This is a genomic window from Cellulosimicrobium sp. 4261 (assembly GCF_040546915.1).
Taxonomy (GTDB): Bacteria; Actinomycetota; Actinomycetes; order Actinomycetales; family Cellulomonadaceae; genus Cellulosimicrobium; species Cellulosimicrobium cinnabarinum.
In genome coordinates this window covers 54,889-168,616 of the sequence record NZ_JBEPOQ010000004.1, presented here as the reverse complement: position 1 = coordinate 168,616, position 113,728 = coordinate 54,889, and the positions used below count along the sequence as shown (strand labels likewise).

Genomic DNA, 113,728 nt, shown 5'->3' with positions numbered 1-113,728 from the left:
CGACGATGTGGAGCTGGAACGCCGCGGGCACGCCCGCCATGAGCTCCGGCTGCGGCTGGAGGTACCAGAGCGAGCGGAACCACGGCGAGATGGTCTGGCGGTAGTCGTACCCGAGGCCGTCGGCGAGGAGCTGCGTCTGCACCGTGGCCCACGACCCGAGCAGGATCGACGCCGCGAGGAACACGTACATCGTCTTGTCCATGCGCGTCGTCGCCCGGAAGACGGGGCCGGACGTGCGGCGGCGGTAGATGAGGATGAGCAGGCCCGCGACGAGCACGACGGCCGCGACCGACCCCATGTAGGTCGCGACGAAGTGGTAGGCGACCTCCTGGATCCCCACCGCCTCCGTCCACGACTCGGGGATGACGAGCCCCAGCAGGTGCCCGAGGATGACGAACAGCAGGCCGAAGTGGAAGAGCGGCGAGCCGAGGCGCAGCAGCCGCTTCTCGTAGAGCTCGCTCGACCGCGTCGTCCAGCCGAACTTGTCGTACCGGTACCGCCAGACCGAGCCCACGACGAACACCGCGAACGTCACGTACGGGAACACGACCCACAGCAGGACCTCTCCGGTGCTCACCCCGTTCATCGCACCGCACCTCCCGTCCGGTCCGGCGTGCCCGTGCCGTACGGCTCGAGCGCGAAGGGCTCCATGCCCACGAGCTCGGCGGGCGGCCCCGCCGTCACGAGCTCGACGTACCGCTGCTGCGTGCGCTCGTCGAGCGGCGGCAGCGTGAGGCACACGGCCTCGACGAGCCCTGTCCACGGGCTGCGCGCGCTCTCGAGCGCCGTGCGCAGCACCTCGATGCCGTCGCGGTGGGACGCGAGCAGACCGGCCGCGATCGTCGCGTCGTCCCCCGTGGTCCGGGCCGAGAACTCGAGCACCGTCGGGAGGTAGTCGGGGAGCTCGGAGCCCGTGACCTCCCACCCGGCCGCGCGGTACGCCTCGACGAACGCGACGAGCGCCGTCCCGCGCCGGCGCGTGTCGCCCGCCGCGTAGTACGACAGGTACATCGAGCACTTCCGCTTGAGGTCGAACGTCGCGACGTACCGCGCCTGGAGCTCGCGCAGGCCCGGCGCGCCCGGCGCCGTGAGCACGTCGCAGAAGGCCTCCACTCGCTCGCGGACGGGGCCGGGCAGGCCCGGGGCGGACGCGCGGACGGCGTCGACCGCGGCGAGCACGTCCTCGTCCGGGTAGGCCAGCAGCAGCGACGCGGCCATGTGGGCGGTGCGGCGCTGGGCGGCCGACGTCGCGACCGGGGCCAGGTGGTCGGGCTGCGGCCCCCGGGGCCGTGCCCCGGGCCGCAGCGCCGGGGTCGGGAGCAGGGAGCGCGCCCTCATCGGGTGCCTCCGTCGGGCTCGACGCCGGGACCGCTCCCGGGCGCGGGACCGCCCGTCGGCCCGCCGGGCGCCGGCCCACCGGGCGTCGGGGGACCGGGGATCGTGTCGTGCCGCGCGTCCTGGCGCCCGCCCGGCAACGAGCCCGGGCCGCCCGGCGTGACGCCGCCGGGCGCGCCCGAGACGTCGCCCGGCTCCGGCCCCTCGCCCGGCGGGAAGAGGCCGGGCGGTCGCCCGTTGCCGTCCCAGTTGAGGAGGTTGACGCGACCGGGGGTCGACGGCCCGTAGGGCGAGTCCGCCGTCTGCCGCGCCTGGAGCACGTGGAAGTTCTCGACCGCGACCGGTACCGGGCTGCCCGACGTCTCGCCGAACGGTCCGCCGCCCGTGAGGCCCATGCCGCCCATGCCGGGGCCGCCGTCGTAGTCGAGGGAACATGACATTTCGTCACGGCTGCCGAGCTCGTCGAGCTCGCGCGCGATCTCGGTGTGCGCGGTCGGGATGACGTACCGGTCCTCGTACTTCGCGACGGCGAGCAGGCGGTACATCTCCTGGACCTGGGCACCGGTCATGCCGACCGCGGCCGCGGTCTGCTCGTCGGCCTCGCGGCCGAGGTTGATGTCGCGCATGTACGACCGCATGGCGGCCAGGCGGCGCAGCACGCGTTCGACCGGGGCGGTGTCGCCCGCGGTGAACAGCCCCGCGAGGTACTCGAGCGGGATGCGCATCTTCGAGATCGCGGCGAACAGCGTACGCCCGTCCTCGCCGTCGTTCCCGGAGGCGGCGACGACGTCGACGACGGGGGACAGCGGCGGGATGTACCAGACCATCGGCAGGGTGCGGTACTCGGGGTGCAGGGGCAGCGCGACCTCGTAGCGCGAGACGAGGTCCCAGATCGGCGAGCGCTGGGCGGCCGTGATCCAGTCGTCGGGGATGCCCTCGGCACGCGCGGCGGCCACGACCTCGGGGTCGTTCGGGTCGAGGAAGACGGCGCGCTGCGAGGCGAGGAGATCGTGCTCGTCCTCCACGCTCGCGGCCTCGGTGACCTTGTCGGCGTCGTAGAGGACGAGGCCGAGGTAGCGCAGGCGCCCGACGCACGTCTCCGAGCACACGGTCGGCAGGCCGACCTCGATGCGTGGGTAGCAGAGCGTGCACTTCTCGGCCTTGCCGGTCTTGTGGTTGAAGTAGACCTTCTTGTACGGGCACCCGGTGACGCACATGCGCCAGCCCCGGCACTGGTCCTGGTCGACCAGCACGATGCCGTCCTCGGCCCGCTTGTACATGGCGCCCGACGGGCACGACGCGACGCACGCCGGGTTGAGGCAGTGCTCGCAGATGCGCGGCAGGTAGAACATGAACGTCTTGTCGAGCTCGGTGGCCACGTGCTCCGACATGTGCTGGAGCACGGGGTCGTCCTGCATGGTCGCGGTCGAGCCGCCGAGGTCGTCGTCCCAGTTCGCGGACCACGAGATGTTGATGTCACCGCCCGTGAGCAGCGACTTCGGCCGGGCGACGGGCGTGTGCTGCCCCTGCGGCGACGAGAGCAGCATGTCGTACTCGTAGGTCCACGGCTCGTAGTAGTCGTGGATCGAGGGGAGCTTCGGGTTGGAGAAGATCGTCGCGAGCTTCTTCAGGCGGCCGCCGGCGCGGAGCTTGAGCCGGCCCTTCTTCGTCCGCACCCAGCCGCCCTGCCAGCGCTCCTGGTCCTGGTAGGTGCGCGGGTACCCGAGCCCGGGACGCGTCTCGACGTTGTTGAACCACACGTACTCCACGCCCGTGCGGTTCGTCCACGCCTGCTTGCACGTCACCGAGCACGTGTGGCACCCGATGCACTTGTCGAGGTTCATGACCATCGACATCTGCGCCATCACCCGCACGACGCCACCCCCTCCCGGCCGGCCGGCCCGAGGCCGCCTGCTGCGTCCGTCCGCGTCACGAGTACCGCACCTCCTGGCTCCGGCGCCGGACGACCGTCATCTCGTCGCGCTGGTTCCCCGTGGGCCCGAGGTAGTTGAACGCGTACGACAGCTGGGCGTACCCGCCCGCGAGGTGCGTCGGCTTGAGCAGGATGCGCGTGAGCGAGTTGTGGATCCCGCCGCGCAGGCCCGACGTCTCGGCGAGCGGGACGTCGATCGTGCGGTCGGTCGCGTGGAACATGTAGACCGTGCCCTCGGGCATCCGGTGGCTGACGATCGCGCGCGCCACCACGACGCCGTTGCGGTTGTACGCCTCGACCCACTCGTTGTCCGCGACGCCGATCTTGGCCGCGTCGGCCGGGCTCATCCAGATGCCCGGCCCGCCGCGCGAGAGCGACAGCATGAAGAGGTTGTCCTGGTACTCCGAGTGGATCGCCCACTTGTTGTGCGGGGTCAGGTACCGCACCGCGACCTCCGCGTGCCCGGCGGACCCCGGGTAGCCCGACGGCGAGGTGTCGCCCACGACGGGCGAGTCGCCGAACAGCCGGTGCATGTCGAGCGGCGGCCGGAAGACCGGCAGGTGCTCGCCGAGCTCGATCATCCAGTCGTGGTCGAGGTAGAAGTGCTGCCGACCCGTGAGGGTGTGCCACGGCTTGAGCCGCTCCACGTTGACGACGAACGCCGAGTACCGGCGCCCGCCGTGCTCCGAGCCCGACCACTCGGGCGAGGTGATGACCGGCGTCGGGCGGGACTGGACGTCCGGGAACGTCACGCGCTTGCCCTGCTCGCCCCGGGCGAGGTCTGCCAGGGGCGTGCCCGTGCGTCGCTCGACGTGCTCGAAGCCCTGCACGGCGAGGCGACCGTTCGTCGTGCCCGAGAGGGCGAGGATCATCTCGCACGCGTGCGTGTCGCGGTCGAGGCGCGGACGTCCGGCGGCGGGGCCGTCGGGCACGAGGCCGTTGCGCCGGCCGAGGTCCGCGACCTCCGGCCCGGGCGAGAACTGCACGCCCTTGGTCGCCATGCCCGCCTTCTCGGTGAGGGGGCCGAGCGCGGCCATGCGCGCGGCGAACGCCGGGTAGTCGCGCTCGACGACCACGAGCTTCGGCATCGTCACGCCCGGCACGAGCTCGCGCTCGGTCACGGGCTGCCCCGAGTCGGTGAGCGCGCCGTGCGGGACGGCCATCTCGTCCGGGGTGTCGTGCGCGAGCGGGGCGGCGACGAGGTCCTCCCGCACCCCGAGGTGCGTCACCGCGAGCTCGGAGACCTTCGCCGCGACGGTGTGGAAGATGTCGAAGTCCGTGCGCGTCTGCCACGGCGGGTCGATCGCCGGGTTGAACGAGTGCACGAACGGGTGCATGTCCGTCGAGGACAGGTCGTGCTTCTCGTACCAGGTCGCGGCGGGGAGCACGACGTCCGAGAACAGCGTCGTCGACGTCATCCGGAAGTCGAGCGTGACGAGCAGGTCGAGCTTGCCGCGCGGCGCCTCCTCGCGCCACGTCATCGACCGCGGGCGCCGCTCGGGGCCGGACTCCGCGGCGTTGACCGCGGCGTCCGTCCCCAGGAGGTGCTGGAGGAAGTACTCGTTGCCCTTGCCCGACGACCCGAGGATGTTCGCGCGCCACACCGTGACGACGCGCGGGAAGTTCGCCGGGTCGTCGGGGTCCTCGCACGCGAACCGGAGGTTCCCGACCTTGAGCTCGTCGACGACGTGCTGCGCCGGCTCCTTGCCCACCGCGCGGGCCTCGTCCACGAGGTCGAGCGGGTTGCGGTCGAACGTCGGGTAGCTCGGCATCCAGCCGCGCTGCGCGGACTCGACGAGCGTGTCCGCCGTCGTGCGTCCGGAGAACTGGCCCTGCGCGAGCGGCGACGCGAGCGCGTCCGCGGGCAGGCCGTCGTAGCGCCACTGGTCCGTCGCGAGGTACCAGAACGCGGTGCCGATCATCTGGCGCGGCGGTCGTGACCAGTCGAGGCCGCCCGCGTACTGGGCCCACCCCGTGACGGGACGGCACTTCTCCTGCCCCACGTAGTGCGCCCACCCGCCCCCGTTCACGCCCTGGCAGCCCGTGAGGGTGGTCAGCGCGAGCATCGCGCGGTAGATCGTGTCGGAGTGGAACCAGTGGTTGGTGCCCGCGCCCATGATGATCATCGAGCGTCCGCCCGAGTCGAGCGCGTTCTGCGCGAACTCGCGCCCGATGCGCGCGGCCGCCGCGGCCGGGACGCCCGTGAACCGCTCCTGCCACGCCGGGGTCGCGGGCGTCGCGTCGTCGTCGTAGCCCGCGGGCCACTCGCCCGGCAGGCCGAGCTCCGGCCGGTTCACGCCGTACTGCGCGAGCAGCAGGTCGAGCACCGTCGTGACGAGCCGCCCGCCGACGCGACGCGCCGGCACGCCACGCACGACGACGCCCGCACCGCCCAGGTGCGCGCCCGCCTCGTCGTCCGGGGCCGGGTCGAGGTCGAACCGCGGCAGCCCGACGGCGACCGTCTCGTACGAGTGGTCGGCCGAGGGAGAGCCCGGGTCCGCCGGGGTAGAGCCCTGGTCGGCAGGGGTAGAGCCCTGGTCGGGCGACAGCGGGCGCTCGGGGACGGTGTCGCGGCTGGGAGGCGTCTGGGGGGAGCCCCAGAAGACGCCGTGCGGGTCGGCGACCGAGAGCAGCGGGTCGATGTCGCCGAGGTCGAGGTTCCACCGCCCGGCGTCGGCCTCGCCGTAGCGGTGGCCGAGGCTCCCGTGCGGGACGCGCGGGGTGCCGTCCGCGTCGAGCACGACGGTCTTGAAGCGCGCGTTCGCCGAGCCGGCGCCGTCGTCGCCGGGGCGCCCGACGCCGTCGGGCAGGTCCGCCGCGGTGAGGAACTTCCCGGGCACGTACGTCGTGCCCGAGCCGTCGTCGTGCTCCTCGAGCACGACGAGGTGGGGGAGGTCCGTGAAGCGGGCCGCGTACTCCGCGAACTGCGGGGTGCGGCGCTGCGCGTAGTGCTCCGTGAGGATCACGTGGCCCATGGCCTGGGCGAGCGCGCCGTCCGTGCCCGGGTGCGGGGCGAGCCACTCGTCGGCGAACTTCGTGTTGTCCGCGTAGTCGGGCGACACGACGATCACCTTCTGGCCGCGGTAGCGCGCCTCGGTCATGAAGTGGGCGTCGGGCGTGCGGGTCACGGGGACGTTCGAGCCCCACATGATGCAGTACGTCGAGTTCCACCAGTCCGCGGACTCCGGGACGTCGGTCTGGTCGCCGAAGACCTGCGGGGACGCGACGGGCAGGTCGGCGTACCAGTCGTAGAACGACAGCATGGTGCCGCCGAGCATCTGGACGAACCGCGCGCCCACCCCGTGGGAGACCATCGACATGGCGGGGATCGGGGAGAACCCCGCGATGCGGTCGGGCCCGTACGCCGCGATCGTGTGCACGTGCGCCGCGGCGACGATCTCCGCCGCCTCGTCCCACGTGGCGCGCACGAGGCCGCCCTTGCCGCGCGCCGCCTTGTAGGCGCGGGCGGTGGCGGTGTCCGTCGTGACCTTGCGCCACGCGAGCACCGGGTCGCCCGTGGCGGCGCGGGCCGCGCGGTAGGCGTCGAGCAGCGCGCCGCGCACGTAGGGGTAGCGCACGCGCGTGGGGGAGTAGGTGTACCAGGAGAACGCGGCGCCGCGGGGGCAGCCGCGCGGCTCGTACTCGGGCGAGTCCGGCCCCACGGAGGGGTAGTCGGTCTGCTGGGTCTCCCACGTGATGATGCCGTCCTTGACGTACACCTTCCACGAGCACGACCCGGTGCAGTTCACGCCGTGGGTCGAGCGCACGACCTTGTCGTGGGACCAGCGGTCGCGGTAGAACACGTCGCCCTGGCGGCCGCCCGTGAGGAACACCTGCCGCAGGTCGTCGGACACCGTCCCGCGTTTGAGGTGCTTGCCGAGCCGCAGCAGCGCGTCCTCGACCGGGCCCTCCGACATCGTCGTCATGCGGCGCTCCCGCCCCCCGGGGCGGCGGGGACCACCGGGCACCACCAGGGGTGGCGCGCCGGCGGCGACGACGGCACGGACAGGTACGACATACGAGCCTCCTGGGCGAGCAGGTGCGGCGGTCGGTCCACAGCCACTATGCCCAGGTCGCCTGGATCGTGCGCGGTGAGCGCACGCCGTGGTCCCGTCCCCGCCGGGCCGGGCCGGGCTCGCTACCGTGGCGCCATGACCGCACCCACCGGACGGCCCGCGGACGCGACCGTCGCCGTCGTCACCGTGTCCGACCGCTGCTCGCGCGGCGAGGCGGAGGACCGCTCGGGACCTCTCCTCGCGGGGCTGCTCGCGGCGTCGGGCTGGGCGGTCGTCACCGACCTCGTGCCCGACGGCGTCGCCCCCGTCCGCGACGCGGTCGCCCGGGCGGTGGCCGGGGGAGCGCGGGTCGTGCTCACGACCGGGGGGACCGGCGTCGGGCCGCGCGACCTCACGCCCGAGGGCACCCGCGAGGTGCTGGCGCAGGAGATCCCGGGCATCGCGGAGGAGCTGCGTCGGCGCGGCGCGGAGCACGTCCCCGCGGCGGTGCTGTCCCGCGGCGTCGCGGGGGTCGCGCCCGGTCCGCACGGGCGCGCGCTCGTGGTCAACCTCCCCGGCTCCACGGGCGGGGTGCGCGACGGCTGGGCCGTCCTGGAGCCGCTCCTGCCGCACGTCCTCGCGCAGCTCGACGGCGGCGACCACTGACGACCAGGCCGTCGGGGCGCGCCGACCAGGCGGTCGCGGCGGGTCCCGGGACCGTGACGAGCCAGGACCGCCTGCTCGGCACGGGGCGGGGTCAGTCGGGCGGGGTCAGCCGCCGGCGAACGGTGGGAGGACGTCCACCGTCTCGTCCGCGGCGACCGGGGTGTCGTCGCTCGCCGCGCGGACGCCTCCCACGAGGAGCGAGCAGCGCGGGAGCACGTCGGCGAGCGCCGCGTGCCGGGCGACGACGGCGGCGTGCAGCTCGCCGACCGTCGTCGCGTCGACGGTCTCGGTCTCGGTACCGGCGGCGTCGCGCGCGCCGGCGAAGTAGCGGACGGTCGCCATCTCTCAGTCCTGCGCCCCGGCCGGGGCCGCCGTGCCGGGCAGCTCGGGCTCGGGCGTCCACGCGAGCGCGAGCTCGGTCGCCCGGTCGAGCACGTCCTGCACGCTGCGGCCCGACCCGTCGTGCACGGCGAGCCCGGCGACGTAGCCCGCGACGAACGTCGTGAGAGGCGCGGCGGGGCGCTCGATGCCGTGCGCGGCGTCGCGCGCGAGGTCGAGGACCGCGCCGATGTCGACGACCTCCGGGTCGAGGTCGAGGTCCTGCGCGAGCGCGTCGACCCAGCGTTCGAGGTTCGTCATCGTGGCCTCCTGCCGTCGTCGGGGGTGCCGGCGGGCGGGGCGCCGGGCACCGCGGGCGCGCCTGCGGCCAGGCGGCGCTCCTGCTCGCGGGCATCCTCCCACGTGTCCACGTCGTCGGTGGCGCCCGTGTCGTCGGGGACGCCGATCGCGGGGAGACCGGCGAGGAGCCGCCGCACCGACGCGCCCTGCACGGTCGGCAGCGCGTCGAGCGCGGCGTCGAGCGCCGCGCGCTCGTACAGCCCGACGAGCCACTGCGCGCGTCCGTCGCGCACCGCGTGGACGGCGACCTCGCCGCTCCGGCGGCGGGCGGCGGCGAGCAGCGCGGGTACCGCCTCGGCGGCGCGGGGGACGTCGCACGCGAGCACGAGCACCCAGGGCGCGCGGCCGTCGTCGGGCAGGGCGGCGAGCCCGGCCGCGATCCCGGCGACGGGCCCTCCGAACGGCGGGTCCTCGCGCGTGCGGACGTAGCGCCCCGGGGCGGCGAGCTCGTCCGGCCCGACGACGACCGTCCGCGCCGCCCCCACGGTCGCCGCGAGCGCGTGCTCCAGCAGGGGCCGACCCCCGACGACGAGCCCCGGCTTGGGCGTCCCCAGCCGCTGCGCCCGCCCTCCCGCCAGCACGACGGCGTCGAACGGGAGGGACGGTTCGGCACCCCGTGCGCGGATCGGCAGCCCGAGGTGCCGACCCGGCCCGTCGGGTGCCGACCCGTGGTCGGGGCGGGAGGTCACGGCTCGCGGTGCCAGTCGCCGGACTTGCCCCCGGTCTTCGCGACCAGCCGCACGTCCGTGAGCTCGACGGACTTGTCGAGGCCCTTGACCATGTCGACGACCGCGAGGCCCGCGACCGCGACGGCGGTGAGCGCCTCCATCTCGACGCCCGTGCGGTCCGCCGTCCGGACGGTGGCGGTGACGTCGACGCCGTGGTCGCCCACGACGAGGTCGACGACCGCCCCGTGGACGCCGATGACGTGCGCGAGCGGCAGGAGCTCGGACGTCCGCTTGGCGCCCGCGATCCCGGCGATGCGCGCGACGGCGAGCACGTCGCCCTTGGGGACGGTCCCGTCGCGCAGCGCGGCGACGATCTCCGGCGAGCACCGCACGGTCCCGGTCGCCGTCGCGGAGCGGACGGTGGGCTGCTTGGCGGTGACGTCGACCATGCGCGCGTGCCCGCGCTCGTCGAGGTGCGTGAAGCTCATGCCGCCACTCTCGCACGCGGCGCCGCGCGTGGTGCCGTACGCGCGGACGGTCGGGGGATCGGGTGCGCTCGCGGCCCGCAGCCGCGAGGATCGGCCCATGCGCAGCTCACTCCTCGACCACGCCGAGCGCTCCGTCGAGCCCGGCAGCTTCCAGCTCCAGAACGACCGCATGCTCAAGGTCGACCTCCGCGGCACGGGCGGGTTCTTCTTCGCGAAGCAGGGCTCGATGGTCGCCTACCAGGGCGACGTCGACTTCGCGTACGAGGGCAGCGGCGGTCTCGGCAAGATGTTCAAGAAGGCGTTCACGGGCGAGGGCATGTCGCTCATGAAGGTCTCGGGCAGCGGCGACGTCTTCCTCGCGCAGGACGCGGACCAGGTCTTCGTGCTCCACCTGGAGGACGAGGGCGTGACGGTCAACGGCGCGAACGTGCTCGCGTTCGAGAGCTCGCTCGCGTGGGACATCAACCGGGTCGAGGGCGCGTCGATGCTCAGCGGCGGCCTGTTCAACACGACGTTCACCGGGACCGGGGCGCTGGCCGTCACCGCGTTCGGCACGCCCGTCGTGCTCGACGTCGACGTCCCCACCTTCGTCGACATGCAGGCCGCGGTGCTGTGGTCGACGTCGCTGCAGTCCTCGATCCGCAAGACGGCGAAGCTCGGGGCCGCGATCGGGCGCGGCTCCGGCGAGGCGTACCAGCTCGCGCTCTCGGGGCGCGGGTTCGTCGTCGTGCAGGCGTCGGAGGGCCACCCGCCGCCCCCGGCGAAGTGACCGCGGCCGGCCCCGGGTTCAGAGCAGCAGCACCTGCACGGGGTCACCCGGCGCCACGGCCGTGACGTCGGCCCCGACGACGGCGAGCGCGTCGGCGTGCGCGAGCGCGCTCAGGCGGTGCGAGCCGGAGCCGCGCGCCGTCGCGTCCTCCTCGGGGCGACGGCCCGCGGGGACGACGCGCGCGCCGTCGGGCTCGGTGTGGCGCACGAGGACGAGCTGCTCGCGCCCAGGCGGCGAGGACCACCCCGCGGCGGCGACGCGCCGGACGAGCGGGCGGCCCGTGCCGGGCACGCCGCGCAGCCGGTCCACGACGGGCCGCACGAACAGCTCGAACGACACGTACGCGCTCACGGGGTTGCCCGGCAGCGCGAGCCACGGCACACCCCGCCAGCGTCCGAGACCCTGCGGGCGGCCGGGCTGCATGCCGACCGCGACGAGCCGGGCGTCGGTGACCGCGTCCTGCCACGGCGTGCCCGCGCGGGTCGCGGGGTCGAGCACCTCGCGCACGACGTCGAACGCCCCCGCGCTCACCCCGCCGGTGCTGACGAGCAGGTCGGGCGGGGCGCCGTCGAACGCGTCGAGCAGCCCGTCCAGCGTCGCGACGAGCGCCGCCGCGGAGTCGCCCACGGCCCCGCGCCGGACCACGTGCGCGCCCGCCGTGCGGGCCGCCTCGGCGAGCAGGACGGAGTTGGAGTCCGGGAGGTGCCCCGGTCCCGGCGTGGTCCCCGGCGCCACGAGCTCGCTGCCGGTGGAGAGCACCGCGACGCGCGGCGCGCGGTGCACGCGCACGGTCGCGTGCCCGGCGGACGCCGCGACCGAGACGTGCCGCGCCGTGAGCACGGCGCCTGCCGCGACGACGACGTCCCCCCGGCGCACGTCCTCCCCGCGGGTCCGCACGTGGGTGCGCGAGGCGTCGTGGACCGCGACCGTCGTCGGCCCGCTCCCGGCCGCGCCCGGCGTGAAGCGACCGGTCGACGTGCGCTCGACGGGCACGACGGCGTCCGCCCCGGGCGGCACGGGCGCGCCCGTCATGATCCGGACCGCCTCGCCCGGCCCCAGACCGCCGTCGAGCCCGGGCGGGCCCGCGTCCCCGGCCGCGACGTCGCCCACGACGCGCAGCACCACGGGCGCCGACGGCGTCGCCCCCGCCACGTCCTGCGCGCGCACCGCGTACCCGTCCATCGCGGACGCGTCGAACGCGGGGGCGTCCAGCGTGGACACGACGTCGGCGGCCAGGACGGCCCCCACGGCGTCCTCCAGCGGGGTGTCCGCGGGCGCCGTCGGGCGGACGAGCGCGAGCGCGTCCGCGGTGTGCTGGACGATCGTCCGACTCGGGTCGCGCGTCATGCCCGCACCGTAGCCGAGCCCGGGTGCCGACCTCGGGAGGGTGGGCTACGTTGGGCACCGGAGTCATGAAGCGGCCCGAAGCCCCCCGAACCTTGGGAGGACGACATGGCCTCGATCCCCGTGACCACCCTCAGCCCCGACCAGACGGCGCCCGTGCGCCCCGCAGCGCTCGCGGAGGTGCTTGCCGTGGGCACGCACCTCCTCGTGGGGCAGTACCGCGTCGAGCTCGGCACCGGGACGTGGTGGTGGTCGGACGAGGTGTACACCATGCACGGCTGGGCGCCGGGGGACGTCCAGCCCAGCCTCGACGCGCTGCGTTCGCGCAAGCACCCGGACGACCGCGCCCGCGTCGTGCGCGCCGCCACGGAGGCGATCCGTTCCGGACGCCCGTTCTCGTGCGCGCACCGCATCGTCGACGGGCACGGCAAGGCCCGGTCCGTCGTCGTGACGGGACAGGGCCGACGGGACGCGCGCGGTCGCGTCGTCGAGATCGCGGGGTACGTCGTCGACGTCACCCCGACGCACAAGGAGGCGCTCGAGCGCGAGTCGCAGCGCGCGGTCACGCGCGCGTTCGTCACGCAGGCGGCCGTCGAGCAGGTCAAGGGCGTGCTCATGGCCGTGCACGGCGTCGACGACGTCGCGGCGGGCCAGCTCCTCGCGGAGGCGGCCGGCGAGGCCGGCGTCCCCGTCCAGGAGACGGCCGCGCAGGTCATGCGCGCGCTGAGCAAGGCCGGCGGGGTCGGCCCGACGGCCGAGGCCACGGTCGCGGGCGCGTTCGCCGCCGTCCGCCCGGTCGCGCGGCCCCGCGCCCACGAGGCGCAGCTCGCACGCCGTCGCGAGCCGGCCCGCTCCTGAGCCGGGCGGTCCCGCGCACGACGAGAACGACACGAGAAGGAGGAACCACATGACCGACGAGACCACCTTCCCGGCCCAGCAGCAGGAGCCCCCGGGCCTCACCGGACGCATGGACCCGGTGCCCGACCACGGGGAGCAGTCGTACCGCGGCACCGGGCGGCTCGAGGGCCGTCGGGCGCTGATCACGGGCGGCGACTCGGGCATCGGCCGCGCCGTCGCCATCGCGTTCGCGCGCGAGGGCGCCGACGTCGCCATCGGCTACCTGCCGGAGGAGCAGGAGGACGCCGAGGAGACGGCGCGCTGGGTCCGCGAGGCGGGCCGCACGTGCGCCCTCCTGCCCGGCGACGTCACCGACGAGGCGACGGCACGGGCCCTGCCCGGGCGCGCCGCGTCCGAGCTCGGCGGGCTCGACGTGCTCGTCAACAACGCCGGCTTCCAGATGGCGCGGCGCGAGTCGATCGAGGACGTCACGACCGACGAGATCGACCGGGTGCTCAAGACGAACCTCTACGCGCTGCTGTGGATCACGCAGTCGGCGCTCGAGCACCTGGGCGAGGGGGCGGCGATCGTCAACAACTCGTCGATCCAGGCGTTCCAGCCGTCGACGTCGCTCCTCGACTACGCGTCGACGAAGGCGGCGATCAACAACCTCACGGTGAACCTCGCGGCCGAGCTCGGCCCGCGCGGCATCCGCGTGAACGCCGTCGCGCCGGGACCGATCTGGACGCCGCTCCAGCCGGCTACCCAGCCCGAGGAGAAGATCGAGCAGTTCGGGAAGGACACCCCGCTGGGGCGCGCGGGCCAGCCCGCGGAGGTCGCCCCGGCGTTCGTCTTCCTCGCCTCCCCGACGGACGCGAGCTACGTGTCCGGCACCGTCCTCGGTGTCACGGGAGGCAAGCCCGTGTTCTGACGGGCGCCATCCTCACCGGGGGAGGCGCGGACGGTTCGGCCGAGGGCCGCGTCTCGCTCGGGAAGGGTCGGAGGGTGGGCGTCCGCGCCCGCCCGGGGGCGGGTCCGTCGCGAGAGCGACGGCGCCCGTGAGAGGGTCACCAGCCGCCACGCCTTGTGCGGGCGAGACGGCCGCCGCCCCCGCCCCGCCCCGGTGACGCCCGGGCGGGGCCTCCGGCACGACGTGCCCCGGTTCTCCGCGACGTAGGCTTGCCGCGGAGACAAGGAGAGCACCCATGAGCACCGATCGCAGAACGAGCGCCGAGCCGACCCCGGGAGGATCCGGAGCGCCGCTGACCGAGGTCCCCGTCGTCGACCTGATGGCGGAGGAAGCGACGGTCGCGGGCCTCGTGGCGGACGCCGCCCGCGCCCTGGCCGACGAACCTACGCTGCAGCAGACCCTCGACCGGGTCGTCGAGCTCGCCGTCGCGATGGTCGACGGGTGCGACGAGGCCGGCATCTCGCTCGTGACCCGCCGCCGCATCGAGAGCGCGGCCGTGTCGGACCCGGTCGTCGCGCGCGGGGACGCGCTCCAGTACGAGTTCGACGAGGGCCCGTGCCTCGACGCCATCCGCGAGCACGCGCTCGTGGAGTCCGGGGACGTCGCGGCGGACCCGCGCTGGCCGCGGTGGGCGCCGCGCGTCTCGGGCGAGCTCGGCGTCCGCTCCATGCTGTGCGTGCAGCTCTACACGTCGGAGAACGCGCACGGCGCGCTCAACATGTACTCGGGGTCGCGGGCCGCGTTCGGTCCGGACTCCCACCACCTCGCGTCGACGTTCGCCGCCGTCGCAGCCGCGGCGATCTCGGCCGCGCGGACCGAGGAGCAGCTCCAGTCCGCCGTCCAGACCCGCACGCTCATCGGGCAGGCCCAGGGCATCATCATGGAGCGGTACTCCCTGACCCCCGGCCGCGCGTTCGCCGTGATGAGTCGCGTGTCCCAGGACGCGAACATCAAGCTCGTCGACGTCGCCCGCGAGATCGTCGAGACGCGGCGCATCCCCGGCGTCGGCGCGCCCGTGGGGGACTGAGCCCCGGCGCTCAGCCGCCGGTGGCCGGCTCGTCGGCGCACGGCGCCTCGAGCAGCGCGTCGACCCGGCGTCGGACCGACTCGTCGAGCAGGGGCCCGGCCGTCTCGGCGCCGCCGACCACGCCCTCCACGAGGCGCCGGGCGAGCTCGCGGACGGGGACGTTCACGTCGTTCGAGCGGCGGCGCAGCACCTCGAACGCGTCGTCGGGCCCCGTGCGCAGCGCCGCCATGAGCACGCCCTTGGCCTGCTCGATCACCGAGCGCGACGCGTCCGCGGCCCGGATCGACGCGGTCGCCGCGCGCCGCGCGGCCTCGGCGTGAGCCGTCGTCAGGTCGACGAAGTAGCCCACGACGTGCGCCCAGGGCAGCTCCCCGCCCGGGTTCTTCCCCTGCGCCGCGACGGCGAGCGTGCGAGTAGCGCCCGTCGCGTCCACGATGCGGTGCATGGACCCGAACGGCTCCCCGGTCCGGGCGGCCTGCGCGAGCTCGCTCGCGACCCGCTCCCGGTCCTCGGGGTGCTTGTGCGACAGCACGAGGGCGGTCGTCGGTACGACCTCGCCCGGCGCGAAACCGTGCATCTCGTACACCTCGTCGGACCACCACCACGTGTCGGTGGCGATGTCCACGCGGAAGCGGCCGACCGGCTGGGGGTCACCCGGGCCGAGGGCGGCGAGGAGGTCGGCGAGAGCGGGCGGGACGACGTCGTCGGGCTCGGTGGCGTCGGCGGGCAGGGCAGCGTCCATCGATGGGGGTCCCCGGAGATCGAGCAGGACGGAGCCGATTCCTGACCCCAGCAGAGTGAAGATTATCCCAGCGTCGGCGCGAGGGAGGAAACCATGACCACGCAGGTCAGCGACGGGCGGGACGAGTCGGCCGAGGAACGGTCCGACCGGAACTGGGCGGAGCTGCTCCAGGAGCTGCGCGTCATGCAGATGGGTGTGCAGATCCTCACGGGCTTCCTGCTCACGCTGCCCTTCCAGCAGCGCTTCGGCGACCTCGACACCGTCCAGACCGGTGTCTACCTCGCGCTCGTCGCGCTGGCCGTGCTGTCCACCGGCCTGTTCGTGACGCCGGTGAGCCTGCACCGCACGCTCTTCCGTCGGCACCGCAAGACGACGCTCGTGACCCTGAGCGACCGGATCGCGCGGCTCGGCGTGCTCGTCCTCGCGTTCGTCGTCACCGGGACCGTGCTGCTCGTCGTCGACGTCGTCGTCGACCGGACCGCGGCCCTGTGGTCGAGCGGCTGCACGCTCGTGCTGCTCGTCGGCCTCTGGTTCGTCCTCCCGCGCCTCGTCGCCCGCGACCCGTCCTCTCCCGCCTCCCCCTGACCCCGCGATCACGACCTCTCGCCACACGAGGTAGAGAGGCAGAGCCGTGGTTCGCGCGAGGAAGAGCCCCGGTCGCGCGAGGTAGAGCTGTGGTCACGCGAAGTAGAGCCGTGGTTCGCTGAGGTAGAGCCGTGGTCACGCGAAGTAGAGCCGTGGTCAATCGCGGAGACCGTGGTAGAGCCGGGCGCCGTCCCCCGGCCGCCCCGCGCCGGGCCGGAGGGCCGAGCGACACCCACTGTCCACCATGGGCCGCGGCCTCCGGCGAGCAGGTGATTGTGGCCCGTAGGTCGACCAGGACGAGCCCAGATCACCTGCTCGCCACCGAGTTCCGACGTGAGCGCGGTGACCGGTCGGCGGTGCGGTGCGAGCGCACGTGACACCGCGGGCAGTCGCTCGAGAAGGGGAGACCCAGAGGTGAGACGACGCCGGGCGGGGTGGGTGGGGGTGCCGCGTCGTGGCGGGCCTGGCGAGAGCCGCGAGGAACGAGCGGCGGATGGTAGACGCGGCACCACCACCCACCCTGCCCACCCAGGACGACCACGCGCCGTCGGGCATGACCACGGCTCTAGCCCGCGTGTCCACGGCTCTACTTCGCGTGACTACGGCTCTACTTCGCGTGACTATGGCTCTACCTCGTCTGGCCACGGCCTCTCGCGGAGGGTCAGGAGGACGACGCGGAGGCGCGGGCCCGGACGCCCCGACGGACGGGGCCGAGGGTGAACAGCAGGGTCAGCAGGGCTGTGAGGGCGAGCAGGCCGAAGCCGAGGCCGTAGGTGCCCTCGAGCTGGTAGACGGCGCCCATGAGCAGCGGCGGGATGAACCCGCCGAGGCCGCCCGCCGCACCGACAAGGCCGGTGACCGCACCGACCTTCTCGACCGGCGCGACCTTCGAGACGAGGGCGAACGTCGCGCCCGACGACGCGCCGAGCGCGGCGGCGAGGCCGAGGAACGCGATCGTCCCGACCGGCACGAGCGACGGCTGGAACGCGACGACCGCGGCGAGCGCCGTGACGACGGCGAAGCACACGACGGACACGGGCACGCCGCCGAACCGGTCGGACAGCGCGCCGCCGACGGGCCGCATGACGACGGCGAGCACGACGAACCCGGCGGTGCGGGCCGCGGCGTCGGACGCGGTGAGGTCGTAGGCGTTGACGAGGAACGTCGGCAGGTAGACGGAGAACGCGACGAACCCGCCGAACCCGACGGCGTACAGCCAGGAGAGCTGCAGGGTGGCGGGGAGGCGGAACGTCGCCCAGGTGCGGGACCAGAACCCGCCTGCGGGGGCGGCCGCGCGGCCGGGCGGGACGCGCAGCAGCAGCCACGACACGACGGCGAACACCGCGAGGACGGCGGCGACGAGGAGGAACGGGGCGGCGTCGCCCCACGCGTCGCGGATGCGGACGGTGGTGAACGCGGAGATCGCGGTGCCGCCCATCCCCATGCCGAAGATCCCGACGGCGGTGCCGCGCCGCGCGGGCGGGTACCACGCGTTGACGAACGGCACCCCGACGGCGAACGCGGTGCCGCCGAGACCGAGGAAGAACCCGCCGACGATCAGCCAGACGAAGCTGTCCGCGACGAGCCCGACGAACAGCACGGGCAGGATCGTCAGCGCGCTGACCAGGGGGAACATGATGCGCGCGCCGTACCGGTCGGTGAGCGCTCCCACGGGGATGCGGCCGAGCGACCCGACGACGACCGGGACGGCCACCAGCACGGACACCTGCACGTCGGTGAGGTCGTACTGCTGCCCGTACGCCGCGCCGAGCGGGCTGATGAGCGCCCAGGCCCAGAAGTTCACCGCGAAACCGATGGTCGCGAGGACGAGCATGAGGGTCGGGGAGGTGGACGTCGACGTCGTCGTCGCGGCGGGTCCGGCGGCCCTGCCCGCGTCCTGCTGCGCCATGGCGACTCCTGGGGGGAGGTGCCCGTCGTCGGGCACGGGGGAGGTCGTTGCGTCGAGCACCTCCACGCTAACGACGCTCCCCGCGCCGCGCGCGGGGAACCCCCCGTACCGTGGGGGCGTGCTCGACTGGCTCTTCGGGGGCGTGGCCCTGCTCAACGTGTACGCGCTCGCCCTCGTGGTGCTGCGCGCATCGCTGTACCGCACGCGCCTGTACCGGCCCATGCTCCTCAACATCGGGCTCTCGATCGCGCCCGTCATCGTGCTGGGGATCGTGGTCGTCGTCGACGCGGTGCTCATCGCGGGCGGTGCCCCGTCGTGGGCGGTCGTGGCGTGCGCCGTCCTCGGGTTCGGCGTCTGGCTGCTGCTCCTGCCGAACGCGGGCTACCTCGTCACGGAGCTGAACTACAGCCACCGCCAGGAGGGCGAGGAGGTCCCGCTCTGGTACGACATCGTGGCCGTGCTGACGCTCGCCCTGTCCGGGGTGATGAACACGCTCGTCAACGTGTTCCTCGCGCAGGCGCTGCTCGCGATCGTGCTCTACCCGGACGACGACGCCCCGTTCCGCCGGCCCGTGTCGTGGGTCGTGGTGCTCGTCGTGCTGGCGCTCGTCTCCGTCGGGATCTACCTCGGCCGCTACGTGCGGTTCAACAGCTGGGACCTCGCCCACCCGGTCCAGTTCGTGCGCAAGCTCGTGCGGCACTTCCGGGCGCGCGGCGCCGCGCTGGACGCGCTGCTCTTCGTGCTCCTGCACACGCTGTTCTTCGCGGTCATGTACGCGATCGTCATGGGCCCGGTCACGACGCTCCTCGTGCGCGGGGCCTGACGGCCCGTGGCGGTCCAGCGACGGTCCCGTGGCGGCCCGTAAGATGCGCGCCGTGACGTCGACCGCGCCGAAGGCCGCCCGGGGCGTGCCGCTGCTCCGCGCCGTCGTGGGCACGTGGCCGCGCCGCGTGGCGCTCGCCGTCGTCCTGGGGGCCGTCGTCGGCACGACGGCGGCCGGCGGGCTCGCCCGCCACGACGCCGCCGACGCGGGGCCGGCCCGGGCTGCCGCGGGGGAGCCCGTCGCCACGGGACCGTTCGACCTCACCGTGCGCTCGTGGTCCGTGACGGACACCGTCCAGGTCTCCGCGCTGGAGGACTCCGGGGCGGACGCGTGGCTCGTCGTGGTGGTGGGCGCGCTCGACACGGACCGCGAGTCGCGGCGGCTCGACCGCGCCGCGGTGACGCTCCCCGACGAGCTGCCCGGTGGTCTGGCGCTCGCGGGCGACGCGGAGCCCGACCGCCCGGACCCGACGCTGCTCGTGCGTGACGCGTCCGCGTACCCGGTGCTGTCGCCGGGCCTCGCCGACGACGTCGCGCTCCTGTGGCCCCTGACGGTGCCGGGGCAGGGCGGTGCGGTGGTCGCGACGCCCGACGAGCCGCTGACCGTGACCGTCCCGACGTTCCGGTACCGCGACATGACGGTCGGCGGCGGCCGTCGGTGGGCCGAGACGGGCGCCGTCACGCTCGTGGACGTGCCGGCCGGGGACGTCCCGCCGGAGATCGTGGACCCGCCCGAGACGGAGGACGGCTGGTGACCGAGGAGGCGACCGCCGTGGCAGCGGTCGGGCCCGAGGCGCCGGACGCGCGCTCGCGGCGGACCGGCCGGGCCGTGACCGTGGCCCTGCTCGTCCTCGCGGTGGGGGCGGGGGCCGCGGTGTCGCGCGTCGACACGTGGTGGCCCACGCTCACGCCGACGACGTCGCGGGGCGCCGTGGGCGAGGTCGTGACCGCGGGTCCGGTGCGCGTGCGGGTCGACGACGTCCGCACCGGCACGACGCTCGACGACGGCGCGGGCCCGCTGACGACCGACGGCGTCTGGGTCGTCGTGGACCTCGCGGTGTCCGGGACGACGGGCGAGGCGAGCGTCGACGTGGTCGAGCTGCGCGACGCCGTCGGACGGGACCACGAGGCGTCGCACCGTGTGAGCAACCAGGTGCTGAGCACGTTCGCCGACCCGGACGTCCCCGAGGCGGGGACCGTCGCCGTCGAGGTGCCCGCGCGGGCGCTGGAGGGCGGCCTCGTGCTGCGTGTGCTCACGGAGCACCAGGACGCGGACCTCGACCGTCCCCAGGCGATCGCCGAGGTCGACCTCGGCCGCGTCGCGCCGCCCGCCGCGGGGGACTCCGTGGAGACGGTGCGTCCCGCGCTCGTCCCGGGCGGGTGGGACGCGTGAGCGCCGGCTGGTGGCGGACCAACCGCTGGTGGCTGCCGGTGCTCGTCGTCGCGCTCGGAGCCCTGGGCTGGCTGACCTGGCGGTCGGACGAGGTGCAGGCCTGGTGGTCGGGCGAGCCGCGCGTCGCGCACGCCGCGGACGCCGAGGGGTGGGCCCAGGTCGGGGACGTGCGGGCCCGGCTCGCGGGTCTCGAGGCGGTCGACGGGCTCGACGACGGGTACGGCGGCCGGATCGAGGCGCCCGACGGCTACACGCTCTGGGCGGCCGACGTGTCGCTCCGCTCCGACGCGCCGCCCGCCCCCGAGGGCGCGGAGGAGACCTTCTCGTCGTGCGAGGTGCTGCTCCGGGACACGGCCGGCCGGGAGTTCGCGGCGGGCGCGTCGGCGCTCGCGGGCATGCCGTACCCCGAGGCGCCGGGCTGCACGGGTGCCGTCTCCAGCCGCAGCACGCAGTACTTCCTCACCCCCGACGACGCCGAGCCCGCCGAGGTGCGTCTCGTCGAGCCGAGCCTCCTGCCGGCGTACTGGTCCCTCCCCGTCGCTGACGTCGGCTGACCGCCGCCCGGCGGGGTGCCGCGTCAGCGGGCCGCGGCCGCGCCGACGGCGGTCGGCGCGCTCTCCGTCCCGGTGTCGACCACGGGGCCCGGCTCGGCCCGCCGCGCCGCGCGCCGCGTGCGCAGCGCGGACGGCAGGCCCAGGCTCGCGAGCAGCGCGTCGGCCGCGGCGGCGAGCAGGACGGTCGTGAGCACCTGCACGACGACGGTCCCGACCGTCTCCAGCGGGCCGACGAGCGCGCGCCACGCGACGATCCCCGGCTGGCCGACGACCGCCTGCGCGGCGGTGAGCACGACCTGCTCGGTGAGCGTGAGGAGCGCGAACGCGACGCAGAAGAGCAGCACCGCGCTCCAGCGGCTGCGCCACAGCATCCCGAGCGCGCCGACGAGGCCGCCGAACCGCCGGCCCGGGTCGAGCATCAGCGCCCAGGCCCGCTGGGCACCGCTCTCGCCGAGCGTCCGGTTGAACCGGTCGACGGCGCGGGCCGTCCGTCCGGTCGCGTCGCCGTCGCTGGGCGCCGCGTGGGCGGGGTCGACGACGTCGATCGCCTCCACGCCGTACACGATCGTCCCGAGCGTGAGCCACGCGAGCGGGACCACGAGCCCGGTGACGACGCCCGCGACGAGGAGGGACGTCGTCGGACCCACGGCCTCGACGAGCGGCTTGAGCGCGTCCACGCGGGCGACCACGCCGTCCCACCAGGTCGTCACCTCGACGACGACGACGCGCGTCGACCACCACTCGCGGACGCGACCGACGAGTGCCGTGACGGTGAACGCGCCGACGACGATCCACACGACCTCGCAGTAGCCCGCTGCGATGCGTACCGCGGCGGAGCGGGCGCTGCGCCGGGCGTCGTCGTCGCGCGCGGAGGCGCCGCGGTCGAGGCGCCGCGCGAGGCGTTCCAGCAGGGTGCGGGCGAGCAGCGCGCCCGCGACGACGAGCACGACGGTGAGCCCGAAGCCCTCGGGGACGGGGCTGGCGGTCTCGATCCCCGCCCCCGCCGCGAACGCGTGGTCGAGCGCGGCGGAGTCGATGTACGCCTGCCAGTCGGAGGACAGACCGCCGTAGAACTCGTAGATGACGAGGTAGGGGACGAGGACCGAGGCGATCGATCCGAGCAGCGCCCGGACCTCGAGCCGGTCCCGCTCCGTGCGCGGCTCCCGCCGCAGCACGTGCAGCATGACGACGATCCCGACGACCGTCGCGAGCGGCGAGAAGCACAGCACCAGGAGGCCCAGCACGCCCGACGACGGCGCGACGGCGAGCGCGGCCCGAAGGGCGAGCTCGTGCAGCACCTGCGCGAGGACGGCGACCGCGACGAGCGCGGGCCAGTGCCGGGCCAGGAGCCGGCCGGCGTCGGCGAGGACGCGCAGGCCGGCGCGCAGCATCGGGTCCTGAGGAGGCGTCGGGCTCGCCGGCGGGGCGGTCACGCGCGCCAGGCTACCGGGCGGCCCGGCCTCCCTCGCGCGGAGGGAGGCCGGGCCGGACGTCAGGCGCGCGAGGCGAGGCGGGCGACGACGCGCTTCGCCTCCTTGCCCGCGAAGCGGCGGGCGAGGACGCCGACGCCCGCGGCGACGGCCGCGAAGGTCACGGCCTGGACGACGCCGACCTCCTCGTCGTCGAGGTCCTTCGGGGCGTCGTGCCCGGTGACCTTGGCCCAGACGAACGTCACGAGCTTCTGCGCGGCCCAGCCCGCGGCGAAGGTCAGGGCGACGGTCCCGACCTTGAGGGCCAGGGTCTGCTCGGTCTCGTTCGTGTCGGCCACGAGGGGTCCTCCGTCGGTCGGGGCGCCGGGCGGCGCCGGGCGTGCTCGCACGACCACCGTAGTGCGAAGTCGCCGCCCACGCGCCGCCCGGCGCGCTCGCCCGGCGCGCTCGCCCGGCTCAGCCGTGGCTCACCGCGTCCAGGACGGGGAGGCGTGCGGCGCGCACCGCGGGCCACACCGCGGCGACGACGCCCACGACGCCCGCGAGCACGAGCATCGCGCCGAGCTGGGCCCACGGCACGGCGAGGGTCGTGAAGCCCTCGTCCGCGAGCACCGACGGGAGCGCGGCGGCGAGCCCGGTCCCGACCACGAGCCCGACCGCCGTGCCGAACACGGCGACGAGCACGGACTCGATGACGATCGTCGTCGCGAGCTGGGCCCGCCCGAGCCCGACGGCGCGCAGCAGCCCGATCTCGCGCGTCCGCTCCGCGACGGACAGGGCGAGCGTGTTGACGATGCCGAGCACGGCGACGAGCACGGAGAGCCCGAGCAGCGCGTAGACGATCGCGAGGACCGACTCGACCTGTCCTGCGACCTCCCCGGCGAACTCGTCGGCGTCGAGCACGGACGCGACGACGTACGGCGCGACGGCGTCGGTCACCGCGGCCCGCACGGCCGGGAGGTCCGCGCCGGGCTCGGTGTCGAGGAAGAGCATCTCCGTCGTCGTCGCGCCGACGGAGGCCGCCACGTCGGGCGGCAGGAGCAGGTCGACGGAGAACGCGTGCGAGTCGACCACCGCGCCGATGCGCACCTCCCGGGCCGGGAGGTCGGGCCGTGCCGGGTCGGCGAGCGTCAGGACGTCGCCCAGCGCCCAGCCGTGCTCGTCGAGCGCGTCCGCCATGACCGCGGCCTCGCCCCGCGCGTACGCGGCGAGGTCGCCCTCGGTCGCGGTCGTGCGCACGGAGCGGCCGAAGCCCTCGGCGGGGAAGCCGACGACGAGCTGCGGCTCCCCGTCGACGACGACCTGCCCGTACGTCGTGACGTCGACCGCCGCGACGCCGGGCACGGCGCGGACGTCGCCCGCGACCCCGTCGGGCAGGTACGGCATCGCCGAGCGGACGACGAGGTCGGCCGCGGTCTCCTGGTCGACGATGTCCTGCACGGAGACGCGGGTGGACAGCGCGAGGACGGACGTCGTCGAGACGAGCGCCATCCCGACGACGAGCGCGCCCGCGGTCGCCGCGGTCCGCCGCGGCTGGCGCGTGACGTTGCCGCGCGCGAGACCGCCGAGCGGGCGGACCAGCGCGACGAACGGCGCGGCGAGGACGGTCAGCACCGGGCCGACCGCGAGCGGCGCGAGGAGGAGCACGCCCGCGACGACGCCGGCCGCGCCGAGACCGAGGAGGGGCGCGCCCCCGCTGCCGGCCACGGCCGCCGCGACGACGAGCCCCACGCCCGCGAGCAGCGCGAGGGTACCGGCGACGGCACGGGCCCGCCCCGTCCCGGTGGGCCGGACGACGTCGGCGCGCATCGCCTCCACCGGGCGCACGAGCGCGGCGTGCCGCGCGGGCAGGGCCGCGGCGAGCACCGAGACCACGATGCCGACCACGAGCGGGACGACGACCCCCGCGGTCGTGACGGGCAGCGTGCCGGACAGCTCCATGCCGACCGCGCCCAGGCCGGTCCGGGCGAGCTCCGCGAGGCCGAACCCCGCCCCGACGCCGAGCAGCGCGCCCACGGCCCCGACGACCGCCGCCTGCCCGACCACGGAGCCGAACACCTGCCCCGGCGACGCGCCCACGGCGCGCAGGAGCGCGAGCTCGCGCGTGCGGCGTCGGACGTGCATCGAGAACGTGGTGGTGATGATGAACGTGCCGACGAACAGCGCGAGCGCGGCGAACACCAGCAGGAACGTCGAGACGAACCCGAGCTGGTCGGCGATCGCGTCGCTCGTCTCGGCCCGCAGCTCGGCGCCCGTCAGCGCCTCGGCGCCCGCGGGGAGCGCGGTCGCGACGGCGTCGCGCAGCGCCTCGGGGGAGACGTCGTCGGCCGCGTACAGCGCGACCGACGGGACGAGGCCGTCGGGCGCGTACGTCGCGGCGGCGGTCCCGGCGTCGAGCAGGACGATCGTCGCGCCCGCCATCGGCGCGGACAGCGAGACCTCGCCGACCACGCGCACGGGCCGCACGGCGTCGCCGAGCACGACGTCGGTCGTGCCGCCCACCGCGAGGCCCGACGCCGCGAGCGTCGCCGACTCGAGCGCGACCTCGCTGCCGTCGCGGGGTGCGCGGCCGTCGACCACCTGCGGGCCGGGGTCGCGGGGGTCGTAGGCGACGCCGATGCTCGGCGCCTGGCTGCCGAGGACCGCGGTCCCGTCTGCACCCACGAGCACCGCGGGACCGCTCACCTCCGGGAGCGCGAGCGCGACGTCGTCGCGCGCGCCGAGGTCGCGCGCCAGGTCCGCCGGGACGAGGCTGCGCGCACCGCCGACCTGGGCCGTCGCCGACATCAGCGCGTCCCCGGCCGACACCGCGCCGCGCACGTACGCGTCCGCCTGGACCGACGAGGCGACGATGCCGTCGAACGTGGTCGCGAGCATCGCGCGCAGCGCGAACGTGCCGGTCACGAACGCGACGCCGATCGTCACCGCGAGGACCGAGAGCACGAGCTGCGCGCCGTGGGCGCGCACGCCGCGCAGCGCGATCCGGCCCATCATCGGGCGGCCGCCGTCGTCGGTGCCGGGGTGGCGTGCGCCGGGGCCGACGCGGCGGGCGTGAGGGAGCCCAGCGTGTCGAGGACCGCCTGCGGCGTGGGGTCGTGGAGCTCGGTCACGAGGCGGCCGTCCGCGAGGAAGAGCACCCGGTGGGCGTACGACGCGGCGGTCGGGTCGTGCGTGACCATCGCGACGGACTGGCCGAGGTCGTCCACGGACGCGCGCAGGAAGCCCAGGACCTCCGCGGCGGCGCGCGAGTCGAGGTTCCCCGTCGGCTCGTCCGCCAGCACGATCGCGGGACGCGACACGAGCGCCCGCGCGCACGCGACGCGCTGCTGCTGCCCGCCCGACAGCTCGGCGGGCCGGTGCCCCAGGCGGGGGCGCAGGCCCACGGCGTCGACCACGCGGTCGAACCACTCCCGGTCGACGGGACGGCGGGCGATCGCGAGCGGCAGCACGATGTTCTCCTCCGCCGTGAGCGTCGGCACGAGGTTGAACGACTGGAAGACGAACCCCAGGCGCGTGCGCCGCAGGCGCGTCAGCCGGCGCTCGCTCATCGCGGAGACGGTCTCTCCGTCGACGACGACGGTCCCCGCCGTGGGGGAGTCGAGCCCTGCGAGGCAGTGCAGGAGCGTGGACTTCCCGGACCCGGACGGGCCCATGATCGCGGTCAGCCGACCCTTCTCGACGTCCACGTCCACGCCGTCGAGCGCCCGGACCGCGGCCTCGCCGCGCCCGTACGTCTTCACCAGCCCGCGCGCGGTCGCGATCGCGGGTCGCGCACCGTCCTCAGCGCCCTCAGCGGGCGCGCCCTCGCGCGGGGTGCTCCGCTGTGCCGCACCTGTCGTCGTCACGTCCTCGTCCGTCCTCTCGTCGTGCCCCTGCCGGCGCGTCGTGGCTCACCGCGCCGCGTCGTGTCCTGGTGGCCGCCGGGCTCCCGGCGGCCGTACCGACCCTCCCGCGACGCGCACGCCCGCGGCATCGGGGACGAGCCCCGAGCCGCCCCTGGTCCGCGGTCGCCCGTGCTCAGGGTCCTCTCAGGGGACTCTCGGGGTGAGGGGCCGGTGTAGGCTCGCGGTGAACGACAGGGGAGCTCCTGGAGGAGCTGAGAGTGCGGACCACCGCAGACCCTCGAACCTGATCCGGTTAGCACCGGTGGAGGAAGTCGGGAATCTCGATCACCTGCTCGCGCGGTCCGTCGCGCCCACCCGGCGCGCGGCTCGTCGGGCCGGTGGACCCCTCCTGAACGTCCAGGGAGGACACATGCAGCACACGACCACCGTCGCCCGCCGCGGCCGGGCCCTCGCGACCGGCGTGGGCGCGACGCTCGCGCTCCTCGCCCTCGCGGCCTGCTCGGGGGGCGACGGCGCCGGGGGCGACGACGCGTCGTCGGGCAGCGGGGGCACCGTGACTCTGGTGACCCACGACTCCTTCGCGGTGAGCGACGACGTGCTCGCCGCGTTCGAGGAGGAGAGCGGGCTCACGGTCGAGCAGGTCGCGCCCGGAGACGGCGGTGCGCTGGTCAACCAGCTGATCCTCACGAAGGACTCGCCGCTCGGCGACGTCGTGTTCGGGATCGACAACACCTTCGCGTCGCGCGCCATCGACGAGGGCGTCCTCGAGCCGTACACGCCCGCGGACGTCTCGGAGTCCGCGGCGTCGTACGCGGTCGGCGACGGCGGCGAGCTCACCGCCGTCGACCTCGGGGACGTGTGCGTCAACGTGGACCACACGTGGTTCGCCGACGCGGGGATCCCCGAGCCCGTGACGCTCGAGGACCTGGCGAAGCCCGAGTACCGGGACCTCCTCGTCGTGACCAACCCCGCGACGTCGTCGCCGGGCCTCGCGTTCCTCCTCGCGACCGTCGGGGCGTTCGGCGAGGACGGCTGGGAGGACTACTGGGCGGACCTGCGCGCCAACGGCGTGAAGGTCGTCGACGGCTGGTCGGACGCGTACTACGTGGACTTCTCCGGCTCGGAGGGCGCGGGCCCGCGCCCGCTCGTGCTGTCGTACTCGACGTCGCCCGCGTTCACGCTCACCGAGGACGGCTCCGCGTCGACCACGGGCGCCCTGCTCGACACGTGCTTCCGCCAGGTCGAGTACGCGGGCGTGCTCGCGAACGCGAAGAACCCCGAGGGCGCGCAGCAGCTCCTCGACTTCCTCGTGAGCGAGACGTTCCAGGCCGACGTCGCGGACCAGATGTACATGTACCCGGCCGACGACTCCGTCGCGCTGCCCGACGGCTGGGCCGAGCTCGCGCCGCTCGCCGACGAGCCCTTCGAGGTCGCGCCCGCGGACGTCTCGGCGCACCGCGACGAGTGGATCAAGGCATGGACGGCGACGGTCGTCGACTGACCCCCGGTCCACGAGCGACCACGGCTCTACCTCGCGGGGGAGAGCCGTGGTGAGGGGTCGGGAGGTCCGGCGGGGCGGCGTCGGGCGCGGGGTGCTGTGGGGTCTGGCGGCGGCCGTGCCGCTCGCGTTCCTCGGGGTGTTCTTCGCGTGGCCGGTCGTCACGCTCGTGGCGCGCGGGTTCGTCGGGGACGACGGCGGCCTCGACCTCTCGGGGTTCGCGGAGGTCTTCTCCGAGCCCCGCACGTGGCGGATCGTCGGCCTCACGCTCTGGCAGGCCGTGCTCGGCACGGCGCTGTCGCTGCTGCTCGGCGTGCCCGGCGCGTACGTGCTGTACCGGTGCCGGTTCCCCGGGCGGCGGGTCGTGCGCGCGCTCGTCACGGTCCCGTTCGTGCTGCCGACCGTCGTCGTCGGCGTCGCGTTCCGGTCGCTGCTCGTGCAGGGCGGCCCGCTGGGGTTCCTGCAGCTCGACGAGACGTTCGCGGCGATCGTCGTCGCGCTCGTGTTCTTCAACTACTCCGTGGTGGTGCGCACGGTCGGCGGGCTCTGGGAGCACCTCGACCCGCGCGCCGAGCAGGCCGCGCGCGCCCTCGGCGCGACGCCGTGGCGCGCGTTCCGCACCGTGACGCTCCCGGCGCTGACGCCCGCGATCACGAGCGCCGCGTCGATCGTCTTCCTCTTCTGCGCGACGGCGTTCGGCGTCGTGCTCGTGCTCGGCGGCATCCGCTACGGGACCATCGAGACGGAGATCTGGATCCAGACGACCCAGTTCCTCGACCTGCGCACCGCGGCGGTGCTGTCGGTCGTGCAGCTCGTGGTCGTCGCGGCGGCGCTCACGGTCGCGAACCGCACGCGGGCCCGGCGCGAGCGGGCCCTGAACCTGTCGTCCTCGGCGTCGTCCGCGCACCCCCTGCGCCTGTGGCGCGACGGCCGCCCGACGGGCGACCTGGCGCCCGCGGCGCTCACCGCGGCCGTGGTCGTCGTGCTCGTCGGGCTCCCGCTCGGCACCCTCGTGGTGCGCTCGTTCCGTGTCCCGGGCGGCGGCTGGGGCCTCGACAACTACGCGAACCTCGGCACCACGGGCGGGCGCAACGCCCTGTCCGTCACCGTGTGGGAGGCGGCGGGCAACTCGCTGCGCACCGCCGCGCTCGCGACCGTGCTCGCCGTCGTGGTCGGCGGACTCGTGGCGCTCGTCGTGTCCCGGCGCCCGCGCTCGCGCGCGGGTCGGCGCGCGATCGCGGTGCTCGACTCGGTGTTCATGCTCCCGCTCGGGGTCTCCGCCGTGACGGTCGGGTTCGGGTTCCTCGTCACGCTCGACCGGCCGCTCGGCCTCGACGTCGACCTCCGCACGTCGGGGCTCCTCGTGCCGATCGCGCAGGCGGTCGTCGCGACGCCGCTCGTCGTGCGCACGGTCCTGCCGACGCTGCGCGCCATCGACCCGCGCCTGCGCGAGGCCGCCGCGACCCTCGGCGCCGCGCCCGGGCGCGTCTTCCGCACGGTCGACGGCCCGATCGCCGCCCGGTCGCTCGGGCTGGCGGTCGGGTTCGCGTTCGCCGTCTCGCTCGGGGAGTTCGGCGCGACGTCGTTCCTCGCCCGCCCGGACAGCGCGACCCTGCCGGTCGTGATCTTCCGGCTCATCGGCCGCCCGGGTGCCGAGAACTACGGCATGGCGCTCGCGGCGAGCGTCGTGCTCGCGCTGCTCACCGCGACCGTGATGCTGCTCGCCGAGCGGTTGCGCGGCGACCGACCCGGAGGAGAGTTCTGATGGTGCAGACCGACCCCGCCCCCGCGCGCACGGGCGCGCCGGAGCCGTCGCGCCCCGGCCCGGGGGAGGCCGCCGGGCTCGCGGTGCGCGACGTCGTCGTGCGGTACGGCGGCCGCGGCGCCGGGGGAGCGCGCACGGACCCCGGCACGACGGCGGTCGCGGGCGTCACGCTCGACGTCGCGCCCGGCGAGGTGCTCGCCCTGCTCGGGCCGAGCGGGTGCGGCAAGTCGAGCCTGCTGCGCGCCGTCGCCGGGCTCGAGCCGGTCGCGGCGGGCTCCGTGGCGTGGGACGGCCGCGACCTCACGGGCGTCCCCGTGCACCGCCGCGGGTACGGGCTCATGTTCCAGGAGGGCCAGCTCTTCCCGCACCGCGACGTCGCGGGCAACGTCGCGTACGGCATCGCGGGGCTGCCGCGCGCCGCGCGGGACGCGCGCGTGACGGAGCTGCTCGACGTCGTCGGGCTCGCCGGGTACGAGCGGCGCGCGGTCGCGACGCTCAGCGGGGGCGAGCGCCAGCGCGTCGCGCTCGCGCGGTCGCTCGCGCCGCGCCCCCGGCTGCTCCTGCTCGACGAGCCGCTCTCCGCGCTCGACCGGGGGCTGCGCGAGCGCCTCGCGCTCGACCTGCGCGAGGCCCTGCGCGCCACCGGCACGACCGCCGTCTTCGTCACCCACGACCACGACGAGGCGTTCACCGTCGCCGACCGCGTCGCCGTCATGGACGCGGGCCGGCTCCTCCAGGTCGCGCCGCCCGAGGACCTCTGGCGCGCGCCCGCGTCGCGCCGCGTCGCGGAGTTCCTCGGCTACCAGGCGTTCGTCCCGCACGGGCCCGCGAACCTGCTCGCGGTCGGCCCGCGCGGCCTGCGCCTCACGACCGAGGGCGTGCCGGCGTCGGACGACGCGTGGGACGCGACGGTCGTCGGGAGCGTCTTCCGCCGCGGCGCGGTCGAGGTGACCGTCGACGTCGACCTGCCCCGCGCCGACGGCGGTGCGCCCGCCCGGCTCGTGGCGCTCGCGGGCGCCCCGTCGGTCGCGGAGCCGGGCGACCGGGTGCGGGTCGTCGTCGACCCGGCGGGGTGCGCCGTCGTGCCGGCCTGACGTCCCGGCCTGACGTCCGGCCTGGCGCCCCCGGCGGGCCGCCCGGGCCGTGCGACGAGCGAGAGCGCCGCAGCCGACCTAGCGTCGGGGGATGGACGACGTGACGACCGGTGACCACCCCCCGGAGAAGAACGGCAGCAAGTCCGCGAAGATCCTGTACCGCCCCGTCGGCATCGTCAGCTCCGTCGTGGGCGGGCTCGTCGCCGGGCAGGTGTTCAAGCAGATCTACAAGCGGGTCTCGCCCGGCCATCGCAAGGACGCCCCGACACCCCTGCAGTCGGAGTACCCGCTCAAGGAGATCGTGCTCGCGGCGCTCCTGCAGGGGGCGATCTACGCGGTGGTGAAGGCGCTCATCGACCGCGGCGGGGCGCGCGCGTTCGAGCGCTGGACGGGGGAGTGGCCCGGCGACTGACGGTCAGTCGAGGCCCGCGGCGTGGACGAGCAGCGCGACCTGCGTCCGGTTCTCCAGCCCGAGCTTGAGCAGCACGTTCGACACGTGGGCCTTGACCGTCGGGACGCTGAGGAACAGGCGCGCGGCGATGTCCGCGTTCGTCGCGCCGCGGCCGAGCTCGACCGCGACGTCGCGCTCGCGCCCGGTGAGCGCGTCGAGCGCGGCCCGGGCCCGCTCGCGCTGGCCGCCCGCGTCGGCGACCGACGTCATGAGACGCCGCGCGATCTCCGGCGACAGCACGGGCTCGCCCGTCGCGGCAGCGCGCACGGCGGCGACGATCCGCTCCGGCGGCATGTCCTTGAGCAGGTAGCCGGACGCACCGGCGTGCAGGGCGCCGACGACCTCCTCGTCCGTGTCGAACGTCGTGAGCACGACGACGGCGGGCGCGTCCGGCCGTGACCGCACGCGCCGCGTGGCCTCGATCCCGTCGACGCGCGGCATCCGCAGGTCCATGAGCACGACGTCGGTCGGGTGCGCGTCGAGCACGGTCGCCACCTCCGCGCCGTCGGCGGCCTCGCCGACGACCTCGATGCCGTGCGCGCCGTCGAGCATGAGGCGGAGCCCGGCGCGGACCAGCGCGTCGTCGTCGACGATCACCAGGCGGGTGCGCGCGGTGTCCCGGGGGACCGCCCCGGTGTCGTGGTGGCCGCTCCCGCGCGGGGCGTCCCCGCGCCCACCCTGCTCCGTCACGCGTCCCACGGTAGCCGCACGTCGAGCACGAACCCCGCGCCGTGCGCCCCCGCGTCGAAGGTCCCGCCGAGCAGGTCGACGCGCTCGCGCAGGCCGACCAGGCCGGTGCCGGAGCCGGCGCCCGAGCCGCTCGCTGCGTCGGCACCGCCCGCGGCGCCCCCCGCCCCCGCACCGCCCGCGCCGACGGGGACGTGGCGCGGGCGGCCGTCGGACACCGTGACCCGGACCTCGCCCGCCCGGGCGACGACGCGGAGGGTCACCGGGCCGCCCGGCGCGTGCCGCCGGGCGTTCGTCAGCCCTTCCTGCGCGACGCGGAACGCCGCGACCGCGACCGTCGGCGGGACGTCGGCCGACCCGGTCCGCTCGTAGGTCACCACGCCGCCCGCGTCGCGCGCCTCCACGACGAGCCGCTCGACGTCGTCGAGCGTCGGCTGCGGCGACAGCGCGTCGGTCCCGCCGGGCCCGGGTTCCGTGCGCAGCACCCGCACGACGTCGCGCAGGTCGTCGAGCGCGGAGCTCACCCCGGCGCGCACCAGGCCTGCGGCGCGGGCGAGCCGCTCCGGGTCGGCGTCCGGCCGGTACTCGAGCGCGCCCGCCGTGGCGGCGAGGAGCGAGAGCCGGTGCGCGAGGGTGTCGTGCATCTCGCGCGCGATCCGGGTGCGCTCCGCGACGCGCGCCTCGGCGACGCGGCGCTCCTGCTCGTGCTCGGCGCGGCGCGCACGGTCCCGCAGCGACCAGAGCAGCTGGGCGCGCGCCTGCGCGTACAGGCCCCAGCCGAGCAGGGCGGCGTGCACGGCGAGGTCGCACAGGAGCCACCAGCCGAGCGGCAGCGCCTGCGGTCGCCACAGCGCCTGCACGGCGTGGCCGAGGAACCCGGCGACCGCGACCGGGAGCGCGGTGCGCAGCGGGTACCAGCGGGCGACCTGCAGGGTCGCGACGGTCGAGGCGGGCGTCGCGGCGCCCGAGCACGCCGCGAGCGAGGCGAGAACCAGCGCGCCGGTCACCGGGGCGTCGCGCGGGGTCCGCGACCACAGCAGGGGGAGCGCCGCCAGGGCGAGGACCGCGACGGCGACGTCGAGCCACGGTGCCGCGCCGGCGTCGTCCTGCGCGACGATCCCGGCGGTCGCGAGCGCCGTGAGCACCGCGACGGCGAGCCAGGCGAGCGCGACCACCCACCCCGGCACGAGGGGGCGCGTGCCGTCGCGGCGCGCCGCGGCCGTCGCGAGGACGGGGCGCCCGGCGAGGGGAGGGCAGTCGGTGGTGGTCATGCTCCGGACGCTAGGCGGCCCCCGGACGGCGGACCACCGACCAAGGTCGGGGGTCGCCGTCCGGCAGGAGGGCCGGGAGCCGACGCCGGTCGGTCCGCCCGCCGCCCTCCGGCCGGTGCGGGACGGCGCCTCCGGCCGCGAGCGTGGGGGCGTCGGCACCCGCCGGCCGCGGCCCCGGCCGCGCGAGCCGCGGCACCGCGCCGCGCGACGAAGGAGGAACGTCATGTCCACGACGCGGAGCACCTCGGACGGCACCTCGGACGGCACCCCGCGCGTCCCGCACCGTCCCCGCTCGTCGGCGCCCGACGGCGGGCCCGGCCCTGCGGCACAGGTCCACCAGCCCGAGGTCGAGGTTCGTGCACGTCGCCGCGTCCCGGGGGTCGGGGCGGGGCGGCGCGTCCCGCGCTGGCTCGTCCCGCCCGCCGCGGCGGTGCTCGCCGCCGTCGTGCTGCTGGCCGGGACGGCGCTCGGCGTCGACCCCGTGGTGCGCACCACGAGCGGGACGCAGACGGTCGGCGTCGTGGCGGCGGTCGTCGTGACGCTCGTCGTCGGGTACGTCGGGTGGGGCGTGCGTGCGCTGCTCGGCCGCCTGCGCTCGGGCGGGCGGCGGGCCTGGCTCGTGACGTGCGGCGTCGTGCTGCTCGTCTCCCTGCTCGGCCCGCTCGGAGCGGTGACGCCCGGCGCGGTGGCCCTGCTCGTCGTCGAGCACCTGACGGTGGGCGCGACCCTGACGCTGGCCCTCCGCCGCTGAACCTCGCCCCCCACCCACACCCTCTCCCCGCCCCCACCCCCGTCGAGCACGGGGTCGGCGACCGGGATCGGCCGGATCTGGTCGCTGACCCCGTGTTGAGCGGTCGCGTGGGGCGTGCTCGGCGCGCGACGATGAGTTCGTTCGGCCATGACGGTCTGCCCCCTCGTCCACCAGCCCGACCGGAAGGCCCACCCATGACCGCGACGATCGTGTCCACCCTGTTCCTCTCGCTCGACGGCGTCGCCGAGATCGACCCGGCGTGGCACTTCCCCTACTTCGACGACCACATGGCCGCGGCGGTGGACGAGGACTACCGGGACGTCGACGCGCTCCTCCTCGGGCGCGTCACGTACGACAGCTTCGCCGGCGCGTGGCCCGAGCGGGAGACCGCCGGGGGCGAGGACGCGGAGTTCGCCGCGCGGCTCGGGAACCTGCGGAAGATCGTGGCGACGCGCGGCGACCAGGACCTCGGCTGGCGGCACGTCGAGCGGGTCGACGGCGACCTCGTCGACGCGGTCCGCGCGCTCAAGGAGGAGCCGGGCCTCGGCAAGGTGCTCGTCGCCGGGTCGATCTCGGTGGTGCGCCAGCTCCTCGCCGCGGGGCTGCTCGACGAGCTGCGGCTGCTCGTCCACCCCGTCGCGGCCCGCACGGGCGAGCGGCTGTTCGACGAGGGCGAGCCCTTCTACCCCCTGACGCTCCTGCGCTCGGAGACGTTCCCCACGGGCGTCGTGCGGCTCGTCTACGCCCCGGGCGAGATCCCCGGGGACGTCGGCTACGACGACGTCAAGGACAAGGTGCCGTCCGGAGACGCCTGACGCGCGACGGCGACCACCGCGACGTCGTCCTCGCGGCCCGGGTCGTCGAACGCCGCGACGACGCGCTCGCACAGGACGGTCGGGCTCGCGCCGGCGTGCTGCGCCGCGACCCGGGCCAGCCGGTCCAGCGCGTCCACGAGCGACGCCCCGCGGCGCTCGACGAGACCGTCGGTCACGAGCACGAGGAGGTCGCCGGGGGCGAGCACGTCGTGGTGGGCGGGGCGGGCCTGCGGGCTCGGCACGCCGAGCAGGCGCGAGCCCGCCTTGGCCCGGTCGACCGTGCCGTCGGTGCGCACGAGGAACGCGGGCAGGTGGCCGGCGTCCGTGAGCTCGAGGGCGCCCGTGCGGGGGTCGAGCACGCACACGCACACGGTCGCGAACTCGGGGTGGTCCTCGCGCAGCGCCGCGTTGAGCAGGTCCAGCGCCGACGCGGCGTCGTGCCCCTCGCGCAGGTAGGCGCGCAGCGTGACCCGCACCTCCGCCATCACGGTCGCCGCGCGCAGGGAGTGGCCCTGGACGTCGCCGATGACGACGGCCACGCGCCCGTCCGGGAGGTCGAACGCGTCGTAGAAGTCGCCGCCGACGTCGAGCCGCGCGTCCGACGCCTCGTAGCGCGCGACGACCTCGACGCCGCCGCTCACCCGCAGCCCCGACGGCAGGAGCGCGCGCTGGAGCGCGAGGGCGATCCGGTGCTCCTCGGTGAACGTGCGCAGGTTCGACAGCGCGACCGTCGCGGCCTCCGTGAAGCGCGCGGCGGCCTCCTGCTCCTCCTCGGACAGCGGCTCGTCGCCGATCTCGATGCCGAGGCCGCCGACGAGCGCTCCGGACGCGTCGACGAGCCAGAGCGTGAACCAGGCCGACGGCCCGACGCCCGCCTCGGCGAGGAGCGGCTGCCACGGCAGGGGGACCTCGTCCGGGCCGAACACGGCGGTCGACGCCCCGGTCGGCGGGAGGACCGCCGTCGGGCCGCGCCCGCGCACGAGCGCGGCGCCCTCCGCGACGCAGACGGAGCGCAGCACGACCCCGGCCTCGGCGACGACCATGGAGATGACGGCGCGACCGAGGACCGCGCACGCGCCCCGGGCCGCGTGGTCGGCGACGGCCTCCGGCGAGCGCGCCTCGTGCAGGGGCACGAGCGCGTCGGTGAGCGCCTCCAGACGGCGGGCGGTGCGCCCGGCCCCGCGCTGCGCGTCGACGCGCCGGCACAGCGCGCTGATCGTCGCGAGGAACTCGTCCCGGTCGAGCGGCTCGGGCAGGTAGGCGTCCGCGCCGCCCTCCAGCCCGGCCGTCCGCGCGGCGGCGTCGACGTCGGTCGCGGAGACGTGCAGCACGGGGAGGTGCGCGGTCGCGGGGTCGCTCTTGAGGATCCGGCACACCTCGCGGCCCGAGAGGTCCGGCAGGTTCACGTCGAGCACGACGGCGTCGACCGGGGTCGTGGCGTGCTCGAGCGCGTCGCGGCCGGTCCCGGCCTCGACGACGCCGAACCCGGCCCGCCGCAGCCAGCTCGCCATGACGTACCGGTGCGCGGGCGTGTCGTCGACGACGAGCACGGTGCGGTCGGCGTTCATCGGCTCCGCACCTCGCGCCCCAGGGCCGCCACCAGGCGGTCGCGGTCGATCTCGGACTTCGCGAGGAACGGCACGTCGCCGATGCCGGGCGGTGGCGGGGCGCTCGACATGAGCACGGCCGCGGTGCCCGGGTGCACGTCGCGGATCCGCGACCGCAGCGCGAGGCCGTCCGTGCCGGGCAGGCACACGTCGAGGAGCGCGACGTCGGCCGGGCCGTCGTGCAGCAGCGCGAGCGCGTGCGTGGCGTCGTGCGCGACGCTGACGCGCGCGGCGGCGTCGCGGAGCATCGAGGCGACGACCGACGCGTAGGCGCGGTCGTCGTCGACGACGAGGACGTGCCCGAGCGGGGCGTCGCGCACGGGGGCCTCCTCGGGCTCCGGTCGCGCGGCGGGGGCGTCCTCGGGAGCCGCCGTGAGCGACGGGAGGCGCAGCGTGAAGACGCTCCCGGCGCCCGGGCGCGACGTCGCGACGAGCGTGCCGCCCAGCGCCTCCGACGTGCGCCGCGCGTACGGCAGGCCGAGGCCCGTGCCGCGGACGGTCGGCTGCAGGCGGTTCGGCACCTGGACGAACTCCTCGAACACGGCGTCGAGCTGGTCGGCGGGGATCCCCAGACCCGTGTCGCGCACGTCGAACCGCACGACGTCGCCGTCGGCCGCGGCCCGCAGCACGACCTCGCCCTCGTCCGTGAACTTCACCGCGTTCGTCAGCAGGTTGCGCAGCACGCGGGACAGCAGCCGGCGGTCGGTGACGAGCGTGAGGCCGGGCTCGGCCGCGACCCGCAGCGACACGCCGGACCGCACCAGCGGCAGGGTGGTGCCGCGCAGCTCGTCGAGCAGCGCCCCGAGGTCGACGGGCGTGGGCTCGACGTCGTCGTGGCCGGCCTCGGCGCGCGCGAGGTCGAGCAGCTCGTCGACGAGCGTGAGCAGCGTCGTCGCGCTCTCGCGCAGGAACCCGACCTGCTGCGTCTGGTCGGCGTCGAGGTGGGAGTCCGCGAGGAGCGAGGTGAGGCCGATGATCGAGTTCACGGGCGAGCGCAGCTCGTGGCTGACGTTCCGCAGGAAGCGGGTCTTCGCCTCGTTGGCGGCGGCGAGCTCGCGCCCGCGCTCGTCGAGCTCGGCGTACAGCGCGACGACGCCGGTGTTGGTCTCCTCGAGCTCCGCCGAGAGCTGGTCGTACATCGCGAGGACCCCGCGGTTCGTCTCCTCCAGCTCCTCGTTGAAGCGCCGCAGCTCGTCCTGCTGGTGCGTCAGCTCGTCGAGCGTCCGCACGAGCTCGGCGTTCTGCACGCGCACCTCGTCGCTCGCGTCGGCGACGTGCGCGGCGGCGGTGGACCGGCGCACGCCCGCGAGGGTCGCCTCGTCCGTGCGCGCGGTCGCGGGCAGGGCCTTGGTGAGCAGCACGCGCGTGCCCGTCGGGTCGACCTGCAGGCCGGGGACGAGCCGTCGGGCGGCCGGGACGCCGCCGTCGCTCGAGTCGCCCTCGACGAGGAACGGCGTCCCCGCCACGATCTCGGCGCGCAGCGTGGCCTGCGGGAGCCCGGGCAGGACGCCCACGACGACGTCGGCCGTGCCGGAGCCGACCGCGGACCGCCCGATCTCGGACAGCGCCGTCGCGACGCGCACCTGGTCCTGCGTGTCGAGGCCCAGCAGCCGGCAGATCTCGCGCCCGGCCCGGCGCAGCGCGAGCACGTCGGAGTCCGAGCGGAGCTGGGTGATGAGGAGGGTGGTGCTCACGCGGCCTCCCGGGGGATCGGCAGCACCGCCACGCAGGAGTCGTCGCGGCGCACGGCGTGGTCGCGGAGCAGGACGCCCGCGACGACGAGAGGGGACCGGACGGCGAGGCCCGCATAGTCGGCGAGCGACCACCGGGCCGTCAGTCCGTCGCTGTGCAGCACGACGACGTCGCCCGGCTCGACGGGGTACGTCGTCTCGCGCAGCGGCCGGCCGCGCGTCCCGGCGATGCCGGGGTGGCTCACGAGACCGCGCGACCGCGTGCCGTGGACCGTCCCGGCGATGTTGCCGAGCCCGGCGCAGCGCAGCACGCCGTCCGACGCCCGGACGACCGAGACGGCCGCGCCCCGGGTGCCGCCGAGGGCGCCGTGCACGCGCTCGAGGAGCGCGACCGGGCTGCCGGGAGGCGCGTCGAGGAAGGCCCGCACCGCGGCCGCGGAGGCCGCCGCGGCGAGCGGTCCGTGGCCGAGCCCGTCGGCGACGAGGAGACTCGGCACGCCGTCGTCGTGGCGCACCGCGAGGGCGTCGCCGCACACGTCCTGCCCGGTCATGGGGCGGGTCACGCCCGTGGGGGCCGCGAGGTCGGTGGTCGCGCCGTGCGCGACGAACGTCGCCGCGATGACCGTCCCCTGCCCGGGCGACGTCCACGCGTCCCACGCCGACGCGAGACGGGGCAGGGTGCCGAGGCCGATGCCGAGCGTGCCCCGGCTCGAGACCCCGTCGCGCATCGCCGCGGTGATGTCCCGCATGCCCGGGCCGGAGTCGACGGCGAGCACGTCGAGCGCGGCCTCGTCGCCGGTGCGCCGGACGCGGACGAGCACCGAGCCGCCACCGGCGTGGCGGCACTGGTTGGTCGCGAGCTCGGAGACGACGAGGCCCACCTCGGCCGCGCGCTCGTCGTCGAGGCCGAGGTTGCGCGCGGCGACGCTCGCGCCGCGGCGCACGCTGCCGACCGCGGACGGGTGGTCCACGGTGTACCAGGTGCCGTCCTCGACGAGCGTGCGGCGCACGTCGGGACGGTCGGTGTCCTCCGCGGTCATCGCGACCAGGTCGCGATCTCGACGCGCGTGCCCACGCCCGCCGCGGTGTCGATCGCGAAGTGCTGCACGAGGCGCCGCGACCCCGAGAGCCCCAGCCCGAGCCCGCCGCCGCTGGTCCAGCCGTCGGTGAGCGCGAGGTCGAGGTCGGGGATGCCCGGCCCCTCGTCCGAGAAGACGGCGCGGACGCCCGTCCGCGCTCCCTCCGTCACGAGCTGTACCTCGGCCTCGCCGCCGCCCCCGTACACGAGGGTGTTGCGCGCGAGCTCGCTCGCCGCCGTCACGAGCTTCGTCTGGTCCACGAGCGAGAGGCGCGCCTGCTGCGCGAGCGACCGGACGAGCTGGCGCACCTTGACGACGTCGGAGTCGGTGCGCACGGGCACGCGCTCCGCGGTCGACGACGGCGGCGGGGTGGTGGTGGTCATCTCTCCTCGCGCTCGGCGGCGGCCAGGAGCACGTCCTCGGCGGACCGCTCCTCGGGGGCGAGGAGCGCGAGGCCGCGCTCGACGTCCAGCGCGGTGCGGACGTCGCCGAGCGACAGCCCGAGCTCCACCATCGTGATGGCGACGGCCGGGCGCATGCCCACGACGACCGTCGTCGCGTCGAGCACGTGCGAGATGCCGGCGACCGACGCGAGCATGCGGCCGATGAACGAGTCGACGATCTCCAGCCCGGAGATGTCGATGATCACGCCGCGCGCACCGGTGTCGGTGATCCGCTGCGCGAGGTCCTCCTGGAGCTGCAGCGCCGTGTCGTCCTGGAGGTCGATCTGGATCGAGACGAGGAGCGTCGAGCCGATCTTGAGGATGGGGACGCCGTCGGTCATGCGGGGAGCCCGGTCCGGCGGGTGTCCCGGCTCGCGCGCAGCGCGTCGACGAGGGCGTCGGCGAGGGTCGCGCGCGTGCGGATGTCGCCGAACTCGATACCGAGCGCGACGATCGTCTGTGCGATCTGCGGGCGGATGCCGCTGATCGTGCACTCGGCCCCCATGAGACGCGCCGCGACGACCGTCTTGAGCAGGTGCTGCGCGACCTGGGTGTCCACCGCGGGCACGCCCGTGATGTCGATGATCGCGTGCTCGCTGCCCGTGTCGACGAGCGTGTTGAGCAGCTTCTCCATGACGACCTGGGTGCGCGCGGAGTCGAGCGTCCCCACGAGCGGCACCGCGACGATGCCCTCCCAGAGCTTGACCACGGGGGTCGAGAGCTCGAGCAGCTGCTCGGCCTGCTCCGCGATGATCCCCTCGCGCGCGGCTGCGAACGTCTCGAACGTGAAGAGCCCGAGCTGGTCGACGAGGCGCAGCAGCGGGGTCACGTCCGTGTCGGCGCCGGTCGCGGAGTCGAGCCGGTACAGGCCCTCCTTGAGCGCGAACACGCCGATCGCGGTCTCGCGGGGCGTGAAGCCGAGGCGGGCACGTGCGGACGACACGTCCGCGAGGATGCCCCGGAGCTGGTCGAACGCCGGCTCGGCGAGCGAGACGCCGCCGGCGCGCAGGCCGTCGAGGAGCGCGTCGAGGATCTCGCCCTGCTCCCGCTCGAGCTCGCCCCGCGAGGTGCGGCCGTGGAGCTCGTGCGCCGCGGCCTCCAGCCACGCGCTGCGCACGGCGTCGGCGTGCTCGATCAGGGTCTGAGCAAGAGTCTCGGGGGTGGCGGCGTCGGCCATCGGGGTTCCTTCCACGGTGAGAGCGACGCCGAACGGGCTCGCGGCGGTCGCGCGCCCGCCAGTGTACGCAGCGCGGGGGCGCTCGCAGCGCGGCTGTGGAGGGGCGGTCGTGCGCACGGCGCCGCGACCTCGCGACACGTCTGCGGCGTGAGGCGGACGACACAGGCCGCGGACGCGGGCGGGCGGGTGCGCGGGCACGATCCCGTGGGGCCGCGACGGCTCCCGCGAGCCGCCCGAGCACGGTCGTCCCCGAGCTCGGGCGGGGCGCAGGCTAGCCGCGCAGGTCGAGGTAGCGGTCGATGAGGGCCGCGGTGCTCGGGTCCTGCGCGGCGAGGGCGTCCTCGTCGCCCGCGACGGCCGGCGCGATCTCGAGCGCGAGCTTCTTGCCGAGCTCGACGCCCCACTGGTCGAAGCTGTCGATGCCCCACACGACGCCCTGCACGAACGTGATGTGCTCGTAGAGCGCGATGAGCTGGCCCAGGACCGACGGCGTGAGCGCGGGCGCGAGGATCGACGTCGTCGGGCGGTTGCCCGGGAACGTGCGGGCGCTCACGAGGTGCTCCGCGGTGCCCTCGGCGCGGACCTCGTCCGCCGTCTTGCCGAACGCGAGCGCCTTCGTCTGGGCGAAGAAGTTCGCGAGGAACAGGCCGTGCACGTCCGCGCCGGGCTGCACCGCGCCGCCGTCGCCCACCGCGTCGACGAGGGGGTGCGCGGGGTTCGCGACCGCGATGAAGTCGGCCGGGATGAGGCGCGTGCCCTGGTGGATGAGCTGGTAGAACGCGTGCTGGCCGTTCGTGCCCGGCTCGCCCCAGAAGATCTCGCCCGTCTCCGTGGTCACGGGGGAGCCGTCCCAGCGCACGCGCTTGCCGTTGGACTCCATGGTGAGCTGCTGGAGGTACGCCGGGAAGCGGTGCAGGTACTGCGCGTACGGGAGCACGGCGTGCGTGTGCGCGTCGAGGAAGTTCACGTACCAGACGTTGAGCAGCCCCATGAGGACCGGGACGTTGCGCTCGAACGGCGTGCGGCGCACGTGCTCGTCGATCGCGTGGAAGCCCGCGAGCAGCTCGGCGAACCGGTCCGGCCCGATCGCGATCGCGAGCGACGTGCCGATCGCGGAGTCGACGGAGTAGCGTCCGCCCACCCAGTCCCAGAACCCGAACGCGTTCGCCGGGTCGATCCCGAAGGCCGCGACCTTGTCGAGCGCGGTCGAGACGGCGACGAAGTGCTGCGCGACGGCGGCCTGCCGGGCCTCGTCCGTGTCCTCGATCGCGCCGACCGCCGCGAGCTCCGTCCACAGCCAGTCGCGCGCGAGGCGCGCGTTGGTCAGGGTCTCGAGCGTGCCGAACGTCTTGGACGCGACGATGAACAGCGTGGTGCGCGGGTCGAGGCCCGCCGTCTTCTCCGCGACGTCCGTCGGGTCGATGTTCGAGACGAACCGGACCTCGATGTCCTGGTGCTTGTACGGGAGCAGCGCCTCGTACGCCATGACCGGCCCGAGGTCGGAGCCGCCGATGCCGATGTTCACGACCGTGCGCACGCGCTCGCCCGTGACGCCCGTCCACTCGCCCGAGCGGACCTGGTCCGCGAACGCGTACACCTTGGCGAGCTCCGCGTGCACGTCCGCGTCGACGTCCTGACCGTCGACGACGAGGTGCTCGTCGTCGCCCAGCGGGGTCGGCCGGCGCAGGGCCGTGTGCAGGACGGCGCGGTCCTCCGTGACGTTGATGTGCTCGCCCGTGAACATCGCCTCGAGGCGGTCGTCGAGGTGGACCTCCTCGGCGAGTCGCACGAGCAGCTCGAGCGTCTCGTCGGTGACGAGGTTCTTCGACAGGTCGACCGTGAGGTCGGCCGCCTGGTGCGTGAGGCGGCGCGCGCGGTCCGGGTCGGCCGCGAACCAGGTGCGCAGGTCCGGCTCCACGGTGTCGCGGTGCACGGTCAGCGCGGTCCAGGACGGCGTGGTGGTGGGGTCGATCGGGGGCGGCACGGGCTGCGAGGTCATGACCACCAAACTACTGACCGACGTCGGCCCTCGCCCACCCCGACCGTCCCGCGGTCCATGGTCCGGCGGCCTGACGAACGGCCGTCGCAGGTCCCTGGACCCCGGGCGCGCGTGGGCAGGGCGCGCGACGATGGGGGTCGTGCGCCGTCGGGCGCGCACCGGGCGGCGACGCCGTCGCACGGCCCACGAGCGACGATCGGAGGAGGGACCATGGCGGAGGTCGTGCTGTTCCACCACGTGCAGGGACTGACGGAGGGCGTGCGGACGCTCGCGGAGACGCTGCGCGGCGCGGGGAACGTCGTGCACACGCCCGACCTCTTCGAGGGGCGCACGTTCGCGACCCTCGACGAGGGCATGGCGCACGTGCAGGAGCTCGGCTTCGGGACCGTGCTGGAGCGCGGCCGGGCCGCCGCGGACGGCTACGACGCGGGCGTCGTCTACGCCGGGGTCTCCCTCGGCGTCCTCCCCGCCCAGATGCTCGCCCAGACGCAGCCGGGCGCCAAGGGCGCGGTGCTCCTCGAGGCGTGCGTGCCCGTCTCCGAGTTCGGCGACGCGTGGCCCGACGCCGTGCCCGTCCAGGTGCACGGGATGGACGCGGACCCGTCGTTCGCGGGCGAGGGCGACCTCGACGCCGCGCGCGAGCTCGTGGAGTCCACGCCCGACGCCGAGCTGTTCGTCTACCCCGGCGACCGCCACCTCTTCACGGACCCGAGCCTGCCGTCGTACGAGCCGGAGGCCGCCGCGCTCGTCACCGAGCGGGTGATCCGCTTCCTCGACGGCATCCGCTGAGCGGTCGGGTCGCGGCGACCCCCGGGGTCAGGACGCGCTGCCGGGCTCCGGTGCGGGCACCGGTCCCGGCGCAGGGCCGGGGGAGGCGTCGAGCACGAGCTGCCACTCCGCCTCGACGCCCGCGGGCGCGAAGCCCAGCGCGACGTTGATCGCGAGCATGTGCCGGTTCTCCTCTGCGTTCCACGTGTGCACGCGGCGTGCCGACGGCCGGCTCCGCGCCAGCTCGTCGAGCACGGCGACCTTGACGAGCAGGCCCAGGCTGCGCCCGCGGTGCTCGCGGAGCACGAGCGTGTCCTCCTGGAACACGACCTCCGGCCGGTCGCGGGGGTACGCGACCATCGAGAACGCCGCGAGCGTGCCCGACGCCGTGTCCTCCGCCGCGGCGACGACGTAGCCCTGGCCGCGGGAGTGGATCTCCCGGGAGAAGGTCCGGACGCGCTCCGCGTCCCACGGGTCCTCCGCCAGGTCGAGGCCGCCGCTCGGGGCGTCGGTGCTCATGCGCGTCTCGAGCACCGCGAGCTGGTCGAGCCACTCCTCGGGGACCTCGTCCGTCCACACGTGCACGCGGTACCCGGCCGCCCGCGCCGTCGCCGCTTCGCGCAGCGGGTCGAGCACGGCCGACGGCATCGGGAGCGCGAGCACGGAGTGCCGCATCACCTGCTCGAGCGTGAAGCCGCGGTGCAGCGCGAAGGTCGTGGCGTCGTCGTGCGCCGGGACGCGTCCGCTGCCCGTGGGCGCCTCGATCGCACCCGGGCCGGGCGGCGGCTCCGGGGCGAACGACGAGTCGGACTGGATCACCCGCCGGCCCTCCGCGCGCGCGACCTCCAGCGCCGCCTCCCACAGCGCGGTGCCGACGCCGCGGCGCCGGTGCGCCGGGTCCACGCCTACGTAGACGAGCGCCGTGTGCGTGCTGCCCTGCTGCGGGAGCGCCACCATCGACCGTCCGACGACGTCCTCCGGCCGGGGGGTCGAGCCGAGCGGGGCGTCGTCGAGCACCGCGACCCACCGCAGCACGCGGCGGTAGCCCGCGCTGGCGACGGTGGACGCGACCGTGGCCGCGTCGAGCACGAGGTCGGTGTGGCCGTGGATCGCGCGGTCGATCGCGTCGCCCACCCGGACCGTGCCGTGGACGGCCCAGGCGTCGGGCCCGTCGAGGTGCCCCGGGACGGGCTCGATGCGCACGCGCCCGTCGCGGGCGGCGGGAATGGTCGGTCCTGCGTGCGGTGCGGTCACTCGCCGTCCTCCGGGGTCGTCCTGCGCTGCCACGCGGCCCAGACGCCCGCGGGGCGGAAGCCGAGCGCGACGTTGATCGCGAGCATGTGGTCGTTCTCCTGCGCGTTCCACGTGTGGACGCGTCGGGTGCCGGGGCGCTGCGCCACGAGCGCGTCGAGGTTGGCGACCTTGACGAGCATTCCGAGCCGGCGCCCGCGGTGCTCGCGCAGCACGAGCGTGTCCTCTTGGATCGCGAAGTCCTCGCGCCCGCGCGGGTGGACGAGCACGGTGAACGCCGCGAGCGTGCCCGACGGCACGTGCTCGGCGGCGCACACGAGGAACGCGTCGTCCTTCTCGGCCTGCTGCTGCACCCACGTCCGCACGCGCCGCGCGTCCCACGGGTCCTCGCCGTAGTCGACGCCACCGGTCGGCGCGTCGGTGCTCATGCGCGTGAAGAGGACCGCGACCTGGTCGGCCCAGGCCGCCGGCACCTCGTCGGTCCAGGTGTGCAGGCGGTAGTCGCTGCCCGCCGCGGCCCGGGAGCCGTCGCGGTGCGTGTCGAGGACCGCGGGCGCGACCGGGAGGTCGAGCACCGAGTGCCGCTCGACCTGCTCGAGCACGTACCCGTGGGCGAGCAGGAAGCGCGGCCCCGGGGCGTCCGCGGGGACCCGGCCCGCGCCCGTCGTGGCCTCGAGCGCGCCGGGACCGGGCGGCGGCTCCTCCCCGTGGTTCGTGTCCGAGAAGAGCACGGTGCGCCCCGCGTCGAGGTTCAGGCGCTCGCCGAGCGCGAGCAGCGCGCCCCCCACGCCGCGGCCGCGCTCGGCGGGACGCACGACGGCGTAGGACTCGCCCAGGTGCTCGTTGCTCGTGACCGGGCGCGTCACGAAGAGGTGCGCGACGACCTCCGGCACCGCGGGCGGGACGCCCTGCTCGTGCCACGTGGCCGCCGCGGCGGAGCGCACGACGACGAACCGGCGCTTCGCCGAGTACTCCTGGTGGGCCATGCCCGTGAAGATCTCGCGGGGTGGCAGCGCGAGGTCGTCGTAGCCGTGCACCTCGAGCTCGTGCTCGCGGCCGACGTCCGCGACGGCGAGGTAGGCCCACGCCTCGGGCGCGTCGAGCGACGCGGGGTGCGGGGCCTCGACGAGCGTGTACCCGCGCGGGAGGGAGACGTCCGGGACGGGAGGGGCGACGGCGCTCATGGGTCCAGCGTGTCCGGCGCACGGGCGGCGCGTCCACGGCAATACGCCCCGGGAACGCACGGACGGCCCGGTCCCCCTGAGGGGACCGGGCCGTCCGAGGAAGCGGGCCGCCGGTGCGGCCGACGCCGTCAGGCGCGCTTGCGGTTGGTGAACCAGGACCAGATGAACACCACGATGATGGAGCCGATGAGCGCGAAGCCCCACGTGCCGAGGTCGAAGAACTCCTCGTTGACGTCGGTGCCGAACACCGCCGAGGCGATGAACCCGCCGAGCAGGGCGCCCACGATGCCCAGCAGCAGGGTGACGATCCAGCCGCCCTTCTGCTTGCCCGGCACGATCGCGCGGGCGATGGCACCCATGATGAGGCCGATGAGGATCCAGCCGATGATGCCCATGTCACGTCTCCGTTTCCCGTAGGGACAGATCCGGCCAAAAGGACTCTTGCCCCGAATGACCTGGCACCACCGTGGCACGGGTGCCCGGTTCTCGCACGCCGACGGCGGTCTGCGGGCCGCACGGCCCCGCCGGTACCGCGCCGCGCGCGGTCTCGTAGGCTCGGAGGGTGGTGACGACCGAGGCGACGAGCGCGCGCGTCGACAGCTGGCTCTGGGCCGTCCGCGTGTTCAAGAGCCGCTCGCAGGCGACGGCCGCCGTGAAGGCCGGGCACGTGCGCGTCAACGGCGAGCGCGCGAAGCCCGCGACGAGCGTGAAGGTGAAGGACCGCGTCGTCGTGCGGGGCGGTCCCGTGGAGCGGATCCTCGTCGTCGAGAAGGTGCTCGTGAAGCGGGTGTCCGCCACCCTCGCCGCGCAGGCGGTCGACGACCAGAGCCCGCCCCCGCCGCCCCGCGAGCTCACCGTGCGCGTCGCCGTCCGCGAGCGCGGCGCAGGCCGTCCCACGAAGCGCGAGCGCCGCGACCTCGACCGGCTGCGGGGCCGGGGCTGACCCCCGGGCGCCTCTGACCCGGGACCGCGCCCGTCGCGCGCGACGGCCGGCGGTCGCGTGCGTGCACGCGTCCGCCGGCCGTCGGCAGTACTGTCGGGATGGCTGTCGGGATGGCTCCCGGGATCAGTGCGTCAGCAGGCCCCGAGGTCCTTCCAGACGCCCCACTGGCCGCTCTGCGACGGGTTCTCGCCCGTCGTCCACCACTTGGCCTGGTAGTTGCGGCCGGAGTACGAGACGTTCGCGCCGCCGACGTACGCGGCACTCGCCGACCACGCCGGGGCCGAGCACGTGCCGGGGTTGCCCGGGTTCCCGGGGTTCCCCGGGTTGCCCGGGTCGGTCCCGCCGCTGCCGATCTTCAGGTCGACGCAGTTGTAGAACGCGTTGACCGTGTTCGACACGTTCCAGCGCGCGAGGATCGTGTGGTTGCCCTCGGGCAGGCCCGTCAGGGTGTGGGAGATGTTGCTGGGCGGCTGCGCGCCGTTCTGGTTGAACGTCTTGAACAGCACGCCGTCGACGAAGTACTCCCACGTGCTCGTGTTGTGCGCCGCGGTGAGCTTCCACTGGAACGTGACCGACGTGCCGGTCTGCGTGCGCGGCCAGGGCTTGCTCGCGTCGTCGAGGATGCTGAAGCCGCTGCCGCCCGAACACTGCATCGAGCCCTTGGGCGCCTCGACGGACTGGGGCTCGTACTTGATCGAGCCGCAGTCGAAGGACGTCGTGCCCTTCGCGCAGTGGTCCTGCCGGCTCGGCGGCGACGTGATCCAGCCGTGCGCGCTCGCGCTGGGCGCGACGGCCACGGGCGCGATGATCGCGACCGCGCCGACGACGGCTGCCAGGAGTACCGCTCTCAGTCTTCGCATGAGATGTCTCGCTCTCCATCCGGTGGTGCGTGGGTCCTGCGGCGCGCTTCCTCGCGGGCCGCTTCTCGGATCGGGCACCTCGACGCTACGAAACGGGCGGAGAGCCGGACAATTGGGCAAAGCCCGTACGTGCTTCCGCGTACGCGCGCCGGGCGCGCCCTCGTCGCCGGGTCGGCGACGCACGACGGCGGGTGGCCTCGCCCGTCGGACGAGACCACCCGCCGTCGCGGGGTTCAGCAGGTCAGCAGGCGCCGATCAGCTTCCACGGGCCCCATGCCTCGGAGCCGGGGACGTTGTTCTGCGTCCACCACTTCGCCTCGTACACGTTGCCCGCGTACGAGACCTTCGCGCCGCCCGTGTAGGTCGACGTCGCGGCCCACGCGGGGTCCGCGCAGGTGCCCGGCGTGCCGCCGCCGGGGGTGCCGCCCTCACCAGGCGTGCCGCCGCCGGGGGTGCCCCCGCCGGGGTTGGTGCCGTCGGCCGTGACGGTCAGATCGACGCAGTTGTAGAACGCGTTGACCGTGTTCGACACGTTCCAGCGCGCGAGGATCGTGTGGTTGCCGAGCGGCAGGCCCTTGAGGGTGTGCGAGATGTTCTTGGGGGGCTGGACGCCGCCGCCGTCGAACGTCGCGAAGAGCTGGCCGTCGACGAAGTACTCCCACACGCTCGTGGCGTGGTTCGCCGTGAGGTTCCACTGGAACGTCACGTCGCGGCCCGTGGTCGTGCGGGGCCAGGGCTTGCTCGCGTCGTCGAGGATCGCGTAGCCGCTGCCGCCGGAGCACTTCATCGAGCCCTTGGGGGCCTCGACGGACTGCGGCTCGTACTTGATGGAACCGCAGTCGAAGGACGTGGTGCCCTTCGCGCAGTTGTCCTGCCGGCTGGGGGGAGAGGTGATCCAGCCGTGCGCCGAGGCGCTGGGGGCGATCGCGATCGGGGCGATGATCGCGGTCGCGCCCACGACGGCGGCGAGGAGCGCCGCGCGGAGTCGCTTCATCGGGGGACTCGCTTCCTGTGTCGGGGGAGGGCCGACGTCGTGCGGAGCCCGCACCGTCGACCGTGACGAGGGGACCGTATGCAGGTGGAGGACGAGGCTCCAACGCCTACGCAGGGCCGCTCCGGAGTACGGGATGTCCCGTACGCGACGTCCTGCGGAGGGCGTCTTCGTGCGGCTCGACCAGGGTCCAGAACCCTCCCGCGAGGTGCCCGGGGCATCCGTCCGGCGGATGAAGAGTGTGGGGACTACGTAGGGCGCCGGGGCACCGGACGTGACGGTGGCCCGAAGCTGGACGAGCGTCCGAGAGCGCGGGCGTCGGGCTGCCCGTCAGGCGGGCGCGTCCTCCTCGCGCAGGCGCGGCTCGGTGCGCAGCGCGGGCCGGAGGCCCGACTTGTCGGCGTAGAACGCGCGCACGACGTCCATGTCGGCGCGCACGTCGCCGGTGAGGTCGATCGTCGGGCCGAGGCCCGTCGTCATCGTGGTGCGGTCCACGTAGCCGAGCGTGACCGGCAGGTGCGCCTCGCGCGCGATCCGGTAGAACCCCGACTTCCAGTACGACCCGGCGCCGCGCGTGCCCTCGGGCGTGACGACGAGCGAGAACACCTCGCCCGCCCGGAGGCGGCCGACGACGTCGTTCACCACCCGGCTCGGGTCGCGCCGGTCCACGGGGATGCCGCCCAGCGCGCGCATGAGCGGTCCCGCGGGACCGGCGAAGAGCGTGTGCTTGCCCAGCCAGCGCACGTGGATGCCCGTGCTCCAGGCGATCGCGAGCATGAGCACGAAGTCCCAGTTCGACGTGTGCGGGGCTCCGACGAGGAGGGTGGGCCGGCTCGTGTCGTACGGCTGCGAGCGCAGCCTCCACCGGCTGGTCGCCCAGAAGGCGCGGGCGAGGGCTCGGCGGATCACGACGTCACGCTACAGGGTGGGAGACGCGCGGCGGTCGCCGTCGACAACCGCAGACGGCGCGGTTAGTCTCCGGCGGGTAGGGAACTTCCCGCCCTACCTGCTCGGACCGGACATGTCCGCTCGACCACCCACTGCTCGACGGAGACCAGATGGACACCACTCCCGCCGGAACCCCCGCCCTCCTGCGCACCCTCAACGCGCGCGCCGTGCTCGACGTGCTCGGCACCGGAGCGCAGGTCGCGCGCCCCGACGTCGTCGCGGCGACCGGTCTGTCGAAGACGACCGTCGCGCAGACCCTGCGCGCGCTCGAGGCGACGGGCGTCGTCACGGAGGCGGGACTCGACCGGGACCGTCGGGGCCCGGCCGCGACGCTGTACCGGGTCGACCCGGACTACGCGTTCGGGCTGGGGATCGACGTCGCGCGCGACCGCGTGCGGGTCGCGCTCGTCGACGTCACGGGAGCGGTCCGTGCCCGCGCCGAGCGGCGCGACGTCCGGCCGACCCCGACGGCGCGCGCCCGCGCCGCGGCCGAGCTCGCGCGTGCGTGCATCACCGACGTCGAGGCCCGGCTGCCCGAGGGAGCGAGCGTCGAGGTGACGCGCGCCGTCGCGGCCGTGCCGTCGATCGTCAGCCCGGACCACGCGACGATCCGCCGGGTGCCGGGCTTCGAGAAGGGCGGCACGGACCTCCACGACGCCCTCGTCGACGCGCTCGGCTGCCCGGTGACGCTCGAGAACGACCTCAACCTCGCGGCGATCGCGGAGCAGCGCGACGGCGTCGCGGCCGGGGTCCGGACGTTCGTCGTGCTGGGGCTCGGCGACGGGTTCGGCGCCGGTCTCGTCCTCGACGGCCGTCTGCACCGCGGCGCGGCGGGCGGCGCGGGCGAGGTGTCGTTCCTCCCGCACCCCGGCCGGTCGCTCGGCTCGGAGACGCTCGGGGCGTCGTCGATCGCGGCGATCGCCAAGGAGAACGGCCTCCCGGACGACATCGCGGTCAAGGACATCGTGGACCGCGCAGCGCAGGGCGACGGCGCGTCCGGCGACGTGCTGGACGAGGTCGCGGAGCGCATCGGCGTCGTGGCGGCGGCCGTCGCGCTCGTCGTCGAGCCGGAGCTCTTCGTCCTCACCAACCACGCCGCGCGCCCCCCGATCGCCGAGCGCGTGCAGCGGTTCCTCGGCGAGAAGCTGGCCGTGCTGCCCGTGCGGGTCGTCCCGTCGGAGCTCTCGAGCGACGCCGTCGTCGTGGGCGCGGCCCGGTCCGCGAGCGACGCCCTGCGCGACGAGGTGTTCCGCGCCGCCGCGGCCCACTCCGCACCGGGCGAGAGCGGCGAGGCCGACGACGAGCACGCGGAGGCCGCGTCGTGACGACGCCCGCGGCGGGCGGGCCGCCGTCGGACATGGTGTCCCGGCTGGGCCTCGCGGGCGACGCGCGCGCCGTGATCCTCAACGCCGACGACTACGGCATGTGCCGGGCGGCGAACCGCGCGATCTCCGAGCTGCTCCTCGCGGGGCACCTCGACTCCGCGACCGTCATGGTGCCGTGCGGCTGGGCGCCGGACGCGCTCGCGTTCGCTGCGGCGCACCCCGTCGACGTCGGCGTCCACCTCGTGCTCACGAGCGAGTGGACGCGCTACCGGTGGCGGCCCCTCACGGGGGCGGGGACCTCGCTCGTCGACGCCGCGGGGTACTTCCCGCGCGACGTCCGCACCGTCGAGCAGCGGGCGCGCGCCGAGGACGTCGCGGCCGAGCTCGCGGCGCAGCTCGACGCGGCGCTCGCCGCCGGGGTCGACGTCTCGCACCTCGACAACCACATGGGCTCGGTCTACGGGCTCGAGACGGGGCGCTCGTTCCTGCCGCAGGTGTTCGAGCTCGCGGCCCGGCACGGGCTGCCGTTCCGCCTGCCGCGCACGACCGACGGGATGCTCCTGCCGCCCGGCGACTTCCAGCCGCTCCTCGACGAGGCGACCGCGGCGGCCGACGCGCTCGGGGTCGTGCTCGTCGACCGCCTGTGGACGCACCCGTTCGAGCTCGCCGGCGAGGGCACGGACGACGCGGAGGGCTACGAGGACGTCCGCGACGGCTTCCTCGACCTGCTGCGCCGCGTGCCGTCCGGCGTCACCGAGATCTACCTGCACCCCATGCTCGACGACGACGAGCTCGGCGACGTCGCCGACTATGCCGCGCCGAAGCGCGGGTTCGAGCGCCGCCTCCTCGCCGACCCGGCGGTCGCGGCCGTGGTGGCCGAGGAAGGCCTCGTCCGCGTCGGCTGGCGCGACCTGCGCGCGGTCCAGCGGGGCGAGCGATGAGCGCGCCGGCCGGGACGCCGTCGGGCACGGCGCCGAGCGGAGGGGCGCCGACCGGAGGGCTGCTGGCCCGCGTGCGGGACCGCCGCCTGGTGGGCGCGGCCACGCGTGCGCAGACCGTCGCCTACGGCGCGTCCGCGTTCCCCGCGAACCTGCTGCTCCAGACGTTCTCCGCGTTCGTCGTCTACTTCTACGTCGACCACCTCGGCGTGCCCGCCGGCTGGGTCGCGGGCGCCATGGTCGCGCACGGCATCCTCAACGCGGTGCTCAACCCGCTCGTCGGCGCGGCCTCCGACCGGCGCCGTACCCGCTGGGGCCGCCGCGTGCCGTGGATCGGGCTCGGCGTCGTGCCGCTCGTCGTCGCGTTCGCGCTCGTGTGGGTGCCGCCCGCGCTGAGCCCCACCGGGCTCGTCGTGTGGTTCCTCGTCGTCGTCGCCGTGTACGACGTCGCGTACGTCGTCGTCGTGCTCAACGTCTCCGCGCTGTTCCCCGAGATCTTCCGCACGACGGCGGAGCGCGCCCGCGGGAACGCGCCGCGCCAGATCTTCGGTCTCGTCGGCATGATCCTCGGCACCGCCGGCGCCCCGCTGCTGTACGGGACGCTCGGGTGGACGTGGATGGCGCTGCTGCTCGCCGTCGTGAGCCTCGGGTTCTTCGCGTGGTCCCTCGCCGGCATGGTCGAGCGCCCCGTCGACGTGGAGGCGGTGCGCGAGCGCGAGGCCGCCGTCGGGCTCGGCGCCCAGCTGCGCTACACGTTCGCGAACCGTGCGTTCGTCACCTACGTGCTCGGGTCGCTGCTGCTCCAGAGCACCACCGCGATCGTGCTCGCCGCCGTGCCGTTCTACGTGCGCTACGTGCTCGGCGGGGCGGAGGCCGACGCGACGTTCCTCCTCGCGCCGATCTTCGTCGCGGCCATCCCGGCGATCGTCGGGTGGTCGTGGGTCGTGCGCCGCATCGGCCCGCGCTCCACGATGCTGTGGGTCGTCGCCGTGTACGGGCTCGCGACGTGCCTCTACCTCGTGCCGACCACCGTGCTCGGCGCCGCGCTCGCGGGCCTGGCCGTCGGCGTGGGCGTGGCCGGGCTCATGCAGGTGCTCGAGGTCGCGCTCGCGCAGGTCATCGACGACGACGAGCGTCGTACCGGTCTGCGCCGCGAGGGCATGTACTTCGGCGCGAACGGGTTCGTCGTGCGCGGGTCCGTGATCGTGCAGGCCGTCCTCGTCGCGGCCGTGCTCTCCGCGAGCGGGTACGTCGAGGGCACGGGCGACGTCGTGCAGCCGGACGGCGTCGCGACGGGCGTGCGCCTCCTGCTCGGCGGCGTCCCCGCCCTCATCGCCGCCCTGGCCTTCGTGTGCTTCTGGTTCTACCCCCTGCGCGGCCGGGACCCCGAGGGCACCGACGCCGCCCTCGCCGACGCCGACGCGTCACCCACCGCCGCGGACCCCCTCCCGAGGTAGCCCCCCGCCCCGCGAGGTAGAGCCCCGGTCGGCCGAGGTAGAGCCCCGGTCACGCGAGGTAGAGCCGTAGTCGCGCGAGGTAGAGCCTCGGTCACGCGAGGTAGAGCCGTGGTTGCGCGCGAGGCGCACCACGGCTCTACCTCGGCGGACCCTGGCTCTACCTCGGCGGGCCCTGCCTCTACCTGGGCGGGGTGGTGGTGCCGCGGAGGGTGTGCTCGGCGACGGTGCACGGGTCGGTGCCGGCGTCGATGTCGCGGAGGTCGCACGCGACGCGGCGCATGAGGGTGCGGAAGGTGCCGCGCTCGTCGGGCGCGAGCATGTCGAGGAGCTGCTCCTCGGCGTCGTGCACGGCGGCGGCCCACCCCGCGAGACGACGGCGGCCCTCGGGCGTCGCGACGACGCGGCGGGCGCGGCGGTCGGCGGGGTTCTGCTGCCGCTCGACGAGGCCGGACGCGACGAGGTCGTCGACGAGGTACGTCATGACGGTGCGGTCGATGCCGTGGTGCTCGGCGAGCGCGAGCTGCGTGGGGTGGTCGCCCTGCGCGACGGTCACGAGGACCTGGTAGCCGCGCGTGCCGTGCGGGACGTCGTCGAGCGCCTGCTCGACGGTCGCGCGGTAGGCGCGCAGCAGGACGCCGAGGTGCCAGCCGAGGTCCTCGAGGCGGCCGGGGAGCTCGGCCGGGCCGGTGGGTGCGGCGGTCGTCGCGCTCGTGCTCATCCGCTCAGGGTACCGCGGGAATGCGGTTGCACCACCTATCTGTTCTCGATATGTTCTGCTCAACAACGTATCTTGAGATCGCGAGGAGCCATGCCCGACTACGGCCACGACCTGCGCTTCGGGTCCTTCGTCACGCCCACCGCCGCAGCGCCGCAGCAGGCGGTCGCGCTCGCGCAGCTGTCCGAGGAGGTCGGCCTGGACCTCGTGACCTTCCAGGACCACCCGTACCAGGCGGCGTTCCTCGACACCTGGACCCTGCTGTCGTGGGTCGCGGCGCGCACCGAGCGCATCCGCCTCGCGGGCAACGTGCTCAACCTGCCGCTGCGCCCGCCGGCCGTGCTCGCGCGCGCCGTCGCGAGCCTCGACCGGCTGTCGGGCGGGCGCGTCGAGCTCGGCCTCGGCGCGGGCGGGTTCTGGGACCCGATCGTCGCGATGGGCGGCGAGCGACTCACGCCGGGGCAGTCCGTCGACGCGCTCTCCGAGGGCATCGACGTCATCCGCGGGCTGTGGGACACGTCCACGCGCGAGCGCCTGGACGTGGGCGGGGCGTACCACCACGTCGACGGCGCCAAGCGGGGTCCCGCCCCCGCGCACGACGTCGAGATCTGGGTCGGGGCGCTCAAGCCCCGCATGCTGCGCCTCGTCGGTGCGCAGGCCGACGGCTGGCTCCCGTCGCTCGCGTACCTGCAGAGCTTCGAGGCGCTCGCGCAGGGCAACGCGACGATCGACGCCGCCGCGCAGGAGGCGGGCCGCGATCCGCGCGCGGTGCGTCGGCTCCTCAACGTCGGCGGGCGGTTCACCGCCGACGGCGGCGCCGGGTTCCTCCAGGGGTCGCCGCGGCAGTGGGCCGAGCAGGTCGCGGAGGTGGCGCTCGAGCACGGCGTGTCCACGTGGATCATCGGCGGCGGCGACCCGACGACGCTCGCCGTCGTGGGCCAGGAGGTCGCGCCCGCGGCGCGCGAGCTCGTCGCCGCGGCCCGCGGCACGACCGGCGGCGCGGCACCGGTCGGACCGACCGACGGCGGGGCCCGCGCATGACCGACTACGGCCACCCGCTCCGGTTCGGCACGTTCGTCACGCCGTCGGCGCAGGACCCGGAGGCGACGGTCGGGCTCGCGCGCCTCGCGGAGGACGCCGGCTACGACCTCGTGACCTTCCAGGACCACCCGTACCAGCCGCGCTTCCTCGACACGTGGACGCTGCTGTCGTACGTCGCGTCCGCGACGGAGCGCATCCACGTCGCGCCCGACGTCGTCAACGTCCCGATGCGCCCGCCCGCCGTCCTGGCGCGCGCGGCGGCGAGCCTCGACCTGCTCTCCGACGGTCGCGTCGAGCTCGCCCTCGGAGCGGGGGCCTTCTGGGACGCCATGGCGGCGATGGGCACGCGCCGGCTCACGCCGGGGGAGTCCGTCGACGCGCTCGCCGAGGCGATCGACGTGATCCGGGCGATCTGGGGCGAGGACGGCGACGGCGAGCTGTTCGTGCCCGGTCGGCACCACCGGCTCGACGGCGCGACGCCCGGCCCGGGCACCACGCGCCGCATCCCGCTCTGGCTGGGCGCGCTCGGCCCCCGGATGCTGCGCCTCGTGGGGGAGAAGGCCGACGGCTGGCTCCCGTCGCTGGGCCGCGCGGGCCTCGACGGGCTGCGCGCGGGCAACGCGCGCATCGACGAGGCGGCGGCCGCCGTCGGGCGCGACCCGCGCGAGGTGACGCGCCTGCTCAACGTGTCGGGCACGTTCGACGCGGTCCCGGAGGCGTCCGGCCTCGGGGGCGCCCCCGACCTCTCCGGGCCGCCCGCGGCCTGGGTCGAGCGGCTCCTGCCGCTCGTCCTCGACGAGGGCGTCTCCACGCTGATCCTCGCGACCGACGACGAACGCACCACCCGCCGGTTCGCGGAGGAGGTCGCGCCCGCCCTGCGCGACGCCGTCGACGCCGCGCGCGCGGAGCGGGGCACCGACACGTCGCGCGTCGTGCCGCTCGCCGTGCGGGCCGCGCGTCGCGACGGGATCGCGTACGACGACGTCCCCGCCGCGCTCGCGGAGCGCGCCGTCGAGCCGGGCGACGCCGCGTACGCGGGGGTGCGCTCGAACTACCTGCGCGGTGGCTCGCCGGGCCTCGTGCTGCGCCCGCGCGACACCGCGGAGGTCGTCGAGGCGCTCGCGTTCGCGCGCGCCCAGCCGGTGACGCGCCGGGTGCCGCTGTCCGTCCGCTCGGGCGGGCACGGCATCAGCGGGCGCTCCACGAACGACGGCGGCATCGTCCTCGACCTCGCCGCCCTCGACCAGGTGGAGGTGCTCGACGACGCCGCGCGCCTCGTGCGCGTCGGTCCGGGCGCGCGCTGGGGCGGGGTCGCCGCGGCGCTCGCGCCGCGCGGCTGGGCGATCACGTCGGGCGACTCCGGCGGTGTCGGGGTGGGCGGTCTCGCGACGGCGGGCGGCATCGGCTTCCTCGGCCGGGCGCACGGCCTGACGATCGACCACGTGCGCGCGGTCGAGGTCGTCCTCGCGGACGGCTCGGTCGTGCGCGCGAGCGACGACGAGAACGCGGACCTGTTCTGGGCCGTGCGCGGCGCCGGGGCGCAGGTCGGGATCGTCACGTCGTTCGAGCTCGTCGCGGACGAGGTGTCCGCGGTGGGGTTCGCGCAGATGGTGCACGACGCGTCGGACCTCGCCGGGTTCCTCGAGCGCTGGGGCGCCACGGTGGAGGCCTCGCCGCGGGACACGACGAGCTTCCTCGTCGTCGGGCGGCCGCGGCCCGGGCAGCCCGTCGTCGCGCAGTCGATGACGATGGTCGACTCGGACGAACCGGACACCGTCCTCGCGCGGCTCCAGCCGTTCGCGGCGATCTCCCCGCTGCTCGCCCGGGCGACGGCGCAGATCGTGCCGTACGACGCCGTCGTCTCCGCGCCCCCGCCCGGCCCGCACGGCGGGCAGGGCGAGCCCGTGTCGCGGTCCGGGCTGCTGGAGCACCTCACGCCGGAGGCGTCGGCACGGCTCGCGGGCCTCGTCGCCAGCGGGGACACGTACTTCTTCCAGATCCGCTCGACGGGCGGTGCGGCGTCGGACGTCCCCGCCGACGCGACGGCGTACGCGCACCGATCCGCGAACTTCTCGGTCGTCGCGATGGGGGCGAGCCGGTCCCGTCTCGACGCGCGGTGGGACGCGCTCGCCGACCTGTTCGACGGCATGTACCTCAGCTTCGACACCGACCTGCGCACCGAGCGGGTGACGGACGCGTTCCCGCCCGCGACCCTGGAGCGGCTGCGCGAGGTCAAGCGCCGCGTGGACCCGACGAACGTCTTCCGCGACAACCTGCCCGTCCTCGGGCCGCACCCGACGGACGAGCCGACGGGCGCCGTCGTCCCGCCGAGGTAGAGCCCCGGTCCGCCGAGGTCGAGGCGTGGTCACGACCACGCCTCTACCTCGCGCTACCGGGGCTCTACCTCGCGCTGTCGGGGTGCCGCCTCGGGGGTGGCGGGGGTGCGTGCCCGACGGCGCACGGTGAGCACCGCGTGGACGGCGAGGCCCGCGAGCACGGCCCAGAACGCGGCGCCGATGCCCGCGACGACCGTCCCGCTCGCGGCGACGAGGAACGTCACGACGGCCGCCTCACGGCCTCGTGGCTCGGCGACCGCGCCCGCGACGGCGGCGCCGAGCGTCCCGACGAGCGCGAGGCCGGCGGCCGCCTCGACGAGCCCGGCGGGCGCGGCCGCGACCAGCGCGGCGAGCCCGGCCGAGCCGACGGCGAGCACCAGGTAGGCCCATCCCGCGGTGTGCGCGGCGACCCATCGCCGTCGGGGGTCGGGGTGCGCCTCGGGGCCCGCCGCGAGCGCGGCGGAGATCGCCGCGAGGTTGATCGCGTGCCCGCCCGCAGCGGCGCCCGCGAGGGTCGCGAGGCCGGTGACGGTCATGGTCTCGCGCCACGGCACGCGGTAGCCGAACGAGGCCATGACCGCGACGCCCGGGACGTTCTGCGACGCCATCGTCACGACGTAGAGCGGCACGGCGAGCCCGACGACCGCCTGCCACGACAGCGTCGGGGCGGTGAGGTCGAGGCGGGGGACGGCGTCGGCCCAGGCGACGCTGCCGCTCCCCACGGCCTCGTACCCGACGATCGCGAGCGTGACCGCGAGCGCCGCCGGCGCGGCCCAGCGCGGCGCGACCCGCAGCAGCACGAGCCACGTGAGCACGACGGGCGCGACGAGCAGCGGCGTCGTGACGAACGCGCGGACGGGCGCGAGGCACAGCGTGAGCAGGACGCCCGCGAGCATCGCCTGGGCGATCGGGGTGGGGATCGCGGCGACGAGGTCGCCGAGCCGCGGCCAGAGCGCGGTGAGCAGCACGAGCCCGCCGACGACGCAGAACGCGCCCACCGCGGCGGGCCAGCCGCCCGCGACCGCGCCCGTGCTGACGAGCAGCGCGGCCCCGGGCGTGGACCAGGCGAGGGTGAGCGGGGTGCGGTGGCGCGTCGTCAGCCAGAGGATGCCGACGGCCTGCGTCACGCACAGGGCGAGCAGCCCGGACGCGGCCTGGTCGGGCGTGGCGCCGACGGCGCGCAGGCCCGCGAGCACGACGGCGAACGAGCTCGTGAAGCCGACGAGGGCCGTGACGAGCCCGGCGAGGACGGGGCGCAGGCGCTCCGGGTCGGGTTCCATGCTGCTCCAGCGGACGTGCCGAGCCGTTCTGTTCGCGGAACGTTACCAGAGCGGCCCGCGACGCTGCCGGTAGGCTGCCGCGCGTGAGCGACGGGGGAGCGCGGGCGAGCACGGGGGCGAGCGCAGGGTCGGACGACGGCCCGGGCGGTGGCGCCCCCGCGCCGTCGGACCGCCGCGGGGACGAGACCCTCGCCGCGGTCGCCGCCCAGATCCGGGCGCTGCGGGCCGAGCGCAGGCTGTCGCTGTCGGCGCTCGCGGCGGCGGCGGGCGTCGGCAAGGGCTCGCTCTCCGAGATCGAGCACGGCGCGCGCAACCCCACGCTCGCGACGCTCTACGCGCTCGCCGGGGCGCTCGGCGTCCCGCTCGCGACGCTCCTCGCCGAGCGGCCGGGCTCGGAGGTGTCGTCCGAGGGCGTCCGGGCCCGCCTCCTCGACGCCCACCACCTGCCCGACGGCACGGCCGTCGAGGTCTACCACCTGCACCTCGCGGCGTCCGCGGACCGCACGTCGCCGCCGCACGGGCCGGGCGTCGTCGAGCACCTGCTCGTGACTTCCGGCCGCGTGCGCGCGGGCCGTCGTGGTGCCGAGGCGGTGGTGACCGTGGGGGACGGCCTGCGCTGGGTGTCGGACGCCGAGCACTCCTACCGTGCGCTCGACGGCGCGCCCGTGGACGCGGTGCTCGTCATCCGCACCCCGCCGCGCGGCGGACGGTCCGCTACCGCAGGCCGGCTCCCGGCGCCCACGCGCCGGACGTGAACCCCGACGGCGCACCCGGCGACCACGGCGCCGGCGGCGGCTGCGGAGCCCGCACCAGGAACGCCTGGCGCGCCGTGAGCATGAGCTGCAGCAGCGCGCGCCGCTGCCCCTCGACGCGCCACGCCTCGACCGCGCCGCGCTCGACCCGGTCGTGGAGCAGCGCGAGCTCCGTCGCGGCCTGCTGGTAGTCGCGCATCGCGTGCGCGGCCCCCGCGCCACCGGTGCGACGCGCCCAGTCGCGCGCCTGACGGCGAGCGGCGAGCGTCGAGAGCATCGCGAGGTCGGCGGGCGTCACGAGGCCCGTCGGCACGTACGGGACGAGCTGGCGCCGGATCGTCGCGACCGTGCGGCGTCGGTCCCGGACGAGCAGGACGACCAGCGTGACCAGCACCCCGAGCCCGGCGAGGTACGCGATCCCGAGCGCGAGCGGGCCGAAGCCGGTCGAGGCGTTCCACAGCATGTGCAGGGCGATGGCCGCGGCGAGACCGCCGAGCGGCGCGAGCACGCGGCGCGGCCCGGGCGGGCTCGTGGCCGCGCTCGCGACGCCGAGGCCCGTGAGCGCCGTGCACAGCGGGTGCAGCAGGGGCGTGACGATCGCGCGCAGCACGAACGTGGGGCCGAGCGTGCCGTCCTGCGCGGCCATGATGAAGTACGTGACGTTCTCGACCGCCGCGAACCCGAGCGCGACCATCGCGGCGTAGATCACGCCGTCGGTCCAGCCGTCGATCTCGTGGCGCCGGAACCAGAGCATCCCGAACAGCACCGCGCCCTTGAGGATCTCCTCGACGAACGGCGCGCCGAACGACGCCACGACGTACCAGCCGACCTCCTCGCCGAACAGCGGCGCGGTGAGCAGCTCGAGGCCGAGCGTGTTGAGGATCCCCGCGACGAGCGTCGCGATCCCCGCGCCCCAGAGGAACGCGACGACGAGCGCGCTCGGCGGCTCGGGCTCCAGGCGGTCGAGCGCGAGCACGACGGGCACCCAGATGCCCAGCGGCACGAGCGCGAGCAGCAGCCCGACCGTGAACGTGCCCACCCCGGACAGCGCCGCGAGCACGAGGCCCACGAGCAGGCACAGGCTCGCGACGGCGATCGTCACGATGGCGCCGACGCGCGCGCGGCCCGGCGGCCGGCCCTCGAGCACGGCGCGCGGGTCGAGCGGGACGGCGGCACCCGCCGGGCCCAGCGGGTGCGGCGGCTGCTGGGGCGGGGGGACGGCCGGGCCGTGCGGCGGGAAGGTCACGGGCGGTAAGGCTACGCACCCGGCGGGCGGCGCGGGAAGGCGTCCGCCCGGCGCGCCGCGCGACGCGGCGCGCTCGGAGGCGTCGCCGGGGACGCCGTGGCGGACGACGCCCGTCGGCCCGTGGTGGTGGGGCCCGCCGGGAGAGGTGGGGCTACGCGGCGACGTCGTACCCGGAGCGGAGGCCGCCCCGGCGGCGGACGGTCGCGTCGTCGGGCACGATCTCGTCCGGCGGGACGACGGCGCCGGCCTCCACGAGCACCCGGCGCCCGACGCGCGCGCCGCTGCCCACGCGGGCGCGGTCGCCGACGCGTGCCTCGGGGGCGATGCGGACGTTGTCGCCGACGCGGACGTCGCGGCCGAGGACGACGTCCCGGTCGATCCAGGTGCCGTCGCCGAGCCGGCAGCCGTGGCCCACCACGGCGCCCTTCTCGACGTAGGTGCCCCACCCGACGGGCACGGACTCGGGGACGCGGGCGTGCGGCGACACGAAGCCACCGCCGGTGTGACGGTCGTAGTGCATGATCTCGCCGAAGTCGTTCTCGACCTGGACGCGGCGTGCGAGGCGGGCCACCTGACCTCCTCAAGGTCTGTCGACAGTGGTACTGGTGACATAACGACGACGGGGCGCCCAGGATTCCAACGCCGCCGCCCCGCCGAGGTAGGGCCTTGGCTTCGCGGGATAGAGCCGTGGTCCCGCGAGGTAGAGCCCGGGTCGCCGGGCCGACGGCGGGGGTCGCCCCGCCTTTCGTGTTCTCGCAGGCGAGAACCGCCCGGGCGACCTCCCGCGGCGGCGCCACGGTCGCCGGGCGCGGACCGACCGCCGTCGTGCCGAGCAGGTGGATCGGGTGCGTCCTGGCCGACGGACGCGCCGGAACCGCCTGCTCGCGCTGCCCGGATGACCTGGTCGGCCCACCCCCGGTCCCGACGGGCGACCTGGCCGCCCCGGGTGCCCGGCCGACGTCGGGCACGGCCAGCCTGGATGCTGCGGCGAGCCCGCGGCGTCGGGTGTGACCACGGCTCTACCGCGGAACTAGGGCTCTACCTCGGCCGACCAGGGCTCTACCCCGTGGGACCACGGATCTACCTCGGCGGGACCTCGCCTCTACCTCGGCCGACCAGGGCTCTACCTCGCGGGACCACGGCTCTCCCGCGCGATGGCGGCGCCGTCCTGCGGGCCGATGGGTCAGACGGCGCGGGTGGTGCCGCGGACGACGAGGGTCGTGGGGAGGCGGACGTGCGGCTCGCGCGTCCGGCCCTCGACGAGATCGACGATGAGCCGCAGGGCCTCGGTGCCCATGCGGTGGATGGGCTGGTCGACGGTCGTCAGGGGCGGGGTGGTGAGCGCGGACTCGGGCACGTTGTCGAAGCCGATGACGGAGACGTCGTCGGGCACGCGGAGGCCCAGCTCGGCGGCGACCTCCATGGTGCGGATCGCGGACAGGTCGTTGGCGGCGAAGATCGCGGTGGGACGCTCGGGGAGCGAGAGGAGCTCGTGCGCGGGGGAGTCCGCGAGGTCGGGGCGGTAGCCGCCGACGCGCACGAGGTCGGGGTCGAAGGCGATGCCCGCGTCGGCGAGCGCCTCGCGGTACCCCTGCTCGCGCAGGCGCGCGGACTCGAGGTCGGGGCGGCCGGCGAGGAAGCCGATGCGGCGGTGGCCGAGGTCGAGGAGGTGCTGCGTCGCGGTGCGGCCGCCGGCGAGGTTGTCGGAGTCGACGGTCGGGGGGTCGGACGGGCCGCGGTGCGGGTCGACGGCGACGACGGGGATCGAGCTGCCGGGCGCGACGACGGTGGGCGTGACGAGGATGGCGCCGTCGATGAGGGTGCCACCGAGGCGGGACAGGGAGCGCTGCTCCCAGCCGACGCGGTCGTCGCGGCGCAGCCCGCCGGAGTAGGCGAGGAGCTCGTACCCGGTCCCGTCGACGGCCTCGGAGATGCCCTTGAGGAGCTCGGTCGAGAACGGCTCGAACTCGGCGACGAGGATCCCGATGACGTTGGTCCTGCTGCTCCGCAGGCTCCTCGCGACGATCGACGACTCGTACCCGAGGTCGTCGATGACCGCCTGGACGTGGCGGGAGGTCTCGGGCGCGACGCCGTAGCGACCGTTGATCACCTTGGAGACGGTCGCGACGGAGACGCCGGCGGTGCGCGCGACGTCGCCGATCGTGACTCTTCCCGTGGAGCGCATGGGGATGACAGTAGCCCCTGGCGGGCGCCGTCGGAGGCCCGTGCCACGTCGTATGTAAAACGTTATCGATAACGATTGACACGACCGGGTCGCGGCTGCCAGAGTCGCTACCGGCGGCCCCACAGCGGTGGCGGCCCGGCGCGCTCGAGGCAGCGTGCGCCCCGGTGCGACTCGACGAAGAGGACGGAACGATGAAGGCTCGAAAGCTCCTGACGGCGACCGCCGTCGCCCTGGCGGGCACGCTCGTGCTCACGGCCTGCGGAGGCGGAGGCGACTCCGGCTCGGACGACGGCTCGGTCTCGATGACCTTCTGGCACAACTCCACGACCGGTGAGGGCAAGGCCTACTGGGAGGAGACGGTCGCGGCGTTCGAGGAGGCGAACCCCGGCGTCACGATCGAGATCCAGGCCATCCAGAACGAGGACATGGACGGCAAGCTCCAGACGGCCCTCAACTCGGGCGACGCGCCCGACATCTTCATGGCGCGCGGCGGCGGCAAGCTGGCCGACGTCGTGGAGGCCGGCCAGGCGATGGACCTCACCGACGCGATCGACGACACCACGCGCGAGGCCGTGGGCGACGCGGCGCTCAGCGCCTTCACGGTCGACGGCAAGGTCTACGGGATGCCGGTCTCGATCCTGCCGGGCGGCGTCTACTACAGCGAGGACCTGTTCGAGCAGGCCGGCGTGACGGCGAACCCGACGACGGTCGACGAGCTCGAGGGCGTCGTCGACCAGCTCAAGACGGCGGGCGTCGCGCCGATCGCGCTGGGCGCGAAGGACGCGTGGCCGGCCGCCCACTGGTACTACTTCTTCGCCCTGCGCGAGTGCTCGCAGGACACCATCAACACGGCGGCGAGCGAGCGCAGCTTCGACGACCCGTGCTGGCTCAAGGCCGGCGAGGACCTCCAGGCCTTCGCCGAGACCGAGCCCTTCAACCAGGGCTTCCTCACGACCTCCGCGCAGCAGGGCGCGGGCTCGTCCGCGGGCCTCATCGCGAACCACCAGGCGGCCATGGAGCTCATGGGCGCGTGGAACCCCGGCGTCATCGCGTCGCTCACGCCGGACGAGAAGCCGCTCGCGGACCTGCAGTGGTTCCCGTTCCCGGCGGTCGAGGGCGGTGACGGCGAGCCCGGCGCCATGATGGGCGGCGTCGACGGCTTCTCCTGCTCGGCCCAGGCCCCCGCCGAGTGCGCGGAGTTCCTCAACTTCATCATGTCGAAGGAGTCGCAGGAGGCGTACGCCACCGCGTTCCACACCCTGCCCGCGAGCAAGGAGGCGCAGGGCGTCGTGACGGAGCCCGCGCTCGTCTCGATCCTCGAGGCCTACAACGAGGCGCCGTACGTCACCGTCTGGCTGGACACGCTGTTCGGGCAGAACGTCGGCAACGCGCTCAACACCTCCGTGGTCAACCTGCTCGCCGGCAAGGGCACGCCGCAGGACATCGTCGACACGACGAACGCCGCAGCGGCCAAGGAGTAGCCGGAGCCATGACCGTGTCCCAGGGCGAGACCTCGCCGAGCACGACGACGCCCGAGGACCGGGCCGGGGGCGGCGCTGGCGCCGTGGCAGGGCCGCCCCCGGCCGCCGCGGCGCGGGCCCGCCGCCCGCGCCGCGGCCGCTGGGGCCAGCGAGCCGAGATCGCGGTGCTCGCCGGGCCGGCGCTCGTCGTCTTCCTCACGTTCGTCATCGTCCCCGTGCTGATGGCGGCGTACTACGGGTTCTTCAAGTGGAAGGGCTTCGGCCCGCCGACGGACTTCGTGGGGTTCGAGAACTACCTCACGATCTTCCGCGACCCCGAGTTCCTCGCGGCGCTGCGGCACAACGGGTTCATCGTGCTCATGTCGCTCGTGCTCCAGGGCCCGGTCGCGGTGGTCGTCGCGCTCATGCTCAACCGGCGCATGCGCGGCCGCTCGGTGGTCCGCGTGCTCGTGTTCGTGCCGTACGTGGTGTCCGAGGTGATCGTCGGCACGGGGTTCAGCCTCATGCTCTCGACGACCGGCGCCGTGAACGACCTGCTGGAGAAGATCGGCCTCGGGTTCCTCTCGGTCGACTGGCTCGCCGACCCCGACGTCGCGATCTGGACCCTGCTGCTCATCATCACGTGGAAGTACATCGGCTTCGCCGTGATCCTCTTCCTCGCGGGCCTCCAGGGCATCCCCGACGAGCTGGGCGAGGCCGCCGCGATCGACGGTGCGTCGTACTGGAAGGCGCAGCGCTACGTCACGCTCCCGCTGCTGGGCCCGACGGTCCGGATCTGGGCGTTCCTGTCGATCATCGGCTCGCTCCAGCTGTTCGACCTCGTCTACATCATCTGGGGCCAGTACGTGGCCTCGACGGCCGGCACGTCGACCATGGCGACGTACATGGTCGCGAACGGCCGCAACGCGGGGAACTACGGGTACGGCAGCGCGGTCGCGGTCGTCCTGTTCCTCATCTCCCTCGCCGTGGCGCTCGTGTACCAGCGGTACGTCCTGCGCCGTGACACCGAGGGCGCGATCACGGAAGGGAAGAAGTGATGGCCACCGTCACCGCCGTACCCGCGCCCGAGCGTGCCGCCGGCGTCAAGACCCCGAAGGAGCCGCGCGGCTCCGGCATCGGCCGGGGCGGCCCGCTGACCTACGTGGTCGCGTGGCTGCTCGTGGGCGTGTGCCTCGCGCCGATCGCGTACATCGTCGTCGGCGGGTTCCGCACCAACGCGCAGATCACGGCCGACCCGTCGGGCCTGCCCGACCCGTGGCAGGTCGTCAACTACGTCGAGGTCCTGTCGAGCTCGCTGTTCTGGCAGCAGCTCGGGAACTCGCTCGTCGCGGCGCTCCTGACGACGCTCGGCGTCGTGGTGCTCGGCCTCATGGCGAGCTACGTCATCGCGCGCTACTCGTTCGTGGGGCGCGGGGCGCTCTACGCGCTGTTCGCGGCGGGCCTGATGTTCCCCATGACGGTCGCGATCACGCCGCTCTACATCATGATCCGCTCGCTCGGGCTGATGAACTCCGTGGGCGGCCTCGTGCTCCCGCAGATCGCGTTCGCCCTCCCGACGACCGTCATCATCCTCGTGCCGTTCCTGCGCGCCATCCCGCGCGAGATCGAGGAGGCCGCGTCGATCGACGGCGCGAGCCGCCTCGGCTTCTTCTTCCGGATGGTCGTGCCGCTGTCCCTGCCGGGCGTCATCACCGTGGGGATCCTCGCGTTCGTCGCGAGCTGGAACAGCTACATGCTCCCGCTCTTCATCCTCAACGACGAGACGTCGTACACGCTCCCGCTGGGCGTGCAGGCGTTCGCGTCGCAGTACTCCGTGGACACCGCCCGCGTGCTCGCCTTCACGTCCCTGTCGATGATCCCCGCGCTCGTCTTCTTCTCGCTGTTCGAGCGGCGCATCGTCGGCGGCCTCACCGGCGCCGTGAAGGGCTGACCACGCCCGTCCGCACCCTGCCCCGTCCCGCGCCGTGCGCGGGACGGGGCCACCACCGAAGGAGAACGGTCCCGTGACCGACGTCGTCCCTGCCGTCCCGACGGCACCCCTCGGCAGCCCGACCCCGGGCACCGACCCCGCGCCGACCCCGCGCCCCGCACCCCCGCAGATGCCCACCGTCTCCGGGCGCGTGCGCGCGCTCCACGCCCGCATGACGCTCGACGAGAAGCTCGCGCAGCTCGTCGGCTACTGGCTCGACCAGAACGGCACCGTCGCCCCGATGCAGTCGGAGATGACGGCGGGCCAGGCCGACGGCGGCCGGCTCGCGGAGATCACGCAGCACGGGATCGGGCACTACACGCGCGTGTACGGCACGCGCCCCGTCGACCCGGCGGAGCGCGCGGCGTGGCTGTGGGCGGAGCAGCGGCGGCTGCGGACCGAGACGCGGCTGGGGATCCCGGCGATCGTGCACGAGGAGTGCCTCACGGGCCTCGCCGCGTGGCAGGCCGCGACGTACCCGACGCCGCTCGCGTGGGGCGCGTCGTTCGATCCGGACCTCGTCGAGGAGATGGCGCGCGAGGTCGGGGAGTCGATGCGCACGCTCGGCGTCCACCAGGGCCTCGCGCCCGTGCTCGACGTCGTGCGCGACCCGCGCTGGGGGCGCGTCGACGAGTGCGTCGGCGAGGACCCGTACCTCGTCGGCACGGTCGGCACGGCGTACGTGCGCGGTCTCCAGGACGCGGGCGTGCACGCGACGCTCAAGCACTTCGTCGGGTACTCGGGCTCCCACGCGGGGCGCAACCACGCGCCCGTGAGCGCGGGCCCGCGCGAGCTCGCCGACGTCTACCTCCCGCCGTTCGAGATGGCGGTGCGCGACGGCGGCGCCCGGTCCGTCATGGCGTCGTACGTCGACGTCGACGGCGTCCCGCTGCACGCGAGCACCGAGCACCTCACCGAGGTGCTGCGCGGGCGCTGGGGGTTCGACGGCGTCGTCGTCGCCGACTACTTCGGCGTCGCGTTCCTCGAGGTGATGCACCGCGTCGCGGCCGACCGCGGCGAGGCGGCGGCCCAGGCGCTCCGGGCGGGCCTGGACGTCGAGCTGCCGACGGGCGACGCGTACCTCGCGCCGCTCGCCGAGCGCGTGCGGTCGGGGGCGCTCGACGAGGCGTGGGTCGACCGCGCCGTGCTGCGCCTGCTCACCCAGAAGGAGGAGCTCGGCCTGCTCGACCCCGGCGCCTACGCCGACGAGCCGCCGACCGCCGTCGACCTCGACACCCCGCGCCAGCGCGCGACCGCGCGCCGCCTCGCGCAGGAGTCGCTCGTGCTGCTCGCGAACGACGGCGTGCTCCCGCTCGTGCGGCCCGGGGCCGCCGGCGCGCCGGCCGCCCCGCGGCGCGTCGCCGTCGTCGGGCCGGACGCCGACTCGGCCGAGGCGCTCATGGGCTGCTACTCGTTCGTCAACCACGTGCTCGCGCACCACCCGGGCACCCCGGCGGGCATCGAGCTGCCGACGGTGCTCGAGTCGCTGCGCGACGCGCTCGCCGGGGCGGGGACCGACGTCACGTACGTGCGCGGGTGCGCGGTCGAGGGCGACGACGTCACGGAGATCCCGGCCGCGGTCGACGCCGCGCGGGACGCGGACGTCGCGGTCGTCGTCGTGGGGGACGAGGCCGGGCTGTTCGGGCGCGGCACCGTCGGCGAGGGCAACGACGTCGAGTCGCTCGAGCTGCCGGGCGTGCAGCGGCGGCTCGTCGAGGAGGTCGTCGCGACGGGCACGCCGGTCGTGCTCGTGCTGCTCACCGGCCGCCCCTACGCGATCGGTTGGGCGCTCGACGCGGCGTCGTCGCGCGGCGGCGTGCCGGCCGCCGTCGTGCAGGGCTTCTTCCCCGGCGAGGAGGGCGGGCGCGCCGTCGCGGACGTGCTCGTCGGCGCGGTGAACCCGTCGGGCCGCCTGCCCGTGTCGCTGCCCCGCGCGGGCGGCGCGCAGCCGTACACCTACCTCCACCCGGTGCTCGGCGGGCCGTCCGACGTGACGTCCACCGACCCGACGCCGGTGCGGCCGTTCGGGTTCGGGCTGTCGTACACGCGGTTCGCGTACGCGGACCTCGAGGTCGACGCGGCCGTCGCCGCGGGCGGGACGTTCCGCGCCGCGGTCACCGTGACCAACACGGGCGCGGTGGCCGGGGCGGACGTCGTGCAGCTCTACGCGCGCGACGTCGTGGGCTCCGTGCCGCGGCCCGTCACGCAGCTCCTCGGGTACGCGCGCGTCGACCTCGCCGCGGGCGAGTCGCGCCGCGTGACGTTCCGCGTCCCGACGACGCGCCTCGCGTTCTCCGACCGCCGCCTCGTGCGCGTGGTCGAGCCGGGCGACGTCGAGGTCTGGGTCGGCGCGCACGCGGCGGCCGTCGACTCCGCCCCCGGTGCGGGCGACCTCGGGTCGACGACCGGCGGCGCGATCGTCAACGAGTCCGCGCCGGCCGCGCGGCGGCACGTGGTGCCGGGCGCCGCGACCGCGCGCGCGACGCTCGCCGTCACGGGCCCCGTGCACGAGGTCACGGCCGCGGACGAGCGGCTCGTCGCCGTCGAGGTGTCCGCACGCGTCGAGGCGGGGGAGCGCGCATGACGCGCGTCCAGAACCCGGTGCTGCCCGGGTGCAACCCCGACCCGTCGGTGTGCCGCGTCGGCGACGACTTCTACCTCGTCACCTCGACGTTCGAGTACCTGCCCGGCCTGCCGGTGCTGCGCAGCCGCGACCTCGCGACGTGGGAGCACGTCGGGGACGTCGTCGACCGGTCGGGGCAGCTCGACTACGACGGCATCCGGTCGTCGGGCGGCCTGTTCGCCCCGACGCTGCGGCACCACGACGGCACGTTCTGGCTCGTGTGCACGCTCGTGGACCCGGACGACGACGCCCGCGGCGGCAACTTCGTCATGACCGCGACGGACCCGGCCGGGCCGTGGTCCGACCCGGTGTGGCTGCGCGACGAGGACGGCGAGCGGGTCGCGGGGATCGACCCGTCGATCTTCTTCGACGACGACGGCCGCGTCTGGCTGCACGGCACGCGCCTCGCGCCCGAGCCGGAGTGGTTCCACCAGACCGAGGTGTGGGTGCGCGAGCTCGACCCTGCGACGTGCACCCTCGTCGGCCCCGAGCACGTGGTGTGGACGGGGGCCGTGCGCGGCGCCGTGTGGGCCGAGGGCCCGCACCTGTACAAGGTCGACGGCACGTACTACCTGCTCGCGGCCGAGGGCGGGACGGACTTCCACCACGCGGTGTCCGTCGCGCGCGCGTCGTCGGTCACGGGGCCGTACGAGGGCGACAAGGCCAACCCCGTGCTCACGCACAGGCACCTCGGGCGGGGCGTGGACGTCGTCGGCGTGGGCCACGCCGACCTCGTCGAGGCGCCCGACGGCTCGTGGTGGGCCGTGCTGCTCGCGATGCGCGTCTACGGCGGCTACCACTACCCGCTCGGCCGCGAGACGTTCCTCGTCCCGGTCGTGTGGGAGGACGGCTGGCCCGTCCTCGCGCCCGGGGAGGGCCGCGTGCCCGACGCCGTCGAGGTCCCGTTCGCGAGCCCGGCACCCCGGACGGAGGTCCAGGGCGGGGCGAGCGGCGTCGTCCGCCCCGACGACCCGCGCTGGACGGCGGTGCGCGCCCTGCCGCGGGACGTCGCCACCCCGGCGGGCGAGGGCTGGGACCTCCCGGTGCGCCCGACGACGCTCGCCGAGCCGGGCGCGCCCGCGTTCCTCGGCGTGCGCCAGCAGCACCGCGACGTCGACGTGACGGTCACCCTGCAGGCCCCGGCCGTGGCGGGGGAGCGCGCGGGCGTCGTCGTGCGGCAGTCCGAGGACGACCACGTGCGGCTCCTCGTCGACGGCGGCCCGGGGGACGAGCGGCGCGTCGTCGTCGTGCACCGGCGCGGCGGCACGGACGCGGTGGTCGGGGAGACGACGGTGACCGCCGCCCCCGGGGAGCCGGTCGTCGTCGGGCTGCGCGTCCGCGGGCAGGACTACGGGCTCGTCGCCGGGACGGCGGGCGGGCCGGTCGTGGACGTCGCGACGGTCGACGGGCGCACGCTCGACAGCGCCGCCGCGGGCGGGTTCCTCGGGCTCTGGCTCGGCGTGCACGCGACGAGCGAGGGCCGCCCGAGCGCGTCCGCCGTGCGCGTCGAGCGGTTCGTGTACGAGCCGGTGGGCTGACGCGCCGCCCGGGCGTGCGGGAGCGCGCGGCCGGGCTACGGTCGGGGCATGTCGAGCGAACGGACACGCACCGAGGTGGACCTGCTGGGACCGAAGGAGGTCCCGGCGGACGCCTACTACGGCGTCCACACGGTCCGCGCCATGGAGAACTTCCGCATCTCGGGGACGACGGTGAGCGACGTCCCCGAGATGGTGCGCGGCATGGTGATGGTCAAGAAGGCGTCGGCGCTCGCGAACCGTGAGCTGCGCACCATCCAGCGCGACGTCGCCGACGCGATCGTCGCCGCGTGCGACGCGATCCTGCGCGACGGCCGGTGCCTCGACCAGTTCCCCGTCGACGTGTTCCAGGGCGGCGCCGGGACGAGCGTCAACATGAACACCAACGAGGTCGTCGCCAACCTCGCGCTCGAGCTCGCCGGGTTCGACAAGGGCCGCTACGACGTCATCAACCCGAACGACCACGTCAACCGCTCGCAGTCGACGAACGACGCCTACCCCACGGGGTTCCGGCTCGCGGTCCACGAGCTCGTCGTGCGGCTCCAGCACGAGGTGCGGCGGCTCGAGCGCGCGTTCGACGAGAAGGCGTCGGAGTTCGCCGACGTCCTGAAGATGGGCCGGACCCAGCTCCAGGACGCGGTCCCCATGAGCCTCGGCCAGGAGTTCGCCGGGTTCGCCGTGAACGTCGGGGAGGAGATCCGTCGGCTCGAGGTCGCGGGCGAGCTGCTGCTCGAGGTCAACCTCGGCGCGACCGCGATCGGCACCGGGCTCAACACCCCGCCCGGCTACCCGAAGGTCGCGACGCGCCGGCTCGCCGAGGTGAGCGGCCTGCACACCGTCCCGGCCGAGAACCTCGTCGAGGCGACCTACGACAACGGCGCCTACCTCGCCGTCCACTCCGCGCTCAAGCGGCTCGCGGCCAAGCTGTCGAAGATCTGCAACGACCTGCGCCTGCTGTCGTCGGGGCCGCGCGCGGGCCTCGGCGAGATCAACCTGCCCGAGCTCCAGGCCGGCTCGTCGATCATGCCCGCCAAGGTGAACCCGGTCATCCCCGAGGTCGTCAACCAGGTCTGCTTCAAGGTCATGGGCAACGACGTGACGATCACGCACGCCGCCGAGGCCGGGCAGCTCCAGCTCAACGTCATGGAGCCCGGGCTCGCGCAGTCGATGTTCGAGTCGTTGCACCTGCTGACCAACGCGTGCGTCGCGCTGCGCACCAAGTGCGTCACGGGCATCACGGCGAACGTCGAGGTGTGCCGCCGGCACGTGCTCGACTCCATCGGCATCGTCACGTACCTCAACGAGATCATCGGCCACCGCAACGGCGACCTCGTGGGCGCGGAGGCCGCCCGGACCGGGGCCTCCGTGCGCGACGTCGTGGTCGCGCACGGCCTGCTCACGGCCGAGGAGGTCGACGCCGTGCTGACCACGGAGAACTTCCTGCGCCCCCGCTACACCGGCCGCTACTACGAGCCCGACGAGCGCGGCCTGCCGCCCGCGGGCGAGGAGGGCGAGTCGTCGCGCGTCGTCGAGTCCGACGACGCCACGGGCACGCCCCCGGAGCCCGAGCCCGAGTCCTGACGCCGAGATCGGCCCGCCCGTCGCCGGGTCGACCTCCTGACGGTCGATCTCGGACGCGCGGGCCGATCTCGCGACGGCGCGGGGCTCAGCCCCGGACGAGGCGAGCGATCTCCGTGCCGTCCGGGCCGACGAGCACCAGCCGGCCGTCGTCCAGCCCGGCACGGGCGGCCGAGGCGACGTAGCCGGGGACGCTCTCGCCCTCGCACCCGATCAGGGTCTGGAGGCCCGTGGTCGCGAGCAGGCGACCGCCGTCGTCCAGGGTCCACGCGCCGCCCCCGCCGTTGCACCCGTCGGAGCCGGACCACGTCCCGTCCTCGTGGAAGACGACGTGCGGGTCGGTGGAGGAGCGCCCGGCCGGCTCCCACCGCCCGACGAGGTCCCGCACCTCCGCAGGCGCGAGGCCGCGCGGCAGCGCAGCGGGCGCGTCGAACGCCGCCCGCACGTCGTCGGTCACCTCGGGGGCTTCCGCGAAGTGCTCCGCGGCGTCGGGGATCGGGGCCGGGGCGCCGTCGACCTGCAGCCCGGCGACGACCGTGCCGTCGGCGTCGAGCAGTCGCCAGCCCTCGCCGTCGGGCTCGTACGCGACCACCGTGCGCAGCCCGCGGCGAGACCGACCGCCAGGACGGCGACGGTCGACGACATCCGTACGGGCTCGCGACCCCTCATGCCTCGATCCTGTCCCCGGTGCCACGCTTCTTGCAGCAGCGTGCGCCGTGTCTCGAGATCGACCCGCACGCCCGACGTCGACCCTCCGAGGGCCGACCTGGCGACGCGCGGGCCGACCTCGCGGCTACGACCGGACGCGCACGGCCCGGAGGACGACGCCGACCGCGAGCACCACGACCCCCGCGACCATGCTCGGGACGGGGAGCGTGAGGACCAGCGCGACGCACCCGAGCGCGCCGAGCACCGGGAGCGCACGCGGGTAGAGGCGGTGCGGCGCGGTCTGGCGCAGCGCCGAGAGGTTCGCGACGAGGTAGTACACGAGCACCCCGAACGACGAGAACCCGATCGCGCCGCGCAGGTCCGTCGTGAGCACGAGCGCCACGACCACCGCCCCGACGGCGAGCTCCGCGCGGTGCGGCACCCGGTGCACGGGGTGCACCGCGGCGAACCACCCCGGCAGGTCGCCGGTGCGGGCCATCGCGAGCCCCGTGCGGCTCACCCCGGCCAGCAGGGCGAGGAGCGCGCCGGCGCTCGCGGCGACCGCGCCGACGCTCACGACCGGTCCCGCCCACGACCACGACCCGGCGGCGACGGCGTCGGCGAGCGGCGCGGCGGACGCGGCGAGCCGCGCGGGCCCGAGCACCGCGAGGAGCGTGACCGCCACGACGGCGTAGAGCACGACGACCGTCCCGAGCGACACGAGCACCGCGCGCGGGATGGTGCGGCGCGGGTCGCGCACCTCCTCGCCGAGCGTCGCGACGCGCGCGTACCCGGCGAACGCGAAGAACAGCAGCCCGGCGGCCTGGAGGACGCCGTACCAGCCGCCGTGCGCGCCGCCGGGGTCGAGGACGGCGGACCACCGCGGCGTCGTCCCCGCGAGGCTCGCGACGACCGCGGTCGCGATCGCGAGCAGCGCGACCGCGACGATCCCGCGCGCGACGCGGGCCGTGCGCGTCACGCCGCGGTAGCCGACCGCGGTGAGCACGACGACCGCCGCGGCGGCCACGGGACGCTCCCACCCGGGCGGCGCGGCGTACGCGGCGAGGACGAGCGCCATGGCGGCGCAGCTCGCCGTCTTCCCGACGACGAAGCCCCACCCCGCGACGTAGCCCCACCAGGGGCCGAGGTGCTCGCGCCCGTACACGTACGTGCCGCCGGACGTCGGGTGCTGCGCGGCGAGCTGGGCCGACGACGTCGCGTTCGCGTACGCCACGACGGCGGCCAGGGCGAGCCCGACGAGCAGGCCCGTCCCCGCCGCGGCCGCGGCGGGCGCGAACGCCGAGAACACGCCCGCACCCACCATGGACGCGAGCCCGACGACGACGGCGTCCGTCGTGCCGAGACGGCGGGCGAGCGACGGCTGGCCGGGAGCGGTGGTCACCCGCACAGCGTGCCAGGACCAGGTGTCCACGAGGTGTCCGACGGCGGCCCCGGCACCGGCCCCGGGCGTGGCCGGGAGCGTCCCCGGGAGCCGGTACAGTTCCCGCCGGTGCCCCGTCCCGGTCGTCGTCGACCGGTCCCGACGAACGGGGGGCGACGGGCTGTGCGCTTCGGCGAGGACGGCGGTGCAGGGGTGGTCTCAGGAGGGTCCGGCGACGGGCGGCGTGCGGGGCGGACGGCGTCGTGCGCCGTGCTCGTCGGCGTGCTCGCGGGCGCGGTCGTGGTGGGGGTGCCGGCGGTCGCGAGCGCGGACCCGGCCGACGGGCTGTCCGAGACGTCGCACACGCGCTACGAGGTGGACGGCACCGGCCCGGTCCGGGTCCGGGTGACGACCACGCTGCGCAACGAGCAGCCCGACAGCGGCCAGTACTTCTACTACTGGGACGCCTACGGCATCCCCGTGCCGGCGGGCGCGACGGACGTCACCGCGACGAGCGGCGGCGCCACGCTCCCCGTGACGCTCGAGCCGACCGAGGACCCGGCCACGAGCGCCGCGCGGGTCTCGTTCTCGCCGCTCAACTACGGCCGCGAGCGGACCGTGGAGTGGGCGTACACGATCCCGGGCGAGCCGATCCGCTCGGAGGGGTACACGCGCGTCGGGCCGGGGTACGCGACGTTCGCCGTCGGCGCGCCCGGGGACCCGGGCCAGGTCACCGTCGAGATCGTCACCCCGACGTCCATGGACTTCGACAGCACGTGGGACGGGTTCACCCCGATCCTCGAGGGCACGACGCGGACGCACCGCGCGACGGAGAGCACCGACGACCTCGGCACGTGGTCGTTCGTCTCGCTCCGGGACCCGGCGCAGGTGGACACGACGACGGTCGACGCGGCGGGGACGGAGCTCGTGCTCGAGAGCTTCCCGGGCGACGCCGAGTGGAGCGCCTTCGTTGCGGAGCAGGTCGCCGCCGGGCTGCCCGCGCTCGAGCGCGTGGTCGGGATGCCGTGGCCGGGGAACCTCGAGCGCATCCGCGAGGACGTGTCGCCCGAGGTGCTGGGGTACGCGTGGTTCGACCGCGGCTCCGGCGAGATCGTCATCCCCGAGGACCTCGATGCCGGGCTGCTCTTCCACGAGCTCTCGCACGCGTGGCTCGCCGGGGACCGGTTCGTGGACCGGTGGGTGTCCGAGGGTCTGGCCGAGGTCGTGGGGGAGCGCGTGGCCGCGCAGACCGGCGGCCCGACCGAGACGTTCCCGGCCCCCGCGCGCGACGCGGCGGACGCGCTCCCGCTCGTCGCCTGGGCGGACGTCGACGTGCAGGACGGCACCGACGCCACCGAGGAGTACGCGTACGCCGCGGCGTGGACCGCCGTGTCCGCGCTCGTCGGCGGGCTCGACGACGAGGCGCTCGGGTCGCTCGTCGCGGCCGCGTACGCGGGGGAGAGCGCGTACGACGCCCCCGGCGAGCCCGGGCGCCCCGGCCTCACCGACGGTCGTCGCTTCCTCGACCTCGTCGAGGTGCGCGGCGAGGTCCCCGACGCCCAGGCGGCGTACCGCACCTGGGTCGCCGACGCCGAGGAGACCGCCCTGCTCGACGCGCGGGGCCCGGCCCGCGAGGCCTACGTCGCCCTCGACGCGGCCGACGGCGCGTGGCTCCCGCCCGCGGGGCTGCGCACCGCGATGACGGACTGGGCGTTCGCGGACGCCGACGCGGCTCGGGAGGCGATCGGGCCCGACGCCGCCGCGACCGCCGGCCAGGTCCAGCAGGCCGCCGAGGACGCGGGCCTGCCCGACCCGGCCGCCGTCCGCGCGCAGTACGAGGGCGCCCGCACCGCCGAGGAGTACGCGGCGCTCGCGACCGTGCTGCCGCGCACGGTCGAGGTCGTCGGGACGGTCGGCGACGCGGTCGCCGCGAGCACCGGCGGCGGCCCGTTCGCCGACCTCGGCCGCCTCTTGCTGGACGTCGACGGCTCGACCGCGGACGCGCGCGCGGCGCTCGACGCCGGTCGCCTCGACGACGCCGCCGCCGCGGCCGACGACGCGTCGTCGCGCGCCGCCGTCGCGCCGTGGGTGGGGATCGGCGCGGTGCTGCTCGTCGTCGCGGCGCTCGCCGGTGCGGTCGTGCTCGTGGTGCGCCGCCGTCGTGCGGCGGCCGCCCAGGGCGTCCCGGTCGAGGAGTCCGCCGCGGACCACGACGTCCGCCCGGCCGTGGCGGACCCCGCGGAGGGCTCGACGGACGACCCGGCGGACGACCCGGCGGACGAGGGGACGCCCGTCCCCGCCGCGACGCCGTAGCTGCGGGTCGCGGCCGAGGCCCGGCCGAGCGGTCCCGCGGCGCAGGAGCGCGGCGTCGTCGGGGAGACTAGGAGCAGCACTGTCTGTCGATGCAAGGAGTCCTAGGTGCCCCAGGGAACAGTCCGATGGTTCGACGCCGACCGAGGGTTCGGCTTCATCGACCTCGGGAACGAGGCCGAGGACCTGTTCGTGCACGCGTCCGAGATCGTCGGTGACGACGGCCCGAAGCAGCTCCGCGAGGGGCAGGTCGTCGAGTTCGAGATGGGCACCGGCGACCGCGGCCCGCAGGCGCGGCGCGTCCGCGTGACGGGCGACCGCGCCGCCGACGCGCCCGTGGGCGTGCTCGGCACCGTCGTCTGGTACGAGCCGGCCAAGGGCTACGGCTTCGTCACGCCCGACGGGCGCAGCGACGAGATCTTCCTGCACAGCTCGGCGATCGTCGGGGGCGGCGTCGTCACGGAGGGGCAGCGCGTGGCGTTCCTCGTCGTCGAGGGCGAGAAGGGTCCGCAGGCGGACCACCTGCTGCCGCTCGGCGCGCAGGCCGCGCAGCCCGCGGCGGACGGCGCCGACGGCACCGTGTCCTGGTACGACGACGTCAAGGGCTTCGGCTTCGTCGCTCCCGACGGCGGCGGCGACGACGTGTTCGTGCACGTCAGCGCCCTGGGCCGCGGGCTCACCGAGCTCGCCGAGGGCGCGCGCGTGACGTACGACGTCGTCGAGGGCGACAAGGGCCCGAACGCCCGGAACGTGCAGCTCGTGGGCGGCTCCGGGCGCCCGGGGCCGGACCGCGGCCGACCGGGCGCCGACCGCGGCCGCCCGGGCTCGGACCGCGGTCGTCCGGCGTCCGGCGGGCGCGTGCGCGGCGGCGAGGGCACGGTCGCGCGGTACGACGCCGACCGCGGCTTCGGCTTCATCACGCCCGACGCCGGCGGCGAGGACCTGTTCGTGCACGTGTCCGTCGTGCGCGGCGGGGAGGAGCTCGAGGAGGGCGACCGGGTCCGGTTCAAGATCCGGCAGAGCGACCGCGGGCCGCAGGCCGACGGCGTCGAGCTGATCTGATCGAGGGGCGGCGGGGCGCGGTCGTCCTCGCCGGGTGCCGGGGGATTGCCCTGGAAGTCGGTGGTCCCCGTCCCTAGGGTCGACGGATGGACGCCCAGGAGATCCGCTCGGCCTACCTCGCCTTCTTCGCCTCCCGGGGGCACGCCGTGATCGAGCGAGCGCCCCTGGTGCTGCGGGAGGACCCGACGACCCTGTTCACGGGCGCGGGCATGCAGCCGCTGATGCCCTACCTGCTCGGCGTGCGACCGCACGCCGCTGGGCGGCTCCTGGTCGACTCGCAGCCGTGCCTGCGGTCGCAGGACATCGACGAGGTCGGCGACCGACGGCACACGACGTTCTTCGAGATGCTGGGGAACTGGAGTCTCGGGACCGCCGACGTGGAGCGTCAGGTCCGGTGGTTCGCCGAGTTCCTCGCGCTCGTGGGCGTCGACCTCTCGCGCCTCTACGTCACGTGCTTCCGCGGGTCGGCCGAGCACGGGATCCCTCGGGACGACGCGGCGGCCCAGGCCTGGGTCACGGTGTTCGCCGAGCACGGCATCGAGGCGCCGGTCGTGGACGTCGGGTCGCGTGCGGACGGCGACCGCGACGGCATGCGCGGCGGCCGCGTCTTCCTCTACGACGCCGAGGAGAACTGGTGGAGCCGGGGCGGCGGCCTGGAGGGCACGCCCGCGGGCGACCCGTGCGGGCCGGACTCGGAGGTCTTCTACGACCTGGGCCCGGAGCTCCACGACCCGTCCGCCGGCGAGCCGCACCCGGCGAGCGAGGGGGGACGGTTCGTCGAGATCGGCAACCAGGTGTTCATGCGCTACCGCCGCACGGGCGAGGGCTTCGTCCTCCTCGACGAGCCGAGCATCGACTTCGGGGGCGGGCTCGAGCGCATCGCCGCCGCCGCGACGGCGTCCCCCGACGTGTTCGACGTGAGCCTGCTGCGCCCCCTGGTCGACCGGCTCGAGGACCTGAGCGGCCGCACGTACGAGGACGACCCGCGCCCGTTCCGCGTGATCGCGGACCACGTGCGCGCCGCGACGTTCCTCGCCGCCGACGGCGTGCGGCCGGGCAACAAGGCGCACGGGTACGTGCTGCGGCGGCTCGTGCGCCGGGCCGTGGTGCACGCGCTCCGGCTCGGGCTGGAGGACCGGTTCGTCGACGACCTCGTCGCCGTCGTGGCCGAGTCGTACCGCGACGCCTACCCGAGCCTGGCCGAGCAGCGCGCGGAGCTGAGCGGCGTGCTCCGGGACGAGGAGTCGCGCTTCCGACGGACGGTGCACCGGGGGCTCCGAGAGCTCGAGAGGCTCCGGGGCACGACCGTCACGGGCGACCACCTGTTCGTGCTCGCCGACACCTGGGGCTTCCCCGTCGAGCTGGCGGTCGACGAGGTCCGCCGCCGCGACATGGCTCTCGCCGCCGACTGGCAGGAGGGCTACGCGCAGCAGCGGGCGCGCCAGCAGGCGCGGTCCCGGGCGGCCGCGAGCGGGGAATAGTGCGGGTCGCGTGAAGGTTGAGCCTGATGGACTCAAGTTGAGCCGGGTGAGGTTGCGCGAGCACCGACCACGGATCTACCTTGAGTGAAGCAGACTCAACCCGGTGTGCCGAGGCGCAGCAGCGCCGTCGGGCACCCAGAACGACGGAGGCACACACATGGCACGAGCAGTCGGGATCGACCTCGGCACCACCAACTCGGTGGTCGCCGTCCTCGAGGGCGGAGAGCCCACGGTCATCGCGAACGCCGAGGGGTCGCGCACGACGCCGTCGGTGGTCGCCTTCTCCAAGACCGGCGAGGTCCTCGTCGGCGAGGTCGCCAAGCGCCAGGCGGTCACGAACGTCGACCGCACCATCAGCTCGGTGAAGCGCCACATGGGCACCGACTGGTCGGTGGAGATCGACGACAAGAAGTACACCGCGCAGGAGATCTCCGCGCGCATCCTGGGCAAGCTCAAGCGCGACGCCGAGGAGTACCTGGGCGAGCCCGTCACCGACGCGGTCGTCACCGTCCCGGCGTACTTCAACGACGCCGAGCGCCAGGCGACCAAGGACGCCGGGCAGATCGCGGGCCTCAACGTGACCCGCATCGTCAACGAGCCCACCGCGGCCGCGCTCGCGTACGGTCTGGAGAAGGGCAAGGAGGACGAGCTCATCCTTGTCTTCGACCTGGGCGGCGGCACGTTCGACGTCTCGCTCCTCGAGGTCGGCAAGGACGAGGACGACTTCTCCACGATCCAGGTCCGCGCGACCTCGGGCGACAACCGCCTGGGTGGCGACGACTGGGACAACCGCATCGTCGAGCACCTCATCAAGCAGGTGAAGAACAGCTCGGGCGTCGACCTGTCGAAGGACAAGATCGCGCTCCAGCGTCTGCGCGAGGCCGCCGAGCAGGCGAAGAAGGAGCTCTCGTCCGCGACGAGCACCACCATCTCGATGCAGTACCTCTCGATGAGCGAGAACGGCCCCATCCACCTGGACGAGAAGCTCACGCGCGCCCAGTTCCAGCAGATGACGCAGGACCTCCTCGACCGGACGAAGGCCCCGTTCCACAAGGTCATCTCCGACGCGGGCGTCTCCGTCTCCGACATCGACCACGTCGTGCTCGTGGGTGGTTCCACCCGCATGCCGGCCGTGACCGACGTCGTCAAGGAGCTCACGGGCGGCAAGGAGCCGAACAAGGGCGTCAACCCGGACGAGGTCGTCGCCGTCGGCGCGGCCCTGCAGGCCGGCGTCATCTCCGGTGACCGCAAGGACGTCCTGCTCATCGACGTCACCCCGCTGTCCCTCGGCATCGAGACCAAGGGCGGCGTGATGACCAAGCTCATCGAGCGCAACACGGCCATCCCGACCAAGCGCAGCGAGATCTTCTCGACGGCCGAGGACAACCAGCCGTCGGTGCTCATCCAGGTGTTCCAGGGCGAGCGCGAGTTCGCGCGCGACAACAAGCCGCTCGGCACGTTCGAGCTGACCGGCATCGCGCCGGCCCCGCGCGGCGTGCCGCAGATCGAGGTCACCTTCGACATCGACGCGAACGGCATCGTCCACGTCGGCGCGAAGGACCGCGGCACCGGCAAGGAGCAGAAGATGACCATCACGGGTGGCTCGGCGCTGCCCAAGGAGGACATCGACCGCATGGTCAAGGAGGCCGAGGAGCACGCGGCCGAGGACAAGAAGCGTCGCGAGGACGCGGAGACCCGCAACCAGGCCGAGGCGTTCGTCTACTCGACCGAGAAGCTCGTCTCCGAGAACAAGGAGAAGCTCCCCGCCGACGTCGTCACCGAGGTCGAGGCCGACATCGCGTCGGTGAAGTCCGCGCTCGAGGGCGAGGACGCCGACGCCGTGAAGACCGCGCACGAGAAGCTCGTCGCGTCCTCGCAGAAGATCGGCCAGGCGCTCTACGCCTCGGCCGAGCAGGAGCAGGCCGCCGGCAACCCCGGCGCCGCGCAGGACGACGCGACCGCCGCGGCGGGCGCGACGTCCGCCCCTGACGAGGACGTCGTCGACGCCGAGATCGTGGACGAGGAGGACGAGCGCAAGTGACGGCCGACGGACCGACCGACCCGCAGGGCCCCGAGGAGCAGGCCGGGCGCGAGCCCGGCCAGGGCTCCGACGACAAGCCCTTCCAGTTCACGGACAAGCGCAAGGTCGACCCGGAGAGCGGTCGGCCTCGCCCCGAGGGCGAGGCCGGCGGCTCCGCGGGCGACGACGCGGAGACGGACCCGCTCGCGGGCCTCGACTTCGAGCCGTCCGACGAGGCCGGGGTCGACGCCGCGGTCCTCGCGGCGAAGGCCGAGGCCGCGGAGCACCTCGACGCGCTCCAGCGTGAGCGGGCCAGCTTCACGAACTACCGCAACCGGTCGTTGCGCGACCAGGAGGCCGCGCGCACGAAGGGGATCGAGGACGTGCTCACCGCGCTCCTCCCGGTCCTCGACGACATCGACCGCGCGCGGCAGCACGGCGAGCTGACGGGGCCGTTCGCGGCCATCGCCGACAAGCTCGACGCGTCGCTCGAGAAGTTCGGGATCGAGCGCTACGGCGCGGTGGGCGACGAGTTCGACCCCACCGTCCATGAGGCGCTCATGCACCAGCCCGACCCCGAGGCCACCGCCACCACGGTGAACCTCGTCATCGAGCCCGGCTACCGGATCGGGGAGCGGGTCGTGCGCGCCGCGCGCGTCTCGGTCGTCGGCCCGCAGTAGCCACCCCTTCCTCGTGCCCGACGGCGCGGGCGCACCTCCCGCGCGGAGGTGCGCTCCGCCGTCGGGCACGCGAGGATCACCAGCAGCAGACCCACCGGCAGCAGCCATGGAACGAAGGACCAGGACAACGACCACCGACAGGAGGGAGGCGCCGTGACCGGACAGGACTGGATGGAGAAGGACTTCTACGCCGCGCTCGGCGTCCCCAAGGACGCCGACGACGCCGCGATCAAGAAGGCCTATCGCAAGCTCGCCCGCAAGTACCACCCCGACCAGAACCAGGGCGACGCGAGCGCCGAGGCCAAGTTCAAGGAGATCGGCGAGGCGTACGCCGTGCTGTCGGACCCCAAGGAGCGCGAGCAGTACGACGCGATCCGGGCGATGGCGGGCGGGGGCGCGCGCTTCTCCGCGGGCCCCGGCGGCGCCGGGGGAGCGGGCTTCGAGGACGTCTTCGGCGGCATGTTCGGCGGCGGGGGCCCGGGCGGCACCCGGGTCCGCTACTCGACCGGCGGCCAGGGCGCGGGCGGTTTCGAGGACATCCTCGGCTCGATGTTCGGCGGTGGCGGGGCAGGCCAGCAGTTCGGCGGCCCCCGGCCCCGCGCCGGCGCGGACCTCGCGGCGGCCACGACCCTGCCCTTCCGGCAGGCGGTCGAGGGCTCGACCGTGACGTTCACCGTCGACGGCCGCACGGTCACGACGCGCATCCCGCCGGGCGTCCGCGACGGCCAGAAGATCCGCCTGCGCGGCAAGGGCCGCCCGGGCACGGCGGGCGGGCCCGACGGCGACCTCGTCGTCACCGTGCACGTCACCCCGCACCCGGTGTTCTCGCTCGACGGGAACAACCTGCGGATCACGGTCCCGGTGACGTTCCCCGAGGCCGCGCTCGGCGCGACGATCGCCGTGCCGACGCTCGACGGCTCGACCGTCAAGGTCAAGGTGCCGGCCGGCACGCCGTCGGGGCGCACGCTGCGCGTCCGGGGCCGGGGCGTGAAGACCGCGAAGTCGACCGGCGACCTGCTCGTCACGGTCCAGGTCGCGGTGCCGCAGAAGCTCTCGAAGGCCGCTCGCGAGGCGGTCGAGACGTTCGCCGCCGCGACCGACGGTCAGGACGTGCGGGCCGACCTGGTCCGCCAGGCCGCGGAGTGACCGGCGCCCGGGGCGCCGGCTCGGGAAGGAGGCCCGGATGACCGCGTACCGCACGGACGACGCCCGGACGGGTCCGGACGTGACGCCCGACGTCGATCAGGACGCGCCCGTCCTCGTCATCTCGCAGGCCGCGGCGCTCGCGGGCATGCACCCGCAGACGCTGCGCCAGTACGACCGCCTCGGCCTCGTGGTGCCGCGCCGCACCGCGGGCCGGGGGCGGCGGTACTCGCTGCGCGACGTCGCGAAGCTGCTCGAGGTGCAGCGCCTCAGCCACGACGAGGGCATCAACCTCGCCGGCATCCAGCGGATCCTGGCCCTCGAGTCGCAGGTCGAGCGGCTCGAGCGGCGCATCGAGGCGCTCTCGGCGCGCGTCGAGCCGGGCGGCCGCGTGTTCGCCGCCGCGGCGAGCGGCGACGTCGTCGTCGTGCCCCGCGGGCGCAGCGTGCGGCGTGGGGTCGAGGAGGCGCTGCGCGAGACGCTCGTCGAGCACGGCGAGGCGCGCGCGCTCGTCATCTGGCGGCCCCGGGCCGACGGCACCGACAACTGACCTGCAACGAAGCATTTCCGCAAGAAAGCCGTGCGGTAATTGCTGCGCATTCTTGCATTTCTGAGCAAGGCCTTCCTTGCTATACACCGAGGAATTCGCGGAATACCGTGGAACGCGGAGACCGACCCACGAGGGGTCCTCGGAGACAGGAGATCGCGATGAGCAGCCTCACGGAGATGCCCCAGGTCGTCGAGTGTTCCATCGACGGCTGCGGCTACAACCACGACCACGGGTGCCACGCGGGCGCCGTGACCATCGCCGGTCACACCGGCGACGCCGAGTGCGCGACCTTCATCCCGCTGGGCACCAAGGGCGGGCTGGAGAAGGTGCTCGCGCACGTCGGGGCCTGCCAGCGCACGGAGTGCGTGCACAACGCCTCGCTCGAGTGCTCCGCGCCGTCGATCCGCGTCGGGGCGGGCGCGTCCGGCGAGGACCGGGCCGACTGCCTCACCTTCACGCCGCGCTGACACGCGGTCGCCGCCTTGCTCGCGGGCGGTCGGTCACCTGCCGGCCGCAGACGCCCCCGGACGCCCCGGACCACGTGCTCGCCCGCGTGGGACGGGGCGTCGTCGTGTCAGCGCTGGAGCGTGTCGAGGAGCTGGACGGCGGCCGTGTGCGTGCGCGGGAGCGGTTCGAGCCAGACGCGCGGCGGCCGGCGCAGGATCGCCGTGACCCCCAGCGCGAGGCCCGTGCGCTCGATGTTGTGGCGGAGCACGGTGCGCAGGACGTCGTCGTCCGCGTCCCGCTCGCCGAGCACGACGAAGAGCCCGTTGCCCATCGACGCCATGGGGTGGCCCTCGCCGAACGTGTGGGTGAGCGCGCGGCCCATCGCGGCCGACCGCGCGAACCGTTGCCACCCCGTGAGGTCGTCGAGCGCGACGTCGACGACGAGCAGCCCGTGGGTCCGGGTCGCGTCGAGGCCCGCGCGCTCGGCCGCACCGTACGTCTCGCGGAGCCGGTGCACCAGGTACTGGGTCGTGGCGAGACCGGACTCCGGGTCCAGGACCTCGGGTGCCACGGGATTGGCCTCGTACCCCTCGGACCAGCCGACCGCCACGCCGCGGACGAGGTCGAGGACCGGCTCGCGGTCGTGCGCGCGGTACAGGCAGACGACGTCGTCGATGGCCTCGCCGATCCCGACCCCGGCCTCGGCGCGGACACGGCCGAGCCGCTCGGCCGCGGGCGTCGCGTCCCGCTCCTCGCACAACGCCTCGACGAGCGCGTCGACGGCAGGGTGGTACCAGTCGCCCGGCCGTAGCCAGACGCTGTCGGCGCTCGCGCGCCGCCACCGCTCGCGCACGGCGTCGGTCGCGGGCACGGCGTACCCCGGGAGGTGGTCCATGTAGATGAGACGTGCGGCCGCGGGATCCATGACGCGAGAACCGCGGGAAGTTTCCAGGACCTCGCGTCCCGGGTGAAAAGGGGCGAACCGGAGGAAGTGCGACTCCTTTCGTTCCGGTGGCGGGATGCCTCTGCCCGTGAGATGGACGGGCGTCTACTATGGCCACCGTAGCCTCGGTTCGGGGCGGTCTCCGGGGCGGGTGACGATGACGCAGGCACAGGAACGGGTGGAGAGCGAGGCGTTCAGCGACGCCGAGCTCATCACCGCCGTGCGTGCGGGAGACACGGGCGCCTACGGGGTGCTCTACGAACGGCACGCCGGTGCCGCGCGCACGGTCGCGCGCCAGTACGTCCGCTCGAGCGCCGACGCCGACGACGTGGTGTCGGACGCGTTCGCTCGCACGCTCTCTGTGCTGCAGAGCGGCGGCGGCCCGGACGTCACCTTCCGCGCCTACCTCTTCACCGTCGTCCGCCGGCTGTCGTACGACCTCGTGAACGGCGCCCGGCGCACGCAGCCGACCGACGACGAGCGCACGTTCGAGTCGGCGTTCGGCCCGATGGCCTCGACGGAGGACCCGACGCTCGAGGGCTTCGAGCGCTCGACGGTCACGCGCGCCTACCAGGACCTGCCGGAGCGGTGGCGTGCCGTGCTCTGGTACACCGAGGTCGAGAGCCTGTCCCCGGCCGAGATCGCCCCGCTCCTCGGCCTCACCGCGAACGGCGTCTCCGCGCTCGCGTACCGCGCCCGCGAGGGGCTGCGCCAGGCGTACCTCCAGCAGCACCTGACGTCCGTCCCCGCCGAGGAGTGCCGCACGGTCAACGCGCTCCTCGGGTCCTACGTGCGCGGGGGCCTCGCGAAGCGCGAGACGGCGCGCGTCGAGTCGCACCTCGAGGGCTGCGACGACTGCCGCGGGCTCGTGCTCGAGCTGGGCGACGTGTCCCACGGCATGCGCGCCGTCATCGCCCCGCTCGTGCTCGGCGTGGGCGCGCTCGGTCTCGTCGGGACGGCCCTGCCGACCACGGGTGGCGCAGCCGTCGCCGGCGGCGTCGCGGCCGCGCTCCAGGGCGCGTCCGGCAGCGGGTCGGCGAGCGGCGCGGGTGCGGGTGGCTCGGGCGCAAGTGGTTCGGGTGGCGCGGGCGGGTCGGGTGCCGGAGGCTCGAGCGCCGGCGGGTCCGGCGCGGCCGGCGGTTCGGGTGCGGCAGGTGGCTCGGGTGCGGCGGGCGGGTCCGGTGCGGCGACCGGTGCCGGTGCCGGTGCGGGCGTCGGCGGCGGCGCCGGCGCGGGTGCCGCCGGGACCGGGGTGATCGGTGGTGCCGGCGCGGCGGCGGGAGCCGTCGGCGCCGCGGGCAGCGTCGCCGGAGGCGCGGCCGGTGCCGGGGCCGGTGCAGGTGCCGGGGCTGCGGCGGTGGGCGGAGCGGCAGCCGTCGGCGGTGCCGCGGCGGGCGGTGGCGCCCTGGCCGCGGCCGGGGCCGGGGGACTGCTCGCGCTGGTCGCGTCCGCGCCGATCGCCGCGGCGGCGGTCACCGTGGGCGTCCTCGCCGTCGCAGGGCTGGGCGTCGCGGGCGCGCTCGGGGCCTTCACCCCCGAGCCGTCGCCGTCGCCGTCCTCGCAGTCGTCCCCGTCGCCGTCCGGCTCGTCGCCGTCTCCGGCGCCCTCGCCGAGCGCGGGGACGACCGCCCCGACGTCCGACCCCACGACGGACCCGACGTCGCCCACCAACATCCCGCCGGCGCCGACGGACCCGACCACGCCTGATGCGGGGGCGACTCCGCCCGCCGGCGGTACGCCGCCCGGCGACACGAGCCCGGTCGGCTCCGTCCCCGTCGACCCCGCACCCGTCGGGCCCACCGACCCGGGGACCGGCGAGCCGACGCCCGTCGACCCGACGCCGGAGCCTGCACCGGCCGCGCTCGATGTCGCGCTCGGGACCGGTATCGAGATGGAGGCGCGCAAGCCCGCCGACGTGCGCCTGACGGTGTCGAACTCGGGCGGGAAGGCGGCGCAGGACGTCACGGTCGAGGTCGACCTGCCGGCCGGCGTGGAGGCCGTCACGTCGTCGGTCGTCGCGCGGGGCGCGTCGGTCGCCCCCGTGCTGCGCACGGCCGCGCTCCCGTGCGGCCCCGCCGCAGCGGGCGGCACGCTCGCGTGCGCGGTGGGCGTGCTCGCGCCGGGTGAGGCCCGCGACCTCGTCGTCACGGTCACGGCCCGCGGCGGCGGTGTCTACGAGTTCCCCGCACGTGTGAAGGCGGAAGGGCTGCGGACGGTGGAGCGCAACCTCACGCCGCCGCCCCTGAAGTACGTCGGCGCGGAGGTCCGGCTCGACGACGAGCGCGTGACGCTCGCGGCGAACCCCGGGACCGCGACGCTCACGTTCACGGCCGCCAACACCGGCGACCGCGACGCCAGCGGCGTGCGCTTCACCGTGCCCACGCTGCCGGAGGGGTTGTCCCTCCGCCCTGTGGACGACGACTGGACCTGCACCACCCCGGGCGACGGCGCCGCGCTCGAGTGCGCGAGCGACACCGTGCTGCCCGCGCCGGCGCGCGGCGCGTCCGCCGGGCCGGCGGTCGACCTGGCCGTGCAGCTCCGCGCGGACGGCTCGTTCGTGCCCGAGGTCCAGCAGCGCGACGACGGCGCGCTCCGCGTGCTCCCCGCGGCCGTCCCCGTCGAGGTGCGGGCCGGGGCCGACGACCAGGCGGCTACCGCGAGCCGCACGCTCAGCGCGGCGGTGCCGCTCGCGTGGCTCGGGGCCGACGACGTCCAGGTCCGCGCGAAGAACGCGGACGGCACGGTGCGGTACACCGCCGACGTCGCGAACGGGACGGGTGCGCCCGTCACGGTCGGCCTCGCCGCGCCGGACACGCCCGCGTGGCACGCGGCCGACCTCCCCGGGCGCACGAGCGTGGGCGAGAGCGCCTCGCTCGTGGTCGACGTCAACGCGCCCGCGGTGCCTGCGAGCATGCTCGTGCTCTCGCAGGAGCGGCTGCTCGTGGGGTCGGGCGGCGAGGCGGTCGTCTCGCGGCCGCCGAGCGGGGTCGCGCTCGCGCTCGACGGCCAGACGATCGCGCCCGTCGTCCCGGAGGCGGCGGTCGCGCAGTGCGTGTTCGACCCGAAGTCGGACACGTCGTCCGCCGGCGCGACCCTGACCTACGACAACTCGGCCTCGACCCTCCCGGTCGCGTTCGCGGTCGACGGGCACCCGGGCCTGGCGCAGACCGTCCCGGCGCACGCCCGCGCCGAGGTCGAGCTCCCCGAGGCGGGCGCCGCGGCCGCGACCTACGCGGTCCGGGCCGACGGCGACCCGCTCGTCTCGCGCGTGGTCGACCGCGTCGACTGCTTCGAGTGGGCCGTCGAGGGCTCCGCGACGACGCGCTGGTCGCCGGAGACCGGGACGTTCGTCGTCGAAGGCATGTTCCGCAACGACCACGCAGTGGCGGCGATGAGCGTCTCCCTGTCCGCAGGCCGGCACGGTGCTGCGGAGACCGTCGAGGTCGCCCCGGGCGCGGAGGCGTCGTTCGCCGTCGACACGGGTTCGCGGGACGTCGCGGCGGGGTCCGCGACGTTCCGTGCCACGCGCGTCGGCGCCCGGGGCGCGGAGCCGCACCAGGTGCGGGCGTCGTTCGACGCCGCGCGCCACGCGCCGTCGGCGTCGCGCGAGCCCACGGTCGGTGCGTGCGTGTTCGACCCGGCGACGGACACGTCGTCCGCGCCGGTGACGTTGCACCTGGACAACGGGTCGTCGACCGTGCCGGTGACGTTCTCGGTCGTCGGTCGTGACGACCTGACCGCGACGCTCGCGGGCGGCGAGGTGCGCGACGTCGTCGTGCCCGGCGGTGTCGGCGCGCAGGACGCGACGTTCACGGTCGTCGCGGACGGGGAGACCGTCGCGCGGCACGTGGTCGACGGCGTCGACTGCTTCACGTGGGACGTCGAGGGCTCGGCGACGGCGGAGTGGGCGCCCACCGAGGGCGGCGGCTCCGTGGTGGTGAGCGGGACCTTCCGCAACGACCACGCGGCGGCGACGCTGCGCGTGGCCCTGGACGGCGGCGAGCTCGGCACGACGCGCGCGGTCGACGTCGCCCCCGGCACCGAGGCCGTGCTGACCCTCGACACCGGGTCCCGGCAGGTCGCCGCGGGAGAGGTCGCGTTCCGGGTCTCGCGGCTCGACGGATCGGGCCGGTCGCACGTCGTGACCGCCACCTACGACGCCGTGCGGCACGCGCCCGCGGTGGATGCGCCGACCGTCGGGGCGTGCGTGCTCGACCCGGCGACCGAGCGGTCGTCCGCCCCGGTCACGCTGCGCTACGACAACACGCGCTCGACCGTCCCGGTGGTGTTCGCCGTCGCCGGTCGCGACGACCTGACGCGCACGGTCGACGGCGGCCGGGACGTGCTGGTCGACGTGCCGGGCGGCGTGGGGGAGGCGTCGCTGACGCTGGACGTGCTCGCCGACGGCGCGGCCCTCGCGAGCCACGACGTCCCGGGTGTCGACTGCTTCGACTGGTCCGCCGCGGACGGCGCCGCGTCGGCGACCGCCACGTGGGTCGTGCCGGACGGCGCGGGCGCGGGCTCGTCGGTCGTGCGCGGGACGTTCCACAACCCGTACCGGGCGACGACGCTGCGGGTCGCGATGACGACGCCCTACGGCGGCGCCGCGCCCGTGGAGGTCGCCCCGGGCGCGACCGCGACGCTCGCGGTCGACACCCGCCTGCGCGACGTCCCGGCCGGGACCGTCACGTTCGCGGTCGAGCGGGCGCACGCCCCCGGCCAGGCGGCGAGCACGGTGACCGCGTCGTACGCCGCGACGACCTACGCGCCGTCCTGGGCACGCACGGCGACGGTCGAGGCGCGCTGGCAGGACGGCTCGATCCGGCTCGTCGGCACCCTGACGAACGACACGGCGGAGACGCTCGACGCCCGGATGCTCGGCGGCGCGGTCGGTGACTCGGCCCCGGTGAGCGGCATCAGGCCGGGGGAGACGGCGACCTTCACGATTGACACGGGCGCGCTCGACGTCAAGGCCGGGAAGGTGACCTTCCGCCAGTACCGCTGGGTGCTCGGGAAGGGGTTCCAGGACTCCACCCTCGCGGCCACCTACCGGGGTGCGGCGTACGTGCCCGACTGGGCGGCGACGCTCACGGCGACGACGCAGTGCGCGCCCGGCGCCGGCGGGGTGGTCCTCACGACCGGTCTGCGCAACGACGCCGACGAGCCGACCCGCGTCGTCGTCCGCACCCCCTTCGGCACCCGCGACCTCGGTGAGGTCGCGCCCGGTGCGAGCGCGAGCGTCGACCTGCCGGCGGGCGCGCTCGCGGTGCGGCCCGGTGCGGTCACGTTCGAGCTCTCGCGCACGGTCCTCGGCACCCCGTTCACCGAGACGGTGACGGCCCGGTTCGACGCGCTCGACTGTGCGGTCGCGGCTCCCGACGCGAGCCTCGTCCTCGGTGACCCGTACTACGACGCCCGGCGCGGCGCGTCGTTCCGCACCGTGTCCGTGGTCCTCGACAACGCGGGCTCGAACGTCCCGCTGACCTTCCGGGTCACGGGTCAGGCGAAGGGGCAGTGGGACCTCGCGGCGGGCGAGCGCCGGACGGTCGAGCTGGGCGAGGCCCCCGGGACGGGTGCGAAGTACGTCCTCCACGCCGGGTCCTGGTCGGAGCAGCTCGCGGTCGACCCGTTCAGCGCGACGCCCGCGTGCTACGCCGCATGGAAGTCCGGCGAGTGGTACGGCTACGAGGACCACGTGTCCTACGACGGGTGGAACTACACGGCGCGGATCGCGAACATCCTCGTGCGGCCGGACCGCGACCCGCTCGGGGTGTTCTGGCAGCGCGGGTCCCGCTGCGGGTCCTGACGCGCCCGACGGCGGTCGTCGGGCCGGGCGGTCAGGGCAGGACGTCGGCGAGCGCGTCCTCGACCGGGCGGTCGCCACCCACGAGGTCGAGCACGAGTCCGGCCGAGCGGGGCTCGTGGAGCACCGCCGCGAGCACGAGCGCGACGTCGTCGCGCGTCACGTCGGACCGCTCGCCCACCGCGGCACCGGGCTTGCGCCGCTTGCCGCGGGGCTTGTCGCCGTCGCCCACGGGGGCGAGCGCCACGAGGCCCACGCCCGGTTCGTCGGTGAGGCGGCCGGGCCGGACGATCGTCCACCGGAGGTCGGCCCGCGTGCGCAGGTCGTCCTCCGCGGCGGCCTTCGCGCGCAGGTAGGCCCAGAAGACGTCGTCGACGCCGTCCGGGCGCTCGTCGGCGCGCGCCGCCTCGACGCCGCGCGACGACACGAGGACGTAGCGGCCCACCCCGGCGCGCTCGGCCGCGTCCGCCAGGAGGGCCGCGCCCGCGCGGTCGACCGCGTCCTTGCGCGGCGCGCCGCTGCCGGGTCCGGCGCCCGCGGCGAACACGACGGCGTCCGCGCCCTCGAGCTCGAACGACACCGCGACGGCGTCGTCCTTCTCGAGGTCGACGAGCGCGACGTGCGCGCCGAGCTCCGTGAGATCCGTGATCTGCGCGGCGGACCGCACGAAGGCGACGACGTCGTCCCCGCGCTCCACCAGCGTCCGGGCCAGGCGACGGCCCACCTGGCCGTGACCTCCCGCGATGACTGTGCGCATGGGCCGAACGTATCGCCGCGGGGGCGTCCGCGCCCGGCGAGCGGGCCGCGTGCGAGGGTCGTCACAGGAGGGGTTGCGCTGCCGGGCGCGTGGTCCCCCACGTACCCCCACGTCGACCGCGGCCCGGCAGCGCGGTCCTCAGGCGGCGTCCCCCGAGCCGCCGAGGACGACGGGGGTCTGCGGGTCGAACCGGTAGCCGAGCCCGCGGACCGTGGTGATGACGTGCTCCAGCCCGAGCTTCTCGCGGAGGCGTCGCACGTGGACGTCGATGGTGCGGCTGCCGCTCGCGACCTCGTGGTCGGCCCACACGGTCTCCAGCAGCTCGGCCCGCGTCACGACGCGGTGCGCCGTGCGCGCGAGGTACGACAGCAGCTCGAGCTCGCGGAACGTCAGGCGGGCCGAGCGGCCCTCGACGGTGACCGTGCGCCCGGCCGGGTCGATGACGACGCGCGGCACGGGCGAGAGGGTCGCGAGCCGCTCGCGGAACGCGGCGATGTCCTGGACGGGCGACGTCGTCGCGGTCGTCGGCTCGGCGAGCGCGAGCGCCGTGTACGTCTCGGCGCTCGGCAGCCAGTCGCGCGCGAGCTCGCCCAGGGCCTCGGCGAGCTCGACGAGCTGCGCCTGCGGCTGCTCGCCCGGGGCGGCGTCGACGCCCACGTAGAGCACGAAGCCGGGGTTGCGCCGCGGGGCGGCGGGCTCGGGTGCTGCCGGGCGGGGCGCCGGGGCGGGGCGGGGGGTCGCGGGGCGCGGCGTGGCCGCCCGGGGGGCGGGGACGCGGGCCGACGGCGTACGGCGGGCGGGACGGGTAGCGGTGAGCGTCATGGGTGGCTCCGGGTGCGTCGGGCCGACGGCGACGCCGGACATCCGGCGGGTCGGCAGGGGTCGAGGGCTGAACCGAGGTGCGGGAGAGGGGTCAGGCCTGACAACAGACGCACACGACCGCGCCCGGGAGCACGCCGGACGGCGCGCTGACGGGACGGGTCGAGGTGCTCACGGGAGCGAGCATGGCAGCGGAGCGCACGGCACGCCAAGAGGAGCCGCGGAAGTTCTCAGCATGCGGACCGGGGCGATCTCGCGTTCCGGTCGTGCTGAGCGGGTGCCGGGGCGTCCCGGCGAGCGTCGGTGCAGGTGGGAGCGTCAGACGACGCCGTACAGGCGGTCGCCCGCGTCGCCCAGCCCGGGCACGATGTACGCCTTCTCGTCGAGCCGCTCGTCGACCGCGGCGACCACGAGCTGGACGTCGACGCGCTCGCCGACCGCCTGCTCCAGCACCTGGATGCCCTCCGGGGCGGCGAGCAGGCACACGGCCGTGACGTCGCGCGCACCGCGCGCGAAGACGTAGTCGATCGCGGCGACGAGCGTGCCGCCCGTCGCGAGCATCGGGTCCAGCAGGAACACGTGGCGGCCCGTGAGGTCGTCGGGGAGACGGTTCGCGTACGTGACCGCCTCGAGCGTCTCCTCGTCGCGCTGCATCCCGAGGAACCCGACCTCCGCGGTGGGCAGGAGGCGGGTCATGCCGTCGAGCATGCCGAGGCCCGCGCGCAGGATGGGCACCACGAGGGGGCGCGGCTCCGCGAGGCGGACGCCGACCGTCGTGGTCACGGGCGTCTCGATCTCGTGCGGCTCGACGCGCACGTCCCGCGTCGCCTCGTACGCGAGGAGCGTGACCAGCTCGTCGACGAGGAGCCGGAACGTCGAGGACGTCGTCTCCTTGTTCCGCAGGACGGTCAGCTTGTGGGCCACGAGCGGGTGGTCGGCGACGTGCAGGCGCATGGTGACAACGGTATCGGACCGCGGGCCGTCTGCCGTACCGGCCGGTAACGGATCCGCGCGCGGGCAGGCGCCCGGTCGCTAGCCTGGTGCGGCCCGCCCTTACCGACCGGAGGTCCCGTGCCCGACGACGTCGCCCACCCCGGCGAGCCGGCCCACCCGGGCGGCCCCGCCCGCTCGGGCGATCCCGCGCACCGGGGTGACCCCGTGCACCCGGAGGAGGGGACGGCGTCGGGCACCGTGCCGCGCGGGCTCGCGCTCCCCGCGACGGAGGGCGCGTTCCCGCCCGACACGGTCGCGGGTCGCCGCCGCACGTGGGACGCCCTCATGGGTCTCGCGCTGCACGAGGCGACCCACGCGCTCGCGAGCGCCGACGTGCCCGTGGGGGCGGTCGTCGTCGGGCCGGACGGGCGGCTGCTCGGCGTGGGGCGCAACCGGCGCGAGGAGACGGGCGACCCGACCGCGCACGCCGAGGTGCTCGCGCTGCGTCAGGCCGCCGCGACGTGGGGGGAGTGGCGCCTCGAGGGCTGCACGCTCGTCGTCACGCTCGAGCCGTGCGTCATGTGCGCGGGCGCGCTCGTGCTGGCGCGCGTCGAGCGGCTCGTGCTCGGGGCGTGGGACCCGAAGGCCGGCGCGACCGGCTCCGTGTGGGACCTCGTGCGCGACCAGCGCGCGAACCACGCGGTCGAGGTCGTCGGCGGCGTGCGCGAGGACGAGTGCGCGCGGCTGCTCCGCGACTTCTTCGGCGCGCAGCGCTGAGCGCACCCCCTGTCGTCGCGGTCGCGGTGGGGAGGAAGGACGGCGCCGGGTCTACCATCCGGCGCCTCGTTCCTCGGCGCCTCCCGCCAGGCCCGCCACGACCCAGCGCCGTCCTTCCTCCCCACCGCTCGTGGGTCGGTGGCCTCAGCGCGCGAGCGCCTCGGCGAGGGCGGTGAGGGTCTCCGTGGTGCCGGCCTCGATCTTGAGCGTCGCGAGCGGGTCACCGCGCGTCCAGCCGCGGTTGACGATGACGACCGGCTTGCCGTCCTTCGCCGCGTGCCGCACGAACCGCAGCCCGCTCAGCACCGTGAGCGACGACCCTGCGACGAGGAGCGCGTCGCCCTCGTCGACCATCGCGAACGCGCGGTCGACCCGCTCGCGCGGCACGTTCTCCCCGAAGTACACGATCTCCGGCTTGAGCACCCCGCCGCAGAACTCGCACGGCGCGGGCCGGAAGTGCGACGTCTGCTCGATCACCGCGTCCGCGTCCGGCGCGATCTCCACGTCGCCGACGTCGCCGACGCTCTTCAGGAACCCCGGGTTGAGGGCGGTCAGGCGCTCGGCCAGGTGCTCGCGCGAGATGACGCGTCCGCACTGCAGGCAGATCACCCGGTCGTAGCGGCCGTGCAGGTCGATGACGTTGCGGCTGCCCGCGTCCTCGTGCAGCAGGTCCACGTTCTGCGTGATGAGCCCGACGAGCACGCCCGCCTCCTCCAGCCGCGCCAGCGCGCGGTGGCCCGCGTTCGGGTGCGTGCGGTGCACGTGCTGCCAGCCGACGTGGTTGCGCGCCCAGTAGTGGCGGCGGAACGCCTCGTCCTGCACGAACTGCTGGTACGTCATGGGGTTGCGCGGCGGGGAGTCCGGGCCGCGGTAGTCCGGGATCCCCGAGTCCGTCGACACGCCCGCGCCCGTGAGCGCCGTGACCCGCAGCCCGCGCAGCAGCTCCACCGCGTCCTCGACCGTCCCCGTCCGCGGCGCGGGCTCCGCGCCCGCCGGCGGCTGGCTCGGCCGCCACGCGAGGCGCGACGACAGGGTCGGGACGGCGGACGGCAGGTCGGCGGCCGACGTCGCCACGTGCGCGGGGGAGGCGGTCGTCGGTTCGGTCGGGGACGGTGCGGTCGGGTCGGTGGGCACGTCTCCCACGGTACGACGGGAGCGGCGCACGAACCCCGGTCCGCCGAGGTAGCCCTGGTCACCCCGAGGGAGCCCCGAGGCCCCGCGAGGTGGACCCGAGGCCTGCCCAGGTAGAGCCGTGGTTCCGCGAGGTAGAGCCGTGGTTCCGCGAGGTAGAGCCGTGGTCTTGTGCCCGACGGCGCGGGGTCGGGTCCGCATGGTGGTGCCGCCTCGCTGGTGGCCGGCTGAGGCGCACTCACCGCGGGCGACCGACCGCCGTCGGGCACGACGGTGCTCCAACGCGAGGACGCGGCACGACCAGGGCAAGGGCTCCCCGCGACCATGAGGCCGCGCGGACCGGAGTGGGAAAGATCCTTGGCGCACTCCTTCCGGTGCCCGGCCGCGGTTCTCTCGCGGATGACCTCGGCTCTACTTCGCGCGACCACGGCTCTACCTCGCGTGAGAACGGGTCTGCTGCGCAGGACCACGGCTCTACCTCGCGGGACCGGGGCTCTACCTCGGCAGAGCGCTCGGGCTGGGATCCCGCATCGGACGACGCGCGGTCAGGACTCGGTGGTCTCGTCCTGGGCCGCGGTGCCGTCCTGGGCCGTGCCGTCCTGGGCCGTGGTGCCGTCTTGCGTGCCCGGGCGGGTGGGGCGGCCCCCCATGCCGCCGCCGGTCCACTCGCCCGCGACGGCGGTCACCGAGCCGGACGGGGCGGTCACCGTGTAGGTCTCGCCGGTCGTCACGTCGGGGGAGGAGACGACGACGTTCGCCGTCTCCTTGGTGACGGTGAGCTCGGCGACGACGGTGCCGTCGGCCGACGTGACGGTGACGGTGTCGCCGGCGCTCGCGGAGACGTCGGCGGCGAGCCAGCCCTGCTCGGAGTCCGTGGCCGGCACGACGACCATCCCCGCGCTGCCCGCCGCGACGAGCGAGCCGCCGGAGACGGTGAACGTGCCGTTCACGTCGAGCGCGCCGTTGCCGTCGTTCGTCGGGCCCTGGACGACCGTCTCTCCGCCCGTGACCGTGAGCGACCCGTTCGAGTCGATCCCGTCGCCGCCGGCGTCGATCGTGAGCGTGCCGCCGGAGATCGTCAGCGACGAGCCGTCGTCGGCGTCCATGCCGCCGCCCGCCATGCCGCCCGCTCGGCCGCCGGGGCCGCCCTGCGGCAGGTCCACGCCGTCGGGGGGCTCGGCACCGTCGGGCAGGTCGCCGCCCTGCGGGGGCTCGGGCATCTCGCCGTCGGCCGGCATCTCCGGCGGGGTGTCGCCCGTCGTGCCGCCCGGTGCACCGTCCGGCGGCTCCGGCATCGAGCCGCCCGCCGCCGAGCCGCCCGCCGCCGAGCCGCCCGCCGCCGAGCCGCCCGCCGCCGAGCCGCCCGCCGCCGAGCCGCCCGCGGCCGTGTCGCCCTCGCCGGTGCCGGTCGTCCACCCGACCGTCGCGTTGAGGCCGTCGTCGCTCGCCGTCACGTCGACGTCACCACCGGAGATCGTGAGGGTCGCGCCCTCGATGCCCTCCACGGACGTCGTGACGGTGAGATCGCCGCCGGAGACGGTGACGTCGCCGTCGGCGTGCACGCCGTCGTCGCCGGACGACAGCTCGACGGTCCCGCCCGAGACGGACACCGCGCCGTCCGAGTGCAGCGCGTCGTCGGCGGCGTCGACGGTGACCGTCGCGTCGTCGCCGACCACGACCCCCACGTCGCCCTTGAGGCCCTTCGCGGAGGCGTCCTCGCTCAGGTCGGCGCCCGCGCCGCCGGCCGCGGTGACGGTCAGCGTGCCGCCGGAGACGACGACGTCCGTCACCGCCTGCACGCCGTCGTCGCCGGACGTGACGGTGACGTCCCCGCCGCGCACGTCGACGAACCCGAGGGTCTCGTCGCCGTCCTCGGTCGACTTCAGCCCGTCCTGCGCGGCGGTGACGTCGAGCGTCCCGCCCGTGACGACGAGGTAGTCCTTGCCGCGCAGGCCGTCGTCGCCCGCGTCGACGGTGAGGTCGCCGCCCGCGACCACGAGTCCGTCCTTGGAGACGATGCCGTCGTCCGCGTGCGACGTCACGCTGAGCGCGCCGTCGCCGCCGACCACGAGGTCGGCCGTCGAGAACAGCGCGCCGTCGGGCTCGCCGTCGGCGTCCTGGTCGGAGGAGGTCTCGGCGTCGGTGAGGCTGTTCGTCGAGCCGTCGGCGAGGACCACCGCCACCTTCTCGGCGTCCTGCACGTTCACGGCGGCGTTGGTCGTCGCGGTGATCTCGGCGCCGTCGAGCACGAGCTGGACGAGTCCGTCCTCGGCGGTGTCGACGACGACCTGGCCCTCCAGCGTGCCGCTCAGCACGTACGTGCCGGGGGCGGTCACGGTGACGGTCGCGCCGTCGACGGTCACGCCGTCGCCGTCCACGGTGGCGGTGCCGCCGTCGAGCGCGACGGTCGTCGCCGACGCCTCGTCGACCGCGAGGTCGGCGTCGTCCACCGTCACCTCGGCGTTGTCGGCGCGCGACTCCTCGGGGGTGAGGCCGGCGACGGCGTCGGACGCGGCGGTCGTCCTGTCGCTCGCGGTCGTACTCGCGCTCGCGGACGTGTCGTCCGTGGCGGCGTCGCTGCCCAGGACCGAGCAGCCGGCGAGGACGGCGGCCGCCGCAGCCGCGGTGAGGTACGTGAGGGGTCGTCGGATGCGCATCACAGGCTCCTGTCGTCGTGCCCGGGGGTGCGGGCGGGGTGTCGGGCGAGGTGGTGGTCGGGAGTCCGGTCGGACGTCGTGCTGCCCGGGGAGGGGGTGAGGTGGCGGCGGATCACGCGCCGCCAGGGGCCGTCGGGCAGGTCGGGGCGCAGCAGCGCCAGCCCGGTGCCGTACTTCGAGATCCGCTCGGGGCGGTGCCCGTGCCGCCACAGCAGCCGGTCGAGGTCCGACGGCGTCGAGCCGCCCTTCGTCTCGACGACCGCCAGCTGGGTGACGGGCCAGGAGAGGGGCCGAGCGCCGTCGGGCCGGTCGAGCTCCCACGTGAGCCCGGTGTCGACGGTGGCACGCGCGGCGCCGTCGGGCCGGGGGAGCAGGAGCGTCGTGCGGCGGTACCGCGACACGAGGCCGGGTGCCAGCGCGTGCTCCGGCACGACGTCGATGCCCTCGGCGGCGAGCGTCCGGTGGACGAACTCCTGCCCGCCGTCGAGCGCCGTCGGGCAGTCGTGGGCGACGCGCTGCTTGAGCGTCGCGCCGCGTGCGGCGCGGGTCTTGACCTCGAGGAAGCTCGTCCCGGAGTCGAGGTACGTGCGCGTGCGGACCTTGAACCGCCGACGGCGGCGCGTCGCCGTGAGGCGGAACGACGCGAGGTCGGGCGTGTCGAAGTACACCGACTCGTAGGCCGCGCTGCGTGCCCCGTCGATCTCCAGGACGCGCGCGGCGGTCGTGCGGGCGAGGGCGTCGAGCACGGCGACCGCGTCGTCCACGGGCAGGACGTACTTGCGGTCGACCCGGGTCAGCAGTGCGGCGGTCCCGACGAGCTCGTCGAGGTCCACCCCGGCGAGCGGGTGCAGGGCGGCGCGCACGCGGTCGTCGGCCGAGAGGGTCTGCGGGCTCATGCGCGCACCCCGGTCCGGGCGGGGAGACCGTCCGGGGCCGTGGCGGCCACGCGGAGCGGCGCGGCGTCGGCCGGGAGCGGGGGGACGGCGTCGGACAGGACGGCGGGACGGGCGGGGCGCGCGCCCCGGCGTGCCGTGCGCGGCGCGGTCCAGCGGACGTCGACCCAGGTCGTGTCGTTGACGAGGTCGAGCCGCTGCACGCTCACCCCGCGGACCTCGGCGCCGAGCAGCTCCTCCAGGTAGCGCGCGAGCTCGGCCGGGTCGGCGAGGGCGCGGTCGACGACGACGGTCTGGCTCTGCGCGCGGCGCAGCACGCGCGGGTGGTCGACGACGGCCATCACCCCGACGACGAGCGCCATGCCCGCGAGGGACAGCCAGCCGGTGGCCGCGACGAGCCCGCCGAGGAGGCCCAGCGCGAGGGCCGCGAAGTAGTAGGCGACCTCCGTCTGCGAGAGCTCGGTCGAGCGGAGGCGGATGATCGACAGGACGCCGAAGAGCCCGAGCCCCAGACCGGCGCCGACGCTGCTCGTCGCGAGCGTCGCCGCGACCGCGAGCACCCCCACGTTGACGCCGAGGTACGCGACGACGAGGTCGCGGCGGCGGTGCCGGGGGAAGTAGAGGCCGAACGCGAGGACGGTGACGGCGACGAGGTCGACGAGGTACAGGACGGGCTGGGACACGAGGCCTCCGGGTGCCGGGGCGCTGGGCGCCGTGGTCGAGGACGTCCCCCATTCCGCCGGTCGACCCTGTGCGACCGCTGTGGAGGGCACAGGGTGCGCGTATGAGTTCCCTCGGGGCTCTCGACCGCGCGATCCACGCTGCTCGGCACAGGTGGTGACCGGCGTCACGACCTCGCGCCCGGCCAGTGATGTTAGCCTCACCTAAGTCACCGACGAGAGGTTGTCATGTCGACCACCACCGCGCCCGCCCCGCGGCGCGCCCGCCCCCAGACGGTCCTCGAGGTCCTCGAGACCGCGTGGCTCTCCCCGCACCTCGTGCGCGTCGTGGCCGGGGGCGACGGGTTCGCCGCGTTCACGACGAACGAGCACACCGACAAGTACGTCAAGATCTACTTCGCCAAGCCCGAGCTCGGGCTCGAGCCGCCCTACGACGTCGCGGCACTGCGCGACACGCTCGCGCCCGAGGACGTGCCCGTCACCCGCACGTACACCGTGCGCTGGGTCGACGAGGCGGCGCAGCGGCTCGCGATCGACTTCGTCGTGCACGGCGACGAGGGCCTCGCCGGGCCGTGGGCCGCGCGCGCGAAGCCCGGCGACCGCCTCGTCCTCTCCGGTCCCGGCGGCGGGTACCTGCCCGACCCGGCCGCCGACTGGCACCTGCTCGCCGGCGACGACTCCGCGCTCCCCGCGATCGCCGCCGCGCTCGAGGCCATGCCGCGCGACGTCGTCGGGCACGCCGTGCTCGAGGTCGGGACCGAGGCGGACCGCCTGCCGCTCGAGGCGCCCGACGGCGTCCAGGTCACCTGGGTGCTGCGCGGCGACGCGCCCACCGGGACGACGACGCTCCTGCCCGACGCCGTCGCCGACATCCCGTGGCGCGAGGGCCGCGTCCACGTCTTCGCGCACGGCGAGCGCGGGGCCATGAAGGCCCTGCGCCGCGTCTTCGCGGAGCGCGGCGTGCCGCGCTCCGACCTGTCGCTCTCCGGCTACTGGGCCTACGGCCGCGCGGAGGACCGCTTCCAGGCGGAGAAGCGCGAGCCCGTCGGCCAGATCTTCGAGGACTGAGGAGTCCCATGCACCGCACCAGCACCACCCGTCCCCGCCGCGCGCTCGCGGCCGTGTCCGCGCTCGCCGTGCTCGCGCTCGCCGCGTGCTCGTCCGGCGACGGAGACGCCGAGGCGTCGCCCTCGGGCAGCGCGACCACCGACGGCGCCGCGGACACCTTCCCGGTGACCATCCCCACGGCGTTCGGCGACGTCGAGATCCCCGAGGAGCCGGAGCGCGTCGTCGCGCTCGGGTGGGGCGACGCCGAGACCGCCCTCGCGCTCGGCGTCCAGCCCGTCGGCGCGAGCGACTGGCTCGCGTTCGGCGGCGACGGCGTCGGCCCGTGGCTCGCCGACGCCTACGACGAGTCGCCCGAGATCATCGGCACCCTCGAGCCGTCGTACGAGCAGATCGCCGTGCTCGACCCCGACGTCATCCTCGACGTGAAGTCGTCCGGCGACCCCGAGCGGTACGAGCGGCTCTCCGAGATCGCCCCGACCGTCGCGATCCCCGAGGGTGGCGAGGCCTACCTCACGCCCATGGAGGACCAGGTCGGCATGATCGCCGCCGCCCTCGGGCGCAGCGAGGCCGGCGACGAGCTGCTCGCCGAGGTCGACGACGCGTTCGCCGCCGCGCGCGACGAGCACCCCGAGTTCGCGGGCAAGACCGCCGTCATCGGGTCGTACTGGGCCGAGGGCTTCGGCGCCTACGTCTCGACCTCCAGCCGCGGCGAGTTCATGCAGGGCCTCGGGTTCGACACCAAGCCCGAGATCGACGAGGCCGCCGGCGAGGAGTTCTCCGCGACGCTGGGCACCGAGAACGTCGACCTGCTCGACGCCGACCTCACCGTCATCCAGCCCATCGGCTTCACCGCCGCCGACGTCGAGGCGCTCCCGATCTTCCAGACCGTGCCGTCCGTCGCCGACGGCCGCTACGTCGTGTTCGACGACAAGGACCTCTCCAACGCCTTCTCGCTCGGCACGCCCACGGCCGTGATCTACGCGATCGACAACGTCACCCCGCTGTTCGCCGAGGCGCTCGGCGGGAAGTGACGCCCGTGCCCTCCGACGGAGTGCGCGACGCCGGCGCGGTCCGGCGGCGGGTGCGGCCCGACGACGCGGCGTGGGCCGGGTGGTCCGGCTTCGCGCGGGCTCGGGCGGGGCGCGTGTGACCCGGCGCAGGACCGGCTGACCGGCCGATTCGGTGTCCGGGGGTGTGACCAGGTATCCTTCCTGGGCCGGGTATCCCGGCGAGGTAGCGTGTCCGAGCGGCCTAAGGAGCACGCCTCGAAAGCGTGTGTGGGTGAAAGTCCACCGTGGGTTCAAATCCCACCGCTACCGCCACCCGAAGGGCCCCACCCGCAGAATCCTGCGGCTGTGGGGCCCTTCGTCGTACGCCGCACTGCGCTTGCACTGGTCTTTGTCCTCCGCGAGCCGTCCTCTGTCGCCTAGGGGATGTGATGTAACGACCCAGGCGCGATCGGCCCGGCCCGTCAAGCGGACGCTCCGCAAGCCGATAGAGTCGTCCTGATGACAGCCGTCTAGTCTGAAAGGGTGCGCGCTGTGGCCACCAACGACCAGCTAAAGGCACTGGTCAAGAGCCATGCCGACGGCGACGACCCCCAGTTCTACTCGGTGGCCATGCAGGTTGCGGCGAAGGCCGCTCGCGCCGGCCAGTCCAGGTTCGCACAGGAACTCCGCGACCTCGTCGACGACCTCCGTGGCCGCGAGGCTCGGAGTTCCAAGGTGGCCGCGGTCGTCCCCGTGACTCAGCCGCGAGGCGAACTCGCCTCGCTTCTGACGGTCTCCTACCCGAGTGCGCATCTCGGTGATCTGGTCCTCTCCACTGATCTGGAGGGGCGGCTCCGGCACGTCTTGCTTGAACAGCGTCAGCGCGAGATGCTTGCTCGCCACGGTCTGAGGCCGGCGCGACGACTCTTGCTCACCGGCCCGCCTGGGACCGGCAAGACTTCAACTGCACGGGTAATCGCTGGCGAACTCGGGCTGCCCCTGTTCGCGATCCGGCTCGACACCATCATCACGAAGTACATGGGCGAGACCGCAGCCAAACTCCGCCTTATCTTTGACGCTCTCGCCGAAACCCGGGGTGTGTACCTCTTCGATGAGGTGGACGCGCTGGCCGGGGACCGTGCCGCTGGTAACGACGTCGGCGAGATCCGCCGTGTGCTCAACTCGTTCCTCCAGTTCCTCGAAGAGGACGCCTCGGAGAGTGTCGTCATCGCCGCGACCAACCACCCGGCACTCCTCGACAACGCTCTGTTCCGACGGTTCGACACTGTCATGGAGTTCACGCTCCCCGATGCTGAGGCCGCGCGAGCGGTTATCGCCAACTGCTTGGCGCAATTCCATACTGGAAATCTTGGCTGGAAGAGGGTCTTAGAGGCGGCCGGGGGCCTGAGCCACGCCGAGATTGTCACGGCGGCCGAGAATGCCGCAAAGCGGACGATACTCTCAGGTCGTACGCGCGTACTCACGGACGATCTTGTGCGGGCTCTCAACGACCGGCCGAGGCCCCGCGCTCGGCGCGACGCCACAGGTGCGTAGGCGGGATGTCAGAACGGAACCGTCCGCACATCCTCATACCGTCGCCCCCGATCACTGAGGGTTTTACTCCAATCGGCGCGGGCGGCCGTGAGCCCCGTCCCTTCACCGGCAACCGTGGAAGCCATGGTCGACGGCTGAAGCGAGAGTTCGAGCAGGCCTGGCCCGAGGACCAGCAAGAAGAGGGCACGACGATCACCTTTGAGTCCTTCCCTGGGCTCCAACTCGCGTTGGAGAGCCTTGATCCCCAGGGATCGGGCGAACAGCCAGAACTGCTGTCAGTGAGCACGCGGGAGGTGGACGGTGCGGCCGTCCAGGTTGCGACCGTCTTCATCCCCTTCGGCAAGAAGGCATACTTCCTCCAGCGCCTTGAGCAGTACGTCGCGACCGCGACCGACGACAAGGCAAAGAACGCGAAGCTCGTCGAGGGCATTAGGACCATTCGTCGAGCGACGATCCGGGAACTGTGGACCGACCCCGACGAGCTCTTCCCCTCGTTCCTGGGTGACAGCCGGTGGTGGGAAGTCTGGCTTCGCAAGCGCGACGGGCGCGAGCAGCAACGGCTGAGCGAGTACGCCGCCGCCCACCAACTCCGCACGAGCGATCACTATCTCGGGTTCAACGACAGGACCGTCGTACTCCTCAAAGCGACAGCCAACCAACTCGCCGAGACGTTCGAGGCACTCGATGACATCGCGGAACTGCGCCAGCCCCACGAGGTGTCATCGTTCCTGACCGAGTTGCCCGCATCCGAGCAGCGTGAGTGGGTCGAGGATCTGCGCTCAAGGCTGGAGGTTGCTGGACCTGACGCACCCGTCGTTTGCGTTCTCGACACGGGCGTGCAGGATGCGCACCCGCTCTTGTCCGACTCCCTCGACGGAACAGACCTCCACACGGCAGATCCGGCGTGGGCCGTTCGTCCAATCGAGGCTCATGGCACTGAGATGGCCGGGCTCGCGCTCTACCGCGATCTGTCCGCTGCGCTGACGAGCAGAGTCCCCATTCGCCTCAGTCACCGGCTTGAGTCCGTCAAGATCCTGCCCGACCGCGGCGAAAATGACGGCGAACTCTACGGAGCGGTGACGGCGCGCGCCGTCGACCGCCCCGAGATTTCTGCGGTGAACCGCTCTCGCGTCTTCATGCTCGCAGTCACCGCTCCCGTCACGGGAGGGGCGGCCGACGCCGGGAAGCCCTCGTCGTGGTCCGCCGCCGTTGACGCTCTCGCATTCGGCCGGGCGATTGATGATACGGATCCCAAACTCACCTATCTTGACCGCGACGAGGTCCGGCGACCGCGGCTGTTTGTCGTCTCGGCGGGCAACATTCGTGATCTCCGCCCCGGTGATGACCATCTGGCTCGCAGCGACACCGAGCCCGTTGAGGAACCGGCCCAAGCGTGGAACGCCCTGACGGTGGGCGCGTACTCGCCGCACGACGACATGGCTGCAGCACCGTCAGACTTCGCGGGTTGGGTGCCCGTAGCCCCGCGAGGTGAACTGGCACCTACCAGCCGAACCTCGGTCATTCTCGATCGCAAGAAGTGGCCCTTCAAACCGGAGGTCGTCGCCGACGGCGGGAACGCCGCCGTCGCCCCGAACGCAACCGACATCGATACGCCGCCCAACCTTGCCTTGCTGACGACGCGGTTGCAGCGCACCGGCGAGGGCTACTTCACCACGACCCGTGACACCTCGGCGGCGACCGCTCAGGTGGCATCGATCGCCGCCGAGATCATGGCGGCCTACCCGACGCTGCGCCCCGAGACGGTCCGAGCAATGATCGTCCACTCCGCAGAGTGGACCGAGGCCATGCGTAGCCAGATCGACGCCGTCTCGTCTCGCAAGTCCGAGATTGGTGCACTGCTGCGGCGGTATGGAATGGGCGTTCCCAATGCGACAAGAGCGACGTCCTCGGCAATCGACGCCTTGACCCTCGTCGCCGAGTCACAGATTCACCCGTTCGAGCGGGACGGGTCTGGAGAACCGAAACTGTGCGAGATGAACCTCCACGAGCTCCCTTGGCCAGCCCAGCAACTGGAGGCACTCGGATCAGCGAACGTGCGTCTCCGCGTGACCCTCTCGTACTTCGTTGAGCCGAACCCGTCCAACCGCGGTTGGAGCGGCCGATATGCCTATCCGTCCCATGGCCTTCGATTCACTACGAAGCGTGCCGTTGAGAGCGTCGCCGCGTTCCGTGAGCGCATCAACAAGCGCGCCCGTGACGACAGCTGGCTATCGACTACCTCACGCCCCGAGGGTGGCTGGCTCTTCGGCGCGGACCAACAGCAGGCACCCGGTTCGCTCCACACTGACATCTGGACAGGCACCGCGGCGGACCTTGCCAGCAAGGGTGCGATCGCGGTCTACCCCGTGGCGGGCTGGTGGAAGCGACGACCCAAGCTCGATCAGAGCGAGCTCGGTGTTGACTACTCGCTCGTCGTCAGTATCGAGTCACCGGATGTCGAGGTCGACCTCTGGACCCCGGTGATGCAGCAGATCACCCCGGTAGTCGAGATCGACACCTAACCTCGGCCGGCTCGCGCTCCGGCCACCGGATCTCGCCGAGCCTCGTTTGCAGTGTGCCTCGCTGTGCGAGTCGCGCCAGGGCTTCGCCCCGAAGCCGTGGGCGCCGCTCCGCAGGGGGCGACCGGCTCTGCATCCCTCCCGCTGAAGCGGGATGCCTCACGTCTTCCCTCCGTGTTGGTGACAGTTCCCGTGCTCCAAGACACAGGCCGGTCAAGACCGTTCTCAGGTATCGCCCCAGGTCACGTGCGGTTTCTCCCCGGTTCGACCTACGACGTCGAAGGCGACCATCCAAGACCACCGCTACCACCCGGAGGGCCCACCCGCGGAACCTGAGGCTGTCGGGCCCCTCGTTGTAACTCGGTCGCGCTGAGGCGTACGCCGACGACGTGGCGCGATGAGTTCCCTTCGTTCCGCGGTCTGCAGTGCAGACCGCGGGAGCCGAGGAGGACGCATGAAGCTGTTGCTCACGTCAGGGGGAGTTACGAACCCGACGATCGAGGGGGCGCTCGTCGGGCTGCTGGGTCGGCCGATCGGTGAGTGCTCGGCGCTGTGCATCCCGACGGCGTTGTACGGCCACCCGTGGGTAGGGCCGGGAAAGAACGCCCGGGACTTCATCACGGGGGAGTCGGACCACATGGCGGGGTTGGGGTGGGGGTCGGTCGGCGTGCTGGAGCTGACGGCGCTGCCGAGCATCCCCGCAGAGCGCTGGGTGCCGCTCGCCCGGGAGACGGACGTGCTGCTGGCCGCGGGCGGTGACGCGGGGTACCTGGCGTACTGGATGCGACGGTCGGGGTTCGCGGACCTCGTGCCGTCGCTCATCGAGACGGTCTACGTCGGGATGAGCGGCGGCAGCATGGCCCTGACGCCGCGCATCGGCGAGGAGTTCGTGGGGTGGGAGCCGGCCGACGGCGAGGACGCGACGCCGCTGGGGCTCGTCGACTTCTCGATGTTCCCCCACCTGGGCCACCCGGACCTGCCCGACAACACGGAGGCCGCGGCGCGGCGGTGGGCCGCCGCCCTGGGCGGGCGGGCGTACGCGGTCGACGACGAGACCGCCTTCGTGGTCGACGGCGCGGTCGAGGTCGTGTCCGAGGGCGTCTGGCACCGCCTGGCGTAACCCGTGCCGGCTCGACCCGGCCCTGGGCTCGGCGGGACCCCGCGCCGGCTCGACCCTCGCCCCGGCATCGGGCGCGACCCTCACGCCGACCGGCGCGACGCCCGCACGACGGCCGTCGCGGACGCGAGGCCGAGCACGAGGAACGCCCCGGCGACGAGCAGCGACCCGCGGGTCGCGTCGGCGAACCCGGACGCGAGCGCGTCGACGACCTCGGGTTCCTGCGGCCCCAGCTCGCCGTGGGTGCCCTCGGCGCGCAGTTTCGCGATGACGTCGCCGGCGGAGCCGCTCGTCGCGTCGGCGAGGCGCGTGACCTCGGCGTCGGGCAGGCCTTCGCCGTCGAGGGCCGCGGGTACGGCGCTCGCGAGCAGGACGGCGAGCGCGGTCCCGACGATCGCGGTCCCGAGCGCGGAGCCGACCTGCCGCGCCGTCGACTGCGTGGCGGAGCCCTGGCCGGACTCCTCGGCGGGGACCTGCACGAGTGTCGTGCTGGTGAGCTGCGCGGAGGCGAGGCCGAGCCCGACGCCGTAGACCACGAGGAGGACCGCGAGCAGCCACGGGGAGACGGTCGCGGTGACGGTGAGCGCGACGGCGGCGACCCCGACGATCTCGAGCGCGAGGCCGATGACCACGACGAGCGGGGCGCCGACGGCGGCGGCGAGGTGACGCGCCGACGCGCCGGAGAGGAACGCGCCGAGCGCCATCGCCGCGAGCACGAGCCCGGCGCCCATGGTGGACAGCGCGAGCACGTTCACGAGGAAGAGCGGCAGGACGAAGATGATGCCGAACTCGCCGACGGCGACGGTCGTCGCGGTGACGTTGCCCCACCGGAACGTCGGGATGCGGAACAGCGTGAGGTCGAGCAGCGCGGACCGCCGCACCCGCGCGCGGTGCCGCTCCCACACGACGAAGAGCACGAGCAGGAGCAGCCCGGCGGCGAGGAACACGGGGGTGGGCGAGACGGGCGCGGACGTCGGCCAGGTCGCCCCGAGCAGCTCGGCGTCCCCCTTCGGGCTCCACCAGCCGAACGTCTGGCCCTCGATGAGCCCGAACACGAGCGCGCCGAACCCGAGCGCGGACAGCAGGAGCCCGATGAGGTCGAGCCCGGGGGCGAACGCGTGCGCCCGGGTCTCGGGCACCCAGACGTAGGCGCCGACCACGACGAGCGCGCCGACGGGGACGTTGACGAGGAAGATCCACGGCCACGTGAACGACGTCGTGATCCACCCGCCCGCGAGCGGGCCGACCGCGGCGGCGCCGGAGATGACGGCGCCCCACACCCCGAACGCCGCGGCCCGGTCCTTGCCGCGGAACGTCGCGTTCACGGTCGACAGGGTCGAGGGCAGGATCGCGGCCGCGCCGAGGCCCTGGGCGAGCCGCCCGACGATGAGCGAGCCGCCGTCGTCGGCCGCGGCGGCGAGCAGCGACCCGGCGAGGAAGACGACGACGCCCGCCACGAGGAGCCGTCGTCGCCCGAGCCGGTCCCCGAGACGGCCCGACGAGAGCAGCAGCGCGGCCAGCACGACGGCGTACGAGGCGCTGATCCACTGCGCCTCGCTCAGTCCGAGGTTCAGGTCGGCGACGATGTCCGGGACGGCGACGGCGACGATCGTCCCGTCGATGACGACCATCGACAGCGCGACCGCCAGGACGACGAGCGCGCGCCACCGGTTGGCGTGGGCCCGCGGGTCGACGGCGGGTTCGTCGTCCTCGGGTGGTTCGGTCTGCGGCGCGTTCCCCTGCACGGACTCCACGGGGCCTCCCTGGTGTCGTGACGCGGCCCTGCGTCCAGGATCGCCGCGCACGCGGGGAAGCGCATCAGCAGCGCCGGGCAGGTCAGGCGCGGTGGCGCGCGACCGCCCCGGCTGCGAGGTCGCGCCACGGGAGGGGCGTCGGGCCGTCGTCGCCCGCGACGGCGCGGCGCGTGCGGGAGGCGAGCGCGCCGTCGTAGAGCGCGAGAAGCTCGGCCGCGAGGGCGTCCGGGTTCGCGGCGCCGGTCGCGGCGGCGAGGTCGCGCAGCCGATCGACGAGCAGGCGGGTGTCGGCGGCGAGCCACCGGAACGCGGGGTGCTCGGGGTCGGTGACCTCGACCGCGGCGGCGAGAAACGCGCAGCCGCGGGTGCTCGTCGCGGTGGGGAAGCCGTCGAGCGCGTCGAAGACGGCGAGCGCCCGCGCGTCCGCGTCGTCCCCGCAGCGGTCCAGCGCCGCGTCCCACGCGGCGCGCCAGCGCTCGTGCCGCCGCTCCAGGTAGGCCGCGACGAGGTGGTCCTTGCCGGCGAAGTGCGCGTACAAGGTGGCGGGGGAGACCTCGGCGCGGCGGAGCGCGGCGTCGACCCCGGTCGCCGCGATCCCGTGCTCGACGAACAGCGCTTCCGCGGCGTCGAGCAGGCGGTCGCGGGCCGGTCGGCGTGCGTTGGTCCGGGGCATGGGGATAGCGTAACGATCACTATGCTGAAACGATCGTTACACCCCGCCGCACCCGCCCCGGGCCGCCTGGTCGCCGCGGGCACCGGCCTCGTAGCGGTGACGTACGGCGTCGTCCGCTACGGGTACGGCCTCCAGCTCCCGACGCTCACGAGCGAGCTCGGCCTCTCGTCCGCCGCCGCGGGCGCGATCGCCGCCAGCAGCTTCGCCGCGTACTGCGCTGCCGCGCTCGGGGCGCAGCGCGCGATGGCCCGACGCTCCCCGCGCGCGGTCGTCTGGGCCGCAGCGGCGCTCGCCGCGGCAGGGGCGGTCCTGGTCGGGCTGTCGTGGTCGTCCGCGAGCCTCGCGGCGGGCGTGCTCGTCGCGGGCAGCGCCGCCGGTGCGGCGTCGCCCGCGCTCGTCGCCGTGGTCGGCGCGACGGTCGACGGCCGCCGGGCCGGGCGCATGCAGGCCGTCGTGAACTCCGGGACGGGCGTGGGCGTGGCGCTCGTCGGGGCAGCGACGCTCGTCGCGCCGGACGTCTGGCGGCCCGTGTGGTTCGCCGCCGCGGTCGGGGCGGTGGCCACGGCGGCGGTCGTCGACCGGAGCGCGCGCTGGCCCACGGCACCCGAGGCGCCGCCCGCGTCCCGCGGCGCGGGCGGGCGGTCGCTCGGGCGCGCCGGGATCGCGGCCGCGGTGGCCGGGATCGGCAGCGCTGCGGTCTGGACGTTCGGACGCGACCTCGTCACCGTGACCGGTGGCCTCCCCGGCCGCACGACGGCGGCCCTCTGGTGCCTCCTCGGCGTGGCGGCGGTCCTCGGTGCCCTGAGCGGCGACGCCGTCCGCGTGCTCGGCCTGCGCGGCGCCTGGGTCGTGACGGCCGTCGCGACGGCCGCCGGCACCGCCGCCCTGGCCCTCGCCCCGGGCAGCGTGCCCGTCGTGGCGGTGGCGGGCGCTCTCTTCGGCGGCGCCTACACCGCCCTGAGCGGCGTGCTCATCGCGTGGGGCACCGTGCTGCGCCCGCACGCCGCCGGGCGCGCGACCGCGACCCTCTTCGTCGCGCTCACAGGCGGGCAGGCGGTCGGCGCGCTCGCGACGGGCGGGTTGAGCGACGTCGTCGGGCCGCAGGCCGCGTTCTGGGTGGGCGCGGCGTTCCTCCTCGTCGCGGCCGGGGTCGTCCCGCGGCTGCCCGACGGCCCGGGGCCAGGTCCGCAGCGCGCCGAGGGCCCGGCGTCGGGCAGGACCGGGACGGGGACGGCAGGCCCGGACGGTGCGCGGACGCGCACCGCGTGCAGGGGCGCAGCGGTCCCTGGCTACGCGTCGTCGTCCGCGGGCGAGGTGCGCACGGGCTCGCCGTCCGGGCCGAGCGGCTCGACGAGCGCGAGCTCCTCCGCCTCCGGGTCGACCCAGCGCTGGTAGCCCGGTCCGGTCCGCGCCGTCTCGAAGCGGACCGCGACGCGGCCGTCGTCGCCGACGCGCACGACCCACCCGCGCCCGTCGGCCGGGGTCGCGACGTCGAGGCCGGGCGCGAGAAGGGCGGCCGTCGCCCGGACGGGCCCCGGGGCGGACGGCGGTAGCACCTGCTCCGCACCGGTCGCCCCGGCGTCGGCTGGCTCAGCGGCCAGAGCCTCGACGCCCACCGCCTCAGCACCCACCGTCCCGGCAGCGACCGGACCAGCAGGGTCCTCCGGCGCGTCCGTGCCGAGCGGGAGCATGAGCTGCGCGTGCTCCGACAGCGCGTGGAACGCGACCCCGAGCAGACGGACGGGCTCGGTGACGTCCGCGAGGCGGAGCGCGCGGTGGGCCGCGTCGCGGAGGGCGCCCTCGTCGGTCGTCGGGCGGGACAGCGTGACCGAGCGGGTGAGGGTCGTGAACGACGCGAGGCGCACCTTGACCACGACGGTGCGCGCCGCGACGGCGTGCCGCTCGAGGCGGGCGAGCGCGGCGTCGACCACGGGATCGAGCGCCGCGGCGATCGCGGACCGGCCGTGGAGGTCGGTGTCGAACGTGTGCTCCGCGCCCGCGGACTTGCGCTCACGGACCGTGGAGACCGGGCGGTCGTCCCAGCCGCGCGCGATCCGGTAGAGGTTGGTGCCGCCCGCCTCGCCCGCGACGAGGAGCAGCGTGTCGAGCGGCTGACGGCGCAGGTCGGCGACCGTGCGCACCCCGAGCTCGTCGAGCCGCGCGGCCGACACCGGACCGACGCCCCACAGCGCCCGCACGGGCAGGTCGAGCAGGAACGGGTCCTCGTCGTCGGCCCCGACGACCCGGACGCCGCCCGGCTTCGCGGCCTCCGAGGCGAGCTTCGCGACGAGCTTGGACCGCCCGAGCCCGAGCGAGACGGGCAGGCCGCTCAGCTCGCGCGCCCGCTCGCGGATCCCCGTGGCGAGCGCCTCGAGGTCGGTCTCCGGCCCGACGGCCGCGGCGACGTCGGCGAACGCCTCGTCGATGCTCACGGGCTCGACGAGGTCCGTCACCTCGCGCAGCGCCGCCATGATGCGGGCCGAGTAGGCCGAGTACGCGGCGAACCGCGGCACGACGACGACCGTCGACGGCGGGCACAGCCGCCGCGCCTGCTCCATCGGCATCGCCGAGCGGGCGCCGTACTGCCGGGCCTCGTACGACGCCGTCGCGACGACGCTGCGCGGCCCCACGCCGCCGACGAGCACCGGGCGCCCGCGCAGCGACGGGCGCTGGTGCTGCTCGACCGCGGCGAAGAACGCGTCGGCGTCGAGGTGCGCGATCGTCGGACGGGCGCGCAGCACGGGGGCGTGCGGCGCACGGTCGAAGCTCACCGCCCTACTCTGCGCCCTGCCACCGACAGCGGTAACAGTTTCGTTCGGACCCTGGCGTGACGGGGACGCGCGCGGGTATCTTGCAGGAGACCGAACAAATCCCGGGATCCCCAGCCCGGGCCGAAGAGCAACGAGGCCTTCATGACCGATCGATCGACACCCAGCGCGGCTGCCCCCGGCCGCTCGCTCGCCAGGACCTCGCCAGCGCGCTCGCGCGTGGTCGCGGCCTCCGCCGTCGTCGGGGCGCTCGCCCTCACGGCCGCCACCTTCGCGTCGCCCGCCGCGGCGGCGCCCCAGCCCACGACGAAGCCGGCGGCCTCCGTCGCCGGGCCGTCGGACATCAACGGGTTCCGCAGCGTCGGCTACGTCATGGCCGACTCGCGCGTGACCCGCGACTTCCACGTGGCCGACCTCGTGCGCACCGGAGCGATCGAGGACCTCACCCACATCAACTACGCGTTCGGCAACGTCACGACCGACCTGGTGTGCGACATCGCCGACGTCCCCGGCGAGGGCGACCCCCTCAACGACTTCGTCGCGGAGGTCCCCGCCGCGGACTCCGTCGACGGCAAGGCCGACAAGCCCGGCCAGAAGCTCGCCGGCAACTTCAACCAGCTCAAGAAGCTCAAGGCCGTCAGTCCGGAGACGAAGATCCTCGTCTCCCTCGGCGGCTGGACCTGGTCGGACAACTTCTCCGAGGCGGCGTCCACGGCCGAGGGTCGTACGCGGCTCGTCGACTCCTGCCTGGACCTCTACATCGACGGCAACCTGCCGGTCGTCGACGGCAAGGGCGGCCCCGGCGTCGCGGCCGGCATCTTCGACGGCATCGACATCGACTGGGAGTGGCCGGTCACCGGCGGCGAGACGGCGAACGCCCGCCCGGAGGACAAGGAGAACTTCCTGCGCCTCATGGAGGAGTTCCGCGCCGAGCTCGACGCGCGCGGCGCGACGACCGGCCAGGACTACCTGCTCACGGCGTTCGCGCCCGCGGGCGGCTGGAACGCGGGGCAGGGCGGCTGGCTCGACCCGCGCCTGTTCGCGGTCGTGGACTTCCTCAACGTCCAGGGCTACGACTTCCACGGCGGCTGGGTCCCGGACAAGACGGGTCACCAGGGCAACCTGCACCCCGACGGCGCGGAGAACTGGGGCCTCGGCCTCGACGGCGCGCTCGGCATGTACGTCAAGGCGGGCGCGGACCCGTCGCAGGTCAACGCGGGCCTCGCGGCCTACGGCCACGGCTGGTACGGCGTGAAGGACGGCACGAAGGGCTGGCAGCCCGCCGCCGGGTACGTCGGCACCAAGACGTACGCCGAGCTGCGCTCGTTCGGCGGGAAGAAGTTCTTCGACCCGAAGATCGGCGCGAGCTGGCTGTACAACGGTGACCAGTGGTGGAGCTACGACGACCCGGCGTCCGTGACGGCGAAGGCCGAGTTCGTCGCGACGCAGGGCTACGGCGGCGCGATGTGGTGGGACCTCTCCGGTGACTACCGCAACGAGCTCGGCAACGCCCTGGGCTCGACGCTGCGCGCGGCGACCCCGGGCCCCGGCGTGGCCGAGGAGTGCGCGGTGCCCTGGTACGGCACGGGCGTCTACACCGGTGGTGAGGTCGTCTCGCACGAGGGCACGGAGTACAAGGCCCAGTGGTGGACCCGCAACCAGGAGCCGGGCGCGAGCAACGCCTGGAAGAAGATCGGCCCCTGCGGCACCGCGCCCGAGGTCGAGGCGGCGGTCTGCGCCCCGGCCTGGTCGCGCGAGGCCGTCTACACCGGCGGGCAGACCGTGTCCCGTGCGGGCGTGAACTACACGGCCCAGTGGTGGACGAAGGGCGAGCTCCCCGGTTCCGTGACGTGGGGCTCGTGGAACCCGGTGGGTCTGTGCGCCTGATCTGACGGCTGGTCCGGGTGCCGCGCGCGCCCGGACCGCCCCCGCACGACGACGGCGGGCCCGGTCTTCGGACCGGGCCCGCCGTCGTCGTGGTCGGGGAGCGTTTCGTGGATCCGGCGCCGGGAGCGCTACCCCCAGGGTCTCAGCGCTTCGAGCGCAGGTCCCGGCGCAGGTAGTGCCACGCGAGGACGCAGCACACGATGCCGTTGAGGAGTCCCACGACGACGTCCGCGGGTCCGTGGGCGCCGCGGTAGAGCCGCGAGAGGCCGACGCCGAGAGGCACGAGGCAGCACAGCACCGTCACGACGACGCGCAGGACCGGGTTCGTGATGCGCTGCGCGAGCAGGGCGAGCGTCAAATAGAACGCCGCCGATGCGCCCGTGTGCCCGGAGGGGAAGCTGGACGTCGGGGGCGCCTCGTCGAGCCGCGAGACGTCGGGCCGCTCGCGCCCCACGACGATCGACGACGTGAGGAAGATCAGCGCCTGCAGCGCGACGGCGAGCGCGGGCACGAGGGCGAACCACCACTGCCGGGTGCGCCACCACACGAGCGCGACGGTG

General features: G+C 74.9%; 96 protein-coding genes, 1 tRNA gene and 1 riboswitch (2 of these 98 running past the window's edge). Of the genes, 48 read left to right on the top strand and 49 right to left on the bottom strand.

Annotated features, from left to right (window positions below):
* The 4 genes in view from narI to ABIE39_RS07055 are tightly spaced (at most 55 nt apart) and all read right to left on the bottom strand, a layout consistent with a single transcriptional unit that may run on beyond the window.
* Nucleotides 1-586 carry the 5' portion of a respiratory nitrate reductase subunit gamma gene (gene narI / locus ABIE39_RS07070; RefSeq protein WP_143031006.1) on the bottom strand. It extends 173 nt beyond the left edge of the window, so the window shows 586 of its 759 coding nt (coding positions 1-586); the start codon lies at nt 584-586; its stop codon lies beyond the left edge, outside the window.
* Nucleotides 583-1,338: a nitrate reductase molybdenum cofactor assembly chaperone gene (narJ, locus tag ABIE39_RS07065; RefSeq protein WP_354051053.1), complete on the bottom strand. Its 756-nt coding sequence runs from the start codon at nt 1,336-1,338 to the stop codon at nt 583-585. Before narJ ends, narI begins: the two co-directional genes overlap by 4 nt.
* Nucleotides 1,335-3,209, bottom strand: coding sequence for a nitrate reductase subunit beta (gene narH / locus ABIE39_RS07060; protein WP_354051052.1), 1,875 nt, complete (start codon nt 3,207-3,209; stop codon nt 1,335-1,337). The genes narJ and narH overlap by 4 nt, the downstream gene beginning before the upstream one ends.
* A 55-nt stretch (nt 3,210-3,264) precedes the next feature.
* Nucleotides 3,265-7,194, bottom strand: a complete 3,930-nt coding sequence (locus ABIE39_RS07055) for a nitrate reductase subunit alpha (RefSeq protein WP_354051050.1) — start codon at nt 7,192-7,194, stop codon at nt 3,265-3,267.
* 225 nt (nt 7,195-7,419) lie between these two features.
* Between ABIE39_RS07055 and ABIE39_RS07050 the strand changes: the two genes are divergently transcribed.
* Entirely contained in the window at nt 7,420-7,929 is a 510-nt protein-coding gene (locus ABIE39_RS07050; RefSeq protein WP_186810455.1) for a molybdenum cofactor synthesis domain-containing protein, read from the top strand.
* Between the two features lie 105 nt (nt 7,930-8,034).
* Here ABIE39_RS07050 and ABIE39_RS07045 read toward each other — a convergent pair whose 3' ends face one another.
* Genes ABIE39_RS07045 through moaC form a run of 4 tightly spaced genes read right to left on the bottom strand, consistent with a single transcriptional unit; the run spans nt 8,035 to nt 9,763 of the window.
* The gene (locus tag ABIE39_RS07045) at nt 8,035-8,271 is read right to left on the bottom strand and encodes a MoaD/ThiS family protein (protein WP_114553347.1); all 237 of its coding nucleotides are present in this window, start codon (nt 8,269-8,271) and stop codon (nt 8,035-8,037) included.
* Between the two features lie 3 nt (nt 8,272-8,274).
* The gene (locus tag ABIE39_RS07040; RefSeq protein ID WP_061267805.1) at nt 8,275-8,568 is read right to left on the bottom strand and encodes a DUF6457 domain-containing protein; all 294 of its coding nucleotides are present in this window, start codon (nt 8,566-8,568) and stop codon (nt 8,275-8,277) included.
* Complete coding sequence (gene mobA, locus ABIE39_RS07035; RefSeq protein ID WP_354051048.1) at nt 8,565-9,296, bottom strand: molybdenum cofactor guanylyltransferase; 732 nt, start codon at nt 9,294-9,296, stop codon at nt 8,565-8,567. Before mobA ends, ABIE39_RS07040 begins: the two co-directional genes overlap by 4 nt.
* Nucleotides 9,293-9,763: a cyclic pyranopterin monophosphate synthase MoaC gene (gene moaC / locus ABIE39_RS07030; protein ID WP_114554273.1), complete on the bottom strand. Its 471-nt coding sequence runs from the start codon at nt 9,761-9,763 to the stop codon at nt 9,293-9,295. The genes mobA and moaC overlap by 4 nt, the downstream gene beginning before the upstream one ends.
* Nucleotides 9,764-9,860: 97 nt before the next feature.
* On the opposite strand from moaC, the gene ABIE39_RS07025 reads away from it, so the two are divergent.
* Nucleotides 9,861-10,532 (top strand): AIM24 family protein, encoded by a 672-nt coding sequence (locus ABIE39_RS07025; protein WP_021483456.1) that lies wholly within the window; start codon nt 9,861-9,863, stop codon nt 10,530-10,532.
* Nucleotides 10,533-10,550: 18 nt separating this feature from the next.
* Here the strand turns inward: ABIE39_RS07025 and ABIE39_RS07020 are convergent, their stop codons facing one another.
* The gene (locus tag ABIE39_RS07020) at nt 10,551-11,879 is read right to left on the bottom strand and encodes a molybdopterin molybdotransferase MoeA (protein ID WP_354051047.1); all 1,329 of its coding nucleotides are present in this window, start codon (nt 11,877-11,879) and stop codon (nt 10,551-10,553) included.
* A gap of 105 nt (nt 11,880-11,984) precedes the next feature.
* Here ABIE39_RS07020 and ABIE39_RS07015 point away from each other — a divergent pair, with 105 nt between their 5' ends.
* The 3 genes from ABIE39_RS07015 to ABIE39_RS07005 all read left to right on the top strand — a co-directional run bounded on the left by ABIE39_RS07015 (nt 11,985) and on the right by ABIE39_RS07005 (nt 14,710).
* On the top strand, nt 11,985-12,734 hold the full coding sequence (locus ABIE39_RS07015; protein ID WP_074803380.1) for a PAS and ANTAR domain-containing protein: 750 nt from the start codon (nt 11,985-11,987) through the stop codon (nt 12,732-12,734).
* Nucleotides 12,735-12,783: 49 nt separating this feature from the next.
* On the top strand, nt 12,784-13,644 hold the full coding sequence (locus tag ABIE39_RS07010) for an SDR family oxidoreductase (protein WP_074803377.1): 861 nt from the start codon (nt 12,784-12,786) through the stop codon (nt 13,642-13,644).
* 274 nt (nt 13,645-13,918) lie between these two features.
* Nucleotides 13,919-14,710: a GAF and ANTAR domain-containing protein gene (locus ABIE39_RS07005; protein ID WP_354051045.1), complete on the top strand. Its 792-nt coding sequence runs from the start codon at nt 13,919-13,921 to the stop codon at nt 14,708-14,710.
* 10 nt (nt 14,711-14,720) lie between these two features.
* Here the strand turns inward: ABIE39_RS07005 and ABIE39_RS07000 are convergent, their stop codons facing one another.
* A complete protein-coding gene (locus ABIE39_RS07000) occupies nt 14,721-15,452 on the bottom strand; it encodes an ANTAR domain-containing protein (protein WP_175009338.1) in 732 nt (243 codons plus the stop codon).
* Between the two features lie 93 nt (nt 15,453-15,545).
* Between ABIE39_RS07000 and ABIE39_RS06995 the strand changes: the two genes are divergently transcribed.
* A complete protein-coding gene (locus ABIE39_RS06995; protein WP_175009337.1) occupies nt 15,546-16,037 on the top strand; it encodes a DUF6328 family protein in 492 nt (163 codons plus the stop codon).
* A gap of 661 nt (nt 16,038-16,698) precedes the next feature.
* Here ABIE39_RS06995 and ABIE39_RS06990 read toward each other — a convergent pair.
* Nucleotides 16,699-17,946, bottom strand: a complete 1,248-nt coding sequence (locus ABIE39_RS06990) for an MFS transporter (RefSeq protein ID WP_175009336.1) — start codon at nt 17,944-17,946, stop codon at nt 16,699-16,701.
* Nucleotides 17,947-18,064: 118 nt separating this feature from the next.
* On the opposite strand from ABIE39_RS06990, the gene ABIE39_RS06985 reads away from it, so the two are divergent.
* The 4 genes from ABIE39_RS06985 to ABIE39_RS06970 are packed head-to-tail and all read left to right on the top strand — an operon-like array spanning nt 18,065 to nt 20,715.
* Nucleotides 18,065-18,769 (top strand): DUF1361 domain-containing protein, encoded by a 705-nt coding sequence (locus tag ABIE39_RS06985; protein WP_354051042.1) that lies wholly within the window; start codon nt 18,065-18,067, stop codon nt 18,767-18,769.
* A 52-nt stretch (nt 18,770-18,821) separates the two neighbouring features.
* The gene (locus tag ABIE39_RS06980) at nt 18,822-19,523 is read left to right on the top strand and encodes a hypothetical protein (RefSeq protein WP_354051040.1); all 702 of its coding nucleotides are present in this window, start codon (nt 18,822-18,824) and stop codon (nt 19,521-19,523) included.
* Complete coding sequence (locus ABIE39_RS06975; protein WP_175009333.1) at nt 19,520-20,161, top strand: DUF4352 domain-containing protein; 642 nt, start codon at nt 19,520-19,522, stop codon at nt 20,159-20,161. Before ABIE39_RS06980 ends, ABIE39_RS06975 begins: the two co-directional genes overlap by 4 nt.
* The gene (locus ABIE39_RS06970) at nt 20,158-20,715 is read left to right on the top strand and encodes a hypothetical protein (protein ID WP_209828767.1); all 558 of its coding nucleotides are present in this window, start codon (nt 20,158-20,160) and stop codon (nt 20,713-20,715) included. The genes ABIE39_RS06975 and ABIE39_RS06970 overlap by 4 nt, the downstream gene beginning before the upstream one ends.
* 23 nt (nt 20,716-20,738) lie before the next feature.
* Here ABIE39_RS06970 and ABIE39_RS06965 read toward each other — a convergent pair whose 3' ends face one another.
* From ABIE39_RS06965 to ABIE39_RS06950, 4 genes are all read right to left on the bottom strand, one after another.
* Nucleotides 20,739-22,148 carry a hypothetical protein gene (locus ABIE39_RS06965; protein WP_175009331.1) on the bottom strand — a complete coding sequence of 470 codons (1,410 nt, stop codon included), beginning with the start codon at nt 22,146-22,148 and terminating at the stop codon, nt 20,739-20,741.
* A 59-nt stretch (nt 22,149-22,207) separates the two neighbouring features.
* Nucleotides 22,208-22,483 (bottom strand): DUF4235 domain-containing protein, encoded by a 276-nt coding sequence (locus ABIE39_RS06960; protein ID WP_163188741.1) that lies wholly within the window; start codon nt 22,481-22,483, stop codon nt 22,208-22,210.
* Between the two features lie 118 nt (nt 22,484-22,601).
* Nucleotides 22,602-25,139, bottom strand: a complete 2,538-nt coding sequence (locus ABIE39_RS06955) for an ABC transporter permease (RefSeq protein ID WP_354051038.1) — start codon at nt 25,137-25,139, stop codon at nt 22,602-22,604.
* Nucleotides 25,136-25,906, bottom strand: coding sequence for an ABC transporter ATP-binding protein (locus tag ABIE39_RS06950; RefSeq protein ID WP_354051239.1), 771 nt, complete (start codon nt 25,904-25,906; stop codon nt 25,136-25,138). Before ABIE39_RS06950 ends, ABIE39_RS06955 begins: the two co-directional genes overlap by 4 nt.
* A gap of 306 nt (nt 25,907-26,212) precedes the next feature.
* Nucleotides 26,213-26,317: riboswitch (TPP riboswitch) on the top strand.
* 82 nt (nt 26,318-26,399) lie between these two features.
* On the opposite strand from ABIE39_RS06950, the gene ABIE39_RS06945 reads away from it, so the two are divergent.
* The 4 genes from ABIE39_RS06945 (at nt 26,400) to ABIE39_RS06930 (ending at nt 30,759) form a co-directional block, all read left to right on the top strand.
* A complete protein-coding gene (locus ABIE39_RS06945) occupies nt 26,400-27,491 on the top strand; it encodes a thiamine ABC transporter substrate-binding protein (protein ID WP_354051036.1) in 1,092 nt (363 codons plus the stop codon).
* 49 nt (nt 27,492-27,540) lie between these two features.
* A complete protein-coding gene (locus tag ABIE39_RS06940; RefSeq protein WP_354051035.1) occupies nt 27,541-29,253 on the top strand; it encodes an ABC transporter permease in 1,713 nt (570 codons plus the stop codon).
* A complete protein-coding gene (locus ABIE39_RS06935; protein WP_175009328.1) occupies nt 29,253-30,347 on the top strand; it encodes an ATP-binding cassette domain-containing protein in 1,095 nt (364 codons plus the stop codon). Before ABIE39_RS06940 ends, ABIE39_RS06935 begins: the two co-directional genes overlap by 1 nt.
* Nucleotides 30,348-30,438: 91 nt before the next feature.
* Nucleotides 30,439-30,759, top strand: coding sequence for a DUF4235 domain-containing protein (locus ABIE39_RS06930; RefSeq protein WP_034654055.1), 321 nt, complete (start codon nt 30,439-30,441; stop codon nt 30,757-30,759).
* A gap of 3 nt (nt 30,760-30,762) precedes the next feature.
* Here ABIE39_RS06930 and ABIE39_RS06925 read toward each other — a convergent pair whose 3' ends face one another.
* Together ABIE39_RS06925 and ABIE39_RS06920 are read right to left on the bottom strand one after the other, a co-directional pair.
* On the bottom strand, nt 30,763-31,395 hold the full coding sequence (locus tag ABIE39_RS06925; protein ID WP_209829085.1) for a response regulator: 633 nt from the start codon (nt 31,393-31,395) through the stop codon (nt 30,763-30,765).
* An 89-nt stretch (nt 31,396-31,484) separates the two neighbouring features.
* Nucleotides 31,485-32,756, bottom strand: coding sequence for a sensor histidine kinase (locus ABIE39_RS06920; RefSeq protein ID WP_354051033.1), 1,272 nt, complete (start codon nt 32,754-32,756; stop codon nt 31,485-31,487).
* Between the two features lie 223 nt (nt 32,757-32,979).
* Between ABIE39_RS06920 and ABIE39_RS06915 the strand changes: the two genes are divergently transcribed.
* A complete protein-coding gene (locus ABIE39_RS06915) occupies nt 32,980-33,507 on the top strand; it encodes a DUF6069 family protein (protein ID WP_354051031.1) in 528 nt (175 codons plus the stop codon).
* Nucleotides 33,508-33,701: 194 nt separating this feature from the next.
* On the top strand, nt 33,702-34,322 hold the full coding sequence (locus tag ABIE39_RS06910; protein WP_354051029.1) for a dihydrofolate reductase family protein: 621 nt from the start codon (nt 33,702-33,704) through the stop codon (nt 34,320-34,322).
* Here the strand turns inward: ABIE39_RS06910 and ABIE39_RS06905 are convergent.
* The 7 genes from ABIE39_RS06905 to pgi all read right to left on the bottom strand — a co-directional run bounded on the left by ABIE39_RS06905 (nt 34,280) and on the right by pgi (nt 42,318).
* On the bottom strand, nt 34,280-35,890 hold the full coding sequence (locus tag ABIE39_RS06905) for a SpoIIE family protein phosphatase (protein ID WP_354051027.1): 1,611 nt from the start codon (nt 35,888-35,890) through the stop codon (nt 34,280-34,282). The two genes, ABIE39_RS06910 and ABIE39_RS06905, sit on opposite strands and share 43 nt — an antisense overlap.
* Nucleotides 35,887-37,623, bottom strand: coding sequence for an ATP-binding protein (locus ABIE39_RS06900; RefSeq protein ID WP_354051026.1), 1,737 nt, complete (start codon nt 37,621-37,623; stop codon nt 35,887-35,889). Before ABIE39_RS06900 ends, ABIE39_RS06905 begins: the two co-directional genes overlap by 4 nt.
* The gene (locus tag ABIE39_RS06895; protein ID WP_175009322.1) at nt 37,620-38,660 is read right to left on the bottom strand and encodes an ATP-binding protein; all 1,041 of its coding nucleotides are present in this window, start codon (nt 38,658-38,660) and stop codon (nt 37,620-37,622) included. The genes ABIE39_RS06900 and ABIE39_RS06895 overlap by 4 nt, the downstream gene beginning before the upstream one ends.
* Nucleotides 38,657-39,082: an ATP-binding protein gene (locus ABIE39_RS06890; RefSeq protein ID WP_175009321.1), complete on the bottom strand. Its 426-nt coding sequence runs from the start codon at nt 39,080-39,082 to the stop codon at nt 38,657-38,659. The genes ABIE39_RS06895 and ABIE39_RS06890 overlap by 4 nt, the downstream gene beginning before the upstream one ends.
* Nucleotides 39,079-39,483 (bottom strand): STAS domain-containing protein, encoded by a 405-nt coding sequence (locus ABIE39_RS06885; RefSeq protein WP_021483159.1) that lies wholly within the window; start codon nt 39,481-39,483, stop codon nt 39,079-39,081. The genes ABIE39_RS06890 and ABIE39_RS06885 overlap by 4 nt, the downstream gene beginning before the upstream one ends.
* Nucleotides 39,480-40,319, bottom strand: a complete 840-nt coding sequence (locus ABIE39_RS06880) for an STAS domain-containing protein (RefSeq protein WP_175009320.1) — start codon at nt 40,317-40,319, stop codon at nt 39,480-39,482. Before ABIE39_RS06880 ends, ABIE39_RS06885 begins: the two co-directional genes overlap by 4 nt.
* Nucleotides 40,320-40,590: 271 nt before the next feature.
* Nucleotides 40,591-42,318 carry a glucose-6-phosphate isomerase gene (gene pgi, locus ABIE39_RS06875; protein WP_175009319.1) on the bottom strand — a complete coding sequence of 576 codons (1,728 nt, stop codon included), beginning with the start codon at nt 42,316-42,318 and terminating at the stop codon, nt 40,591-40,593.
* Between the two features lie 210 nt (nt 42,319-42,528).
* Between pgi and ABIE39_RS06870 the strand changes: the two genes are divergently transcribed.
* Nucleotides 42,529-43,107, top strand: a complete 579-nt coding sequence (locus ABIE39_RS06870; RefSeq protein ID WP_074803313.1) for a dienelactone hydrolase family protein — start codon at nt 42,529-42,531, stop codon at nt 43,105-43,107.
* Between the two features lie 27 nt (nt 43,108-43,134).
* On the opposite strand, the gene ABIE39_RS06865 is transcribed toward ABIE39_RS06870, so the two are convergent.
* From ABIE39_RS06865 to ABIE39_RS06855, 3 genes are all read right to left on the bottom strand, one after another.
* The gene (locus ABIE39_RS06865; RefSeq protein ID WP_354051023.1) at nt 43,135-44,340 is read right to left on the bottom strand and encodes a GNAT family N-acetyltransferase; all 1,206 of its coding nucleotides are present in this window, start codon (nt 44,338-44,340) and stop codon (nt 43,135-43,137) included.
* Nucleotides 44,337-45,521, bottom strand: a complete 1,185-nt coding sequence (locus ABIE39_RS06860; protein ID WP_354051021.1) for a GNAT family N-acetyltransferase — start codon at nt 45,519-45,521, stop codon at nt 44,337-44,339. Before ABIE39_RS06860 ends, ABIE39_RS06865 begins: the two co-directional genes overlap by 4 nt.
* A gap of 128 nt (nt 45,522-45,649) precedes the next feature.
* Nucleotides 45,650-45,916 carry a GlsB/YeaQ/YmgE family stress response membrane protein gene (locus tag ABIE39_RS06855; RefSeq protein WP_009865881.1) on the bottom strand — a complete coding sequence of 89 codons (267 nt, stop codon included), beginning with the start codon at nt 45,914-45,916 and terminating at the stop codon, nt 45,650-45,652.
* Between the two features lie 170 nt (nt 45,917-46,086).
* Here ABIE39_RS06855 and ABIE39_RS06850 point away from each other — a divergent pair, with 170 nt between their 5' ends.
* Entirely contained in the window at nt 46,087-46,464 is a 378-nt protein-coding gene (locus ABIE39_RS06850) for a S4 domain-containing protein (RefSeq protein WP_175009368.1), read from the top strand.
* 131 nt (nt 46,465-46,595) lie between these two features.
* Here the strand turns inward: ABIE39_RS06850 and ABIE39_RS06845 are convergent, their stop codons facing one another.
* The 3 genes from ABIE39_RS06845 to ABIE39_RS06835 form a co-directional block, all read right to left on the bottom strand.
* Nucleotides 46,596-47,324 carry a lytic polysaccharide monooxygenase gene (locus tag ABIE39_RS06845; RefSeq protein ID WP_354051018.1) on the bottom strand — a complete coding sequence of 243 codons (729 nt, stop codon included), beginning with the start codon at nt 47,322-47,324 and terminating at the stop codon, nt 46,596-46,598.
* 241 nt (nt 47,325-47,565) lie between these two features.
* Nucleotides 47,566-48,318, bottom strand: a complete 753-nt coding sequence (locus ABIE39_RS06840) for a lytic polysaccharide monooxygenase (RefSeq protein ID WP_128957721.1) — start codon at nt 48,316-48,318, stop codon at nt 47,566-47,568.
* 327 nt (nt 48,319-48,645) lie between these two features.
* A complete protein-coding gene (locus tag ABIE39_RS06835) occupies nt 48,646-49,224 on the bottom strand; it encodes a 1-acyl-sn-glycerol-3-phosphate acyltransferase (protein ID WP_175009315.1) in 579 nt (192 codons plus the stop codon).
* A 149-nt stretch (nt 49,225-49,373) separates the two neighbouring features.
* Between ABIE39_RS06835 and ABIE39_RS06830 the strand changes: the two genes are divergently transcribed.
* The 3 genes from ABIE39_RS06830 to ABIE39_RS06820 are packed head-to-tail and all read left to right on the top strand — an operon-like array spanning nt 49,374 to nt 52,983.
* Complete coding sequence (locus ABIE39_RS06830; protein ID WP_354051016.1) at nt 49,374-50,588, top strand: ROK family transcriptional regulator; 1,215 nt, start codon at nt 49,374-49,376, stop codon at nt 50,586-50,588.
* Complete coding sequence (locus ABIE39_RS06825; protein WP_354051014.1) at nt 50,585-51,529, top strand: ChbG/HpnK family deacetylase; 945 nt, start codon at nt 50,585-50,587, stop codon at nt 51,527-51,529. The genes ABIE39_RS06830 and ABIE39_RS06825 overlap by 4 nt, the downstream gene beginning before the upstream one ends.
* Nucleotides 51,526-52,983, top strand: coding sequence for an MFS transporter (locus tag ABIE39_RS06820; RefSeq protein ID WP_354051013.1), 1,458 nt, complete (start codon nt 51,526-51,528; stop codon nt 52,981-52,983). Before ABIE39_RS06825 ends, ABIE39_RS06820 begins: the two co-directional genes overlap by 4 nt.
* 178 nt (nt 52,984-53,161) lie before the next feature.
* On the opposite strand, the gene ABIE39_RS06815 is transcribed toward ABIE39_RS06820, so the two are convergent.
* On the bottom strand, nt 53,162-53,701 hold the full coding sequence (locus ABIE39_RS06815) for a MarR family transcriptional regulator (protein WP_175009312.1): 540 nt from the start codon (nt 53,699-53,701) through the stop codon (nt 53,162-53,164).
* A 90-nt stretch (nt 53,702-53,791) separates the two neighbouring features.
* On the opposite strand from ABIE39_RS06815, the gene ABIE39_RS06810 reads away from it, so the two are divergent.
* Entirely contained in the window at nt 53,792-54,739 is a 948-nt protein-coding gene (locus ABIE39_RS06810; protein WP_354051011.1) for an LLM class flavin-dependent oxidoreductase, read from the top strand.
* Complete coding sequence (locus ABIE39_RS06805; protein ID WP_354051009.1) at nt 54,736-57,075, top strand: LLM class flavin-dependent oxidoreductase; 2,340 nt, start codon at nt 54,736-54,738, stop codon at nt 57,073-57,075. The genes ABIE39_RS06810 and ABIE39_RS06805 overlap by 4 nt, the downstream gene beginning before the upstream one ends.
* Before the next feature lie 53 nt (nt 57,076-57,128).
* Here the strand turns inward: ABIE39_RS06805 and ABIE39_RS06800 are convergent, their stop codons facing one another.
* Complete coding sequence (locus ABIE39_RS06800) at nt 57,129-58,355, bottom strand: benzoate/H(+) symporter BenE family transporter (protein ID WP_354051007.1); 1,227 nt, start codon at nt 58,353-58,355, stop codon at nt 57,129-57,131.
* Between the two features lie 83 nt (nt 58,356-58,438).
* Here ABIE39_RS06800 and ABIE39_RS06795 point away from each other — a divergent pair, with 83 nt between their 5' ends.
* Entirely contained in the window at nt 58,439-59,110 is a 672-nt protein-coding gene (locus ABIE39_RS06795) for a helix-turn-helix domain-containing protein (RefSeq protein ID WP_354051005.1), read from the top strand.
* Here ABIE39_RS06795 and ABIE39_RS06790 read toward each other — a convergent pair.
* The 3 genes from ABIE39_RS06790 to ABIE39_RS06780 all read right to left on the bottom strand — a co-directional run bounded on the left by ABIE39_RS06790 (nt 59,070) and on the right by ABIE39_RS06780 (nt 62,538).
* Nucleotides 59,070-60,353, bottom strand: coding sequence for a PrsW family intramembrane metalloprotease (locus ABIE39_RS06790; protein WP_354051003.1), 1,284 nt, complete (start codon nt 60,351-60,353; stop codon nt 59,070-59,072). The genes ABIE39_RS06795 and ABIE39_RS06790 overlap by 41 nt on opposite strands.
* Nucleotides 60,354-60,504: 151 nt before the next feature.
* Nucleotides 60,505-60,924, bottom strand: a complete 420-nt coding sequence (locus tag ABIE39_RS06785) for an LbetaH domain-containing protein (protein WP_034652356.1) — start codon at nt 60,922-60,924, stop codon at nt 60,505-60,507.
* Nucleotides 60,925-61,536: 612 nt separating this feature from the next.
* On the bottom strand, nt 61,537-62,538 hold the full coding sequence (locus ABIE39_RS06780) for a LacI family DNA-binding transcriptional regulator (RefSeq protein ID WP_074803276.1): 1,002 nt from the start codon (nt 62,536-62,538) through the stop codon (nt 61,537-61,539).
* Between the two features lie 191 nt (nt 62,539-62,729).
* Here ABIE39_RS06780 and ABIE39_RS06775 point away from each other — a divergent pair, with 191 nt between their 5' ends.
* The 6 genes from ABIE39_RS06775 to aspA all read left to right on the top strand — a co-directional run bounded on the left by ABIE39_RS06775 (nt 62,730) and on the right by aspA (nt 71,727).
* Nucleotides 62,730-64,019, top strand: coding sequence for an extracellular solute-binding protein (locus tag ABIE39_RS06775; RefSeq protein WP_175009307.1), 1,290 nt, complete (start codon nt 62,730-62,732; stop codon nt 64,017-64,019).
* Between the two features lie 8 nt (nt 64,020-64,027).
* Nucleotides 64,028-65,056 carry a carbohydrate ABC transporter permease gene (locus tag ABIE39_RS06770; RefSeq protein WP_108050371.1) on the top strand — a complete coding sequence of 343 codons (1,029 nt, stop codon included), beginning with the start codon at nt 64,028-64,030 and terminating at the stop codon, nt 65,054-65,056.
* Nucleotides 65,056-65,949, top strand: coding sequence for a carbohydrate ABC transporter permease (locus ABIE39_RS06765; protein WP_021482535.1), 894 nt, complete (start codon nt 65,056-65,058; stop codon nt 65,947-65,949). Before ABIE39_RS06770 ends, ABIE39_RS06765 begins: the two co-directional genes overlap by 1 nt.
* A 169-nt stretch (nt 65,950-66,118) precedes the next feature.
* On the top strand, nt 66,119-68,572 hold the full coding sequence (locus ABIE39_RS06760) for a beta-xylosidase/alpha-l-arabinosidase (RefSeq protein WP_354051236.1): 2,454 nt from the start codon (nt 66,119-66,121) through the stop codon (nt 68,570-68,572).
* On the top strand, nt 68,569-70,149 hold the full coding sequence (locus tag ABIE39_RS06755) for a glycoside hydrolase family 43 protein (RefSeq protein WP_354051000.1): 1,581 nt from the start codon (nt 68,569-68,571) through the stop codon (nt 70,147-70,149). The genes ABIE39_RS06760 and ABIE39_RS06755 overlap by 4 nt, the downstream gene beginning before the upstream one ends.
* Before the next feature lie 48 nt (nt 70,150-70,197).
* Entirely contained in the window at nt 70,198-71,727 is a 1,530-nt protein-coding gene (gene aspA, locus ABIE39_RS06750) for an aspartate ammonia-lyase (RefSeq protein WP_502914838.1), read from the top strand.
* Between the two features lie 85 nt (nt 71,728-71,812).
* Here the strand turns inward: aspA and ABIE39_RS06745 are convergent, their stop codons facing one another.
* Together ABIE39_RS06745 and ABIE39_RS06740 are read right to left on the bottom strand one after the other, a co-directional pair.
* A complete protein-coding gene (locus ABIE39_RS06745; RefSeq protein WP_354050998.1) occupies nt 71,813-72,316 on the bottom strand; it encodes an META domain-containing protein in 504 nt (167 codons plus the stop codon).
* Nucleotides 72,317-72,517: 201 nt separating this feature from the next.
* Entirely contained in the window at nt 72,518-73,774 is a 1,257-nt protein-coding gene (locus tag ABIE39_RS06740) for an APC family permease (protein WP_354050996.1), read from the bottom strand.
* Between the two features lie 192 nt (nt 73,775-73,966).
* Here ABIE39_RS06740 and ABIE39_RS06735 point away from each other — a divergent pair, with 192 nt between their 5' ends.
* From ABIE39_RS06735 to ABIE39_RS06700, 8 genes are all read left to right on the top strand, one after another.
* Nucleotides 73,967-76,066 (top strand): hypothetical protein, encoded by a 2,100-nt coding sequence (locus ABIE39_RS06735; RefSeq protein WP_354050994.1) that lies wholly within the window; start codon nt 73,967-73,969, stop codon nt 76,064-76,066.
* A 105-nt stretch (nt 76,067-76,171) separates the two neighbouring features.
* Nucleotides 76,172-77,125, top strand: a complete 954-nt coding sequence (locus ABIE39_RS06730) for a cold-shock protein (protein WP_163188951.1) — start codon at nt 76,172-76,174, stop codon at nt 77,123-77,125.
* Between the two features lie 86 nt (nt 77,126-77,211).
* Nucleotides 77,212-78,606 carry an alanine--tRNA ligase-related protein gene (locus tag ABIE39_RS06725; protein WP_354050992.1) on the top strand — a complete coding sequence of 465 codons (1,395 nt, stop codon included), beginning with the start codon at nt 77,212-77,214 and terminating at the stop codon, nt 78,604-78,606.
* A gap of 157 nt (nt 78,607-78,763) precedes the next feature.
* On the top strand, nt 78,764-80,647 hold the full coding sequence (dnaK, locus tag ABIE39_RS06720; RefSeq protein ID WP_021479837.1) for a molecular chaperone DnaK: 1,884 nt from the start codon (nt 78,764-78,766) through the stop codon (nt 80,645-80,647).
* Nucleotides 80,644-81,306: a nucleotide exchange factor GrpE gene (grpE, locus tag ABIE39_RS06715; RefSeq protein ID WP_051028412.1), complete on the top strand. Its 663-nt coding sequence runs from the start codon at nt 80,644-80,646 to the stop codon at nt 81,304-81,306. The genes dnaK and grpE overlap by 4 nt, the downstream gene beginning before the upstream one ends.
* Nucleotides 81,307-81,459: 153 nt before the next feature.
* A complete protein-coding gene (locus tag ABIE39_RS06710) occupies nt 81,460-82,452 on the top strand; it encodes a DnaJ C-terminal domain-containing protein (protein WP_175009300.1) in 993 nt (330 codons plus the stop codon).
* Between the two features lie 37 nt (nt 82,453-82,489).
* Nucleotides 82,490-82,999, top strand: a complete 510-nt coding sequence (locus ABIE39_RS06705; protein ID WP_083384591.1) for a heat shock protein transcriptional repressor HspR — start codon at nt 82,490-82,492, stop codon at nt 82,997-82,999.
* Between the two features lie 158 nt (nt 83,000-83,157).
* Nucleotides 83,158-83,466 carry a DUF1540 domain-containing protein gene (locus tag ABIE39_RS06700; protein ID WP_021482763.1) on the top strand — a complete coding sequence of 103 codons (309 nt, stop codon included), beginning with the start codon at nt 83,158-83,160 and terminating at the stop codon, nt 83,464-83,466.
* Nucleotides 83,467-83,573: 107 nt separating this feature from the next.
* Here the strand turns inward: ABIE39_RS06700 and ABIE39_RS06695 are convergent, their stop codons facing one another.
* Nucleotides 83,574-84,371, bottom strand: a complete 798-nt coding sequence (locus ABIE39_RS06695) for a hypothetical protein (RefSeq protein ID WP_255437283.1) — start codon at nt 84,369-84,371, stop codon at nt 83,574-83,576.
* A gap of 175 nt (nt 84,372-84,546) precedes the next feature.
* Between ABIE39_RS06695 and ABIE39_RS06690 the strand changes: the two genes are divergently transcribed.
* Entirely contained in the window at nt 84,547-90,195 is a 5,649-nt protein-coding gene (locus ABIE39_RS06690) for a sigma-70 family RNA polymerase sigma factor (RefSeq protein ID WP_354050988.1), read from the top strand.
* A gap of 31 nt (nt 90,196-90,226) precedes the next feature.
* Here the strand turns inward: ABIE39_RS06690 and ABIE39_RS06685 are convergent, their stop codons facing one another.
* The 3 genes from ABIE39_RS06685 to upp form a co-directional block, all read right to left on the bottom strand.
* Nucleotides 90,227-90,949 (bottom strand): NAD(P)H-binding protein, encoded by a 723-nt coding sequence (locus tag ABIE39_RS06685; RefSeq protein WP_175009298.1) that lies wholly within the window; start codon nt 90,947-90,949, stop codon nt 90,227-90,229.
* 138 nt (nt 90,950-91,087) lie between these two features.
* Complete coding sequence (locus ABIE39_RS06680) at nt 91,088-91,771, bottom strand: winged helix-turn-helix domain-containing protein (protein WP_354050986.1); 684 nt, start codon at nt 91,769-91,771, stop codon at nt 91,088-91,090.
* Between the two features lie 315 nt (nt 91,772-92,086).
* Nucleotides 92,087-92,722: a uracil phosphoribosyltransferase gene (upp, locus tag ABIE39_RS06675; protein ID WP_175009296.1), complete on the bottom strand. Its 636-nt coding sequence runs from the start codon at nt 92,720-92,722 to the stop codon at nt 92,087-92,089.
* Nucleotides 92,723-93,046: 324 nt separating this feature from the next.
* Here upp and ABIE39_RS06670 point away from each other — a divergent pair, with 324 nt between their 5' ends.
* Nucleotides 93,047-93,478 (top strand): nucleoside deaminase, encoded by a 432-nt coding sequence (locus ABIE39_RS06670; RefSeq protein ID WP_074804208.1) that lies wholly within the window; start codon nt 93,047-93,049, stop codon nt 93,476-93,478.
* Between the two features lie 144 nt (nt 93,479-93,622).
* On the opposite strand, the gene ABIE39_RS06665 is transcribed toward ABIE39_RS06670, so the two are convergent.
* The 4 genes from ABIE39_RS06665 to ABIE39_RS06650 form a co-directional block, all read right to left on the bottom strand.
* Entirely contained in the window at nt 93,623-94,426 is an 804-nt protein-coding gene (locus tag ABIE39_RS06665; RefSeq protein ID WP_354051234.1) for an NAD-dependent protein deacetylase, read from the bottom strand.
* A 728-nt stretch (nt 94,427-95,154) separates the two neighbouring features.
* Nucleotides 95,155-97,266, bottom strand: coding sequence for a carbohydrate-binding domain-containing protein (locus ABIE39_RS06660; RefSeq protein WP_354050984.1), 2,112 nt, complete (start codon nt 97,264-97,266; stop codon nt 95,155-95,157).
* Nucleotides 97,266-98,162 carry a polyphosphate polymerase domain-containing protein gene (locus ABIE39_RS06655; RefSeq protein ID WP_354050982.1) on the bottom strand — a complete coding sequence of 299 codons (897 nt, stop codon included), beginning with the start codon at nt 98,160-98,162 and terminating at the stop codon, nt 97,266-97,268. The genes ABIE39_RS06660 and ABIE39_RS06655 overlap by 1 nt, the downstream gene beginning before the upstream one ends.
* Nucleotides 98,159-98,842, bottom strand: a complete 684-nt coding sequence (locus tag ABIE39_RS06650) for a DUF4956 domain-containing protein (RefSeq protein WP_354050980.1) — start codon at nt 98,840-98,842, stop codon at nt 98,159-98,161. Before ABIE39_RS06650 ends, ABIE39_RS06655 begins: the two co-directional genes overlap by 4 nt.
* Before the next feature lie 225 nt (nt 98,843-99,067).
* Between ABIE39_RS06650 and ABIE39_RS06645 the strand changes: the two genes are divergently transcribed.
* The 6 genes from ABIE39_RS06645 (at nt 99,068) to ABIE39_RS06620 (ending at nt 106,089) form a co-directional block, all read left to right on the top strand.
* The gene (locus tag ABIE39_RS06645; protein ID WP_354050978.1) at nt 99,068-99,907 is read left to right on the top strand and encodes a siderophore-interacting protein; all 840 of its coding nucleotides are present in this window, start codon (nt 99,068-99,070) and stop codon (nt 99,905-99,907) included.
* 8 nt (nt 99,908-99,915) lie between these two features.
* On the top strand, nt 99,916-100,938 hold the full coding sequence (locus ABIE39_RS06640) for an iron-siderophore ABC transporter substrate-binding protein (protein WP_354050976.1): 1,023 nt from the start codon (nt 99,916-99,918) through the stop codon (nt 100,936-100,938).
* Nucleotides 100,939-101,139: 201 nt separating this feature from the next.
* Nucleotides 101,140-101,229, top strand: a tRNA-Ser gene (locus ABIE39_RS06635).
* A 219-nt stretch (nt 101,230-101,448) separates the two neighbouring features.
* Nucleotides 101,449-102,450 (top strand): AAA family ATPase, encoded by a 1,002-nt coding sequence (locus tag ABIE39_RS06630; RefSeq protein WP_255179682.1) that lies wholly within the window; start codon nt 101,449-101,451, stop codon nt 102,448-102,450.
* Nucleotides 102,451-102,455: 5 nt separating this feature from the next.
* Nucleotides 102,456-104,972: a S8 family peptidase gene (locus ABIE39_RS06625; RefSeq protein ID WP_354050974.1), complete on the top strand. Its 2,517-nt coding sequence runs from the start codon at nt 102,456-102,458 to the stop codon at nt 104,970-104,972.
* A gap of 451 nt (nt 104,973-105,423) precedes the next feature.
* On the top strand, nt 105,424-106,089 hold the full coding sequence (locus ABIE39_RS06620) for a Type 1 glutamine amidotransferase-like domain-containing protein (protein WP_354050972.1): 666 nt from the start codon (nt 105,424-105,426) through the stop codon (nt 106,087-106,089).
* 80 nt (nt 106,090-106,169) lie between these two features.
* Here the strand turns inward: ABIE39_RS06620 and ABIE39_RS06615 are convergent, their stop codons facing one another.
* Nucleotides 106,170-107,840 (bottom strand): DHA2 family efflux MFS transporter permease subunit, encoded by a 1,671-nt coding sequence (locus tag ABIE39_RS06615; protein ID WP_354050971.1) that lies wholly within the window; start codon nt 107,838-107,840, stop codon nt 106,170-106,172.
* A gap of 82 nt (nt 107,841-107,922) precedes the next feature.
* A complete protein-coding gene (locus tag ABIE39_RS06610) occupies nt 107,923-108,513 on the bottom strand; it encodes a TetR/AcrR family transcriptional regulator (RefSeq protein ID WP_354050970.1) in 591 nt (196 codons plus the stop codon).
* A 21-nt stretch (nt 108,514-108,534) separates the two neighbouring features.
* Here ABIE39_RS06610 and ABIE39_RS06605 point away from each other — a divergent pair, with 21 nt between their 5' ends.
* Entirely contained in the window at nt 108,535-109,908 is a 1,374-nt protein-coding gene (locus ABIE39_RS06605; protein ID WP_354050968.1) for an MFS transporter, read from the top strand.
* Here ABIE39_RS06605 and ABIE39_RS06600 read toward each other — a convergent pair.
* Nucleotides 109,803-111,284, bottom strand: a complete 1,482-nt coding sequence (locus tag ABIE39_RS06600) for a DNA polymerase IV (protein WP_186810450.1) — start codon at nt 111,282-111,284, stop codon at nt 109,803-109,805. The genes ABIE39_RS06605 and ABIE39_RS06600 overlap by 106 nt on opposite strands.
* A 141-nt stretch (nt 111,285-111,425) precedes the next feature.
* On the opposite strand from ABIE39_RS06600, the gene ABIE39_RS06595 reads away from it, so the two are divergent.
* Nucleotides 111,426-113,168, top strand: coding sequence for a glycosyl hydrolase family 18 protein (locus ABIE39_RS06595; RefSeq protein WP_354050966.1), 1,743 nt, complete (start codon nt 111,426-111,428; stop codon nt 113,166-113,168).
* A gap of 142 nt (nt 113,169-113,310) precedes the next feature.
* On the opposite strand, the gene ABIE39_RS06590 is transcribed toward ABIE39_RS06595, so the two are convergent.
* Nucleotides 113,311-113,728: the 3' portion of a phosphatase PAP2 family protein gene (locus ABIE39_RS06590; RefSeq protein ID WP_074803200.1), read on the bottom strand. Its footprint extends 278 nt past the window's final position; the window shows 418 of its 696 coding nt (coding positions 279-696); its start codon lies beyond the right edge, outside the window; its stop codon occupies nt 113,311-113,313.

What these genes read in the sequence shown, in the direction of transcription:
- narJ (WP_354051053.1), bottom strand. Translation starts at nt 1,338, where the DNA reads ATGAGGGCGCGCTCCCTGCTCCCGACCCCGGCGCTGCGGCCCGGGGCA.
- ABIE39_RS07055 (WP_354051050.1), bottom strand. Translation starts at nt 7,194, where the DNA reads ATGACGACGATGTCGGAGGGCCCGGTCGAGGACGCGCTGCTGCGGCTC.
- ABIE39_RS07050 (WP_186810455.1), top strand. Translation starts at nt 7,420, where the DNA reads ATGACCGCACCCACCGGACGGCCCGCGGACGCGACCGTCGCCGTCGTC.
- ABIE39_RS07045 (WP_114553347.1), bottom strand. Translation starts at nt 8,271, where the DNA reads ATGGCGACCGTCCGCTACTTCGCCGGCGCGCGCGACGCCGCCGGTACC.
- ABIE39_RS07040 (WP_061267805.1), bottom strand. Translation starts at nt 8,568, where the DNA reads ATGACGAACCTCGAACGCTGGGTCGACGCGCTCGCGCAGGACCTCGAC.
- moaC (WP_114554273.1), bottom strand. Translation starts at nt 9,763, where the DNA reads ATGAGCTTCACGCACCTCGACGAGCGCGGGCACGCGCGCATGGTCGAC.
- ABIE39_RS07025 (WP_021483456.1), top strand. Translation starts at nt 9,861, where the DNA reads ATGCGCAGCTCACTCCTCGACCACGCCGAGCGCTCCGTCGAGCCCGGC.
- ABIE39_RS07020 (WP_354051047.1), bottom strand. Translation starts at nt 11,879, where the DNA reads ATGACGCGCGACCCGAGTCGGACGATCGTCCAGCACACCGCGGACGCG.
- ABIE39_RS07015 (WP_074803380.1), top strand. Translation starts at nt 11,985, where the DNA reads ATGGCCTCGATCCCCGTGACCACCCTCAGCCCCGACCAGACGGCGCCC.
- ABIE39_RS07010 (WP_074803377.1), top strand. Translation starts at nt 12,784, where the DNA reads ATGACCGACGAGACCACCTTCCCGGCCCAGCAGCAGGAGCCCCCGGGC.
- ABIE39_RS07005 (WP_354051045.1), top strand. Translation starts at nt 13,919, where the DNA reads ATGAGCACCGATCGCAGAACGAGCGCCGAGCCGACCCCGGGAGGATCC.
- ABIE39_RS07000 (WP_175009338.1), bottom strand. Translation starts at nt 15,452, where the DNA reads ATGGACGCTGCCCTGCCCGCCGACGCCACCGAGCCCGACGACGTCGTC.
- ABIE39_RS06995 (WP_175009337.1), top strand. Translation starts at nt 15,546, where the DNA reads ATGACCACGCAGGTCAGCGACGGGCGGGACGAGTCGGCCGAGGAACGG.
- ABIE39_RS06990 (WP_175009336.1), bottom strand. Translation starts at nt 17,946, where the DNA reads ATGGCGCAGCAGGACGCGGGCAGGGCCGCCGGACCCGCCGCGACGACG.
- ABIE39_RS06955 (WP_354051038.1), bottom strand. Translation starts at nt 25,139, where the DNA reads ATGATGGGCCGGATCGCGCTGCGCGGCGTGCGCGCCCACGGCGCGCAG.
- ABIE39_RS06945 (WP_354051036.1), top strand. Translation starts at nt 26,400, where the DNA reads ATGCAGCACACGACCACCGTCGCCCGCCGCGGCCGGGCCCTCGCGACC.
- ABIE39_RS06935 (WP_175009328.1), top strand. Translation starts at nt 29,253, where the DNA reads ATGGTGCAGACCGACCCCGCCCCCGCGCGCACGGGCGCGCCGGAGCCG.
- ABIE39_RS06930 (WP_034654055.1), top strand. Translation starts at nt 30,439, where the DNA reads ATGGACGACGTGACGACCGGTGACCACCCCCCGGAGAAGAACGGCAGC.
- ABIE39_RS06920 (WP_354051033.1), bottom strand. Translation starts at nt 32,756, where the DNA reads ATGACCACCACCGACTGCCCTCCCCTCGCCGGGCGCCCCGTCCTCGCG.
- ABIE39_RS06915 (WP_354051031.1), top strand. Translation starts at nt 32,980, where the DNA reads ATGTCCACGACGCGGAGCACCTCGGACGGCACCTCGGACGGCACCCCG.
- ABIE39_RS06910 (WP_354051029.1), top strand. Translation starts at nt 33,702, where the DNA reads ATGACCGCGACGATCGTGTCCACCCTGTTCCTCTCGCTCGACGGCGTC.
- ABIE39_RS06905 (WP_354051027.1), bottom strand. Translation starts at nt 35,890, where the DNA reads ATGAACGCCGACCGCACCGTGCTCGTCGTCGACGACACGCCCGCGCAC.
- ABIE39_RS06895 (WP_175009322.1), bottom strand. Translation starts at nt 38,660, where the DNA reads ATGACCGCGGAGGACACCGACCGTCCCGACGTGCGCCGCACGCTCGTC.
- ABIE39_RS06890 (WP_175009321.1), bottom strand. Translation starts at nt 39,082, where the DNA reads ATGACCACCACCACCCCGCCGCCGTCGTCGACCGCGGAGCGCGTGCCC.
- ABIE39_RS06885 (WP_021483159.1), bottom strand. Translation starts at nt 39,483, where the DNA reads ATGACCGACGGCGTCCCCATCCTCAAGATCGGCTCGACGCTCCTCGTC.
- ABIE39_RS06880 (WP_175009320.1), bottom strand. Translation starts at nt 40,319, where the DNA reads ATGGCCGACGCCGCCACCCCCGAGACTCTTGCTCAGACCCTGATCGAG.
- pgi (WP_175009319.1), bottom strand. Translation starts at nt 42,318, where the DNA reads ATGACCTCGCAGCCCGTGCCGCCCCCGATCGACCCCACCACCACGCCG.
- ABIE39_RS06870 (WP_074803313.1), top strand. Translation starts at nt 42,529, where the DNA reads ATGGCGGAGGTCGTGCTGTTCCACCACGTGCAGGGACTGACGGAGGGC.
- ABIE39_RS06860 (WP_354051021.1), bottom strand. Translation starts at nt 45,521, where the DNA reads ATGAGCGCCGTCGCCCCTCCCGTCCCGGACGTCTCCCTCCCGCGCGGG.
- ABIE39_RS06855 (WP_009865881.1), bottom strand. Translation starts at nt 45,916, where the DNA reads ATGGGCATCATCGGCTGGATCCTCATCGGCCTCATCATGGGTGCCATC.
- ABIE39_RS06845 (WP_354051018.1), bottom strand. Translation starts at nt 47,324, where the DNA reads ATGCGAAGACTGAGAGCGGTACTCCTGGCAGCCGTCGTCGGCGCGGTC.
- ABIE39_RS06840 (WP_128957721.1), bottom strand. Translation starts at nt 48,318, where the DNA reads ATGAAGCGACTCCGCGCGGCGCTCCTCGCCGCCGTCGTGGGCGCGACC.
- ABIE39_RS06830 (WP_354051016.1), top strand. Translation starts at nt 49,374, where the DNA reads ATGGACACCACTCCCGCCGGAACCCCCGCCCTCCTGCGCACCCTCAAC.
- ABIE39_RS06820 (WP_354051013.1), top strand. Translation starts at nt 51,526, where the DNA reads ATGAGCGCGCCGGCCGGGACGCCGTCGGGCACGGCGCCGAGCGGAGGG.
- ABIE39_RS06815 (WP_175009312.1), bottom strand. Translation starts at nt 53,701, where the DNA reads ATGAGCACGAGCGCGACGACCGCCGCACCCACCGGCCCGGCCGAGCTC.
- ABIE39_RS06810 (WP_354051011.1), top strand. Translation starts at nt 53,792, where the DNA reads ATGCCCGACTACGGCCACGACCTGCGCTTCGGGTCCTTCGTCACGCCC.
- ABIE39_RS06805 (WP_354051009.1), top strand. Translation starts at nt 54,736, where the DNA reads ATGACCGACTACGGCCACCCGCTCCGGTTCGGCACGTTCGTCACGCCG.
- ABIE39_RS06800 (WP_354051007.1), bottom strand. Translation starts at nt 58,355, where the DNA reads ATGGAACCCGACCCGGAGCGCCTGCGCCCCGTCCTCGCCGGGCTCGTC.
- ABIE39_RS06780 (WP_074803276.1), bottom strand. Translation starts at nt 62,538, where the DNA reads ATGCGCTCCACGGGAAGAGTCACGATCGGCGACGTCGCGCGCACCGCC.
- ABIE39_RS06775 (WP_175009307.1), top strand. Translation starts at nt 62,730, where the DNA reads ATGAAGGCTCGAAAGCTCCTGACGGCGACCGCCGTCGCCCTGGCGGGC.
- ABIE39_RS06770 (WP_108050371.1), top strand. Translation starts at nt 64,028, where the DNA reads ATGACCGTGTCCCAGGGCGAGACCTCGCCGAGCACGACGACGCCCGAG.
- ABIE39_RS06765 (WP_021482535.1), top strand. Translation starts at nt 65,056, where the DNA reads ATGGCCACCGTCACCGCCGTACCCGCGCCCGAGCGTGCCGCCGGCGTC.
- ABIE39_RS06760 (WP_354051236.1), top strand. Translation starts at nt 66,119, where the DNA reads ATGCCCACCGTCTCCGGGCGCGTGCGCGCGCTCCACGCCCGCATGACG.
- ABIE39_RS06755 (WP_354051000.1), top strand. Translation starts at nt 68,569, where the DNA reads ATGACGCGCGTCCAGAACCCGGTGCTGCCCGGGTGCAACCCCGACCCG.
- aspA (WP_502914838.1), top strand. Translation starts at nt 70,198, where the DNA reads ATGTCGAGCGAACGGACACGCACCGAGGTGGACCTGCTGGGACCGAAG.
- ABIE39_RS06725 (WP_354050992.1), top strand. Translation starts at nt 77,212, where the DNA reads ATGGACGCCCAGGAGATCCGCTCGGCCTACCTCGCCTTCTTCGCCTCC.
- dnaK (WP_021479837.1), top strand. Translation starts at nt 78,764, where the DNA reads ATGGCACGAGCAGTCGGGATCGACCTCGGCACCACCAACTCGGTGGTC.
- ABIE39_RS06705 (WP_083384591.1), top strand. Translation starts at nt 82,490, where the DNA reads ATGACCGCGTACCGCACGGACGACGCCCGGACGGGTCCGGACGTGACG.
- ABIE39_RS06700 (WP_021482763.1), top strand. Translation starts at nt 83,158, where the DNA reads ATGAGCAGCCTCACGGAGATGCCCCAGGTCGTCGAGTGTTCCATCGAC.
- ABIE39_RS06695 (WP_255437283.1), bottom strand. Translation starts at nt 84,371, where the DNA reads ATGGATCCCGCGGCCGCACGTCTCATCTACATGGACCACCTCCCGGGG.
- ABIE39_RS06690 (WP_354050988.1), top strand. Translation starts at nt 84,547, where the DNA reads ATGACGCAGGCACAGGAACGGGTGGAGAGCGAGGCGTTCAGCGACGCC.
- ABIE39_RS06685 (WP_175009298.1), bottom strand. Translation starts at nt 90,949, where the DNA reads ATGCGCACAGTCATCGCGGGAGGTCACGGCCAGGTGGGCCGTCGCCTG.
- ABIE39_RS06680 (WP_354050986.1), bottom strand. Translation starts at nt 91,771, where the DNA reads ATGACGCTCACCGCTACCCGTCCCGCCCGCCGTACGCCGTCGGCCCGC.
- upp (WP_175009296.1), bottom strand. Translation starts at nt 92,722, where the DNA reads ATGCGCCTGCACGTCGCCGACCACCCGCTCGTGGCCCACAAGCTGACC.
- ABIE39_RS06670 (WP_074804208.1), top strand. Translation starts at nt 93,047, where the DNA reads ATGGGTCTCGCGCTGCACGAGGCGACCCACGCGCTCGCGAGCGCCGAC.
- ABIE39_RS06660 (WP_354050984.1), bottom strand. Translation starts at nt 97,266, where the DNA reads ATGCGCATCCGACGACCCCTCACGTACCTCACCGCGGCTGCGGCGGCC.
- ABIE39_RS06655 (WP_354050982.1), bottom strand. Translation starts at nt 98,162, where the DNA reads ATGAGCCCGCAGACCCTCTCGGCCGACGACCGCGTGCGCGCCGCCCTG.
- ABIE39_RS06645 (WP_354050978.1), top strand. Translation starts at nt 99,068, where the DNA reads ATGTCGACCACCACCGCGCCCGCCCCGCGGCGCGCCCGCCCCCAGACG.
- ABIE39_RS06640 (WP_354050976.1), top strand. Translation starts at nt 99,916, where the DNA reads ATGCACCGCACCAGCACCACCCGTCCCCGCCGCGCGCTCGCGGCCGTG.
- ABIE39_RS06625 (WP_354050974.1), top strand. Translation starts at nt 102,456, where the DNA reads ATGTCAGAACGGAACCGTCCGCACATCCTCATACCGTCGCCCCCGATC.
- ABIE39_RS06620 (WP_354050972.1), top strand. Translation starts at nt 105,424, where the DNA reads ATGAAGCTGTTGCTCACGTCAGGGGGAGTTACGAACCCGACGATCGAG.
- ABIE39_RS06610 (WP_354050970.1), bottom strand. Translation starts at nt 108,513, where the DNA reads ATGCCCCGGACCAACGCACGCCGACCGGCCCGCGACCGCCTGCTCGAC.
- ABIE39_RS06605 (WP_354050968.1), top strand. Translation starts at nt 108,535, where the DNA reads ATGCTGAAACGATCGTTACACCCCGCCGCACCCGCCCCGGGCCGCCTG.
- ABIE39_RS06595 (WP_354050966.1), top strand. Translation starts at nt 111,426, where the DNA reads ATGACCGATCGATCGACACCCAGCGCGGCTGCCCCCGGCCGCTCGCTC.